Source organism: Geodermatophilus sp. SYSU D00698 (assembly GCF_054050335.1).
In genome coordinates, this window is record NZ_JBJGZD010000016.1 from 1 (window position 1) to 112,003 (window position 112,003).

Annotated in this window: 109 protein-coding genes, 1 tRNA gene, 1 other RNA gene, 1 pseudogene and 1 riboswitch; of the genes and pseudogenes, 44 read left to right on the plus strand and 68 right to left on the minus strand. The window is 75.5% G+C overall.

What is annotated here, in order from left to right:
- Positions 1–109: 109 nt before the first annotated feature.
- Positions 110–454, minus strand: coding sequence for a CDGSH iron-sulfur domain-containing protein (locus ACI8AB_RS15055; RefSeq protein ID WP_456950757.1), 345 nt, complete (start codon positions 452–454; stop codon positions 110–112).
- A gap of 84 nt (positions 455–538) precedes the next feature.
- On the opposite strand from ACI8AB_RS15055, the gene ACI8AB_RS15060 reads away from it, so the two are divergent.
- Positions 539–1,189 (plus strand): chemotaxis protein CheB, encoded by a 651-nt coding sequence (locus tag ACI8AB_RS15060; RefSeq protein ID WP_456950758.1) that lies wholly within the window; start codon positions 539–541, stop codon positions 1,187–1,189.
- 48 nt (positions 1,190–1,237) lie between these two features.
- Positions 1,238–2,038: a Crp/Fnr family transcriptional regulator gene (locus tag ACI8AB_RS15065; protein ID WP_456950759.1), complete on the plus strand. Its 801-nt coding sequence runs from the start codon at positions 1,238–1,240 to the stop codon at positions 2,036–2,038.
- On the opposite strand, the gene ACI8AB_RS15070 is transcribed toward ACI8AB_RS15065, so the two are convergent.
- The 6 genes from ACI8AB_RS15070 to ACI8AB_RS15095 all read right to left on the minus strand — a co-directional run bounded on the left by ACI8AB_RS15070 (position 2,020) and on the right by ACI8AB_RS15095 (position 10,079).
- Positions 2,020–5,142 (minus strand): bifunctional [glutamine synthetase] adenylyltransferase/[glutamine synthetase]-adenylyl-L-tyrosine phosphorylase, encoded by a 3,123-nt coding sequence (locus ACI8AB_RS15070; RefSeq protein ID WP_456950760.1) that lies wholly within the window; start codon positions 5,140–5,142, stop codon positions 2,020–2,022. The two genes, ACI8AB_RS15065 and ACI8AB_RS15070, sit on opposite strands and share 19 nt — an antisense overlap.
- Positions 5,143–5,146: 4 nt before the next feature.
- Positions 5,147–5,887, minus strand: coding sequence for a type 1 glutamine amidotransferase (locus tag ACI8AB_RS15075; RefSeq protein ID WP_456950761.1), 741 nt, complete (start codon positions 5,885–5,887; stop codon positions 5,147–5,149).
- An 86-nt stretch (positions 5,888–5,973) separates the two neighbouring features.
- Positions 5,974–7,323 carry a glutamine synthetase family protein gene (glnA, locus tag ACI8AB_RS15080; protein WP_456950762.1) on the minus strand — a complete coding sequence of 450 codons (1,350 nt, stop codon included), beginning with the start codon at positions 7,321–7,323 and terminating at the stop codon, positions 5,974–5,976.
- 106 nt (positions 7,324–7,429) lie between these two features.
- Complete coding sequence (locus ACI8AB_RS15085) at positions 7,430–8,665, minus strand: NAD(P)/FAD-dependent oxidoreductase (protein WP_456950763.1); 1,236 nt, start codon at positions 8,663–8,665, stop codon at positions 7,430–7,432.
- A 14-nt stretch (positions 8,666–8,679) separates the two neighbouring features.
- Entirely contained in the window at positions 8,680–9,345 is a 666-nt protein-coding gene (gene folE / locus ACI8AB_RS15090) for a GTP cyclohydrolase I FolE (RefSeq protein ID WP_456950764.1), read from the minus strand.
- A 56-nt stretch (positions 9,346–9,401) separates the two neighbouring features.
- Positions 9,402–10,079, minus strand: a complete 678-nt coding sequence (locus ACI8AB_RS15095; RefSeq protein WP_456950765.1) for a helix-turn-helix transcriptional regulator — start codon at positions 10,077–10,079, stop codon at positions 9,402–9,404.
- Between the two features lie 123 nt (positions 10,080–10,202).
- Between ACI8AB_RS15095 and ACI8AB_RS15100 the strand changes: the two genes are divergently transcribed.
- The 3 genes from ACI8AB_RS15100 to panB all read left to right on the plus strand — a co-directional run bounded on the left by ACI8AB_RS15100 (position 10,203) and on the right by panB (position 13,816).
- The gene (locus ACI8AB_RS15100; RefSeq protein WP_456950766.1) at positions 10,203–11,033 is read left to right on the plus strand and encodes a slipin family protein; all 831 of its coding nucleotides are present in this window, start codon (positions 10,203–10,205) and stop codon (positions 11,031–11,033) included.
- A gap of 123 nt (positions 11,034–11,156) precedes the next feature.
- Positions 11,157–12,989: an NAD+ synthase gene (locus ACI8AB_RS15105; RefSeq protein ID WP_456950767.1), complete on the plus strand. Its 1,833-nt coding sequence runs from the start codon at positions 11,157–11,159 to the stop codon at positions 12,987–12,989.
- Positions 12,986–13,816: a 3-methyl-2-oxobutanoate hydroxymethyltransferase gene (panB, locus tag ACI8AB_RS15110; RefSeq protein ID WP_456950768.1), complete on the plus strand. Its 831-nt coding sequence runs from the start codon at positions 12,986–12,988 to the stop codon at positions 13,814–13,816. Before ACI8AB_RS15105 ends, panB begins: the two co-directional genes overlap by 4 nt.
- On the opposite strand, the gene ACI8AB_RS15115 is transcribed toward panB, so the two are convergent.
- From ACI8AB_RS15115 to ACI8AB_RS15130, 4 genes are all read right to left on the minus strand, one after another.
- On the minus strand, positions 13,817–14,191 hold the full coding sequence (locus tag ACI8AB_RS15115) for a DUF2784 domain-containing protein (protein WP_456950769.1): 375 nt from the start codon (positions 14,189–14,191) through the stop codon (positions 13,817–13,819).
- A gap of 177 nt (positions 14,192–14,368) precedes the next feature.
- Positions 14,369–15,070: an NADPH-dependent F420 reductase gene (gene npdG / locus ACI8AB_RS15120; protein ID WP_456950770.1), complete on the minus strand. Its 702-nt coding sequence runs from the start codon at positions 15,068–15,070 to the stop codon at positions 14,369–14,371.
- Positions 15,071–15,157: 87 nt separating this feature from the next.
- The gene (locus tag ACI8AB_RS15125) at positions 15,158–15,340 is read right to left on the minus strand and encodes a hypothetical protein (RefSeq protein WP_387989058.1); all 183 of its coding nucleotides are present in this window, start codon (positions 15,338–15,340) and stop codon (positions 15,158–15,160) included.
- Between the two features lie 88 nt (positions 15,341–15,428).
- Entirely contained in the window at positions 15,429–15,899 is a 471-nt protein-coding gene (locus ACI8AB_RS15130) for a cupin domain-containing protein (protein ID WP_456950771.1), read from the minus strand.
- A 101-nt stretch (positions 15,900–16,000) separates the two neighbouring features.
- On the opposite strand from ACI8AB_RS15130, the gene ACI8AB_RS15135 reads away from it, so the two are divergent.
- Both ACI8AB_RS15135 and ACI8AB_RS15140 read left to right on the plus strand, forming a co-directional pair.
- Positions 16,001–17,170: a GGDEF domain-containing protein gene (locus tag ACI8AB_RS15135; RefSeq protein WP_456902725.1), complete on the plus strand. Its 1,170-nt coding sequence runs from the start codon at positions 16,001–16,003 to the stop codon at positions 17,168–17,170.
- A 49-nt stretch (positions 17,171–17,219) separates the two neighbouring features.
- On the plus strand, positions 17,220–18,563 hold the full coding sequence (locus ACI8AB_RS15140) for a M24 family metallopeptidase (protein ID WP_456950772.1): 1,344 nt from the start codon (positions 17,220–17,222) through the stop codon (positions 18,561–18,563).
- A 45-nt stretch (positions 18,564–18,608) separates the two neighbouring features.
- Here ACI8AB_RS15140 and ACI8AB_RS15145 read toward each other — a convergent pair whose 3' ends face one another.
- Genes ACI8AB_RS15145 through ACI8AB_RS15175 form a run of 7 tightly spaced genes read right to left on the minus strand, consistent with a single transcriptional unit; the run spans position 18,609 to position 22,636 of the window.
- Positions 18,609–19,607 carry an SDR family oxidoreductase gene (locus tag ACI8AB_RS15145; protein ID WP_456950773.1) on the minus strand — a complete coding sequence of 333 codons (999 nt, stop codon included), beginning with the start codon at positions 19,605–19,607 and terminating at the stop codon, positions 18,609–18,611.
- Between the two features lie 24 nt (positions 19,608–19,631).
- Positions 19,632–20,057 carry a ChaB family protein gene (locus ACI8AB_RS15150; RefSeq protein ID WP_456950774.1) on the minus strand — a complete coding sequence of 142 codons (426 nt, stop codon included), beginning with the start codon at positions 20,055–20,057 and terminating at the stop codon, positions 19,632–19,634.
- 29 nt (positions 20,058–20,086) lie between these two features.
- Positions 20,087–20,548: a cupin domain-containing protein gene (locus tag ACI8AB_RS15155; RefSeq protein WP_456950775.1), complete on the minus strand. Its 462-nt coding sequence runs from the start codon at positions 20,546–20,548 to the stop codon at positions 20,087–20,089.
- A gap of 31 nt (positions 20,549–20,579) precedes the next feature.
- Positions 20,580–20,993 (minus strand): acyl-CoA thioesterase, encoded by a 414-nt coding sequence (locus ACI8AB_RS15160; RefSeq protein ID WP_456950851.1) that lies wholly within the window; start codon positions 20,991–20,993, stop codon positions 20,580–20,582.
- Positions 20,990–21,220: a hypothetical protein gene (locus ACI8AB_RS15165; RefSeq protein WP_456936507.1), complete on the minus strand. Its 231-nt coding sequence runs from the start codon at positions 21,218–21,220 to the stop codon at positions 20,990–20,992. Before ACI8AB_RS15165 ends, ACI8AB_RS15160 begins: the two co-directional genes overlap by 4 nt.
- 10 nt (positions 21,221–21,230) lie before the next feature.
- A complete protein-coding gene (locus ACI8AB_RS15170) occupies positions 21,231–21,488 on the minus strand; it encodes a DUF2795 domain-containing protein (protein WP_456950776.1) in 258 nt (85 codons plus the stop codon).
- A 14-nt stretch (positions 21,489–21,502) separates the two neighbouring features.
- The gene (locus tag ACI8AB_RS15175; protein WP_456950777.1) at positions 21,503–22,636 is read right to left on the minus strand and encodes a baeRF2 domain-containing protein; all 1,134 of its coding nucleotides are present in this window, start codon (positions 22,634–22,636) and stop codon (positions 21,503–21,505) included.
- Between the two features lie 133 nt (positions 22,637–22,769).
- On the opposite strand from ACI8AB_RS15175, the gene ACI8AB_RS15180 reads away from it, so the two are divergent.
- Positions 22,770–23,132 carry a hypothetical protein gene (locus tag ACI8AB_RS15180; RefSeq protein WP_456950778.1) on the plus strand — a complete coding sequence of 121 codons (363 nt, stop codon included), beginning with the start codon at positions 22,770–22,772 and terminating at the stop codon, positions 23,130–23,132.
- A 58-nt stretch (positions 23,133–23,190) separates the two neighbouring features.
- Here ACI8AB_RS15180 and ACI8AB_RS15185 read toward each other — a convergent pair whose 3' ends face one another.
- The 9 genes from ACI8AB_RS15185 to ACI8AB_RS15225 all read right to left on the minus strand — a co-directional run bounded on the left by ACI8AB_RS15185 (position 23,191) and on the right by ACI8AB_RS15225 (position 31,116).
- Complete coding sequence (locus ACI8AB_RS15185; protein ID WP_456950779.1) at positions 23,191–24,090, minus strand: type II secretion system F family protein; 900 nt, start codon at positions 24,088–24,090, stop codon at positions 23,191–23,193.
- Entirely contained in the window at positions 24,090–25,031 is a 942-nt protein-coding gene (locus ACI8AB_RS15190) for a type II secretion system F family protein (protein ID WP_456950780.1), read from the minus strand. The genes ACI8AB_RS15185 and ACI8AB_RS15190 overlap by 1 nt, the downstream gene beginning before the upstream one ends.
- Positions 25,031–26,464: a CpaF family protein gene (locus tag ACI8AB_RS15195; RefSeq protein ID WP_456950781.1), complete on the minus strand. Its 1,434-nt coding sequence runs from the start codon at positions 26,462–26,464 to the stop codon at positions 25,031–25,033. The genes ACI8AB_RS15190 and ACI8AB_RS15195 overlap by 1 nt, the downstream gene beginning before the upstream one ends.
- Before the next feature lie 60 nt (positions 26,465–26,524).
- Positions 26,525–27,715, minus strand: a complete 1,191-nt coding sequence (locus tag ACI8AB_RS15200; RefSeq protein ID WP_456950782.1) for an AAA family ATPase — start codon at positions 27,713–27,715, stop codon at positions 26,525–26,527.
- Positions 27,712–28,524 carry a Flp pilus assembly protein CpaB gene (gene cpaB, locus ACI8AB_RS15205; protein ID WP_456950783.1) on the minus strand — a complete coding sequence of 271 codons (813 nt, stop codon included), beginning with the start codon at positions 28,522–28,524 and terminating at the stop codon, positions 27,712–27,714. The genes ACI8AB_RS15200 and cpaB overlap by 4 nt, the downstream gene beginning before the upstream one ends.
- Before the next feature lie 10 nt (positions 28,525–28,534).
- Positions 28,535–29,512, minus strand: coding sequence for a pilus assembly protein TadG-related protein (locus tag ACI8AB_RS15210; RefSeq protein ID WP_456950784.1), 978 nt, complete (start codon positions 29,510–29,512; stop codon positions 28,535–28,537).
- Positions 29,509–29,904 (minus strand): TadE/TadG family type IV pilus assembly protein, encoded by a 396-nt coding sequence (locus tag ACI8AB_RS15215; RefSeq protein WP_456950785.1) that lies wholly within the window; start codon positions 29,902–29,904, stop codon positions 29,509–29,511. The genes ACI8AB_RS15210 and ACI8AB_RS15215 overlap by 4 nt, the downstream gene beginning before the upstream one ends.
- An 83-nt stretch (positions 29,905–29,987) precedes the next feature.
- Positions 29,988–30,212: a Flp family type IVb pilin gene (locus ACI8AB_RS15220; RefSeq protein ID WP_387989024.1), complete on the minus strand. Its 225-nt coding sequence runs from the start codon at positions 30,210–30,212 to the stop codon at positions 29,988–29,990.
- 181 nt (positions 30,213–30,393) lie between these two features.
- Entirely contained in the window at positions 30,394–31,116 is a 723-nt protein-coding gene (locus ACI8AB_RS15225) for a prepilin peptidase (RefSeq protein WP_456950786.1), read from the minus strand.
- A 140-nt stretch (positions 31,117–31,256) separates the two neighbouring features.
- On the opposite strand from ACI8AB_RS15225, the gene ACI8AB_RS15230 reads away from it, so the two are divergent.
- The 3 genes from ACI8AB_RS15230 (at position 31,257) to ACI8AB_RS15240 (ending at position 34,074) form a co-directional block, all read left to right on the plus strand.
- Positions 31,257–32,102: an alpha/beta fold hydrolase gene (locus ACI8AB_RS15230; RefSeq protein WP_456950787.1), complete on the plus strand. Its 846-nt coding sequence runs from the start codon at positions 31,257–31,259 to the stop codon at positions 32,100–32,102.
- Between the two features lie 145 nt (positions 32,103–32,247).
- Complete coding sequence (locus ACI8AB_RS15235) at positions 32,248–32,514, plus strand: DUF1905 domain-containing protein (RefSeq protein ID WP_456950788.1); 267 nt, start codon at positions 32,248–32,250, stop codon at positions 32,512–32,514.
- Between the two features lie 54 nt (positions 32,515–32,568).
- Positions 32,569–34,074 (plus strand): DUF222 domain-containing protein, encoded by a 1,506-nt coding sequence (locus ACI8AB_RS15240; protein WP_456950789.1) that lies wholly within the window; start codon positions 32,569–32,571, stop codon positions 34,072–34,074.
- Between the two features lie 130 nt (positions 34,075–34,204).
- Here the strand turns inward: ACI8AB_RS15240 and ACI8AB_RS15245 are convergent, their stop codons facing one another.
- From ACI8AB_RS15245 to ACI8AB_RS15260, 4 genes are all read right to left on the minus strand, one after another.
- Entirely contained in the window at positions 34,205–34,945 is a 741-nt protein-coding gene (locus tag ACI8AB_RS15245; protein ID WP_456950790.1) for a hypothetical protein, read from the minus strand.
- Between the two features lie 160 nt (positions 34,946–35,105).
- Positions 35,106–36,941, minus strand: coding sequence for a TerD family protein (locus tag ACI8AB_RS15250; protein WP_456950791.1), 1,836 nt, complete (start codon positions 36,939–36,941; stop codon positions 35,106–35,108).
- 68 nt (positions 36,942–37,009) lie between these two features.
- On the minus strand, positions 37,010–37,642 hold the full coding sequence (locus tag ACI8AB_RS15255) for an SIMPL domain-containing protein (RefSeq protein WP_456950792.1): 633 nt from the start codon (positions 37,640–37,642) through the stop codon (positions 37,010–37,012).
- Positions 37,643–37,650: 8 nt separating this feature from the next.
- Complete coding sequence (locus ACI8AB_RS15260; RefSeq protein ID WP_456950793.1) at positions 37,651–38,157, minus strand: hypothetical protein; 507 nt, start codon at positions 38,155–38,157, stop codon at positions 37,651–37,653.
- Positions 38,158–38,349: 192 nt separating this feature from the next.
- Between ACI8AB_RS15260 and ACI8AB_RS15265 the strand changes: the two genes are divergently transcribed.
- A complete protein-coding gene (locus ACI8AB_RS15265) occupies positions 38,350–38,784 on the plus strand; it encodes an SRPBCC family protein (RefSeq protein ID WP_456950794.1) in 435 nt (144 codons plus the stop codon).
- A gap of 327 nt (positions 38,785–39,111) precedes the next feature.
- Here ACI8AB_RS15265 and ppk2 read toward each other — a convergent pair whose 3' ends face one another.
- Together ppk2 and ACI8AB_RS15275 are read right to left on the minus strand one after the other, a co-directional pair.
- On the minus strand, positions 39,112–39,948 hold the full coding sequence (ppk2, locus tag ACI8AB_RS15270) for a polyphosphate kinase 2 (protein WP_387984722.1): 837 nt from the start codon (positions 39,946–39,948) through the stop codon (positions 39,112–39,114).
- Between the two features lie 71 nt (positions 39,949–40,019).
- Complete coding sequence (locus tag ACI8AB_RS15275) at positions 40,020–41,477, minus strand: protein adenylyltransferase SelO (protein WP_456950795.1); 1,458 nt, start codon at positions 41,475–41,477, stop codon at positions 40,020–40,022.
- Between the two features lie 56 nt (positions 41,478–41,533).
- Between ACI8AB_RS15275 and ACI8AB_RS15280 the strand changes: the two genes are divergently transcribed.
- The gene (locus ACI8AB_RS15280) at positions 41,534–42,058 is read left to right on the plus strand and encodes a putative immunity protein (protein ID WP_456950796.1); all 525 of its coding nucleotides are present in this window, start codon (positions 41,534–41,536) and stop codon (positions 42,056–42,058) included.
- 6 nt (positions 42,059–42,064) lie between these two features.
- Here ACI8AB_RS15280 and ACI8AB_RS15285 read toward each other — a convergent pair whose 3' ends face one another.
- The 3 genes from ACI8AB_RS15285 to ACI8AB_RS15295 are packed head-to-tail and all read right to left on the minus strand — an operon-like array spanning position 42,065 to position 44,097.
- Complete coding sequence (locus tag ACI8AB_RS15285) at positions 42,065–42,421, minus strand: hypothetical protein (protein WP_456950797.1); 357 nt, start codon at positions 42,419–42,421, stop codon at positions 42,065–42,067.
- 46 nt (positions 42,422–42,467) lie between these two features.
- Positions 42,468–43,244: an MBL fold metallo-hydrolase gene (locus tag ACI8AB_RS15290; protein WP_456950798.1), complete on the minus strand. Its 777-nt coding sequence runs from the start codon at positions 43,242–43,244 to the stop codon at positions 42,468–42,470.
- A gap of 1 nt (position 43,245) precedes the next feature.
- Positions 43,246–44,097: an alpha/beta hydrolase gene (locus ACI8AB_RS15295; protein ID WP_456950799.1), complete on the minus strand. Its 852-nt coding sequence runs from the start codon at positions 44,095–44,097 to the stop codon at positions 43,246–43,248.
- A 247-nt stretch (positions 44,098–44,344) separates the two neighbouring features.
- On the opposite strand from ACI8AB_RS15295, the pseudogene ACI8AB_RS15300 reads away from it, so the two are divergent.
- Positions 44,345–45,166: pseudogene (locus tag ACI8AB_RS15300) on the plus strand (AraC-like ligand-binding domain-containing protein); the annotation flags it as partial.
- On the opposite strand, the gene ACI8AB_RS15305 reads toward ACI8AB_RS15300, so the two are convergent.
- Positions 45,095–46,324, minus strand: a complete 1,230-nt coding sequence (locus ACI8AB_RS15305; protein ID WP_456950800.1) for a DUF2235 domain-containing protein — start codon at positions 46,322–46,324, stop codon at positions 45,095–45,097. The pseudogene ACI8AB_RS15300 and the gene ACI8AB_RS15305 sit on opposite strands and share 72 nt — an antisense overlap.
- A gap of 175 nt (positions 46,325–46,499) precedes the next feature.
- Here ACI8AB_RS15305 and ACI8AB_RS15310 point away from each other — a divergent pair, with 175 nt between their 5' ends.
- Positions 46,500–47,948 carry an amino acid permease gene (locus tag ACI8AB_RS15310; RefSeq protein ID WP_456950801.1) on the plus strand — a complete coding sequence of 483 codons (1,449 nt, stop codon included), beginning with the start codon at positions 46,500–46,502 and terminating at the stop codon, positions 47,946–47,948.
- Between the two features lie 15 nt (positions 47,949–47,963).
- Here ACI8AB_RS15310 and ACI8AB_RS15315 read toward each other — a convergent pair whose 3' ends face one another.
- A complete protein-coding gene (locus tag ACI8AB_RS15315; RefSeq protein WP_387984741.1) occupies positions 47,964–48,590 on the minus strand; it encodes a hypothetical protein in 627 nt (208 codons plus the stop codon).
- A gap of 84 nt (positions 48,591–48,674) precedes the next feature.
- Between ACI8AB_RS15315 and ACI8AB_RS15320 the strand changes: the two genes are divergently transcribed.
- The 3 genes from ACI8AB_RS15320 (at position 48,675) to ACI8AB_RS15330 (ending at position 50,630) form a co-directional block, all read left to right on the plus strand.
- Entirely contained in the window at positions 48,675–49,001 is a 327-nt protein-coding gene (locus tag ACI8AB_RS15320) for a hypothetical protein (RefSeq protein WP_456950802.1), read from the plus strand.
- 125 nt (positions 49,002–49,126) lie between these two features.
- Complete coding sequence (locus ACI8AB_RS15325; protein ID WP_456950803.1) at positions 49,127–49,501, plus strand: MmcQ/YjbR family DNA-binding protein; 375 nt, start codon at positions 49,127–49,129, stop codon at positions 49,499–49,501.
- Between the two features lie 172 nt (positions 49,502–49,673).
- Complete coding sequence (locus tag ACI8AB_RS15330; RefSeq protein ID WP_456950804.1) at positions 49,674–50,630, plus strand: hypothetical protein; 957 nt, start codon at positions 49,674–49,676, stop codon at positions 50,628–50,630.
- A 14-nt stretch (positions 50,631–50,644) separates the two neighbouring features.
- Here ACI8AB_RS15330 and ACI8AB_RS15335 read toward each other — a convergent pair whose 3' ends face one another.
- The gene (locus ACI8AB_RS15335; protein ID WP_456902706.1) at positions 50,645–51,487 is read right to left on the minus strand and encodes an alpha/beta fold hydrolase; all 843 of its coding nucleotides are present in this window, start codon (positions 51,485–51,487) and stop codon (positions 50,645–50,647) included.
- 97 nt (positions 51,488–51,584) lie between these two features.
- Between ACI8AB_RS15335 and ACI8AB_RS15340 the strand changes: the two genes are divergently transcribed.
- Both ACI8AB_RS15340 and ACI8AB_RS15345 read left to right on the plus strand, forming a co-directional pair.
- On the plus strand, positions 51,585–51,971 hold the full coding sequence (locus tag ACI8AB_RS15340; protein WP_387984751.1) for a YybH family protein: 387 nt from the start codon (positions 51,585–51,587) through the stop codon (positions 51,969–51,971).
- 61 nt (positions 51,972–52,032) lie between these two features.
- The gene (locus tag ACI8AB_RS15345; protein WP_456950805.1) at positions 52,033–52,560 is read left to right on the plus strand and encodes a dihydrofolate reductase family protein; all 528 of its coding nucleotides are present in this window, start codon (positions 52,033–52,035) and stop codon (positions 52,558–52,560) included.
- Here ACI8AB_RS15345 and ACI8AB_RS15350 read toward each other — a convergent pair.
- From ACI8AB_RS15350 to rnpB, 5 genes are all read right to left on the minus strand, one after another.
- Entirely contained in the window at positions 52,557–53,141 is a 585-nt protein-coding gene (locus tag ACI8AB_RS15350; RefSeq protein WP_456950806.1) for a dihydrofolate reductase family protein, read from the minus strand. The two genes, ACI8AB_RS15345 and ACI8AB_RS15350, sit on opposite strands and share 4 nt — an antisense overlap.
- Positions 53,138–53,737, minus strand: coding sequence for a dihydrofolate reductase family protein (locus ACI8AB_RS15355; RefSeq protein ID WP_456950807.1), 600 nt, complete (start codon positions 53,735–53,737; stop codon positions 53,138–53,140). The genes ACI8AB_RS15350 and ACI8AB_RS15355 overlap by 4 nt, the downstream gene beginning before the upstream one ends.
- Positions 53,738–53,843: 106 nt before the next feature.
- Positions 53,844–54,224 carry a YciI family protein gene (locus ACI8AB_RS15360; RefSeq protein WP_456950808.1) on the minus strand — a complete coding sequence of 127 codons (381 nt, stop codon included), beginning with the start codon at positions 54,222–54,224 and terminating at the stop codon, positions 53,844–53,846.
- Positions 54,225–54,451: 227 nt separating this feature from the next.
- Positions 54,452–55,015: a dihydrofolate reductase family protein gene (locus tag ACI8AB_RS15365; protein ID WP_456950809.1), complete on the minus strand. Its 564-nt coding sequence runs from the start codon at positions 55,013–55,015 to the stop codon at positions 54,452–54,454.
- Between the two features lie 626 nt (positions 55,016–55,641).
- Positions 55,642–56,053, minus strand: an RNA gene (rnpB, locus tag ACI8AB_RS15370) — RNase P RNA component class A.
- A 125-nt stretch (positions 56,054–56,178) separates the two neighbouring features.
- Positions 56,179–56,336: riboswitch (cyclic di-AMP (ydaO/yuaA leader) on the plus strand.
- A gap of 258 nt (positions 56,337–56,594) precedes the next feature.
- Here rnpB and ACI8AB_RS15375 point away from each other — a divergent pair.
- A complete protein-coding gene (locus tag ACI8AB_RS15375) occupies positions 56,595–57,173 on the plus strand; it encodes a hypothetical protein (protein ID WP_456950810.1) in 579 nt (192 codons plus the stop codon).
- Positions 57,174–57,219: 46 nt separating this feature from the next.
- Here the strand turns inward: ACI8AB_RS15375 and ACI8AB_RS15380 are convergent, their stop codons facing one another.
- Both ACI8AB_RS15380 and ACI8AB_RS15385 read right to left on the minus strand, forming a co-directional pair.
- Entirely contained in the window at positions 57,220–57,939 is a 720-nt protein-coding gene (locus ACI8AB_RS15380) for a PIG-L deacetylase family protein (RefSeq protein WP_456902699.1), read from the minus strand.
- A 29-nt stretch (positions 57,940–57,968) separates the two neighbouring features.
- A complete protein-coding gene (locus ACI8AB_RS15385) occupies positions 57,969–58,328 on the minus strand; it encodes a DoxX family protein (protein ID WP_456950811.1) in 360 nt (119 codons plus the stop codon).
- A gap of 24 nt (positions 58,329–58,352) precedes the next feature.
- Between ACI8AB_RS15385 and ACI8AB_RS15390 the strand changes: the two genes are divergently transcribed.
- Positions 58,353–59,105 (plus strand): sulfite exporter TauE/SafE family protein, encoded by a 753-nt coding sequence (locus ACI8AB_RS15390; protein ID WP_456950812.1) that lies wholly within the window; start codon positions 58,353–58,355, stop codon positions 59,103–59,105.
- A 3-nt stretch (positions 59,106–59,108) separates the two neighbouring features.
- Here ACI8AB_RS15390 and nadA read toward each other — a convergent pair whose 3' ends face one another.
- The 7 genes from nadA to ACI8AB_RS15425 form a co-directional block, all read right to left on the minus strand.
- Positions 59,109–60,140: a quinolinate synthase NadA gene (nadA, locus tag ACI8AB_RS15395; protein ID WP_387984788.1), complete on the minus strand. Its 1,032-nt coding sequence runs from the start codon at positions 60,138–60,140 to the stop codon at positions 59,109–59,111.
- A 111-nt stretch (positions 60,141–60,251) separates the two neighbouring features.
- Positions 60,252–60,842: a dihydrofolate reductase family protein gene (locus ACI8AB_RS15400; RefSeq protein ID WP_456950813.1), complete on the minus strand. Its 591-nt coding sequence runs from the start codon at positions 60,840–60,842 to the stop codon at positions 60,252–60,254.
- 86 nt (positions 60,843–60,928) lie between these two features.
- Positions 60,929–62,035, minus strand: coding sequence for a bifunctional RNase H/acid phosphatase (locus ACI8AB_RS15405; protein WP_456950814.1), 1,107 nt, complete (start codon positions 62,033–62,035; stop codon positions 60,929–60,931).
- Positions 62,032–62,772: a zinc ribbon domain-containing protein gene (locus ACI8AB_RS15410; protein WP_456950815.1), complete on the minus strand. Its 741-nt coding sequence runs from the start codon at positions 62,770–62,772 to the stop codon at positions 62,032–62,034. The genes ACI8AB_RS15405 and ACI8AB_RS15410 overlap by 4 nt, the downstream gene beginning before the upstream one ends.
- A gap of 9 nt (positions 62,773–62,781) precedes the next feature.
- A complete protein-coding gene (mctP, locus tag ACI8AB_RS15415) occupies positions 62,782–64,437 on the minus strand; it encodes a monocarboxylate uptake permease MctP (protein ID WP_456950816.1) in 1,656 nt (551 codons plus the stop codon).
- 3 nt (positions 64,438–64,440) lie between these two features.
- Positions 64,441–64,725, minus strand: coding sequence for a DUF3311 domain-containing protein (locus ACI8AB_RS15420; protein WP_456950817.1), 285 nt, complete (start codon positions 64,723–64,725; stop codon positions 64,441–64,443).
- 15 nt (positions 64,726–64,740) lie between these two features.
- Complete coding sequence (locus ACI8AB_RS15425; protein ID WP_456950818.1) at positions 64,741–65,589, minus strand: Nif3-like dinuclear metal center hexameric protein; 849 nt, start codon at positions 65,587–65,589, stop codon at positions 64,741–64,743.
- 63 nt (positions 65,590–65,652) lie between these two features.
- Between ACI8AB_RS15425 and ACI8AB_RS15430 the strand changes: the two genes are divergently transcribed.
- The 7 genes from ACI8AB_RS15430 to ACI8AB_RS15460 all read left to right on the plus strand — a co-directional run bounded on the left by ACI8AB_RS15430 (position 65,653) and on the right by ACI8AB_RS15460 (position 78,184).
- Positions 65,653–67,605, plus strand: a complete 1,953-nt coding sequence (locus tag ACI8AB_RS15430) for an FUSC family protein (RefSeq protein WP_456950819.1) — start codon at positions 65,653–65,655, stop codon at positions 67,603–67,605.
- Between the two features lie 188 nt (positions 67,606–67,793).
- Entirely contained in the window at positions 67,794–68,687 is an 894-nt protein-coding gene (locus tag ACI8AB_RS15435; protein ID WP_456950820.1) for an alpha/beta fold hydrolase, read from the plus strand.
- Between the two features lie 105 nt (positions 68,688–68,792).
- Positions 68,793–70,199, plus strand: coding sequence for a WS/DGAT/MGAT family O-acyltransferase (locus ACI8AB_RS15440; RefSeq protein WP_456950821.1), 1,407 nt, complete (start codon positions 68,793–68,795; stop codon positions 70,197–70,199).
- A gap of 59 nt (positions 70,200–70,258) precedes the next feature.
- Complete coding sequence (locus ACI8AB_RS15445; RefSeq protein WP_456950822.1) at positions 70,259–71,266, plus strand: NAD-dependent epimerase/dehydratase family protein; 1,008 nt, start codon at positions 70,259–70,261, stop codon at positions 71,264–71,266.
- 133 nt (positions 71,267–71,399) lie between these two features.
- The gene (locus ACI8AB_RS15450) at positions 71,400–73,640 is read left to right on the plus strand and encodes a glycerol-3-phosphate 1-O-acyltransferase (RefSeq protein ID WP_456950823.1); all 2,241 of its coding nucleotides are present in this window, start codon (positions 71,400–71,402) and stop codon (positions 73,638–73,640) included.
- Entirely contained in the window at positions 73,637–76,591 is a 2,955-nt protein-coding gene (locus ACI8AB_RS15455) for a wax ester/triacylglycerol synthase family O-acyltransferase (RefSeq protein WP_456950824.1), read from the plus strand. Before ACI8AB_RS15450 ends, ACI8AB_RS15455 begins: the two co-directional genes overlap by 4 nt.
- Before the next feature lie 60 nt (positions 76,592–76,651).
- On the plus strand, positions 76,652–78,184 hold the full coding sequence (locus ACI8AB_RS15460; RefSeq protein ID WP_456950825.1) for a long-chain-fatty-acid--CoA ligase: 1,533 nt from the start codon (positions 76,652–76,654) through the stop codon (positions 78,182–78,184).
- Here ACI8AB_RS15460 and ACI8AB_RS15465 read toward each other — a convergent pair.
- A complete protein-coding gene (locus ACI8AB_RS15465; RefSeq protein ID WP_456950826.1) occupies positions 78,159–79,067 on the minus strand; it encodes an alpha/beta fold hydrolase in 909 nt (302 codons plus the stop codon). The two genes, ACI8AB_RS15460 and ACI8AB_RS15465, sit on opposite strands and share 26 nt — an antisense overlap.
- A 225-nt stretch (positions 79,068–79,292) precedes the next feature.
- Between ACI8AB_RS15465 and ACI8AB_RS15470 the strand changes: the two genes are divergently transcribed.
- Entirely contained in the window at positions 79,293–80,093 is an 801-nt protein-coding gene (locus tag ACI8AB_RS15470; RefSeq protein WP_456950827.1) for an esterase/lipase family protein, read from the plus strand.
- 166 nt (positions 80,094–80,259) lie between these two features.
- Here ACI8AB_RS15470 and ACI8AB_RS15475 read toward each other — a convergent pair whose 3' ends face one another.
- The gene (locus ACI8AB_RS15475; protein WP_456950828.1) at positions 80,260–84,444 is read right to left on the minus strand and encodes an AAA family ATPase; all 4,185 of its coding nucleotides are present in this window, start codon (positions 84,442–84,444) and stop codon (positions 80,260–80,262) included.
- A gap of 118 nt (positions 84,445–84,562) precedes the next feature.
- Between ACI8AB_RS15475 and ACI8AB_RS15480 the strand changes: the two genes are divergently transcribed.
- From ACI8AB_RS15480 to ACI8AB_RS15495, 4 genes are read left to right on the plus strand one after another with little or no spacing between them, the layout of a single operon-like run.
- Positions 84,563–85,552 (plus strand): hypothetical protein, encoded by a 990-nt coding sequence (locus tag ACI8AB_RS15480; RefSeq protein WP_456950829.1) that lies wholly within the window; start codon positions 84,563–84,565, stop codon positions 85,550–85,552.
- A gap of 12 nt (positions 85,553–85,564) precedes the next feature.
- The gene (locus tag ACI8AB_RS15485) at positions 85,565–85,846 is read left to right on the plus strand and encodes a hypothetical protein (RefSeq protein ID WP_456950830.1); all 282 of its coding nucleotides are present in this window, start codon (positions 85,565–85,567) and stop codon (positions 85,844–85,846) included.
- A complete protein-coding gene (locus ACI8AB_RS15490; RefSeq protein WP_456950831.1) occupies positions 85,843–86,673 on the plus strand; it encodes an SAM-dependent methyltransferase in 831 nt (276 codons plus the stop codon). The genes ACI8AB_RS15485 and ACI8AB_RS15490 overlap by 4 nt, the downstream gene beginning before the upstream one ends.
- A 13-nt stretch (positions 86,674–86,686) precedes the next feature.
- A complete protein-coding gene (locus ACI8AB_RS15495) occupies positions 86,687–87,958 on the plus strand; it encodes an NAD(P)/FAD-dependent oxidoreductase (protein WP_456950832.1) in 1,272 nt (423 codons plus the stop codon).
- Between the two features lie 40 nt (positions 87,959–87,998).
- Here the strand turns inward: ACI8AB_RS15495 and ACI8AB_RS15500 are convergent.
- The 3 genes from ACI8AB_RS15500 to ACI8AB_RS15510 form a co-directional block, all read right to left on the minus strand.
- A tRNA-Val gene (locus tag ACI8AB_RS15500) sits at positions 87,999–88,070 on the minus strand.
- Positions 88,071–88,119: 49 nt separating this feature from the next.
- Entirely contained in the window at positions 88,120–88,581 is a 462-nt protein-coding gene (locus ACI8AB_RS15505; RefSeq protein WP_456950833.1) for a peroxiredoxin, read from the minus strand.
- Positions 88,582–88,630: 49 nt separating this feature from the next.
- Positions 88,631–89,056, minus strand: coding sequence for a DUF3052 domain-containing protein (locus ACI8AB_RS15510; RefSeq protein WP_387984824.1), 426 nt, complete (start codon positions 89,054–89,056; stop codon positions 88,631–88,633).
- 316 nt (positions 89,057–89,372) lie between these two features.
- Between ACI8AB_RS15510 and aceE the strand changes: the two genes are divergently transcribed.
- Together aceE and ACI8AB_RS15520 are read left to right on the plus strand one after the other, a co-directional pair.
- The gene (gene aceE / locus ACI8AB_RS15515) at positions 89,373–92,171 is read left to right on the plus strand and encodes a pyruvate dehydrogenase (acetyl-transferring), homodimeric type (protein ID WP_456950834.1); all 2,799 of its coding nucleotides are present in this window, start codon (positions 89,373–89,375) and stop codon (positions 92,169–92,171) included.
- 94 nt (positions 92,172–92,265) lie between these two features.
- Positions 92,266–93,186 carry an FAD-dependent oxidoreductase gene (locus ACI8AB_RS15520; protein ID WP_456950835.1) on the plus strand — a complete coding sequence of 307 codons (921 nt, stop codon included), beginning with the start codon at positions 92,266–92,268 and terminating at the stop codon, positions 93,184–93,186.
- A gap of 352 nt (positions 93,187–93,538) precedes the next feature.
- Here ACI8AB_RS15520 and ACI8AB_RS15525 read toward each other — a convergent pair whose 3' ends face one another.
- The 5 genes from ACI8AB_RS15525 to ACI8AB_RS15545 all read right to left on the minus strand — a co-directional run bounded on the left by ACI8AB_RS15525 (position 93,539) and on the right by ACI8AB_RS15545 (position 99,488).
- Positions 93,539–94,939: a GH1 family beta-glucosidase gene (locus tag ACI8AB_RS15525; RefSeq protein ID WP_456950836.1), complete on the minus strand. Its 1,401-nt coding sequence runs from the start codon at positions 94,937–94,939 to the stop codon at positions 93,539–93,541.
- Between the two features lie 14 nt (positions 94,940–94,953).
- A complete protein-coding gene (locus ACI8AB_RS15530; protein ID WP_456950837.1) occupies positions 94,954–96,147 on the minus strand; it encodes an ABC transporter ATP-binding protein in 1,194 nt (397 codons plus the stop codon).
- 50 nt (positions 96,148–96,197) lie between these two features.
- Positions 96,198–97,097, minus strand: coding sequence for a carbohydrate ABC transporter permease (locus ACI8AB_RS15535; protein WP_456950838.1), 900 nt, complete (start codon positions 97,095–97,097; stop codon positions 96,198–96,200).
- Between the two features lie 8 nt (positions 97,098–97,105).
- Entirely contained in the window at positions 97,106–98,092 is a 987-nt protein-coding gene (locus tag ACI8AB_RS15540) for a carbohydrate ABC transporter permease (RefSeq protein ID WP_456950839.1), read from the minus strand.
- A 100-nt stretch (positions 98,093–98,192) separates the two neighbouring features.
- Positions 98,193–99,488 carry an ABC transporter substrate-binding protein gene (locus ACI8AB_RS15545; protein WP_456950840.1) on the minus strand — a complete coding sequence of 432 codons (1,296 nt, stop codon included), beginning with the start codon at positions 99,486–99,488 and terminating at the stop codon, positions 98,193–98,195.
- 184 nt (positions 99,489–99,672) lie between these two features.
- Between ACI8AB_RS15545 and ACI8AB_RS15550 the strand changes: the two genes are divergently transcribed.
- Positions 99,673–100,698 carry a LacI family DNA-binding transcriptional regulator gene (locus ACI8AB_RS15550; protein WP_456950841.1) on the plus strand — a complete coding sequence of 342 codons (1,026 nt, stop codon included), beginning with the start codon at positions 99,673–99,675 and terminating at the stop codon, positions 100,696–100,698.
- Between the two features lie 18 nt (positions 100,699–100,716).
- Here the strand turns inward: ACI8AB_RS15550 and ACI8AB_RS15555 are convergent, their stop codons facing one another.
- Both ACI8AB_RS15555 and ACI8AB_RS15560 read right to left on the minus strand, forming a co-directional pair.
- On the minus strand, positions 100,717–101,202 hold the full coding sequence (locus ACI8AB_RS15555) for a pirin family protein (protein ID WP_456950842.1): 486 nt from the start codon (positions 101,200–101,202) through the stop codon (positions 100,717–100,719).
- Entirely contained in the window at positions 101,199–101,888 is a 690-nt protein-coding gene (locus ACI8AB_RS15560; protein ID WP_456950843.1) for a phosphatase PAP2 family protein, read from the minus strand. The genes ACI8AB_RS15555 and ACI8AB_RS15560 overlap by 4 nt, the downstream gene beginning before the upstream one ends.
- Before the next feature lie 44 nt (positions 101,889–101,932).
- On the opposite strand from ACI8AB_RS15560, the gene ACI8AB_RS15565 reads away from it, so the two are divergent.
- From ACI8AB_RS15565 to ACI8AB_RS15590, 6 genes are all read left to right on the plus strand, one after another.
- Positions 101,933–103,111, plus strand: a complete 1,179-nt coding sequence (locus ACI8AB_RS15565) for a PucR family transcriptional regulator (RefSeq protein WP_456950844.1) — start codon at positions 101,933–101,935, stop codon at positions 103,109–103,111.
- 163 nt (positions 103,112–103,274) lie between these two features.
- Positions 103,275–104,477 carry an acyltransferase domain-containing protein gene (locus ACI8AB_RS15570; RefSeq protein ID WP_456950845.1) on the plus strand — a complete coding sequence of 401 codons (1,203 nt, stop codon included), beginning with the start codon at positions 103,275–103,277 and terminating at the stop codon, positions 104,475–104,477.
- Complete coding sequence (locus ACI8AB_RS15575; RefSeq protein WP_456950846.1) at positions 104,474–105,439, plus strand: beta-ketoacyl-ACP synthase III; 966 nt, start codon at positions 104,474–104,476, stop codon at positions 105,437–105,439. The genes ACI8AB_RS15570 and ACI8AB_RS15575 overlap by 4 nt, the downstream gene beginning before the upstream one ends.
- A gap of 77 nt (positions 105,440–105,516) precedes the next feature.
- Complete coding sequence (locus tag ACI8AB_RS15580; protein ID WP_387984847.1) at positions 105,517–105,756, plus strand: acyl carrier protein; 240 nt, start codon at positions 105,517–105,519, stop codon at positions 105,754–105,756.
- 49 nt (positions 105,757–105,805) lie between these two features.
- On the plus strand, positions 105,806–107,044 hold the full coding sequence (locus tag ACI8AB_RS15585) for a beta-ketoacyl-[acyl-carrier-protein] synthase family protein (protein ID WP_456950847.1): 1,239 nt from the start codon (positions 105,806–105,808) through the stop codon (positions 107,042–107,044).
- A gap of 60 nt (positions 107,045–107,104) precedes the next feature.
- Positions 107,105–108,517, plus strand: coding sequence for an acyl-CoA carboxylase subunit beta (locus ACI8AB_RS15590; protein ID WP_387984852.1), 1,413 nt, complete (start codon positions 107,105–107,107; stop codon positions 108,515–108,517).
- A gap of 231 nt (positions 108,518–108,748) precedes the next feature.
- Here ACI8AB_RS15590 and ACI8AB_RS15595 read toward each other — a convergent pair whose 3' ends face one another.
- On the minus strand, positions 108,749–109,249 hold the full coding sequence (locus tag ACI8AB_RS15595) for a DUF3145 domain-containing protein (RefSeq protein ID WP_387984854.1): 501 nt from the start codon (positions 109,247–109,249) through the stop codon (positions 108,749–108,751).
- 355 nt (positions 109,250–109,604) lie between these two features.
- Positions 109,605–110,726, minus strand: a complete 1,122-nt coding sequence (locus tag ACI8AB_RS15600; protein WP_456950848.1) for a diguanylate cyclase — start codon at positions 110,724–110,726, stop codon at positions 109,605–109,607.
- Between the two features lie 83 nt (positions 110,727–110,809).
- On the opposite strand from ACI8AB_RS15600, the gene ACI8AB_RS15605 reads away from it, so the two are divergent.
- Positions 110,810–111,712: a maleylpyruvate isomerase N-terminal domain-containing protein gene (locus ACI8AB_RS15605; protein WP_456950849.1), complete on the plus strand. Its 903-nt coding sequence runs from the start codon at positions 110,810–110,812 to the stop codon at positions 111,710–111,712.
- Here ACI8AB_RS15605 and ACI8AB_RS15610 read toward each other — a convergent pair.
- On the minus strand, positions 111,709–112,003 hold a 295-nt coding region (locus tag ACI8AB_RS15610; protein ID WP_456950850.1), incomplete at its 5' end, for an integrase core domain-containing protein. The genes ACI8AB_RS15605 and ACI8AB_RS15610 overlap by 4 nt on opposite strands.

The window sequence follows — 112,003 nt, forward strand, 5'->3', positions numbered from 1 at the left end:
GGGGGGGTTGGGGGGCGGGGGGGGGGCGCGGGCCCCGGCCCCCGCCCCCGCCCCCCCCCCCCCCCCCCCCCCCCCCCCCCCCCCCCCCCCCCTCCGGTCCTCCCCGCCCTCAGTCGGCCCGGCCCTCCGGCCGCCGCGCCTGGCGCAGGATCGCCGCCGCCGGCCGGGGCCGGCTCGGTGCGCTCGGGGCGGAGAAGCCCGAGCGCTTGTGGCTGCCGTCGCAGAACGGCTTGATGCCGGACTTGCCGCACCGGCACAGCGCCACCGTCTTGCGGCCCGGGTCGATCTCGGCGCCGTCCTGGTCGGCCAGCCGGAAGTCGCCGCGCACGATCAGCGGGCCGTCGCGGTAGGGCGTGATGGTGGCGGCGCCCTCGGCGGGCCGGTCGTCGCCGGGCAGGTCCTCGCCGGGCAGGTCCTCGTCGGGCAGGTCGTCCGCGGGCAGGGCTGAGCTCACCCCGACAGCGTGCCCCGCCTCCGGGTGCGGCACACCCGGCGCGGCCGTGTGTCAGGTGCCGTACACACGCGTACGCTCGACCGCGTGCCGGGCTCGGTCCCCCTCGACGGTCAGGCGCCCTTCGGCGTCGTGGTGCTGGCCGCCTCCGCGGGCGGCGTCCGGGCGCTGCGCACGGTCCTCGCCGGCCTGCCGCGCGACTTCCCCGTCCCCGTGCTCGTGGTCCAGCACCGCGCGGCGGGGACGACCGACCCGCTGGTGCCGCTGCTGCGCGCCGTCACGGACCTCCCGGTCCGCGCGGCGGCCGCCGGTCCGCTCCGGGCCGGCGTGTCGGTGCTCCCGGCCGGCACCACCGGCCTCCTGGAGGCGGGCGGGGACCTGATCCCGGTCGAGCACCCCAACCTGGGCGCGGCCGACCGGCTGATGACCAGCGCCGCCGGCGCGTACGGCCGGCGGGTGCTGGCGGCCGTCCTCACCGGCCGGCTGGACGACGGCGCGGCCGGCGTCCGCGCGGTCCGCCGCGCCGGCGGCCGGGTGCTCGCCCAGGACCCGGCCGACGCCGAGGCGCCGGGGATGCCCAGCGCGGCCCTGGCCACGGGCTGCGTGGAGCACGTCCTGCCGCTGCGGCTGGTCGCCCCCGCGCTGGTCGCCTACGCCATGGCGCCGGGCGCCGCCGAGCTGCTCGCCGTACCGTTGCCGCCGTGGGCGCGGCTGGGTGCCGGCTCCCTGCCCGCCTGACGTCCCCCGAGCCCGCGGGGAGCCCCACCCGGCACCGGGAGGTGTGCCGTGGCTCACTCCGACCGTGCCCGCGAGGAGGCCCGCCACGCCCCGCAGGGGACGGACGCGCAGGACCCGCGGCGCAACCTGATCCTGCGGGCCCTGCCCGACGAGGAGTACGAGCGCCTGCGGCCGGCCCTGCGGCCGGTGACGCTGCAGGTCCGCGACCAGCTGTACCGCCGCGACGGCGACATCGACGCGGTCTACTTCCCCGTCGACGGCGTGCTGTCCGTCGTCGCGTCGGTCGACGGCGAGCCGGCGGTCGAGGTGGCCACCGTCGGCTGCGAGGGCGTCTCCGGCCTGCCGGTGTTCCTGGGGACGGCGACCAGCCCGCACGACTGCTTCTGCCAGGTGGCCGGCGACGCGCTGTGCATCGCCACGGCCGACCTCCGCCGGTTCCTGTCCGGCGACGGCGCCCTGCACGACCTGCTGCACCGCTACACGCAGGCGATGGTCGTCCAGCTGTCGCAGAACGTCGCCTGCAACCGGCTTCACAGCACCGAGGAGCGCTGCGCCCGCTGGCTGCTGCAGACCCGCGACCGCGTCGGCGCCGACGAGTTCCAGCTCACCCAGGACTTCCTGGGCCAGATGCTCGGCGTGCGCCGGGGCACCGTCTCGCTGGTGGCCGGGCTGCTCCAGCAGGCGGGACTGATCCGGTACTCCCGGGGGCGGATCACGGTGGTCGACCCCGAGCGCCTGCACGAGGCCGCGTGCGAGTGCTACGACGTCGTGCAGGCCGAGAACCGCCGCGTCGGGCTGGTCCCCGAGCCGCCGGACGGCGCCACGACCGGTCACTCCCCCGGCGACTGACCGTAGAAGACCCGCTCGACCACGGCGCGGGCGTGCCGGGTGGTGCGCCGGTAGTCGTCGAGGAACCGGCCCGGGTCGACGTCGGGGCCGTACCCGCTGGCCCGCGCCACGCCGGCCAGCTCCAGCCCGGGCCGGGGCAGCTGGTCGCCGGGCCGGCCGCGGACGAGGAAGACGGCGTTGCGCGCCCGGCTGGCCAGCTCCCACGCGTCGCGCAGCGACCCGGCCTGCTCGACGGTCAGCAGGCCGTTCCCCGACAGCTCGGCCAGCGCCCCGACGGTCGAGGGCACCCGCAACCCGGGGACCGCGGCGGCGTGCTGCAGCTGCAGCAGCTGGACGGTCCACTCGACGTCGGCCAGGCCGCCGCGGCCGAGCTTGGTGTGGGTGGCCGGGTCCGCGCCGCGCGGCAGTCGCTCCCGCTCCACGCGCGCCTTGATCCGGCGGATCTCCGCGACCTGCTCGGGCGACAGCCCGCCCTCCGGGTAGCGCAGGGGGTCGACCAGCTCCAGGAACGCCGCCCCCAGCTCGGGGCTGCCGGCCACCGGTGCCGCGCGCAGCAGCGCCTGCACCTCCCACACCGACACCCAGCGCTCGTAGTACTCGCGGAAGGCGTCCAGGCTGCGCACCAGCGCGCCCTGCCGGCCCTCGGGACGCAGGTCGGCGTCGACCTCGAAGGCCGGGTCGGGAGCGGGCTCGCCGAGCAGCCGACGCAGCGTGTGCGCGACCGCGTTGGCCGCCTGGGTCGCCTTGGCCTCCTCCGCTCTGCTGTCCCCCGACCCACCATCCCCGACGGCCCTGGGACGGTGGACGAACAGCACGTCGGCGTCGGAGCCGTAGCCCATCTCGCCGCCGCCGAGCCGGCCCATGCCGATGACGGCGAGCTCCATCGGCACGTCGGCCGGGTCGATCCCGGCCTCGCGCGCCCACGCGCGCACGGCGGCGTCGAGCCCGGCCTGCAGCGTGGCGACGGCGACGTCGGTGAGCGCCTGCCCGACCCGGACGACGTCGAGCAGGCCGAGCAGGTCGGCGGAGGCGATCCGCAGCAGCTCCTGCCGGCGCAGCCCGCGCAGCACGCCGATGCCGGCCTGCGGGTCGGCGGCGCGGGCGACGGCGGCACGCCAGGCCCCGGCCAGCGAGGCGGCGCTGCGCGGCTCGAGCTCGTCGTCGTCGGCGAGGAGGCGCAGCGCCTCCGGGGTGCGGGTGATCAGCGCGGCCACGTACCGGCTCGACCCCAGCAGCCGGGCCAGCCGCTCGGCCACCTGGCCCTCGTCGCGCAGCAGCCGCAGGTACCACTGGTTGCCGCCGAGCGCCTCGCTGACCTGGCGGTAGGCCAGCAGCCCGGCGTCGGGGTCGGCGCAGTCGGCGAGGGTCTGCAGCACCACCGGCAGCAGGTACTTCTGCATCGACGCCGACCGGGACACCCCGCCGGTGAGCGCGCCCATGTGCCGCAGCGCGCCCTGCGGGTCGGCGAAGCCGAGCGCGCGCAGCCAGTCGCCGGCGGCCTTGCTGCCCAGCTGCGCGGCCTCGGCCGGCACCCGGGCCACCGCCGACAGCAGCGGCCGGTAGAAGAGCTTCTCGTGCAGCCGGCGCACCTCGCGGGTGTGCAGCGCCATCTCCGCGCGCAGCACGTCGACGGCGGTGCCGCGGGCGTCGGGCTTGTAGCCCAGCGAGCGGGCCAGCCAGCGCAGCTGCTGCTCGTCGGTGGGCAGCAGGTGGGTGCGCCGCAGCCGCAGCAGCTGCAGCCGGTGCTCGACGGTGCGCAGGAAGCGGTAGGAGGCGATGAGGGTGTCGGCGTCGTCGCGGCCGACGTAGCCGCCGGCCCGCAGGGCGTGCAGCGCCGGCAGCGTGCCGCCGACCCGCAGCCGGACGTCGACCCGGCCGTGCACCAGCTGCAGCAGCTGGACGGCGAACTCGACGTCGCGCAGGCCGCCGCGGCCGAGCTTGATCTCCCGGTCGGCCTGCGCCGGCGGGATGTTGTCCTCCACCCGCCGCCGCATGGCCTGGACCTCGGCGACGAAGCCGGGGCGGTCGCCGGCCTGCCACACCATCGGGAACAGCTCCTCGACGTAGCTGCGGCCGAGGTCGGGGTCGCCGGCCACCGGGCGCATCTTCAGCAGCGCCTGGAACTCCCACGTGCTCGCCCACTGCCGGTAGTAGGCGGTGTGACCGGCCATGGTGCGGACCAGGGCGCCGGCCTTGCCCTCCGGGCGCAGCGCCGCGTCGACCTCCCACGCCGCCTCGTGGCAGATCCGCATGAGCGCCGCGGCCACCCGGGTGGCGCTCTGCAGCGCCGGCGCCTCCGGGTCGGTGGGGTCGACCGGCTCGGCGACGAACACGACGTCGACGTCGCTGACGTAGTTGAGCTCGCGGCCGCCGGTCTTGCCCAGCGCGATGACCGCCAGGCGGCAGGGCGCGGCGGTGTCGGGCTGCTCCGCGACGGCGAGCGCGAGGCCGGCGGTGAGCACCGCGGCGGCGACGTCGGCGAGCTCGGCGGCGACGTCGTCGGCCGACAGCCCCTCCCCCAGGTCGCGCCCGGCCAGGCTGAGCACCGCCCGGCGGTAGGCCAGCCGGAGCGCGGCGACCCGCTGCGGCGAGGCGTCCGGCGCGGCCCTGCCGAGCCGGACGCCCCACGGCGGGTCGTCGGGGTCGGCGCCGACGGCGAGCAGCATGTCCCGCTCGAGGGCGTGGGCGGCCGGGCGCACCGGGCCGTGGTCCTCGTCGTCGAGGACCGTCCAGTCGCCGGGGTGGGCGGCGAGGTGGTCGGCGAGCCCGGCGCTGGCGCCGAGAACGGCCAGCAGCCGGCTGCGCAGCGCGGCCGAGCCGCGCAGGCGGGCGAGCATGGCGGCGGCCGCCCCGCCCGTGTCGTCGGCGGCGTCCAGGGCCTCCACCAGCCGGGCCAGCGAGCGGACGGCGAGGTCGGGGTCGCCGGCGCGGGCCAGCGCGGAGACGACCGGGCCGGCCTCGGGGTCGGCGGGCTCGTTGCGCTCGAGGTCCCACAGCCCGAGGGCCGGGTCGGACAGCAGCAGCGCGGCCCTCTCGCCGTCCTCGAAGCCGAAGCGGGCCAGCCGCACGACCGCGCGGCGGGGCACCTCCCGGGACGTGGTCACCGGCTCAGACCGCGGCGCCGCGGCCCGCGCGCACGAGGTCGGCGAAGCGGGCCGCGAACGGCGCCCACACCTCCTCGAGGTCCGGGTGCACCGCGTCGGTCAGCCGGCAGAGCGTCTCGCGGTCGTACGGGCTCGCCGCGACGCCGACGGTGTCCCGGTCGGCCCACTCGCGGACGATCTCCGGCGTCGTCTCGACGTGGAACTGGAGCCCGTAGACGCGCCGGCCCACCCGGAAGGCCTGGTTCGCGTACACCGGGCTGCTCGCCAGCAGGGTGGCGCCGGAGGGCAGCTCGCTGATCTCGTCGTGGTGGAACTGGATGACGTCGGGCGAGAGCGGGAGCGGGCCGAACACCGGGTCCCCGGCCGCGGCGTCCCGCTTGGCCACGAGCGACGCCCCGGCCTCCGGACCCTCGATGCCCTCGCGCACCCGCCCGCCGCCGGCCTGCGCCAGCAGCTGGGCGCCCAGGCAGACGGCCAGCGTCGGGGCGTCGTCGGCGAGCGCGCGGGCCAGCAGGTCGCGGACCGGGCCCAGGCCGCTGGTGGCGTCGTCGTCGAGGCTGGACTGCGGGCCGCCGGTGACCAGCAGCCCGTCGAAGCCGGTCAGGTCGGTCGGGACCTCGTCGCCGGCGTCGAGGTGCCGCTCGTCGAGCTCCAGGCCGGCCGCGCGCAGCCAGTCCCCCAGCCGGGCCGGCGGGGCGGTGTCGCTGGGGACGACGACGAGGAGGCGGGCGGGGGTCTCCGGCACGGTGCCGAGGTTAGTGGAAGGACCTCGTCGCCCCCCGCGCCTCGCAGGCTCGGCACGGGCTCCTGCGACGAGGCCGTTCCACACCCTCAGAGGCCGGGGAGGTAGCGCTTGAGCTCGAAGGGCGTCACGTTCTGCCGGTAGGAGTTGAACTCCTCCCACTTGTTGCGCAGGAAGAACTCGAAGACGTGCTCGCCGAGGGTCTCCGCGACCAGCTCGCTGCCCTGCATCGCGGTCAGCGCCTCGCCGAGGGAGACCGGCAGGTCCTCGTAGCCGGCGGCGCGGCGCTCGGTGTCGGTGAGCGACCAGACGTCGTCCTCGGCCTCCGGCGGCAGCTCGTAGCCCTTCTCGATGCCGCGCAGCCCGGCGGCCAGCAGCACCGCGAAGGTCAGGTACGGGTTGCACGCGGAGTCCGGCGAGCGGACCTCGACCCGCGCCGACTGGCCCTTGTTCGGCTTGTAGGAGGGCAGCCGCACCAGCGCCGAGCGGTTCGCCCGGCCCCACGTGGCCGCCGTCGGCGCCTCGGTGCCGGCCAGCAGCCGCCGGTAGGAGTTGACCGTCTGGTTGGTGACGGCGGTGAACTCGCGGGCGTGGGTGAGCAGGCCGGCGATGAACTGGCGCCCGGTGGCCGACAGCCGGATCGGGTCCGAGGGGTCGTGGAAGGCGTTGCGGTCGCCCTCGAACAGCGACACGTGGGTGTGCATCGCCGAGCCGGCCAGGTCGGTGAACGGCTTGGGCATGAACGTCGCGTGCACGCCCTGGGCGAGGGCCACCTCCCGGACGACGTGCCGCAGCGTCATCACGTTGTCGGCCATCGACAGCGCGTCGGCGTAGCGCAGGTCGATCTCCTGCTGGCCGGGCGCGACCTCGTGGTGGCTGAACTCCACCGAGATGCCCATCGCCTCGAGCGCGAAGACCGCCTCGCGGCGGAAGTCGTGCGCCACGTTGTGCGTCGACAGGTCGAAGTAGCCGCCGGTGTCGGCGGGCTCCGGCGGCCGCCCGTCGGTGGGCAGGTCCTTGAGCAGGAAGAACTCGACCTCGGGGTGGGTGTAGAAGGTGAACCCCATGTCGGCGGCCTTCGACAGCGCCCGGCGCAGCACGTGCCGCGGGTCGGCCCACGACGGCGACCCGTCGGGCAGCGTGATGTCGCAGAACATCCGCGCGGTGTCGCTGGGCTGGCCCTTGCTCGCGGGCATCACCTGGAAGGTGCCGGGGTCGGGCTTCGCGAGCATGTCGGACTCGTAGACGCGCGCGAAGCCCTCGATCGCCGAGCCGTCGAAGCCGATCCCCTCGGCGAACGCCGCCTCGATCTCGGCCGGCGCCACGGCGACCGCCTTGAGGTAGCCGGAGACGTCGGTGAACCACAGCCGCACGAATCGGATGTCGCGTTCCTCCAGGGTGCGCAGGACGAACTCCTGCTGCCGGTCCATGCTGGCCATGATCGGGTCCGCTCGTTTCGTCGCCGTGTCGTCCGTGCACAGCCTGCCCGGTCCGGGCGCCGGGCACACCGGTGGGGCGCCCCCCGTCGCCCCGTGTCGCCGGCGTCTAGGCCGGCGGTCCGACGAGGAGCGACTCCAGCGGCGCGTCCGGGTCGGCGAGTGCCGCGGCCGGCACCCGCTGGCGGCTCCGGATCAGCGCCTGGAGGGGCCCGGTGACGTCCCAGACGCCCACGTTCATCGCCGCGGTGACGCGGCCGTCCGACGTCCAGAAGGCGATGAACCCCCCGTCCTCCGGGTCGCCGCGGCAGACCACCGTGTCCCCGGGGCCGGCCAGCCCGGAGTACTCCATCCCGAGGTCGTACTGGTCGGTGAAGAAGTAGGGCACGCGGTCGTAGCTGACGCCCTGGCCGAGCATTGACCGCGCGGCGGCCGGGCCCTGGTGGAGCGCGTTGGCCCAGTGCTCCACGCGGAGGTGCCGGCCGTGGAAGGGGTGGAACGACGCCGCGACGTCGCCGGCGGCGAACACGCCGGGCGCGGAGGTCCGCAGGGCGTGGTCGGTGACCACCCCGTTGTCGACCTCGAGGCCCGCGGACGCCGCCGGCTGCGTGTTCGGCACGGCGCCGATGCCGACGACGACCAGGTCCGCGCCCAGCCCCACGTCCCGGTCGGTCACCACCGCGGTGACCCGCCCGCCGGCTCCACGGATCTCGCGCACGGTCGTCCCGGTGAGCAGGTCGACGCCGTGGCGCCGGTGCAGGCGGGCGAAGACCTCCCCCATCCGCGGGCCCAGCACGGCGTACAGGGGCGTGGGCTGCGGCTCGACGACGGTCACCTCGTTGCCGTGGGAGCGGGCGGCGGCCGCCACCTCCAGCCCGATCCACCCGCCGCCCACGACCACGAGCTGCCGGCCGCCGCCCGTGAGGTCGGCGCGCAGCCGGTCGGCGTCGGCGAGCGTGCGCAGGTACCGGACGCCGTCGAGCTCGGCACCGGGCACGGGCAGCCGCCGGGCCGAGCACCCGGTGGCCAGCAGCAGCCGTGACCAGGCGAGCTCCTCGCCGGTGTCCAGGGTCAGCCGGTGCGCGCCCGGGTCGAGCCCGACCGCGCGCACGCCCAGCCGCAGGTCGACGTCGTGCTCGCCGTACCAGCCGGGGTCCAGCACCTGCGCCGCCTCACGGGGGGCGGTGCCGAGCAGGTATCCCTTGGACAGCGGCGGGCGCTCGTAGGGGACCTCGGGCTCGCCCGCGACGACCACGAGCGGCCCGTCGAAGCCCTCGGCGCGCAGGGTCTCCGTCGCCTTGGCGCCGGCGAGGCCGCCGCCGACGACCACGAGGGGAGCGTCCACGGATCCGGCTCCCCTCAGGCGGCCGTGCCGGTGGGCGCGGTACCGGCCAGCGCGAGGAACTCCTGCCGCGACCGGGCGTCCTCGCGCAGCACCCCGTGGAGGGCGGAGGTGACCGTGCGGGACCCGGTGGCGCGCACCCCGCGCAGCGTCATGCACTGGTGCTCCGCCGCGATGACCACCCCCACGCCGCGGGGCGCGAGGTGGTCCCGCAGCCAGTCGGCGACCTGCCGGGTCAGCCGCTCCTGGACCTGCAGGTCCCGGGCGAAGGACTCGAGCACCCGGGCCAGCTTGGACAGGCCGAGGATGCGCTCGCCCGGCAGGTAGCCGATCGCGGCGACGCCGGTGAACGGCAGCAGGTGGTGCTCGCACAGCGACTGGACGGGGATGCCGGTGGCGACGACCAGCTCGTCGTACCCGCCGTCGTTGGGGAAGGTGGTCAGCTCGAACGGCCGTCCGGTCAGCAGTTCGGCGAGGGTGTCGGCGACCCGGCGCGGGGTCTCGCACAGGCGCGGGTCGGCGGGGTCCCTGCCCAGCGCCCGCAGGAGCTGGGCGACCGCCCGCTCGGCCGCGGGCAGGTCCACCGCCCGGGTCTCGCGGACGAAGCGGAGGGCCCGGCGGGAGCCGGGTACCGCGGGCTCGGCGACGGGGGCGCCGGTGCGTCGGATCGCGTGGGTGGTCATGGGACCTCCTCTAAAACCAACGATGGCTGGCAGTAGAGACCCGGACCCGCGGTCTGTCAACCGTCGCGCGCGCCGTCCAGGCGCACGCAGCACGCGCCGTCCTCCGGCTGCAGACGGCCGGTCAGCCCGCTGGGTTCCGCGGCGTCGAGCACGCCCTCGACCAGCCGGAGGTTCATGCCGCAGACCAGCTCGGTGTGGGCGCGGGCGAGGGTGTGGAACGGGCAGTTCCGGAGGGTGACGGCGTCCCCGGCGACCTGCGGCTCGTAGCCGTGCGCCTCCAGCACCCGGAGGACGGCGTCCCGCCCCCGGGCCCCGTCGGCGGCGGCGAGCTCCCGCCCGCGGTCGTGCGCCCGCCGGCCGAGGACGGCCGCGGGCCGCTCGCCCGACGCCTCGGCCTCGGTCAGGGCCGCGGCGAGCAGCTCGCCGGCCAGGTCGTAGTGGCGCTCCGGCAGCGAGACGGCCACCGGGTCCCCCGACCGTCGGTAGAGCTTCGCCGGGCGGCCGGCGCCCGGGCCGGTGCGCCCGGAGCGCCGCTCGAAGTGCACGTCGAGCAGCCCGTCGGCCACGAGCCGGTCGAGGTGGAAGGCGACCGTCGCCCGGGGGACGCCCAGGGCGGCGGCCACCTCGTCCCGGCCGACCGGCTCCGCCTGGCGGACGACGTGGTCGTACAGCCGGCGGCGGGTGGGCTCGGCCAGCGCGGCGACGGCGGCGACCTGGGCCGCACGGTGGTCCACCCGGCCACTCTAGAAGCAACGATCGTTCGTCGAACAGTTCCGCGGGACGGGGCGCGGGCCTACGCTGACTCCCGCGTCGCCGGTGCGTCCGCGGCAGGCACCGGGACGGCGACGGAGGACGACATGGACGCGATCCTCGTGATCCTGGCGGTCGTGGTGGTGGGCCTGCTCCTCCTGGCGGGGGTCAGCGTCCGGGTGGTGACGCAGTACGAGCGCGGGGTGGTGCTCCGGCTGGGGCGGCTGCTCGGCGAGCCCCGGCCGCCCGGCCTGACCCTCATCCGGCCCGGCGTGGACCGGCTGCACAAGGTGAACATGCAGGTGGTCACCCTGCCGGTCCCCGCCCAGGAGGGCATCACCCGGGACAACGTGACGGTCAAGGTCGACGCGGTCGTCTACTACCGGGTGTTCGACCCGGTGCGGGTCGTCGTCGACGTGCAGAACTACCAGGCGGCGATCGCCCAGGTCGCCCAGGCGTCGCTGCGGTCGATCATCGGCAAGAGCGACCTCGACGACCTGCTCTCCAACCGGGAGCGGCTCAACCAGGGCCTGGAGCTGATGCTGGACTCCCCCGCCGTCGACTGGGGCGTGCACGTCGACCGCGTCGACATCAAGGACGTCGCGCTGCCGGAGTCGATGAAGCGGTCGATGTCCCGCCAGGCCGAGGCCGAGCGGGAGCGCCGGTCGCGGGTGATCACCGCCGAGGGCGAGCTGCAGGCCTCGCAGAAGCTCGCGCAGGCCGCCGGGGTCATGGCCGCGCAGCCGGCCGCGCTGCAGCTGCGCCTGCTGCAGACGATGGTCGAGGTGGCCGCGGAGAAGAACTCGACGGTCGTCCTGCCGTTCCCGGTGGAGCTGCTCCGCTTCCTGGAGCGCGCGGGGCCACCACCGGCCCCCGCGGAGGTGCCCGCGCCACGGCCGGCGTCGGACGGCGCGGTCGTGCCCCCCGACGGCCGCTGAGGGTCGGCCGCGGACCGGCTCGGCACCGTCCGCGTCGCCGTCCCGCACCGGCCGGTCCCCGGGCGGGGTCCACCTCCCGTCCCCGGTCTGGCCGGTCCCGGGGGCCGGTTGTTGGATGGTGCCGTGACGGTGCAGCTGAGAGTCGCGATGGCCCAGGTCGACACCCGCGTCGGCGACCTGGAGGGCAACGCCGCGCTCGTCGTCGAGTGGGCGCGCAGGGCCGCCGACAACGGCGCGCACCTCGTCGTCTTCCCCGAGATGACGCTCACCGGCTACCCCGCCGAGGACCTCGTGCTGCGCGAGTCCTTCGCCCGCGCCAGCGAGCAGGCGCTCACCGGCCTCGCCGCCACGCTGGACCAGGAGGGGCTGGGCGGGCTCGCCGTCGTCGTCGGGTACCTGGCGCACACCGAGGGCCCGGCCTCGATCGACACCCCGCCGAGCGACGAGGAGACCCTCGACGACGAGCGGCCCGGCGACGCCAACCCCCGCCGCATCCAGCCCCGCAACGCCGCCGCGCTGCTGCACGGCGGACGGGTCGTGGTCCGCTACGCCAAGCGGCACCTGCCCAACTACGGCGTCTTCGACGAGGCCCGCTACTTCGTGCCGGGCACCGAGCTGCCGGTGGTGCGGCTCCACGGCGCCGACGTCGCGCTGACCGTCTGCGAGGACCTCTGGGTCGAGGGCGGGCCGTGCGGCGTGGCCGGGCGGGCCGGTGTCGACCTCGTCGTCTCGCCCAACGCCTCCCCCTACGAGCGGGCCAAGGACGACCTGCGGCTGCCGCTGGTCCGCCGCCGCGCCGCCGAGGCGAACGCGCCGATCGTCTACTGCAACCAGGTCGGCGGGCAGGACGAGCTGGTCTTCGACGGCGACTCGCTGGCCGTCTCCGCCGACGGCGAGCTGCTCGCCCGCGCGCCGCAGTTCGTCGAGCACCTGCTCTGCGTCGACCTGGCCCTCGACCCGGCCCGGGTGCCCGAGCGGCGGGAGGGCCGGATCGGGCCGATGACGGTCACCCGCACCGTCGTCTCCGAGGACCCCGTGCCGGCGTTCGAGCCGCGGCCGGGGTCGGTGGCCGAGCCGCTGGGCGACTGCGAGGAGGTCTGGCGGGCGCTGGTGCTGGGCCTGCGCGACTTCATCGACAAGAACGGCTTCCCGTCGGTGGTGTTCGGCCTGTCCGGCGGCATCGACTCGGCCCTGGTGGCCGCGCTGTCGGTGGACGCGCTCGGCGCCGACCGGGTGCACGGCGTCGCGCTGCCGTCGCGGTGGTCCACGGAGCACTCGGTCTCCGACGCCGAGGACAGCGCCCGGCGGCTGGGCCTGCACTTCTCCACCGTGCCGATCGCGCCGGTGGTCGACGCGTTCGAGTCGCAGGTCGAGCTGTCGGGGACGGCGGCGGAGAACCTGCAGGCGCGCATCCGCGGCACGCTGCTCATGGGGCTGTCCAACCAGCACGGCCACCTGCTGCTGGCCACCAGCAACAAGAGCGAGGTCGCCGTCGGCTACTCGACGCTCTACGGCGACGCCGCCGGCGGGTTCGCCCCGATCAAGGACGTGCCCAAGACCCTGGTGTGGGAGCTGGCCCGCTGGCGCAACGCGCACGCCCGCGACCGCGGCGAGACCGAGCCGATCCCGCAGAACTCGATCGACAAGCCGCCGTCGGCGGAGCTGGCACCCGGCCAGAAGGACAGCGACTCGCTGCCCTCCTACGAGGAGCTCGACGCCGTCATCGCCGACTACGTCGACCGCGACCTCGGGATGGCCGAGCTGCTCGAGCGCGGGCACGACCCGGAGGTCGTGGCGCGGGTGCTGCGGCTGGTCGACGTCGCGGAGTTCAAGCGCCGGCAGTCCGCGCCCGGCACGAAGATCAGCCTCAAGGCGTTCGGCCGCGACCGGCGGCTGCCCATCACCAACCGCTGGCGGGAGAGCCTGCCCAGCGTCCGCGAAGGAGCCCAGGCGTGACCGAGTCGGTGCTGTACGGCGGGACGTCGAGCGCGCGGGTGCGCATCCACCACCTGCAGCAGGCCAAGGAGCGCGGTGAGAGGTGGGCGATGCTCACCGCCTACGACACCTACAGCGCGCAGGTGTTCGAGGAGGCCGGCATCCCGGTGATGCTGGTCGGCGACTCGGCCGGCAACGTCGTGCTCGGCCACTCCTCGACGGTGCCGGTCACCGTCGAGGACCTGCTGCTGATGACCAAGGCGGTCACCCGCTCGACGAAGCGGTCGCTGATCGTGGCCGACCTGCCGTTCGGGTCCTACGAGGCCTCGCCGCAGCAGGCGTTCGCCACCTCCGTCCGGATGATGAAGGAGGGCGGCGCGCAGGCGGTCAAGCTCGAGGGCGGGGTGCGGGTGGCGCCGCAGATCCGGATGCTCACCGAGAACGGGATCCCGGTGATGGCGCACGTCGGCTTCACGCCGCAGAGCGAGCACGCGCTCGGCGGGTTCCGGGTGCAGGGCCGCGGCGCCGGCGCCGAGCAGCTGCTGGCCGACGCGCACGCCGTGCAGGAGGCCGGCGCGTTCGCCGTCGTCCTGGAGATGGTGCCCGCGGCGATCGCCGCCCAGGTGACCAAGGAGCTGTCCATCCCGACGGTCGGCATCGGCGCCGGGCCCGACTGCGACGCCCAGGTGCTGGTCTGGCCGGACATGGCCGGGCTCAACGGCGGCCGGGTGCCGAAGTTCGTGAAGAAGTACGCCGACCTGCGCGCCGAGCTGCTGCGCGCGGCCCGCGAGTACGCCGACGAGGTGCACAGCGGCGCCTTCCCCGGCCCGGAGCACTCCTTCGACTGATCAGGCCCGGCGGCTCCGGGCCGGTCCCCGGGCCCGCGCCAGGAGCAGCCCGTAGCCGACGGCGTTGACGCCCAGCGCGACGGTGTAGGTGCCCACCTGGACGCCGGCCGAGTGCACGTCCAGGCCGAGCGGGCCGAACAGCACGTGACCGAGGAAGCCGCCGTCGTAGGGCGCGGCGCCGGCCCGCTCCCGCAGCGCGAGCTCCAGCGTGGTGAGCGGGCACGGTGCGCCGGCCAGGTTGACCGCCAGGACGGCGAGCGCCACCGGGGCGTGCAGCCACACCAGCCGCGGCCACCGCAGGGCGAGCAGCGCGCCGGTCAGCATGAACAGGACGACGGCCGCGTGCAGGACCGCGACGGCGCTCGCGAGCAGCACGGCCCCATCCTCGCCGCGGTCCGGGCGCGATGGAACGCCTCCCGGCTGGATCACACCTCATCGGCCCGGACGTGTGCGCCGAGGCCGGGCTCCGGGCCGGAGGACGCGGCCCCTGCGCACACGCTCGGGGGATGCGTCGTCCCGGACCTGCCGGCGCCGGCCGGGCGGTGAGCGGGCTCAGACGTCGGTGACGCGGATGCCGGCGTGCGCCTTGTACCGGCGGTTGACCGAGACGAGGTTGATCGTCAGCGCCTCGACCTGCCGGGCGTTGCGCAGCCGGCCGGCGTAGATCCCGCGCATCCCGGGCAGCCGCCCGGCCAGCGCCTGCACCTGGTCGGTGGCCGCCCGGACGTCGCCGACGACCATGACGTCGCCGTCGAGGGTCGGCCTCGACAGGTCCTCGAGCAGCACCGCCGACAGGTGGTGGAACGCGCCGACGACGTGCGAGTCGGGCAGCAGCGCCGCGGCCTGCTGGGTCACGCTGCCCTCCTCGACGTCGAGCACGTGGGCGCCCAGCTCGTCGAAGCCCATCGGCACCACGCAGTCGACGACGACCTTCCCGGCCAGCGGGCGCGCGAGCTCCGCCAGCGTGTCGGCGTGCCCGGCGTAGGGGACGGCGACGATCACCAGGTCGGCGGCGCCGGCGACGTCGAGGTTCGACCCGCCCTGCACCGAGACCTCGCCCCCGCCGGCGGCCGCGGCCCGCTCGGCCACCTGCGCGGCCACCTCGCGGGCGCGGTCGGCGTCCCGGGACCCGAGCAGCACCCGCTGCCCGACGGCGGCCAGCCGGACGGCGAGCCCGCGCCCCTGCGGGCCGGTCCCGCCCAGCACACCGACGACCAGGTCCTCGACGGGACGGCTCTCCGCTGCGGTGGTCACGCTGCCTCCTCCCGGGCACCGGCGGGTCCGGCGCACCGGGCCCGATCATGCCGGGCCGGTCGGGGGCGGCCGGTCAGCAGGGGCCGGTCAGCGGCCCTCCCACTCCCGGTCCTCCTGGTCCAGGCGCTCGTTGCGCTCGGCCACCGACTGCAGCGCGTGCTCGGCCTCCTCGCGCGTGGCGTAGGGCCCGAGGCGGTGCCGCTCGGCGCAGCCGTCCCGGGTCTCCACGGTGTGGTGCTTCAGGCAGTAGAACCACGGTCCCTCGGCCACGTGCGCCTCCTGTCAGCCGGTCCCCGTGTGCCGGGGACACCCGATCACGACTTGCCCGGAAACGGGGCCGCCATGCTCGCCGGGCCCGTCACTCCTCGACCATCACCTGGTCGTGCCGCGCGTAGAAGGCGGTCATCTCCTCCGGGGACGGCCGCAGCCCGGTGCGGCGCATCTCCGCCATCTCGGCGAAGAACGTCTCCCGCGCGATCCCGGGCGTGAACAGGATGAGGAAGGACGCCGGCTCGTCGGAGTCGTTGCGGAAGCCGTGCACGCCCCGCTCGTGGGCCAGCGCGAAGTCGCCGGGCCGGCACGGCTGCCAGCGCCCGCCGGCGTAGAGCGTCAGCTCCCCCGAGAGCACGTAGAAGGACTCGGAGAAGGTCTGGTGGTAGTGCGGCGCCGCGCCCGGCGACCGCGGGCCGAGCCGGTACTCGACCAGCCCGAACCGGCCGGCGGTGGCCGCGCCCGGCGCGACCATGCGCAGCGCGGCCGAGCCGGCCTCGGTGAGCGGGTGGTCGGCCAGCGGGCGGACGTCGACGAGGCCGGGATCCGGGTGCGACATGCGGGCAGCCTGCCAGCGACGGCCCCGCGCCGCCCCGCGCACCCGGGTGACCGGGAGCCGCGGACCTCCCGCGACGTCGCCCCGTGCGGCATCCTGCGCCGGTGAGCTCCGTCCGGCCGCCCGACCCCGACGCCCCGACGTCGGACGACGTCCTCGGGCCCGGCGGTCCCGAGAACCGGGTCGCCGCGCTGCTGCTCGCCGTCCTGCTCGTCGTCGGCGGCCTCACGGGCCTGGTCAACCTCGCCGTCGACGGCGTCGTCCGCGAGGGCGCCACGGGCGTGACCTACGGCGCCTCGATGGCCGCCTGCGTGCTCGCCGCGGTGCCGCTGATCGTGCGCCGCCGCATCGGGCTGTGGCAGACCTTCGGCCTGGTGCTGCTCGGCGACCTCGTCTACGCCGTCGTCGCGCTGTGCATCGAGGACCCGGTGCGCCACGCGACGCCGCTGGTGCTGCTGTTCCCCTCGGTCGTGGCCGCGTGGTTCCTGCGGCCGTGGATGCTCGGCGTGCACATGGCGGTCACGCCGGTCGCCGTCGCCGTGGCGGTGCAGCACAGCTACGCGAGCACGGCCGGGCTCGCCGTCCAGGTGGCCGTCTCCGCCGGGACGCTCGACCTCGTGGCGGCCGGCGTGCACCTGCTGCGCCGCCGCGAGCGGCGGCTGCTCGCGGCCACCGAGGCGCAGTCGCGGCGCGACCCGCTCACCGGGCTGGCCAACCGCCGGCACCTGGTCGAGGAGGCCTCCCGGATCTGGCGGCAGGCCCGCCGCGAGGGGCTGCGGGTGGCCGCGATGGTCATCGACCTCGACCACTTCAAGCAGGTCAACGACCGGCACGGGCACGCGGCCGGCGACACCGTGCTGCAGGCCGTCGCGGAGGCGCTGGCCCACACCGTGCGGCCCACCGACGTGCTCGCCCGCATCGGCGGGGAGGAGCTGGTGGTCCTCGGCCTGGTCGGCGACCCCGGCGAGGCCGCGCACCTGGCCGAGCGGCTCCGGCTCGCGGTGCGGGCCACCCGGGGGCGGCACGGGCTCGCGGTGACCGCCTCGATCGGCGTCGCGCTGACCCGGCCGGCCGACGGCGAGGACGCCTCCGGCGCGCTGTGGCGGCTGGTCGACCGGGCCGACGCGGCCATGTACCGGGCCAAGCAGGCCGGCCGGGACCGGGTGGCCACCGTCGCGCCCCCGCAGCCGCGGCCCACCCCGGCCGGCGAGCGCCTCGGCCCGCCGACCGTCCCGGGAGCCGCGCGGCCCGGGACGGCACCCACCGGGGCCTGACCTCCCGTTCCACCGGGTGCGGGCGGCGGTTCTCTGCTTCCCTGTCCCCATGACGCTGGTCGTCCCGGACCCGACGCGGACGGTGCCGTTGCCGCGGCGCGAGCAGGCCGATGTCCGCGACCGGTGGCTGACCCAGCGGCTGCTCGACCTGCTGCCCGGCCTGATGGACCGCGCCGGCATCGACCTGTGGCTGGTCGTCGGCCGCGAGGGCGGCGAGGACCCGGTGCTGCCCACCCTGCTGCCGGCCAGCTGGCTGTCGGCCCGGCGGCTGGTCGTCCTGGTCCTGCACCGCAGCGACGACGGCGTCACGCCGGTCGCGGTCTCCCGCTACCCGGTCGGCCAGTTCCTGCCAGGCTGGGTACCCGGCGACGACGGCGCCGGCGACGGGGGCGACGGGGGCGCCGGCGACGGGGGCGACGACGAGGACGCGCAGTGGGCCGCGGTGCGGCGGATCGTCGCCCAGGCCGCGCCGCGGCGGATCGGCGTCGACGTCTCCGCCGGGTGCCCGCTGGCCGACGGGCTGTCGGTTGCCGAGCACCGGCGGCTCACCGCGGCGCTCGGCGACCTCGCCGGCCGGCTGGTGTCCGCGGAGGACCTCGTCGTCGGCTGGCTGGAGACGCGGCTGCCGGAGGAGGTCGCCGCCCTCGACGCGCTGGCCCGGTACACCGACCGGGTGCTGGCCGAGGTCCTCTCCCCCACCGTGCTCGTCCCCGGCGTCACCACGGCGGCGGACCTGGCGTGGGAGGTGCACGAGCGCATGGCCGGCCGGGGCGTGCCGCCGTGGTTCCACCCCGGGGTCACCGTGCAGCGGGCCGGCGTGCCGCTGCTCCCCGACGGCGGGGTCGAGCTGCCGGCCGTGCCGCAGGACGCCGTCCTGGAGCCCGGCGACCTGGTGACCTGCGACGCCGGGCTGAGCAGCCTGGGCCTGGTCACCGACCTGCAGCGCAGCGCCTACCTGCCGCGCCCCGGGGAGGACGGCCCGCCGGCGGGGCTGCGGCGGGCGTGGGCGGCGGGGCGCCGCGCGCAGGAGCTCACCGCCGCGGCGCTGGTCCCGGGGCGGACCGGCAACGAGGCGCTCGCCGCCGCCCGGGCCGCGATGGCCGCCGAGGGCCTGGAGGCCGACGTCTACTCCCACCCGGTGGGCGTGCACGGGCACGGCGCCGGGCCGGTGATCGGCCGCTGGGACGACCAGCGCGGCGTGCCCGGCGAGGGCGACCGCGTGCTGCACCCGGACACCGTCTTCGCCCTGGAGCTCGCCGTCCGGGTGACGGTCCCCGAGTGGGGCGGCCAGTGCCTGCGGCTGGCGCTCGAGGAGGAGGTCGTCCTGACGTCCGCGGGGGCGTCGGAGCTGGGCACCCCGCAGCGCGCGCTGTGGACCGTCCCGGCGGGCTGAGTCAGCGGCGGTGGGTCAGCGGCGGGTGGGTCAGCGGCGGGTGGGTCAGCGGCGGGGCAGCCTCCGGCGCGCCCGCAGCAGCAGCTCGCCCGGGCGCGGTACCGCCCAGGCCGCGCGGCTCAGCGGGCTGGTGGTCAGCGCCTGGTCGGCGTACGCGCCGCGCACCCGGCCGGGTCCCGGGGTGGGGGTGTCGAGGATGTCGGTGCCGTCGTCGGGCCGGTCAGTCGCCTGGGCGCGCGGACCCACCACCGACAGGACGGCGTCGGTGAGCGCGGGGCTGACCTTCTGCCCGGTGAGGAAGCCGAACGCGGCGTCGCCGACCGGCACCTCGCGGCGCGGGTGCACGGCGGTGCGGACCACGGCCTCGGCCACCAGCTCGGGGGCGTACACCGGCGGCGGGGGCTTGGGCATCGCGCCGGTCTTGCTGCGCGAGTGCTCGAAGAACGGCGTCGCGATGCCGGCCGGCAGCACGGTGCTGACCGACACGGGGGAAGCTGCCTCGGCGAGCTCCATGCGCAGCGAGTCGTAGAACAGCCGCAGCGCCGCCTTGCTCGCCGAGTACGCCGCGTGCAGCGGCAGCGCGCGGTGGCTCTCCACCGAGCCGATGCCGACCAGCACGCCCGCGCCACCGCGCTCGAGCACCGGGACGGCGGCCTTCGCCGCGGCCACGTGCCCGAGGTAGTTCACCTCGGTGACCCGGCGGAACTCGGCCATCGTCGTGTCCCGGACGCTGCCGTAGACGCTGACCCCCGGGACGGTGACCCAGGTGTCGGCCCGCCCGAAGCGCGCCTCCACGGCCGCGGCGAGGGCGTCGACCGCGGCGTCGTCGGAGATGTCGGTGGGCACGGACACCGCCTCCGCGCCGTGGCCGGTGAGCTCGTCCACGAGCGTGGCCAGCGCCTCCTCACCGCGGGAGGCGACGACGATGCGGGGAACGCCGCGCCGGGCGAACTCGACCGCCGTCGCCCGCCCGATGCCGCTGGAGGCACCGAGGACGACGACGACCTGCTCGGACAGCGGCCGGGGGCGGTTCGCCTGCGTCATGCCGCCCCCGTACCCCGCCGGCGCCTACTTCTCGCGGGCCTCGGCGGTCTTCCTGTCGCTGGCCTTCCGGACGGCGTCGACCAGCTCGTCCTTGGTCATCGACGAGCGGCCGTGGACGTCGAGCCGCTTGGCGAGGTCCATGAGGTGCTCCTTGGTGGCGTTGGCGTCGACGCCGCCCTCGGTCTCCCGGTCGGTGTCGGCGCCGCCCTCGGCCTGGGCGTCGCTCGGCCCGTTGTGGTCCTTGGGCTCCCAGTGGTCGCCGACCTTCTCGTGGGTGTGCTTGACCGCCGCCCACGCCACCCGGTTGGCCCGCTGCTCGTCGCCGTCGTAGCTCTCGACGGCGGAGTCGTGCGCCTTGGCGAAGGTGCGCTGCGCCTTCTCGTCCGAGCGCTGCAGCGTGCTCGGGATCTCGTCGGCCTTCGCGTCCCCGCTCTTCGTCGTCTTGGGCATGCCGGCGCAGGTACCCGCAGGTGGGGCGGTCAGTCGTCGGGGCCGAGCCAGGTGACGCCGTGCTCCCGGGAGGCCCGCCGGTAGGCCTCGTCGAACGAGCCGCCGGTCGCGCTGGCCTCGGCGAGGGTGCGGAAGAAGCCCTCGAAGCCGGCCGGGGAGGTCGCGCAGAGCAGCCGGCCCTCGCCCGGCACCACCCGCCGGTGGGAGTGCGGGACGCCGTGCGGGAGGAACGCCGTCCCGCCCGGGCCGACGGTGAACTCCCGCTCGCCGCACACGAAGACGTGCTCGCCCTCGATCACGTAGTAGAGCTCGTCGGTGTCCCGGTGCACGTGCCGGGAGGTGTCCAGCAGCGGGGTCTGCTCCTCGAACAGGGTGAAGGCCCCGGCGGTGGTGTCCGCGGACGCGCGGACGACGATCGTCGTCCCCCAGAAGACCAGCCGCTCTCCGCCGTCGTGGTCCCGGGCGAAGGGCGGCGCGGCAGCCTCGGCCATGGCGGGACGCTACGCCGGGAGCCACCCGGCGTCAGCGGTCCGCGGCGTCCCCCGGCCGGTCGACCAGCCAGCGGGACCAGTGGGCCCGCTGCGCCTCGGTCAGGGGCGCCGAGGCGTCGGCGGCGTAGTCGAAGTTGACCAGCACCATCTCCGCGCGCAGGGCCACCTGCCCGTCCTGGGTGAGCTCCTGGCACATGCCGATGGAGCTGCGGCCCAGCCGCGTGATCGACGTCGACACCGTCAGGTGCTCCCCGATCCGGTAGTGCACCTGCCGCAGGTAGTCGACCTCCAGCCGGGCGAGGATGATCCCCCCGCCCGGCGTGGGGTCGACCATGGCCAGCCGGGCGTCCTCGAGCAGGCCGAGGACGCGCGCGTGGTTGACGTGCCCGAAGACGTCGGTGTCCGACCAGCGGAGCTGGACCGGGTGCTCGTGCCGCTCGCTCAGGGGAGGTCCGCCGTCTCCGCCGACTGGCGGTGCGCGCCCTGGGCGTCGTCCGGGTCGGGGTGCACGGTGCGCTCCTCGGACTCGGCGAGGATCACCTCGGCGGCCACCTCCTCCATGCCGCTGCCCTTCATGCCGGCCTCCTCGGGCAGCAGGTCGGCGCGGGTCTCGACGTTGTGCTCGGTGACGTTGGCCAGGGCCTCCGGGCTCGGTTCCTTGTTCGTGGTCACGCGGACCTCCTCAGAACCGGTGCTGCTCGGTGCCGATGCCCAGCGCCCGGGTGACGTCCTGGACGTTCTCGAACGTCTGCCCCTCCGGCAGGCGGCGCAGGTCGCCGAGCACGCGGTCGGTGGCGTTGGACTCCTGCGCCTTCGCCACGAGCGCGTCGCGGTCGGCCGGCCACACCTCCTTGCCGAGCGCCTCGGCGATCGCGGCGCGCCGGTCCACGTCGGCCGGGCTGGTGCCGGCGGGGGTGCCCTCCTGGCGGGGGTCGGTCATGTCTGCTGCCTCCGTCACTGCGGGGTGGGGGTGGAGTCGTCGGTGTAGCGGAGCACCGCCGCCACCGGGATGTCGCCGGGCATGGCCGCGCGCGGGACGACGACGACGCCGGCGGTGCTGGCGACGGCGGCCGCGAGCAGCGCGTTCTCGGCCGGGACCGAGTGCGCCTCCTGCACGCCGAGGGCGTCCATGTCGGCCTGGTCGACACCGAGCTCCAGCGGCGAGGCGCCCACGAGCAGCTTCTCGTCGTCGGCCGGGTCGGCGAGCACGAGCGTCTCCACCTGGGCCTTGCGCAGCGCCTCGACGACGTTCGCCGTCCCGGTCACCGCGAGCCCGTGGGCGCCCGCCGAGCTGATCTTCTCGACGGCGTCGGCCTCGTCGCGGGCCTCGTGCTCGGCGACGAGCTCGGCGGCCCTCCGCTCGATCGGCTCGCGGTCGGCGCCGGCGGCGCGGCCGCCCTCGTCCATGGACACGATCAGGTCCGACCACAGGCCGCTGGCGCGGTCGGTGAGGATCTGCCGGGCGCGCATGTCGCCGGCGAGCAGCACGAACCGGGGGTGCAGCCGGCGCACCACCGAGGCGATGTGCTCGGCGACGTCGTCGGCGTTGTGCACCCACTTGTTCTCGGCGTTGTGCTGGTACCGGTGGTGGGCCCAGCCGCCGCCCTGGAACTTGCGGATCTGGAAGGTGTCGCCCTTCACCGTCTCCTCCTCCTCGGCGTGGCCGGGGAGGCTCGCGACGGTGAGGTCGGCACCGGTGCGGTCGGTGAGGACGACGACGTGCGGGACGCGGCCGGGCAGCGCGCGCAGCACCGGCAGCAGGTCCGGCGTGGGCGACCACTCGGCCAGCTCCTGCCGCGGCACGTCGGCGAGCTGGGAGTCGAACACGACGGTGCCGTCAGCGGCGACGACGACCGCGCGGCCGCGGACGGTGCCGGCCTCGCCGCCGTCGTTGCCCTCGAGCAGCCGGCCGCGCACCGCCTCGACGACGACCTCCGGCGCGCCCTGCTCGGCGAGCTTCTCGGCCACCGCGCGGACGCGGAGGTCGAGCTCGGTGTCGGCGTTCTCGGTGTTGTGCGTGACGTCGGCGGTCACGGTGGCGTAGGGGCCGGCGGCCTCGAAGACGGGTGCCAGGAAGGACACGTCCATGGGTGGAACCACTTCCTCGGTGCGGATCGGTGGGACGGCGTCCTCGGCGGGACGCGCACTGTCCGCCGCCTACCCACGGGCCCGACCGCCACACACCGTGTCGGATCGGAAGGGTCCGGGTAGGCGCTGCCCCATGACCGAGCACGACCAGCTGCCGCTGCCCGACTACGACCACCTGCCGGTGGAGGGACTGATCTCGCGCATCCGCACGCTGGACGCCACCGGCCTGCAGACGGTGCTCGACTACGAGAAGGCCCACGCGAACCGGCTGCAGGTCGTCATGGCGATGCAGAACCGCCTGGAGTCGCTGCACGAGGGCGCCCAGCCCTCCGGCGGCGACCCGGCGGCCGCGGCCGCCGACGACCCGGTGGCCGCCTCCGCCGGCTCGAAGGTGTCCGAGGCCACGACCGGCCCCGCCGTCAACGCGCCCTCCCACGGCGACCCGACCAACCCCGCCCAGCCCCGCTCCAGCGGCACCCACCGCAAGGGCACCTGACCTCCCTCCGACCCGACGGCGGCCGCGCACCCCACCGGGTGCGCGGCCGCCGTTCCGCTCAGCTGAAGGCGTCGACGATGTCCATGGCGGCCGGGCCGAGCAGCACGACGAACAGGACCGGCAGGATGCACAGCATCAGCGGGAAGAGGACCTTGACCGGGATCTGCATGGCCTTCTCCTCGGCCCGCTGCCGGCGCTTGAGCCGCATCTCCTGCGCCTGGGTGCGCAGCACGTCGGCGATCGAGACGCCGTAGACGTCGGCCTGCACGACGGCCCGGATGAACCGCCGCAGGTCCTCCACCCCGGTGCGGTCGGCCAGCGCGAGGTAGGCCTCGCGGCGGGGCTGCCCCACGCCGATGTCCTGCAGCGTGCGCACCAGCTCCTCGGCCAGCGGCCCGCGCCCGTTCCGCCCGGCCCGCGCCATGGCGGCCTCGAACCCGAGACCGGCCTCCACGGCGATCGTCATCTGGTCGAGGGTGTCGGCCAGCTCCAGCCCGATGGCCTGCTGGCGTTCCTGGCCCCGGCTGTGGAGGAGCAGTTCCGGGACGAAGTAGGCGACGACCGTCGTGCCGACGGCCACGAGCAGGGTGAGGCCCCCCGGGCGGCCGCTCACGAGGAGCAGCCCGAGGGCCGCCGCGATGGCGGCCAGGACCAGCTTGGCGGCGACCAGCCGGGGGACGGGCCAGGCCGCCGGCCGCCCGGCGGCGCCGGCCATCCGGTCCAGCCGGACGACGGTGCCCGCCGGCGTCAGCGCGGAGACCAGGCGGGCCAGGAGGCCCGGGCGGGCCCGGACGGCGGCCCGCGGGCCGGCACCCGGCACGTCGAGCCCGCGGGCGAGGTTGGCCCGGGACCGGGCGGCGGCGTCCTGCGGGCGGGCGAACAGCGCCCAGCCGAGCAGGGGGACGCCGGCTGCCACGGCGAGCACCGCGGCGAGGACGGGAGGGGGGACGGTGCTCATCAGAACCGGATCGCCACGGTCTTCTTGAGCCACAGCCCGCCGACGACCAGCAGGACCGCCGACACGGCGACCATGACCCAGCCGGCCAGGGACCCGGTGAACGCGGAGAGGTAGGCCGGGTTGGTGACCGCGAGGAAGGCGACGATGCCGACCGGCAGGGCCATGAGGACCCAGGCCGACAGCCGGCCCTCGGCCGACAGCGCCTTCACCTGGCGGCGGATCGCGTTGCGCTCGCGGATCGTGTGGCCGACGGTGTCGAGCACCTCGGCCAGGTTGCCGCCGACCTCCCGGTGGATGGCGATGGCCTGGGCGGTCCAGCGGAAGTCGTCGCTGTCCACCCGCGCGGCCACCTCGTCCAGCGCGGCGCCGAGGTCCCGGCCCACCCGGGTCTCGTTGACGATCCGGGCGAACTCCTCCCCGATCGGGGCCGGCGCCTGGTCGGCCACCGCGTCCACCGCGCGCAGCAGGCTGTGCCCGGCGCGCAGGCTGCTGGCCATCAGCTGCAGCGCGTCGTCGAGCTGGTCGGCGAACCGGGCCTGCCGCCGACCGGTCCGCAGCCGGACCACCACCCGCGCGCCCAGCGGGACGAGCAGGGCGAGCAGCAGCCCGGCGAGCACGCCGCCGAGCAGCCACCCGAGCGCACCGGCGACGAGCGTGGCCAGGCCGGTGAGCAGCACCACCTCGGCCGGCCCCATCGCGATGCCGGCCCGCTCGAGCGCGGAGGCGACGGCCCCGACGCCACCCCGCCTCGCCAGCACCTGCTCGACGCCGCCCTGCGCCTGCGCGGCCACCCTGGTCAGCAGCGTCGGCGGCGGTGCGACCGTGGGGTCCAGCCGGGCCAGCGGCACCCGGCGCGGGCCCGCGGGCACCGCGCCGAGCGCCAGGACGGCCAGCCCGCCGGTCACCAGCAGCAGACCGAGCAGCAGCAGCGCCGGGGACATCAGGCCCACCGCCGCGCGTGCACCGGCTCGGGCGTCCCGAACACCGCCGGGGAGACCCGGATGCCGAGTTCCTCGAAGCGGTCGGTGAACCGCGGCCGCACGCCGGTCGCCACCGGCTTCCCGAGGAAGCGGCCCGAGGGGTCGACGCCGGCCGAGTAGTCGAACAGGAACGCGTCCTGCAGGGTCACCGTCTCCCCCTCCATGCCCTGCACCTCGGTCACGTGGGTGACCCGGCGGGTGCCGTCGCGGAGGCGGGTCAGCTGGACGACGACGTCCACTGCCGAGGCGATCTGCTCCCGGATGGCCCGCAGCGGCAGGTCCATGCCGGCCATGAGCACCAGCGTCTCCAGCCGGGCGATGGCGTCGCGGGGCGAGTTGGCGTGCACCGTCGACAGCGAGCCGTCGTGGCCGGTGTTCATCGCCTGCAGCATGTCCAGCGACTCCCCGCCGCGGCACTCCCCGACCACGATGCGGTCGGGGCGCATCCGCAGGCTGTTGCGGACCAGGTCGCGGATGGTGATCGCACCCCTGCCCTCGATGTTGGGCGGGCGCGACTCCAGGCGGACGACGTGCTCCTGCTGCAGCTGCAGCTCGACGGCGTCCTCGATGGTGACGATCCGCTCGCCCTCCGGGATGAACGACGACAGCACGTTGAGCAGCGTCGTCTTCCCGGTCCCGGTACCGCCCGAGACGATGATGTTGAGCCGGGCCTCGACGCAGGCGTGCAGCAGCTCGGCCATCTCGGGGCTGAGCGTGCCGAAGCCGATGAGGTCGTCGACGCCGAACGGGTCCTTCGAGAACTTGCGGATGGTCAGCGTCGAGCCGGAGAAGGCCAGCGGCGGGATGATCGCGTTGACGCGGGAGCCGTCGGCGAGGCGCGCGTCGACCATCGGCGAGGACTCGTCGATCCGGCGTCCCACCCGGGAGACGATCCGGTCGATCACCCGGCGCAGGTGCTCCTCGGAGGTGAACCGGGCCGCGCTGCGCACCAGCTTGCCGCTCTGCTCGACGTAGACCATCTCGGGGCCGTTGCACATGATCTCGGTGACCGTCGGGTCGTCGAGCAGCTTCTGCAGCGGTCCGAACCCGAGCACGTCGTCGGCCAGCTCCGCGGTCAGCCGGGCCCGCTCGTCCGGCGAGAGCGGCACCTTCTCCTCGTCGACGACGGTGTCCAGCTCGCCGAGGACGATGCCGCGCAGCGCCTCCTCCGACAGCGACGGGTCGTTCATCCGCGACCCCATGCGCTCGAACAGCGCCTTGGCGACGCGGTCCTTGAGCCGGGTGAGGGCGTCGGTCGGGGGCGCCGGGGCGGCCGCGGACACGGGCCGGGGCGCGGGGACGACCGCCGGCGCCGGTGCCTGCACCGACGCGGGAGGAGCCGCCGGCTCGGCCGGCCGGCCCTTGGCGGCGGCGAGGCGGGAGGCGAGGTTCACGACGCCGCCCGGTGCATCGAGGTGGAGGTCACGACGCCGCCCGGTGCATCGAGGCGGAGGTCACGACGCCGCCCGGTGCTTGGCGCGGTAGCGGCCGGGCTTGACCAGCGGGGTGGCGGCGAACCGGGAGACCAGCCGGCGCAGCTCCTTGGCCGCCGGGTCCTTGCCGTTGCCGGCGAGGATCGGCACGCCCTGGTTGGTCGACGCCGGGACCGCGGGCGACCGCGGGACGACGACGTCGACCCCCGTCCCGATCGCGGACTCGACGTCGCGCTGCGACAGCCCGCTCTTCGGGTCGGCCATGTTCATGACCACGTGCCGGCCGGCCGGGATCATGCCGAGCTCGCCCAGCACCTGCACCTCCTTGCGCAGGCCGCGGACGCCGGGCACGTCCATGCTGCTGAGCAGGACCACGTCGGTGGCGCCGTCGATGGCGGCCAGCGTGTGCTCCGAGAGTCCCGGTGCGGTGTCGACGACGACGTAGCGGAACTCCCGGGACAGGGCGGTGAGCAGCCGGGTGACGTCCTCGGCGGTGACCGTGTCCCCGGCGGCCGGCGACTCCGACCCGCAGACGGCGAACAGCCCGCTGGGGTGCTGGGTGAGGAAGGTCTTGAGGACCATCGTGTCCTGGCTGGCCGGGCCGTGGACGGCGTCGGGCAGCGTGTACTCGGGCACCAGGCCGAGCGCGGAGGCCACGTCGCCGAACTGCACGTCGAGGTCGACCAGCACGGTCCCCTGCGGGGCCGTGGCGGCCAGGCCGACGGCGAGGTTGGTCGCCACCGTCGTCTTGCCCACGCCGCCCTTCGGGGAGGCCACGGTGACGACGCGGCCGGTGAAGCGGGCGGTCTCGTCCAGCGGCCGCAGCACCCGGCGCCGGTCGGCGGCGGCCGCGCCGGCGCGCTCCACGGCCGCGGCGACGTCGGCGGGCTCGGCACGCGGTGGCAGCAGGTCGCGGATGCCGGCCCGCATCGCCGCCTGCCACAACTCCGGTGTGGGCTCGGCGACCAGCACGACGCTGATGCCGGGGCACTGCACGTCCAGCCGCCCGGCCAGGGTGAGCACCTCGTGCAGGGGCGCCAGCGGGCCGACGAGCAGGACGTCGGGCAGCTCGTTGTCGGTCAGCAGCTCGAACAGCCGCGCCGGGTCGCCGGGCAGCCGGCCGGGGGGCAGCACCTGGACGTCGCCGTCCACGGCGACCGCGACCGCCTCCCGCAGGTCGTCGCCGGCGCCGGCGAGGACGACGCGGCTCATTCGGCCGACTCCGCGGCCACGGCGCCGAGGGCGGCGAGCAGGTCGCCGTAGACGTTGCCCTGGGTGACCACGCGGGTGCCGGAGGTGTCGGTGCCCTCGCGCTCGAGGGCCAGCCAGACGGTCGCGTGCTCCATGCCGAAGACCACCCGCTCGGCGTCGCGGGCCGGCAGGGCCATCGTGACCATCACGTTCCCCGTCGGGGCGACGCTGGTGGCCGAGGCGGTCTCCACCTGCCCGCCCTCGGTGCCGGCGGGCGCGGGCGCGCCCTGGACCTGGGTGACGAGGACGCCGTGCAGGGTGGCGTGCGTGGTGCCGATCTGCTCGTCCTCGGGGTCGGCGTCGATGTTGCCCTGCAGCTCCATCGAGATGTAGACGCCGATCTCATCGCCGGCGGCCAGCCGGCCCCCGACCGCGCGCTGCGGCTCGAGGACCACGCTCACCTCCGACAGCCCCTCGGGCACCGGCACGGTGCCGGGCGCCTGCAGGTCGCCGGGCGCGGCGAACCGGCCGGCCAGCAGCTGCTCGCCGGGCTCGAGGTCCGCGGTGGCGACCCGGCCGGCGAGCTGGTCGAGGTCGGTCACCCGCCCCTCGACCGCCGCCTTGGCGGGCAGCACCTCGGTGCGGACCAGGTCGGCGACCTCGTCGGCCGGGGTGCCCTCGGGGATCGGCTGGTCGACCACGAGCACCTCGACCGTGCGCACCCCTGCGAGGGCGCGGGCGTCGGCGCCGCGCACGTAGGCCAGCAGCACCACGGTGCCGGCGGCCACGAGGACCAGCGCCGCGACGGCGGCGAGCAGTCGGCGTCTCACGGAAGGGCCCCTATCGGATCAGTCGGAGGACGGACGCGCCCAGGTCCGGGGCGTCGGTGCTGGTGTCGAAGGCGCCGGAGGCGTCGACGAAGCGGGTGAAGTAGCCGCGGATGCAGCGCTCCTCGCCCTTGCAGGGCTCACCGGAGTCGAAGAGCCCGCCGAAGTGGTAGCCGGTGATCGTGAAGGCGGCGTAGCCGTAGACCTCGTACCAGGCGCCGCTGCCGGTGCCGCCGGCCTCGTCGAAGATGGGGAGCAGCACGGTCCGGCCGACCAGGGCCGCGACGTCGCCGACCGAGCAGCCCTGCGAGGGGTTGTTGCCCGGCTCGGAGTCGAAGCGGTTGCCCATCCGCGTGGTGGCCTTGCAGGTGTTGCCGCCGTCGGACTCCAGCCAGCCGAAGCCGCCGGGCACGAACATGCGCGAGGGGCCGGTGCAGCCGGTGTCGGACTTCTTGGGCAGCACGATGGTGCGTTCCGTGGTGCCCGAGGGCATGCCGCCGCCGGTCTGGGCCCGCCACTCGCACCAGGAGAAGATCAGCGGCAGCATCGCCGTCCCGCCGCTGGGCGCGCCCCAGGTGACGGTCGCCGTCGCCGAGACGGAACTCGCGTCGTGGCCGATCACCGGGGCGAACCAGTGCTCGCGGGGGGCGCTGCCGGTGACCGTCACGCGGGTGGGCCCGCTCTGCAGCACCGGCGGGGCCGCGGTGGCCGCGCCGGCGCCGGCGGCGGCCTCGTCGTTGGCGTCGACCAGCTCCTGGGCGGTGGCCTGCATGTCGCCGCAGGCGCCGCGGGCGCAGTCGCGGGCCACGGCGAGGGCGGCGGCGTCGGCGGCGACCTGGAGGCGGGCCTTGTCGGCGTAGAGGGCGCCGACGTCGACGGCGATCGCGGTGAAGCCGAGCAGCGGGACGAGCAGGACGGACAGCAGTACGGCCACCGCGCCGCGCTCGCCGGCCAGCCGGCGCCGGACGCGGGCCTGCAGGGGGCGGGTCAACCGTTGCACCGCATGACCCCCGTCCCGGTCAGGTCGACGTCGACGCCGAAGAAGCCGGTCAGGAAGGGCATCGGGTAGCTGATGGTCACCCGCACGTTGGCCGTCGTCGTGGCGGTCATCGGGCACGCGGCGGGCGTGATGGCGATCTGGGCGTCGGTGATCGCCGGGTCGAGGGTGGGGGCGGCGTCGCGGACAGCGGCGCGGGCGGCGGCCGGGTTGCTCTGCAGCGCCATGACCCGGGCGCCCTCGCGGGCCGCCGCGGACAGGGTCCCCTGGACCTGGAAGGCGTGGCCGAACTCGACGATGCCGAGGACCAGGATCATCAGCAGGGGCACGATCAGCGCGAACTCGACGACGCTGGCGCCGCGCTCGCGGTGCAACCGCTTCCTCATGTCAGCCTCCCTCCCTGGACGCTGCGGCCGGGCGTCGTGGCGACTCGTCGTCGCCACGACGCCCGGAGTGGGGTCTGGCTGGGTCAGCTGGCCCCGCCGGCGGCGTTGGCGCCCTCGAGGCCGGTCAGCACCTTGTCGAAGAGGTCCTTGAGCTCGGGGCCGAGCAGGACCAGGGTCGCGATGATCGCGACGGCGATCAGGCCGACGAGCAGGCCGTACTCGACGGCGGTGGCCCCCTTCTCCTCCCGCTCGACGCGGTCCTTGGCGAGGGAGACGAGGGTGACGAGGGTGGCGAGCGGGTTCAGCACGGTTCTCTCCTGTGGGGGTGGGCCGCCGGTCCGGATCGGTCGACCCGGCCAGCCACGGCGCTGGGGACACCGTCGAGCAGGAGGTGCGGAGACTTGAGGGTCCTTCACCCCGTCCACGGACAGGGTTCATCCTCCCGGTGCGCTCCGCAGCCGGGCGGTCACTGTGAGTGTTCGGGTTTCGTCAGGGAACGAGCGGGGCCAGGACCACCAGTCCGGTGCCCAGCAGCAGCGCCGGGCCGAAGGGCAGCTCCGTGCGCAGTCCCACGCGACGGACCGCCATCAGCACCAGGGCCAGCACCGCCTGGACGGCGAACCCGGTGAACAGGCCGAGCACGACGTGCGGCCAGCCCAGCCAGCCGAGGTACAAGCCGAGGACGGCGCCCAGCTTCACGTCCCCCATCCCCATGCCGCGCGGTGAGACCAGCGCCATGGCCAGCAGCACGCCGAACACCGCCGCGGCCGCGAGCACCGCACGCAGCAGCGCCGGCCACTCCCCCGCGACCGCCGCGGCGCCGGCGAGCAGGACGCCGCCCGCGACCAGGGTGGGCAGCACGACCCGGTTGGGCAGCAGCGAGTGCCGCCGGTCGATCGCGGCCAGCAGCACCCCGACGACGGCCAGCAGGAGGTAGGCGGGCAGCTCGGCGGAGACGCCGAACCGCCACGCGGTCAGCGCACACAGCGTGGCGGTCAGGAGGACCAGGGCCGGCCGCGCCGCCGGCCGCTCCTCCACGTGCCGGTCCCGGGACGGGATCGCCGGTGCGCCCGCGGGCACCCGGGTGTTCCGGCTCCGGGTCCGCCGCCCGGCGGCCGGCCACGGGAAGCTCGCCGCAGCCCGGTCGACCGCCACGCCCGCGGCCAGACCGAGGAGCGCGACGACCCCGGTGGCGGCAGCGGTGGCGGACACGGCGGTCACGATGGCACGACGCGACGTGCAGGCCGGTGAGCGAAATGCGCCCCCTTCGGGTGAGATCCCGGGCCCCGTCACGGTGGCAGGATCTCGGCGGCCGGCGAACGGGTCGGCCCGGGACCGCACGAGGAGGACGCATGGAGCCCGGGACGCCGTGCGCCCTCCGCCTGCCCGACGGGCGCGAGCTCGCCTGGTCCGAGTGGGGGCCGGCGGACGGGCGGCCGGTGCTGTTCTGCCCGGGGGCCGGGATGAGCGGCGTCCTCGGCTTCGGTACCGGTGAACTGTCCGGCCTGGGCCTGCGGCTGCTCGCGCTCGACCGCCCCGGCCTGGGGCGGTCCTCCCCGGACCCCGCGAAGACGTACGCGTCCTGGGCGGACGACGTCGGGCACCTGGTCGCCGCGCTGGGCCTGCAGCGCGTCCTCGGGGTCGGCTTCTCGCAGGGCGCCCCGTTCGCCGTCGCGCTGGCAGACGCCGGCCTGCTGGACGCGCTCGCGCTCGTGGCCGGGCAGGACGACCTGCGCGCGCAGCGACGCCTGCTGGTGCCCGAGGTGGCGGGCATGCTCGACGCCGCCGACGCCGACCCGGCCGGCTTCGAGCGGGAGATCGCCCGGGTCGCGACGGCGGACTGGCTGTGGGACGTCGTCCTCACCACCGCCGCACCGGTCGACCGCACCCGCTACGAAGGCACCGACCTCGGCGGCGCCGTCCGTGCCGCGCTCGACGACGGGTTCCGCCAGGGTGCCGCCGGTTACGCGCGCGACCTGGTGACCGCACTGGGGCACTGGCCGGTCCGCCCCGAGGACCTGACCGTGCCGGTGCACCTCTGGTACGGCGCGCACGACACCAGCACCGTCCACTCCCCCGACCTCGGCCGCGGCCTGACCGCCCGGATCCCCGGCGCCCGGCACACCGTGCTCGACGACGAGGGCGGCGCGCTGCTGTGGACCCGCGCGCGGGACGTGCTCAGCGCGCTGGCTGCCTGACCACCGGCACGGTCGGGTCCGTGCACGTCGTCCCGGGACTGTCGCAGGCGCTCCGTGCTCGTCTGCGTGCCGCTCGCCGTCACCGGGACTGTTCCTCACGGACCGAGGCGACCGGATCGTCGTCACCGTCGGGCAGGCTGCGCGCGTGACCTTCGACGCGACGCTCGTGCGGTGGCCCGGTGCCGGCGGCTGGGTGTTCGCGCCCGTGCCGCCGGAGCACGCGCCGGAGACCGCCGGTCCCTTCGGGCGGGTGCCGGTGACCGCGACCGTCGACGGGCGCACGTGGTCGACCAGCGTCTGGCGCGACCGCGCGGCGGGCTGGCTGCTCCCCGTGCCCGCGCGGATCCGGCGGGACAAGGACGACGGCGACGTCGTCGCGGTCGACGTCGAGGTGGACCCCGTCCGGTTGTGAGAACCCGCCGCTGACCTGCGGGAACTGTCGTACCCCGGCCGTAGCGTGCGGGGTGTGGAGGAGGTCGCGGAGTACGTCTCGCCGGTGGAGCGCGCGCTCGCCGGCTGGCTGCTGGAGCAGCCGGTGTCGATCCCCCGGCTGCCGGTGGCGCTGCTGTCGCGGGAGCAGAAGGCCGCCGAGCTGCAGCGGATGGCCGCGCTCAAGGCGATGACCGCCGCCTACGAGGCCGAGCTGGTCCTGGGCCTGGCCGACGACACACCGGCCGACGCCGATCCCGCGCCCGGCACCCCGGGCGCCCGCCGCGGGTCGTGGGCGCCGGATGTCGAGCTGCCCGGGGTGGCGGAGTTCTTCACCGCCGAGCTGGCGGTGGTGCTCCACGTCGGCCGGGGCACCGCCTCCCACCTCGCCCACCGCGCCTGGACGTACCGCTCCCACCTGCCCGCCACCTGGGCGGCGCTGGCCGCCGGCGCGCTCGACGAGGCCCGTGCCACGGCGCTGGTCGACGTGCTGGAGCACACGAGCGCGGCGACCGCCCGGACGATCGAGGCCCGGCTGCTGCCGAGCGCGACGCAACTGACGGTGCGCACGCTCAAGGACCGCGCGCTGGCGCTGCTGCTGGAGGCCGACGCCGAGGCGATCGATCAGCGGAGGGCGACCGCGCAGCGGCACGCCGACGTGCGGCTGTACGACTGCCCGTTCGACGGCATGGCCACCCTCGCCGCCGACCTGCCCGCCGACCTCGCCGCGACCAGCTTCGCGGTCGTGGACGCACTCGCCCGGATGCTGAAGGCCGACGGGGACCAGCGGCCGATCGGGCAGTTGCGCACCCTGGTCCTCGCCGATCTGCTGCAGCGCCCGGGGGAGACCAGCCGCCCGCCGGTGAGCGCCCATCTGCAGGTCATCGCCACCCTCGCCGCGCTGGCCGGCCGCGGCGGCGAGGCCGGCCAGGTCAACGGGCTGCCGATCACCGCCGCCCACCTCCGGGAGCTCCTGCAGCAACTGGAGGCCCTCGGCGTCCGGGCACCGGAGGGCGGATCGGTGACGCTGGCGCTGGTCGACGACGACGGCACGCTGCGGGCGACGACCACCCTCGACCGGTTGCGCCGGCTGGTCCGCACCGGCTGCGCCGACCACCCGGCCGACGCCGACTGCGAGTGCGCGGTGCTCGACCGCCCGGCCGAGACGGACAACTACGAGCCCTCGGCCCAGCAGCAGGCGTTCGTGCACACCCGCGACCGCAGCTGCCGCTTCCCCACCTGCGGCCAGCGCGTCGGCTGGGCCGACACCGACCACGTCGTCCCCCACGCCGCCGGCGGCGCCACCGACTGCGCCAACCTGTGCTGCCTGTGCCGCAGCCACCACCGCCTGAAGACCCTCGCGACGGGCTGGCGGTTCGAGATGACCGCCGACGGCGTGCTGACGGTGACGACACCGTCAGGAGTCACGCGGACGACCCGGCCACCGGGCCTGCACCCGCCACCGGCCGAACCCGACCCGCCACCGGCCGATCCCGGCCCACCGTCACCGGCCGACCCGGACGACGAGCCGCCACCGTTCTGACCGAGCCGGCGGGCGTCGGCTCGTGCACCTACGCCGAGCCGACGCCCGTCCCCACCGCACCGCAGCGCCGCAGCCGCCGTAGCCGCCGACTCCCTGCCGAGGTGCCCGGCTGCCCTGGCGCGTGCCCACGTCAGCGGCCGTACCGGACGTGCAGCAGGCCGTCGTCGGTCTCGGTCAGCCGCCCACCCGCCGCGGCCATCGCCTCCGCCGCCTTCGCCAGCCGCTCGTAGGCGGCCGCCGCGTCGGGCAGCGAAGCGGCGCGGTCGGCCGCGTGCCGGAAGGTCAGCGACTCGACCGTCCGGACGAGGACGCCGCCGGCCACGGCGTGCACCCGCAGGGCGCTGCCCTCGGCGACCAGGTCACGGCCGGGACCGACCCGGGCCGCGACGACCGCCCACCTCCGGGAGCCGAACTCCGCCGCCGGCACCTGGCGGGTGAGCTCGGTGAGCACCTCGGACGGCAGGTCCGGCCCGCCGACCTGCGCCGCTCCTCCCCCGCTGTGGGCGACGACGGGGCTGCCGGGGACGGCGGCGAGGGACAGCACCTCGTCGCCGGGGACGGGCGGCTCGTCGACCACCCGGACCCGCCAGCGCAGGGCGGGGGCGACGCCGGGCGCCGGCGGCGGCACCGGCGCCGGGGACGAGTGGGCGCGCTGCCGCCGGGAAGGGCGGCTCGCGAGCAGGTGGCCGTCGCGCATGGGCTCGGTCAGCGTCCAGCCGGCGACGTGCGCGGCGCGGAGCTCGGCGGCCAGTGCGCGGACCCGGGCGGCGGCGTCGGCCAGGGAGACGACGTCGTCGAGGTCCCAGCGGTGCTCGGTCTCGTGGCGCGAGCCCGGCCAGGGCGACGGCGGGCGGGAGAGCTGCGTGGTCATGTCGGTCCTCGCGCGGACGGGACGCCCCGCAGCGGGGAGCCGGCGGGGACCGCCGGGCCGGCGCCACGGGGACGGACCGTCTCGCGGGTCGGGGCCGGCGGGTGTCCCCGGGCGGGGTCCGGCGCCGACCGGCCGATCATGGCACGGGTGCGGCCGGGCGTCAGTCCCCGTCCTCGACGTCCACGCCGTGGCGGACGGCGAGCGCCGCGAGGTCGTCGTCGTACCCCTGGCCCACCGCACGCCAGCGCCACGAGCCGTTGCGCAGGTAGAGGGTGGCCAGCACCAGGCTGCGCTCGGTGGTCGCCGCGTCGAGGGTGGCGCGGGCGATCGGCGCTCCCTCACCGTCGCGGAGGACCAGTTCCACGGCGCCCACGTCGCCGAAGGTCGCCTCGCCGTCGATGGCGGCAGCCAGCAGGACGCGCCGCTGCGGCGCCGGGAGTGCGCCGGGACGGAGGGCGCACAGCGCCTCCCCCGGCGTCCCGAAGGTCAGCGTGACCGCCCCGGAGGGGTGCGCCGGCGCGTTGAAGAAGACGAGGTCCTCGTCCACGGCGACCTGCTCGTCGGCGTCCACGACGAGGGCGACGACGTCCACGTCGAACCGGACGGCGGCGTGCCGCCCGGGGACCGCCCACCGCACCTCCGCCAGCCAGTCGGAGCCGGCCGGCAGGTCCATGACCTCACCGCGGACGAGCACCCGCGCCGGCGTCGCCTCCACCCGGTCGGCCGGAGCCTCGGCAGGGGCGGGCGCCTGGGCACCGTCCTCCGGGCCCGTCCCCGGCCATCCGACGGGAGCGAGGGACTCCGCGTCGAGGAGGGACACCCCGAGCGCCCGGGCCTTGACCGCCCGCGGGTCCGTGCTCGGGCTGCCGAGCAGGACGACGTCGGTGACCGAGCCCGTGAGGTTGACCGCCACGCTCGCCCCCGCGGCGAGCAGACGCGCCCGCACGGACATCGCGTCCTCGTGCTGCCCACCGAGGACCAGGACGCGGCGCCCCACCAGCGGCCCGGCCGCCTCGGGAGCGCGTGGGGCCGGGGCCACGGGCGGTGCGACGGCGACCGTCTCCACCTGCTTGGGCACCCCGGGCTCGACCGCCGCGAGCAGTCGCAGGAACTCGGCCTCGGTGACCACCGGCGTGCCGTGCTGCCGGGCGCGGGCCGCCTTCCCGGTCTGCTCGTCGGCCCGGTTGCAGACGAGGACGTGGGTGCGCCCGCTGACGGTGTTCATGACGTCCAGCCCGGCAGCGGTACAGCGGCGCACGAGGAGCTCCCGCGGCGTGCTGGTCGCCCCGGTGACCACCACCTTCATGCCCTGCACGAGCGGGGTGCCCGGTGACCAGGCACGGGGTGCCCGCCACGGACAGGGCGTCCGGGGCGCCTTGACCGGCCGGGGCTCGACGCCATCGTCGACGCAGGCGGTGACCGGGAGGTCGACGTCGTGCCGTGCGGCGGCGACGAGCGAGTGGCGGAGCACCTCGGTCAGCACCCGGACGTCGTCGACCGCGTCGTGGGCGCGCCGGGGACGGACGCCCCAGTAGCCGGCGACCGACGCCAGCTTGAAGTCGACCACGGGGAGGTCGAGCCGCCGGGTCAGGGCCAGGGTGCACAGCCGCTCCTCGACCGGCAGCCGCCGCCCGGCCCGGGCCGACTCCGCGGAGAGGAACCGGTGGTCGAAGGCGGCGTTGTGCGCGACGACGATCCGCCCCTCGACCAACCGGTGGACGTCGTCCACAACGTCGACGAACTGCGGGGAGCCGTGCAGCTTCGCCCGGGTCAATCCGTGGACGTGCGTCGGACCGGGGTCGCAGCCGGGATCGAGCAGCGTGGACCACGTGGACTCGACCGAACCGTCGGCCGCCATCTGTGCGACGGCGACCTGGAGGACCCGGTCACTCGCCGCGTGCAACCCCGAGGTCTCGACGTCGACCAGCGCGTAGCCGTACGGGTAGCGGCGCGCGACGTCCGCGGGCAGGACCGGCGAGCTGAGTACCCCCGTCATGCGGCGGAACGTAACTCGGGGTACCGACACGGCCCGGTTCCGTGAGGGGCGTGTCGTCGCTACCCCGGTCACTCCCCCAGGGCGAAGGTCGCCTCGACGACGGCGCGGACGACGACGTCCTGCGGGTCCAGCTCCAGCGCGGGACCGCCGCCGCGGGCCGTGACCGCCATCGTCTCGGGAGCGCCGGGCGCCGCGGAGGACAGCCCCGGGTCGGCCAGCTCCAGCAGCGGCCCGAGCGGGCGGCCGACCGCGTCGGCGAGGTCGGTGGCGGCCTCGCGGGCGGCGGCGACGGCGGCCCTGCGGACGGCGCGGCGCGCGGTGGCCGGGTCGTCGAGGTCCCAGGAGACGCCGCCGATCCCGGCACCCGCCGCGGCCACGACCTCGGCCAGCTCCGGGACGGCCCCGGCGTCGGCCTGCACGGTGCCGGCCACGGTCGCCTCCCAGCCGGCCGGCTCGGCGGTGCCGGTGTCCCAGACGAACCGCTCGTGCACCGACACGCGCGACAGGACCACGGCCCGCACCCCGGCGACCCCGGCGAGCGCCGCGCGCAGGCCGGCGGCGACCTCCGACGCCAGCGCCAGCGCCGCGGCCCGGCCGTCCGGGGAGACCTCGCGGACGTGCACGGCGAGCGTCGCGCAGTCGGGCGCGTGGTCGGCGGAGGCCTCCCCGCGCACCCGGACGACGGCCGGCGGCAGCGTCACGCGCGCCGTCAGCCCACCGCGGGCGCGGGTCGCGCGGTGAGCTCCGCGACCACCGACTCGTAGCAGCCGTGGAGCAGGTCCAGCCGCTCGACGAGGCGGTCGACCCAGGCCGCGGACGTGCTCACCGGCACCGGCTCGAACATCAGCGACCAGAACAGCCGGTCCACGTGCGCGGTGCGCACGAACCGCCGCTCGTCCACCGACAACGTCGACCCGACGGCCGCGGCGAACCGCCGGGCCGCCTCCCTCCGCAGCCGCGCCGCCGCCGCGGGGACGGCCAGACCGATCGCCCGGCCCAGCAGCGGGACCAGGCGCGGCCGGTCGGCGTCGGAGAGCACGTCGTTGGCGTGCCGCAGGACGGCGGCGAGCTCGGCGTCGACGCACGCCGGGGCGTCGCTGAACGGCTCACCGGCCAGCAGGGCCGTGTACTCGAGGAAGCACGCGCCGCGCGCGGGCGTGCGGTGCCGTCCCCGGCTCAGCACGGGCAGGAAGTCAGGGCTCCGCATCATGGTCACCGCCCCCTCCGGGCCGCCTCCGGCCCTCGGCGCGACGAGCGTAGGTCGGCGGGGCGGGTCCGCGCAGTCCCGCGGCCACGGCGAGACCGCGCCGCGACCACCCGGCCACGACGAGTCCGCGGCGGGAGCCCTCGACGGCGCCGGCCGACGTCGGCCACGGTGGGCCGACGCCGACCCGAGGAGCCCAGCGCGATGACCCAGTTGTCCACCGCGATCGAGATCGACGCTCCGCCCGAGCGGGTGTGGGCCGAGCTCACCGACCTGGGCGCCTATCCCGAGTGGAACCCGTTCATCGTCCGGGCCGAGGGCGACGTCGCCCCCGGCGCCCGGCTGTCGCTGCGGATGCAGCCGGTGGGCGGACGGGCGATGGGCTTCCGCCCGCGCCTGCTCGAGGTCGCCCCGGCCCGCGAACTGCGGTGGCTCGGCAGGCTCGGCGTCCCGGGGCTGTTCGACGGCGAGCACGTCTTCCGCCTCGAGCCCGTGGGGCCGGGCACCCGGCTGGTCCAGGAGGAGACCTTCCGCGGTGTGCTCGTCCCGCTGCTGGCGCGGTCGCTGCGGCGGGGCACGCTGCCCGCCTTCGAGGCCATGAACCGGGCGCTCAAGGAGCGCGCGGAGCGGATCCTCTGATCCGCCCTCCGGGGCACGGGAGCGGTCGGCGGCGTCCGGCGATGACCGTCCTGGGGAGGCTGGGTGCCCCGACCGCGGACCTCGCGCCCGGGCTGCGCCCCACCGCCGGCACGTACACCGTCGAGCGGGACCTGCCCGTGTCGATGCCCGACGGGCGCGACGTCGTCGACGGGATCCCCCGGCTCGACCCGCGCACCGTCCCGGCCGACGACGTCGCGGTCGCCGACGACGGCACCCTCGCCGTCGACGTCGCGCGGTTCCCCACCGCCTGCCGGTTCCGGGGCGGGCACCGGGTGCGGGTGCAGGTCACCGGTCCTGCCCTGACCGTCAGGGGACGACGTCGGGCACGAAGCGCTGGCTGTCCAGCGGCGGGCGCACGTAGTCCTCGTCGACCGGCGGCCGCGGCGGCAGCTCCGGCGGCTCGGGGGTGAGGTCCTCGTAGGGCACCTGGGTGAGCAGGTGCGAGATGACGTTGAGGCGGGCGCGCTTCTTGACGTCGGCCTCGACCACCCACCACGGCGCCTCGGGGATGTCGGTCGCGGCGAACATCGCGTCCTTGGCCTTGGAGAACTCGACCCAGCGGTTGCGCGCCTCGAGGTCCATCGGGCTGAGCTTCCAGCGCTTGGTCGGGTCGTGCAGCCGCGCCTGGAACCGCTTCTCCTGCTCGGTGTCGCTGACGGAGAACCAGTACTTGAGCACGGTGATCCCGCTGCGGACGAGCATCCGCTCGAACTCGGGGCAGGAGCGGAGGAACTCCTCGTACTCCTCGTCGGTGCAGAAGCCCATGACCCGCTCGACGCCGGCGCGGTTGTACCAGGACCGGTCGAACAGGACCATCTCGCCGCGGGTGGGCAGGTGCTCCACGTAGCGCTGGAAGTACCACTGCCCGCGCTCGCGCTCGGTCGGCGCCGGCAGCGCCACCACCCGGGTGGCCCGCGGGTTGACCGACTCGGTGATCCGCTGGATCGCGCCGCCCTTGCCGGCCGCGTCGCGGCCCTCGAACAGGACGACGACGCGCAGCCCCCGCGCGCGGACGAACTCCTGCTGCTTGACCAGCTCCACCTGGAGGCGGGCCATCTCCTCCTCGTAGTACGCGGTGGGGACCTTGCCGGTGGACCTGGGTGCCTCCTCGACGGAGGGGCCGGACCGCTTCTTGGACGCCATGCCGCACCATCCACCCGCCCCGCCGGGCGGGGCAAGGGACGGGAGGACGCCGGGGTGCCCGACCTGGGCGGTCAGGTGCCGCAGAACGTGACGAACGGTCCCCCGGGGCCGGGGGCGGCGTAGCGCTCCAGCCCGGGCCGCTCGTCGAACGGCCGGCGGACCACCTCGACCAGCCGCTCGACCGGGCCCGTGTCGCCGGCGGTGGCCGCGGCCAGCGCCTCCTCGACGAGGTGGTTGCGCGGCACGTAGACGGGGTTGACCCGGTCCATGGCGTCCGCGTCCGGAGCCAGCGCGCGCCAGCGCTCCAGCCAGGCGTCGATCCCGGCGAGGTCGAGGACCAGCTCACGGACCGGCTCGGCGTCGCCGCGCGCGGCCGCCGACAGCGCCCGCGCCGAGGAGGTCAGGTCGACCCGGTTCGCCTGCAGCAGCGCGAGCCAGTCGTCGACCAGGACCCGGGCGACCTCGTCGTCGAGCCCCGCGGGCAGGCCGAGCTTGGCCCGCCAGCCGGCCAGCAGCGCCGCCTCGTAGCGCGGGCGGAACCGGCCGAGCGCCTCGACGGCGAGCGCGACCGCCTGCTCCTGCTCGTCGGCGAACAGCGGCAGAAGCGCCTCGGCCAGCCGGGCGAGGTCCCACTCGGCGGCGAGCGGCTGGTTGCCGTAGCGGTAGCGCCCGCCCTCGTCGACCGAGCTGAACCACGTGTCGGGGTCGTAGCCCTCCATGAAGGCGCACGGCCCGTAGTCGATGGTCTCGCCGGACAGCGTCACGTTGTCGGTGTTCATCACGCCGTGCACGAAGCCGACGAGCATCCAGCGCGCCACCAGGTCCGCCTGCGCGGCGACGACCGCCTCGTAGAGCGCGAGGTACCGGTTGCCGGCGTCCGCCGAGGCCGGGTGGTGCCGGTCGATCGCCTCGTCGGCGAGCCGGCGCAGCAGGTCGTCGTCGCCGGTGGCGCGGGCGTACTGCGCGCTGCCGACCCGCAGGTGGCTGGCGGCCACCCGGGCGAGGACGGCGCCGGGCAGCAGGGTCTCCCGGCGCACCGGACGCCCGGTGGCGACGACGGCGAGCGAGCGGGTGGTGGGGATGCCGAGGGCGTGCATCGCCTCGCTGACGACGTACTCGCGCAGCATCGGCCCGACGGCGGCCAGCCCGTCCCCGCCGCGGGAGAACGGCGTGGCGCCCGAGCCCTTGAGGTGCAGGTCGACCGGCCGGCCGTCGGCGCCGGGGAGCTCACCCAGCAGCAGCGCCCGCCCGTCCCCCAGCCGCGGGTTGTAGTAGCCGAACTGGTGGCCGGCGTAGGCCTGCGCCACCGGCCGCGCCCCCTCGGGCACGACGGTGCCGGTGAGCAGCCCGACGCCGGCGGGCCCGCGCAGCTCCTCCGGGTCCAGGCCGAGCTCCGCGGCCAGCGGCTCGTTGAGCACCAGCGTCCGAGGGTCGGGCGTCTCGACGGCCTGCCAGGGCACGGCCATCTCCGGCAGCGCGGTGGCGAAGCGGGTGCCGGGGACGACGGAGACGCCGGGGGTGACGGTCACCCCCTCGAATGTACGGACGGCGCCGGACCCGGGTCGTCGTCTGCGACCCTGCCCGGGTGTCCGGGGAGGTCGTGCTGAGCCTGCAGGACCTCCGCGTGGTGGCCCGCTACGCGGCCGGGTGCGCGCGGGAGGTCCTGGCGCTGTTCGAGGCCGAGCGCCCGGGCGACGGGCGACCGCGGGCGGCGGTCGAGGCCGCGGACGCCTTCGCCGGCGGGGCCGCCCGGACGGTGCTGCAGCGGATGACCGCCCTGGCGGCGCACCGGGCCGCGGCCGAGGCTCCGCCCGGGGCCGCGCGGGAGGCGGCGCGCGCGGCCGGCTCCGCGGCGGCCGCGGCCTACCTGCACCCGCTGGCGCGGGCGACGCAGGTGCGGCACGTCCTGGGGGCGGCGGCGTCCGCGGCACGGGCGGCGGAGCTGGCCGTCGGCGGCGACGAGGCGGTGGGAGCCGCGTGGATCGAGCGGGCGCGGCAGCGGGCGACGCCCGGCCTGGTCGCGGTGCTCCGGCGCTACCCGGCCGCTCCGGCGGGCGGGAACCGGACGAGCGGGCTCGTGGCCGCGCTGGACGCCGCGCTGCGGGCGTGAGCCCGGTCAGCGCAGCAGGCGGTCCTGCACGCGCCGCAGCACGGTCCGCGCCATCCGGCCGGCGGGCGGGCGCGGGGCCTCGAGCCGCGACTCGACGGCGGCCAGCCGCGTCTCCAGGTCGGTGACCGTGGCCGGGGCGGCCGGCGGCGTCACCGCGAGCTCGGCGAGGCCCTCGGTCAGCCCGGACACCAGGCCGGCCACCTCGTCGGGCCGGAGCTTGACGGTGCCGACGCATGCGTCGTCGCGCCAGATGCTCAGGTTGACCAGGCCCTGCGCCGGGTGGGCGGAGACGCGGACCGCGCGGGTCCGGTCGCGTGCGTCCCACACCCAGCGGGCCCGTGCCGGCATCGCGGTGACCGTCATCCCGCCATGATCGCCACCGGAGCCCCCGCCGGCCAGCAGGAACGGGTCAGACGTCGGTGGGCACCCCCCGGTCGAGCCACCGGAACCGCCGGCGGACGTCGTCCGGCGCGGCGGCCAGGTCGCGCTCGGCCGCCTCCCGCCCCTGCCGGAAGTGGCTCCACCCCTCGTGGTGCACGGGGACGACGACCCGCGCCCCGGTCGCCCGGCACACGGCGGCGGCCTCCCGGCCGGTCATCGAGTACCGGACCGGCCCGGTGACGGGGAAGCGCACGCCGCCCAGGTGCAGCACCGCGACGTCGACCCGCAGCCGCTCGGCGACCCGCCGCAGCCCGGGGAAGGCCACGGTGTCCCCGGAGATCCACAGCACCCCGCCGTCCCCGCCGGCCTCCCGCACGGCGAACCCGACGACGTCGCCGACCAGCCGGCGGCTCAGCGGCGGCCCGTGCCGCGCCGGCGTGGCGGTGACCTCCAGCGGCGGGAGCCCCGGCGCCTCGAGGACCGTCGTCTGCCAGTCCCGCAGCCCGCGGGCGCCGTCCCCCAGCCGGCGGGCGCCGGACGGGGTGGTGACCACCACCGGCACCTCGGCGAGCAGGGCGCGGCCGGCGTCGTCGAGGTTGTCGGCGTGGTGGTCGTGGCTGAGCAGGACGGCGTCGACCGGCAGCACGTCGGCCGGTGCCAGCGCCGGTCCCGCCGTCTTGGTCGACCCGGTGCCCCAGCCGAAGGCGTAGGCGCGTCCCGGCGGGTCGAAGGTGGGGTCGGTGAGCAGCCGGCGCCCGGCGACCTCGACCAGCAGCGTCGGGCCGCCGACGTGCGTCAGCCGCACGTCACTGCGCGCCGGCGACCTGCGGACGCGGTCCCGTCGCGTGCGCCAGCGCCCAGTCGAGGACCTCGTCGGCGATCGCCTCCCAGCCCGGCGAGGCGGGCAGCAGGTGGGGGTAGCCCGGGTACTCGCGCACCTCGGTCACGGTGTCGCCGCGGTAGTGCGCCGCGTTCGACCGCTGCACGGCCGGCGGCATGATGTGGTCCTCGCCGCCGGAGACGAACAGCAGCGGCGGCCGGGCCTCGTTGCCGTAGTCGACGTGCGCGTCCTGCGGGCCGGGCATGAGGTTGGCCAGCACGGAGTTCCACAGGATCCGGCCCGACGCCGGGATGTGGTACCGCCGGTAGAGCGCCCGCGACTCGTCCTCGGGGAACGTGTTGGTGAAGGCGTAGTGCCACTGCTCCTCGGTCAGCCCGACGGCGCGGTGCCGGTTGGCCGGGTTCCTGAGCACCGTCCAGGTGGAGCGCAGCTGCGACAGCGGCACCACCCGCACGCCCTCGGTCGGCGCGGAGTTGAGCACCACGCCGACCGCGCCGAGACCGCGGTCGAGCAGCAGCTGCACGAGCGTGCCGCCGGCGGAGTGGCCGATCAGGACCGGCGGCCGGTCCAGCCCACGGACGAGCGCGGACAGGTGCTCGACGATCGCGGGCAGCGTGACCTCGGCGATCGGCGTCGGGTCGGCGTTGAGCGCCTCGACCTCGCCCTCGAAGCCGGGGTAGGTCGGGGTGAGCACGCGGAAGCCGCGCTGCTCGTAGTGCGCCTTCCAGTCCTCCCAGCTGCGCGGGGTCACCCAGAAGCCGTGGATCAGGACGATGGTGTCCGGTGCGGTGGTGCCGGGTGCCGGTGGCGTGGTCACGGTCGCTCCCCTCGGAGGTGGTGCCCGGTCGGCGCGAGCCTGGCAGCGGACCCGGCGGGCGAACGGTCCCTGCGTGCACGGCTGCGGTCCCTGCCTGCATCCGTGCGGGTTCCGGGAGGAGCCCGGCTCTGCCAGGCTCGGCGTCCACGGGAACGTCTGCTGCCCGAGGCCCAGGGACGGCGCGATGCTGCTCTTCGACACCACCCCGCTCCCCCGCGCCGACCGCGCCGAGGCCTTCCACGTCGCGATGCAGGAGGCGTCGGCGGCCTGCCGCGTGGAGCACCGCGAGGACCCCGCGGCGGTGCAGGCGCGGGTGCAGGCGTTCCCGTACGGGACGGCGGTGCTGCTGGCCACCGACGCGACCCGCTTCCGCATGGTCCGCACCCGGCGGCACGTCGCCCGGGACGACGCCCCGCTGGTCGCGCTGGCCTTCCAGCACCGCGGCCGCGGCGAGTTCGACCAGCTGGGCCACGAGCAGCTGGTCGAGGACGGGGACCTGATGCTGGTGGACATGAGCGCGCCCTACGGGTTCGCCTGCGCGACCGGCGGCGGGTCCCGCGCGCTGCTGGTCCCCCTCGACCGGCTCGGCCTGCCGGTCGACGTCGTCCGCCGGGCGGCGCCGCGGCTGCGGGCCAGCGCGCTGCACGGGCTGGTGCGCGCGCACCTGCAGCGGATCGCCGACGACGCCGCGGCGCTGTCGGCCGACCCGGGGGCGGCCGCGCTGGGGGCGGCCACGGTCGAGCTGGTCCGCGCGCTGGTCGTGTCCGCGGCCGGCGACGACCGGCTCGGGCCGCCGGTGCGGGAGGACACGCTGGTGACCCGCGTGCGGGCGTACGTCGCCCGGCACCTCACCGACCCCGGCCTCACCCCGGCCGCCGTGGCCCGGGCGCACGGCGTCTCGGTCCGGCAGCTCTACAAGGCCTTCGCCGCGGCGGGCGCCAGCCTCGAGCAGGAGGTCATCGCGCGGCGGCTGGAGGCCGCGCGGGCCCGGCTGGCCTCACCCGCCGGTCGGCAGCGGTCGATCGCCGCGACCGCCCGCGCCTGCGGCTTCGCCGACCCCAGCCACTTCGCCCGCCGGTTCCGCGAGGCCTTCGGGACGAGCCCGCGGGAGTGGCAGCGGGCGTCCGCCACCGGCTGACCGCCGGCCGGCGTCGACCTCGGTGCGCGGGCCGCCACGGGCGAGGAACGACGCGACGCCGGGCGGGCGGTAGCGCTCGTCCTGCAGGTACCGGCGGACGGTGGTCGAGGCCAGGCTCTCGGTGCGCGGGTGGCCGACGCCGATCGGCCGGTGGTACCGCGGCAGCAGCCGGTAGAGGCCGGTGCGCGAGTCCCGCAGCTCGCCGAGCGGGTCGGGCACCGGACGCGGGCGGTTGTCGTCCGGGGCCCCGCCGGGCGGGGGCGGCGCGAAGGCGTCGCGGTGGAACGCCAGGCCGCACTCGCGGGCCCGGTCGACCATCCACAGCAGCGCGACGTCGGACAGCGAGGTGTCGCGGTAGCCGCCGCCGACACCGCAGTGCACGCCGGAGAACCAGACCTGCTCCAGCCGCTGGCCCTCCGGGCGGGCGTCGCCGCGGTGCGGCTCCCACAGCGTGGGCCGGAAGGCGCGGCGGGTCTCGTCCACGGCCAGCGCCTGGAAGGCGTTGCGCACCTTCGAGCTCAGCGTCGTGTCGTGGAACGCCCACCGCCGGTTGACGAAGCCCAGGCCGCGCACCGGCAGGCCGAGCGCGCCCACGGTGTCCCAGACGCCGATGAAGTGGACGTCGGGCTCGTAGGAGTAGGACCGCCGGAACAGCTCGGCCTCGGTGCCGCGGGGATGGGCCTCCCGGCACCGGTAGAGCTCGTAGGCCTCGTCGAGCCGGCCGGCGTGGCGGCGCTCCAGCACGCCGGCGGTGCGGACGAAGCCGGCGGTGCTGCGGGCGGTGAACGCGCCGCGGCTGAACCCGAAGAACCACAGCTCGTCACCGGGCTCGTAGTTGTCGACGATCGTCCGGTAGGCGTCCTTGACGGCGCGGGACAGGCCGACGCCGAACGCGCCGCCGCGGTACCGCTCACCGCGTGCGGTGCCGACCCCGCGCAGGTAGAAGACGCACTGCCGCAGCCCGTCGGCGCCGGCCGGGGCGACCTCCAGGGCGAGCTTGGTGACGTTCGTCGGGCACGGCCGGCCCTCGGCCACCTGGTCGGGGGTGTTCCAGGTGCCGTCGCAGCACACGACCAGTCGCTTCGGCATCGTGCCTCCCGCGTCGCTCCCCGCCACGGTGCTCCCCCGCCGCCCGGCCGACAAGGCCCCGCCGTGCCGACGCCCCGCCGGGCCGACGCCCCGCTTCGCCGACGCCCTCGCTTTGCCGACCCGCCGGGACACGGGCAGGCTCGCCGCACACGGGGCCCGCGACGAGGGGACGCCCATGAGCACTCGGGACCAGCGCTCCATCTGGCGGCGCCTGCCGGTCGAGCAGATGGACGACGTCGAGGAACGGAACGCCGGCGGGGCGCTCGCCAAGAGCCTGGGGCTGTGGCAGCTGACCGCGATCGGGGTCGGCGGCATCATCGGCGTCGGGATCTTCTCCCTCGCGGGGCTCGTGGCCGCCGGCGACGCGGACAACGAGGCCGTCGGGCCGGCCGTGCTCATCGCCTTCCTGATCGCGGGCCTGGCGTCGGCGGCGGCGGCGCTGTCCTACGCCGAGTTCGCCGGCATGATCCCGCGGGCCGGCTCCGCCTACACCTACGGCTACGTGGCGCTCGGCGAGCTCATCGGGTGGTTCATCGGCTGGGACCTGCTCCTGGAGTACATCGCCATCGTCGCCGTCGTGGCGATCGGCATCTCCGGCTACCTCGGCGAGCTGCTCGACAACCTCGGGCTCACCCTGCCGACGTCGCTCACCGCGTCCGCCGAGGAGGGCGGCGTCGTCAACGTCCCCGCCGTCGTGATCTGCCTGCTCGTCACGTTCATCCTCAGCCGCGGCACGAAGACCTTCGGCCGGTTCGAGTTGATCGCCGTGGGGATCAAGATCCTGCTGATCCTCGGCATCATCGGGCTGGGCGTCTTCTACGTCCAGGCGGGGAACTACGACCCCTTCCTGCCGTCCGGCTTCGGCCCGGTGCTCACGGGCGCGGCCACCGTCTTCTTCGCGGTCTTCGGCTACGACGCCATGAGCACCGCCGCCGAGGAGGCCCGCGACGGCAAGGAGCACATGCCGAAGGCGATCATCCTGTCGCTGGTCATCGCGATGCTGCTCTACGTCGCCGCGACGCTGGTGCTCACCGGGATGCAGGACTACCGGGACATCGACCCGACCGCCGGCTTCGCCTCGGCTTTCGAGAGCGTGGGCCTGCCGGTGGTCGCCGGCGTCATCTCCGTCTTCGCCGTGCTGTCGATCCTGACCGTGATGCTGACCTTCCTGCTCGGCGTCACCCGCGTCTGGTTCTCCATGAGCCGCGACGGGCTGCTGCCCCCGTGGTTCGCGAAGGTGGACCGGACCGGCACGCCGCAGCGGGTGACCTGGATCGCCGGCGTCGGGTCGGCCGTGCTCGCCGGCGTCTTCCCGATCCGCGCCGTCGCCGACCTGACGAACATCGGCATCCTGTCGGCGTTCATCGTGGTCTGCGTCGCGGTCATCCTGTTCCGCTACACCCGGCCGGACACCCCGCGGCCGTTCCGGTTGCCGCTCATGCCCGTCGTCCCGGCCTTCGGGGTGCTCGCGTCGCTGTTCCTCATCTGGCAGCTGCCGTGGGAGACGTGGGCCCGCTTCGGGGTCTGGCTGCTCATCGGGTTGGTCATCTACTTCGCCTACGGGCGGAAGCACTCGCTCCTGAACCCGGACAGCCCGAGCCACCGCCGGCCGGTCGACGGCTGAGCGGCGCCGCGGCCGTCAGGGGCGGAGGGCCTGGCTCCCGCGGTAGGAGAGGTCGCGGACGGCGCGGAACAGCGCGACCGGCTGGAGGTCGTCGGCCCCGAGCGTCGGCCGGAAGCGCAGCGCCTCGGACTCCGCGTCCGGCAGGGCGGCGCCGAGGGTCAGCCGTCCCCACCGCCTCCAGCCGCCGGCGAGCGGTGCCGCCAGCAGGTCCCAGCCGGCGCCCGTGTCGCGCGCCCCGAGCACCACCAGGCGGCCGCTGCCGGTCCGGTACGGCAGGACGGAGGAGCACGTCCGGCCGAGGGGCTCCGGCAGGAACAGGTGGCGCAGGCCGGGCAGGCCCCCGGAGGTGTTGACCAGGACGTCCAGCGGTGCCCCGCCCCGGCCGAGCAGCGGGAGGCGGACCGCCAGGCCGACGACGTCGGGCAGCGGCTCCGGCAGCCCGACCCCGCGCGAGACGCGGACGACGACGTCGTACGTGCCCGCCTCGTCGAGGACCCGGGCACCCCAGGTGCCGCCGCCGTCGGTCACCACGGTCCCGGCGGACGCCCGTCCCCGGGGGTGGAACACGCGCGCGCCGCGCACCGCCGTCCCGAGGGCGAGCGCGGACGCGGTGACGGTGCGGGGCAGGGCGAGCAGGTCCATGCCGCCCGGCTACCCCGCGTGCCCCGGGTGGACGCCCGCGTCGCGGGGGACCCCGGTCACGCCCGGCGGGGCTACCGTCACCCCGTGGGCGTCGTCCTCCGGGGCCTGCGCCAGGCGCTGGTCGCGGTGCTGCTCGCGGCGGCCGTGGCACTGGCCGTCGCAGGGGTGTGGAGCCTGCTCGGGGACGGCAGCTTCCTGTCGCGGTTCGCGCTGGTCCTGCTCGTGCTGGCCGGCCTCATCGGGCTGACCAGCGGCGCGGTGTTCACCCGGGCCCACGACTTCGAGCACGGCCGGCGGCCCGACCTCGACGACCACGGCTCCCCCGGTGGGGTCCTGACCGGCGTGGGCGTCTTCCTGTTCGTGTCCGTGCCGCTGTTCGCCGCCGGCGCCGTGCTGCTCACCGTCGCCTGAGCACGGCGGACGAGGCCGAGGACACGGGTCCGTGCGACGCTCGGGCACGGCTGTCATCGACGGCCGTCCCGGGACGACGACGCCCGCCCGGGTCCGACCCGGCGGTCGAGGAGGAGCCGGACGGCATGGACGGCGTGCGGCTGCTCGAGATCGCGATGGAGTCCGCCGCTCGGCTCCCGGCGGTGACGCACGAGCACCCGTTCGGGCCCGGGTGGGAGGTGTTCAAGGTCGTCGGCAAGGTGTTCCTGCTCGCGACCGAGGTGCCCGGCGAACCAGTCGTGACGCTGAAGTGCGAGCCCGAGCACAGCCGGGCGCTGCAGCAGCGGTACGAGGAGCTCGTCCCCGGCTACCACATGGACAAGCGGCACTGGCTGACCATCCGTGCCGGTGACGCGGTGACGCGGGACCTCGTCGACGAGCTGGTGCGCAACTCGTACGAACTGGTCGTGGAGGGACTGCCCAGGGCCAGGCGCCCGGGCCCGTCACACGGCGAGCCGTGAGACGCCGGGACCAGGACGGGACGGGTCCTCCGCCCTCGTCCGCCGTACCCACCGCCACCTGACCGCGGCCTCCGTACGGAGGCGTTGGGCCCTGTCCCGCCCGCCGCGGGCGGGGCACCGTGGACCGGGCGGAGGACGACCGTGCGACCGACGACGCCCACCGGAGGCTGCCGTGCCGACGACGCGGAGGACGACCGGCTCCCTGCGAGCGGCGGTGCTGGTGACCGGCGTGGTCGCCCTGACCGTCACCACCGTCCCGCCCGCGGCGGCGTCCTGGCCGGAGGTGATCGTCCTGCCGGGCGCCACCTCGGCCGAGGGCATCGCGGCGGGTGGAGGGGACACGTTCTACGCGGGCGACCTGTTCGCCGGCGACGTCTTCCGCGGCGACCTCGAGGCGGGCACCGCCGAGCTGTTCATCGACGCACCGGAGGGCCGGTGGGCGGTCGGCATGGACGCCGACCTGCGGCACGGCCTGCTGTACGTCGCCGGCGGCGGCACCGGCCAGGCGTACGTGTACGACCTGCACTCCCGGGAGACGGTCGCGGAGTACCAGTTCGCGCCGCCGTCGCCGGCGCCCCCGGCGGCCTTCACCACGCTGGTCAACGACGTCGTCGTCACCCCGGCGGGCGCGTGGTTCACCGACAGCCGGCGTGCCGTGCTGTACCACGTGCCGATCGACGCCTCCGGGCGGCCGGGGCCGTTCCGCACGCTCCCGCTGCACGGGCCGGCGGCCGACACCGCCGGCGAGGTCAACCTCAACGGCATCGACGCCGCGCGCCACGGCGGCACGCTGGTCGTCGCGCACTCGACCGACGGCGAGCTGTACACGGTGGACCCCGCCACGGGCGACAGCGCGGTCGTCGCCGGGGTGAGCGTGCCGTCCGTGGACGGCATCGAGCTGCACCGCGACTCGCTGTGGGCGGTGCAGAACACGAACCGGGTGAGCGAGGTCCGGCTGAGCCCGGACCTGGCGTCCGGGTCCGTCGTGGAGGTCGTCACCAGCGACCTCTTCCAGACCCCGGCGACCGCCATCCGGCACGAGGGACGGCTCGCCGTCGTCAACGCCAAGTTCGACACCGGCATCCCGCCGACCGCGTCGCGGTACGAGGTGGTGCTCGTCCACGACTGACCCCTCCCGGAGGGTCAGGGCGTCCCAGCGGGAGGGTCGTCGAACCGGGCGAGCACCATCGGCAGCAGCCAGTCCAGGCGGTCGAGCACGCCGCTGCCCGGCGGCATGAAGTGGGTGGTCCCCGGCAGGATCGCCAGGCGCGCCCGCGAGAGACCGGCCAGGTCGCCCATCGCGCCGCCGCCGAGGAGGCGGAAGAGCTCGACCGCGGACTCGGCCAGGACGGCATCGGCGTCCCCGGCGACGACCAGGGTCGGCGCGGTAATCCCCCGGATGTCCTCGGCCGGCCAGTCGAAGGGGGTCTCGTCGAGCGTCTTCAGCTTCTGGACGAGGACCGGGAAGTGGCCGGGGTCCGGGGCGGTGGCCCGGTAGGCCTCCTCCAGCGGCGACCCGGCGAACACCTCCGGGGTGATGGTCGGGATCATCTCGAGCAGTTCCGGCTGCGTCCCCCTGCTGGAGTGCGACGCCGAGACGACCACCAGCGTGCGGACCACCTCCGGGTGGCGGACGGCCACCTGCAGCGCCGCGGCGCCGCCCATGCTGTAGCCCAGGACGTCGGCCCGCTCGATGCCGAGGTGCGCGAGGAGGCCCGCGGCGTCGTCGGCCAGGCCCTCGTAGGTGATCGGCCGGTCCACGTCCGCCGTCCGGCCGTGGGCCTGCAGGTCCGGGACGACGACCTCCCGGGTGGTGGCCAGGGCGCCCACCAGCGGTCCGAGGTCGCCGGCCGACATGTACGCGCCGTGCAGGAGGAGGACCGGGCCGCCCGCCGGCTCCCCCGTGGGCCCGTGGACCTCGTAGTACATGCGCAGCCTGCCGACCGGCGCGTACCCGGTCCTCGTCGCGGTGGCGGTGTCGGTCACGGGGCCCTCCTCGGCGGTCCGGGGCCAGGCGATCGTCGCGCGACCGGCACGGCGGCGGGAACCCCCGCGGGCCCGGCGGACGTGACAGCGTGGCCGGGTGGACCGCGCCGGCGTGATGCAGTGGGTGGCCGGGTACGAGCGCGCGTGGCGGGAGGGGGACGTGGCCGCGGTCGCCCGGCTGTTCACCGACGACGCGCGGTACCGGCGCTCCCCCTACGAGCCGTCGGAGGTCGGCCACGCGGCGATCCGGGCGTTCTGGCGGGAGGACGAGGGCCGGACGTTCACGGTGGCCGCGGAGCCGGTCGCCGTCGAGGGGCGCGACGCGGTGGTGCGGCTGGAGGTGCGGTACGGCGCCCCGGCGCCGCAGGAGTACCGGGACCTGTGGGTGCTGCGCTTCGCCGACGACGGCCGGGTCGAGGACTTCGAGGAGTGGGCGTACTGGCCCGGCAGGTCCTACACCGCGGAGGCCGACACGGCCGGCTGAGGGGCCGCGCGGCGGATCCGCGCCTGGGACCGCGGGCCGTCGCGCCCTACGCTCGTCCGGCATGGCGACGGTCTTCGCCGGGATGGCGGCCAGCCTGGACGGCTTCATCCAGTCGAGGTCCGGGGACCTCGCGTGGCTCAACGACGCCATGGCCCCGGGTGAGGACTACGGCTTCGCGGAGACCGAGGCCCGCACCGGGGCCTACGTCGTCGGCGCGAACACGTACCGGGAGATGGGCACCGCCGGTGTCGGTGGCGTGCCGACCTGGGTGGTCACCCACGACGCCGACCTGCCGACCGGCCGGAACACGCACGCGTACGCCGGCGACCTGACCCGGCTGATCGACACCGTGCGGTCCCGGATCGACCCCGGCAGGGACATCTGCGTCTTCGGCGGCGGGCGGCTGGTGACCCAGCTCCTGCAGCTCGGGCTCGTCGACGAGCTGGGCGTGTCCGTCGTCCCCGTCGTCCTCGGGGACGGCGTGCCCTTCTTCGGCACGATGACGGGGAGCACCAGGCTCCGGCTGATCGAGTGCCACCCCTTCCCCTCCGGGATCGTGCTGCTCAACTACCGGGTGGTGCGCCCCTAGCCGGCGGCCCCGCCGTGCAGGGTGGGCCGGTAGACGAGCTCCTGGATGCGGCCGTCGAACGTCCGGCTCCCGAGCAGTTCGAGGTCGAAGTCGGCCGCGCCCGCGAAGACCGGCGCCGTCCCGGTCCGGCCGGTGATCACCGGGAAGACCGTCACCTGGACGCGGTCGACCAGGCCGGCGGCCATCAGCGCCCGGTTCACCGACAGGCTGCCGTGCGAGCGCAGCGGCACGGCGGACTCCTCCTTGAGCCGGGCGACGACGTCGACGGCGTCCCCGTGCTCGAGGGTCGCGTCGGGCCAGTCGAGGGGGCCCCGCAGCGTCGTCGACACGACCGTCGTCGGCATGGTCCGCATCCGGGTGTTCAGCGGGTCGGTGACCTGGGCCGGGTCCAGGAACTGCACGAACTCCCGGAAGGTGGTGGCCCCGAGGACCAGCCGCTGCTCCGCGCGGTACTGCGCGAGGCGGTGGTCGAGGAACTCCGGGCCCTCCTTGCCCCAGTAGCCGCCCCAGTCGCCGTCCTCGCCGTAGGAGCCGAAGCCGTCGAGGCTGCAGAAGACGTCGAAGGTGTAGGTGGCGGTCACGATGCCCTCCCCGGGTGCGGTCGGCCGGCTGCCGGCCGCCGGACGGCGTAGCGCAGCAGGACGACACCGTTGCCGAACCGCCGGTTCTCCACCAGCTCCAGGTCGGTCGGCTCGTCGGTGGTCTCGAAGAGCCGTCGACCGCGCCCGACGACGACGGGGTTGACGTAGAGCCGGTACTCGTCGACCAGGTCTAGCCGGCGGAAGGTCGCGGCCAGGTCGACCCCGCCGAGCGTCATGTCGCCGCCGGGCTGCTGCTGCAGTGCGCGGATCTCGTCGGGGTCCACCTCTGCCCGCAGCGAGGCGTTGGGGCCGACCTCCCGCAGCGTGCGGGAGAACACGATCTTCGGCACCGCCCGCCATATGCCGGCGAACTCGCGCATCGTCGGCGGGGCGTCCGGGTCCTGGTCGGCGGTCGGCCAGTACGCCTCCATGAGCTCGTAGGTGACCCGGCCCTCGAGGAAGGCGCTCTTGGTCGCGAGCTCCTCGTTGAAGTGCCCGTGCAGCTCCTCGTCGACGCGGTGCCAGCCCAGGTCGTGGTCCGGCCCCTCGAAGTAGCCGTCCAGCGACAGCATCATGTGCACGACGATCTTCCGCATCCGTCCTCCTGGTCTCCGCCGGTCCGGGAGCTCGGACCGGCGGACGCGGGCGATCTCATCGGTCCCGCCTCCCGGGAGCCGCCCCGGGGGACACGGCGGCGCGACCTCACACCGCCGGGCGCTGTGCCGGTACCTCCTGGAAGGCGCGGACCTCGATCCGCGCGCCGAGCGCCCGGGACGCCTTCGCCGCCCAGGAGACGGCCGCCGCCCGGTCCGGCGCCTCGACGACCCAGAAGCCGCCGAGGTACTCCGGCGCCTGCGTGTACGGCCCGTCGGTGAGGGCGAGGTCGTCCCCGGTGTGGTCGACGGTGACCGCGGTCGACGGCGGGTGCAGCCCACCGGCGAAGACCAGCGTGCCGGACGCCGCCAGCTCCTCCAGGAAGGCGCCGGCCGCCGCCAGGGCGGCCTCCAGCTCGGCGGGGTCCATCGTCGCCATCGTCGGTTCCTCGGCCGAGTCGTGCGGCATGGACAGCAGGTACTGCGTCACGGGTCCTCCCGGGTGGTCGCCGCGGCCCGTCCGGCCGCTCCACGAGAGGGACCCCGGTCGCCGCGGCGACTCATCGGTCGGGTCCCGTCGGTGGGGTCGCCTGGCGGCGACGCACCGGCAGCCACCCGCGACCGGGCCCGGACGACCGGACGCCGTCGACCCGGTCGTGCGCGGATCGGCGGAGGGGGGCGACGGACGAGTCGGCCTGCCGATCCGGGGCCGGGTGTTCACCGCCTGGTCTCGTACCTGGTCAGGAGCACGCCGCCGGGAAACGTCCGGGTCTCCACCAGGTCCAGGTCCACCCGGTCGTCCAGGGCCGTGAAGAACGGCGTGCCGCCGCCCACCAGGACCGGGTGGGTGACGAGCGCGTACTCGTCGATCAACCCGGCCCGCATGGCCGCCGCGGCGAGGGTGGCGCCACCGACGTCCATGGGACCGCCGTCCCCGGCCTTGAGCCGGGTGATCTCGGTGACGGCGTCGCCGGTGACCAGGCGGGCGTTCCCGTCGACCGCGCTGGTCGTCGAGGAGAACACCACCTTCGGCATGTCCCGCCAGCGGCGGGCGTACTCGATGTGCGCCGGTGTGGCGCCGGGCTGCTGGTCGGCGGTCGGCCAGTGGGAGCTCATCGTCTCCCACAGTCTGCGCCCGTACAGCGCCAGGCCCGTGGCCGCCACCCGGTCGGACCACCACTGGAACAGCTCGTCGCTCGGCACGCTCCAGCCGAGGTCGTCGCCGGGCGCGGCGGTGTAGCCGTCCAGGCTCAGGTTCATGGCGAAGGTCAGTCTCCGCATCGCATGGCCTCCCGTGGGTCGGTGTTCGGCGTACGGACCGACACGGCACGGAGAACTGACCGGTCCGGCCACACCGAGGGCCGGCCGACCACCGCGCCGAGCGGATGCCGCGTACGAGGAGGGGCGACGACCGGCACAGCGCCCCGTGGGACGGGTCGCAGCCTCGTCGTCCGGCCGCTCGACGTCCATGCCGGGGGCGCAGGGGCCGCGTGACGCGGGCCGGATCATCCCGGAGCCGATCGTCGTCAGCACCCGCAGCCGGGAAGAGGGCGAGCCGACCTCGGCCGACGATCGCCGTGACCGACCGACGTCATGACGCCCGCGACGACGTCGAGCCCGCTGCTCCGGCCTCTTGCCGCCCGGCTCGGTCTCCACCCGGAGGTCGGCAGAGCCTCCGGCCCTTCCACGCCGGCCTGCTCACCCGGCACGGGGGGGGTCGGTGACGACCGTCCAGGCCCGGCTCGGGCACGCCGGCGCCGCCGGGACGCTCGTCGCCTGCAGCCGGCTCTGGCCCGGCTCCGGCGACCGGCCGAGGGCCGCCGTCGACCCCGTTCCCGGCCGAGTGGCGGACCCCGCGCGGACCGGCGCCGCGCCCTGACCGCAGACCCGCAGGTCAGGGCGGGCGACGGACGAGTCGGCCTGTACGCCGGGTTCTGTCCTCGGGCGCCTCGCGGCCTCCCGATGGGCGGTCATCCATCTAGGCCCGCCGTTGCCGGCGGGCTCGAGCGGTCCACCCGCAGGCTCGGGCGGGCAGCCCTCGAACGCCTGCGCAGGACGGTGTCCGGTCGCCCGGCCACCGTCCCTTCTCGACCTTGCTCCGGGTGGGGTTTACCGAGCCGCACCGGTCACCCGGTGCGCTGGTGGTCTCTTACACCACCGTTTCACCCTCACCAGCAGCGGACTGCTGGCGGTCTGTTCTCTGTGGCACTGTCCCGCGGGTCACCCCGGGTCGCCGTTAGCGACCACCCTGCCCTGTGGAGCCCGGACGTTCCTCGGCGACGGGGTCTCCCCCGCCGACGCGACCGCCCAGCCGACTCGTCCGTCGTGCCGACCAGTCTACGGACCCCCTCAGCGGAACTGTTCAGTCCGCGCTGCGGGCTCCGGCGGACGCTCCTACGGTGGCTCCGTCCGGCCGGTCGTCACGTCCTCCACCGGGGGAACCGAGCCGGGTGCCGCCGAGTCGCGGCCACTGCGGTGGCCGTGAGCCGGGGACCCACCGCACCACCGGGGTGAGTCCCACCTCCCGGACCCGGGAGGGGGTAGGGCGCAGTTCCCCGCCCGAACCCGTCAGCTGACCCGGTAGGCGGCCACAGGAGAACGGAGATCCACCAGGGGGTGCGCCGACGGCGCCTGCCCCGGCGTGCCCCGCACTCTGCGACGAGCGCCGCGACCCGCCCACCTCCGCCGGTCGCCGCGCCTCCACGGACCGGAAACGACCGGCCTCGCGTCGGCCTGCCCTCCAGCAGCCGCCCGCCGCCCGGCCGCGTCCCGGCCCGTCCCGCAGGTCCCCCCACGCGACGGGTGACCGCCGAGCCACGGACGGCGCCACGCGGAACCGACGTCAGGAGCTCTCCTCGTCATGCCCTCGAACAGCAAGCGCACGATCCGCCGGACCCTCACGGCCGGCGCCCTCGCCGTCGCCTTCGGCCTCAGCGGCCAGTCGGTGGCCCAGGCCGACTGGGACGGCCCCCGCCGGGACGGGTCGAACGGCTGGTCCCAGGACCGGGGAGGAGCCGCGGCGCCCGCGCCAGCGGCCCCCGCCGCCCCCGCGGCCGCACCCGCCGCCCCCGCGGCGGTGTCCACGAACCTCAGCGGCGCGCCCACCGCCTCCTCGACCTCCTACAGCGCCTGGGCGGCGCACGTCCGCCCCGTCGTCGCCGAGGTCGCGCAGCGGTGCGGGGTGTCCACCGTGCTCACCCGTCCCGGGCACTCCCCCACCCAGCAGCTCGCCGCGGACTTCATGGTCTACGCCGACTCCGCCAAGGGGAACGCCGTCGCCCAGTACGTCCTCGACAACGCCGCGCGCATGGGCGTCGACTACGTCATCTGGAAGCAGCGGATCTTCGTGATCGGGAGCTCCGGCTGGCGGGCGATGGAGGACCGCGGGTCCCCCACCGCCAACCACATGGACCACGTCCACGTGAGCTTCAACCCCTGACCGGCCCGGACGCGGCCCCGGGCGCACCCCGGGGCCGCGTCCGGCCTCAGCCGGCGTACAGCGCGAAGCCGGCCACCCGCCGGCCGTCGACGACCGGGGTCGCCGTGTCGACCTGTCGCCGGGCCTGCTCCTCGACCGGGTCGGCCGACAGCGCCTGCAGGTAGCGGCGGTGCTCGGCCAGCGAGGCCACCGCCCGGTCGACGACGTCGGTCACGTCGACGGTGTGCGTGACCCCCACCGGCGTGGAGACGGCGGTCCAGCGCACCCCGCGCCAGGGCTCCGGGTCGGCGAGCTCGGCGAAGATCCACTCGTTGGCCGCGTCGCCGACGGCGTCGACCACCGCCCGGCCCAGCACCCGGTGGTCGGCGCTGTTCCAGTAGCCGAGCGGGGCGCCCGGCGGCGTCCACGTGTCGCCGAAGTGCAGCGTGACCACGAGGTCGGGGCGGTGCCGCCGGATCGCCGCCGCGACCGCCCGCCGCAGGTCCAGCCCCTCGGTCAGCCGCCCGTCGGGGTGGCCGAGGAACTCGACCACCGACACGCCGACCACCGCGGCCGCGGCCCGCTGCTCGCGCTCGCGCAGCGGCCCGGCGGCCTCCGGCGGCAGCCCGGCGATGCCGGCCTCGCCGCTGGTGGCCATCACGTACCGGACGTCGCGCCCGGCCGCCGTCCACGCCGCGACGGCGGCCGCGCAGCCGTACTCCACGTCGTCGGGGTGGGCGGCGACGACCAGGGCGCGCTGCCAGTCCTCGGGGAACGCCTCCGTCATGCGGGCAGTCTGCCCGCGGCCGCTGACGCTCAGCGCCCCCGGGCCACCCGGAGCGCCGCGGCGGTCATCGGCACCTGCAGCAGCAGCCGGACCGCCGCCGCGGCCAGCACCACCGGGCGCCCGCGCGCCACGCGGAGGTGGTGCAGGTGGGCCGGCACGAACGACGCCAGGAGCGCGGCCGCGGCCCGTCCCCCGGCCCGGCGGCTCGCCGGCGCGGCCAGCAGCGCGGCGGTGCCGACCTCGGCGACCCCGCTGCCGAGCACCCAGGCGCGGGCGTCGCCGAGCTCGGGTGGCACCAGCCACTCGAACGTCCGCGGCCGCACCAGGTGCAGCACGCCGGAGCCGCCGAGGGCGGCGGCCAGCCAGGTCGCCGGGGCGGGGAGTCGCACCCATCGACCGTAGGCTGGCGCCCCGTGACGGCCGCGGACCTCCTGATCGCGGCCGCGGTGGCCCTGGGCGCGGGAGCGGTCAACTCGATCGCCGGCGGCGGGTCCCTGATCCTCTTCCCCACCCTCGTCGGGCTGGGCCTGGGCACCGTGGCGGCCAACGTCACCAACTCGGTGGCGCAGTGGCCGGGCTACCTCGGCGGGATGGCCGGGTTCCGCCGCGAGTACGCCGGTCAGCGCGACCGGCTGGTGCGGCTCGGTGCGGTCTCGGCGCTGGGCGGCGTCGCCGGCAGCGTGCTGCTGCTGACCACGCCGAGCGAGGCGTTCGACGTCGTCGTGCCCGTGCTCGTGCTGCTGGCCAGCCTGCTGCTCGCGGTGCAGCCGCTGCTCACCCGCCGGCTGCGCGACCGCGACGACGGCGCCGTCCGCGACCCGTGGTGGCTGTACCTCGCGCTGTTCCTCGCCACCGTCTACGGCGGCTACTTCGGCGGCGCGCTCGGCGTCATCCTCGTCGGGGTGCTCGGGACGGCACTGCACCGGCTGCCGCTGGCCAACGCGCTGAAGTCGGCGTTCTCCGCGGTGACGGCGACGGTCACGCTGGTCGTGTTCGGCGTCTTCGGGCCGGTGGCCTGGCAGGTGGTCGCCGTCGCGGCGCCGGCCAGCCTGGTCGGCGGGTTCCTCGGCGCACGGGTGGCCGGCCGCATCCCCGCGACGCCGCTGCGGGTGCTGATCGTGGTCTTCGGCGTCGCGGTGTCCGTCTACCTCTTCACGCGGATCTGAGCGTCACTCACCGCCGCGGCCGGGCTCGCCGATGGCGATCATCGCCTCGACGGCGCGGCGGGCGCGGGCGGCGGTCTCCGGGTCGACGTCGACGGCGCCCTCGCCGGTGCGCAGCGTGTGCAGCAGCTTGGCCGGGGTGATCATCTTCATGTAGCGGCAGGCCGCGCGGCTGTTCATCGGGATGAACGACGTCCCGCTGTTGAGCGCCCGCAGCTGGTGCAGGATGCCGACCTCGGTGGCGACGAGCACCTGGCCCGACGAGGTCCGCGCCGCGGCCTCGACCATGCCGCCGGTGGACAGGACGCGGGTGCGGTCGGCGGGCAGGTCGCCGTGGCTGACCAGGTCGAGCACCGAGGTGGTGCAGCCGCACTCGGGGTGCACGAGGATCTCGGCGTCCGGGTGCGCGGCCACCTGCGCGCGGACGTCGGCCGGGCTGATGCCCGCGTGCACGTGGCACTCGCCCGCCCACACGTGGATGTTCGACCGCCCGGTCACGCGCTTGACGTGCGCGCCGAGGAACTGGTCGGGGCAGAACAGGACCTCGCGGTCCTCGGGGATGGACCGGATGACGTCGGCGGCGTTCGACGAGGTGCAGCAGACGTCGGTCTCCGCCTTCACCGCCGCGGTGGTGTTGACGTAGCTGACGACGACGGCGCCCGGGTGCTGGGCCTTCCACTCGCGCAGCTGCTCGGCGGTGATCGAGTCGGCCAGGGAGCAGCCGGCGGCGTGGTCGGGCAGCAGCACCGTCTTGTCCGGCGAGAGGATCTTCGCCGTCTCGGCCATGAAGTGGACGCCGCAGAACACGATCTCGCGGGCGTCGGTCTGCGCCGCGACCCGCGACAGGTGGAGGGAGTCGCCGGTGAAGTGGGCGACGTCCTGGATCTCGGGCACCTGGTAGTTGTGCGCGAGCACCACCGCACCGCGCTCGTCGGCGAGCCGGCGGACCTCTGCCGCCCAGTTCTCGTACTCGGCGGCCGACAGGGTGCGCTCGTCGCCGGCGACGGTGGGGGTGGCGGGCGCGATGGTCGCGGTCACGGGGCTCCTCGGAGTGCGGGGGGCTCATCGTCCCCGGAGCGCCGCGGCGGGCGGCGGCGGGGGTGTCCGGTGCAACACCGGGCCGCCCGGCCCACTTCCCGCTCCGGGGCGTCAGCGACGCACGTCGTAGACCAGGTGGGTCACCCGCCTGCCCTGCACCACCACCGGGTCCTCGAACTGGATCTCCGGCGGGCCGCCGGCGCCGAAGTACGGCCGCCCCGAGCCCAGGACCACCGGGACCAGCGCCAGCACCACCCGGTCGACCAGGCCCGCGCGCAGCGCCTGCCCGCCGACGTCCCCGGCGCTCACCGTGACGTCCCGGTCGCCGGCGAGCTCCCTCGCCCGCCCGATCGCGGCCGGCACGTCGGGCGCGAAGGTGAACGGCGCGGTGGCGCGGTGCGGCCAGTCGTCGGCCGGCCGGTGGGTGACCACGACGACGTGCTCGCCGTTGGGGGGCACGCCGCCCCAGCCGTCGGTGATGTCGAACAGCCGGCGCCCGCAGACCATGACGCCCACCCACGTCGCCATGTCGGTGAGGAACTCCGCCGTCTCCGCGGTCACGCGGAAGGGCCGGTCCGGGTCGCTGAAGGTCATCTCGACGTCGCCGTTGGCGTACCAGTCGAACAGCGGCCCGGGCATGTCGTCGTCCCGCCCGACGTACCCGTCCAGCGACACCGCCGCGAACAGCACCACCCGGCCCATGGCGCACCTCCTCGCTCCCGGCTCCGGGGCGGAGCCGCCTGCAGGGGAGACCGGCGGGCGTTCGTCAACTCATCGGTTGAGTGTCCTCAGCGCAGGTGGGCGGTGTCGTTCACCAGCCGGACCGAGGTGCGGCCGTCGGAGCTCCACGCCACCGTCGACAGCGACGCCGCCTCGAGGAACACCCGGTGCACCACCTCGTCGCCGGCGCCGAGGCCCGCGGCGAGCAGCAGCTTGATCGGGGTCACGTGGCTGACCACGAGCACCGTCCTCCCGGCGTGCCGCTCGAGCAGCCGCTCCCGGGCGCGGCCGACGCGGCGCGACACGTCGGCCACCGACTCGCCGCCCGGCGCGGCCACCGTCACGTCGCTCGCGAAGCGGCGGGCGGCCAGCGGGTGCCGCTGCTGCGCCTCGGTGGCGGTGAGCCCCTCGAGGTCGCCGAAGTCGAGCTCGACCAGGTCGTCGTCGAGCTCCACCGGCAGGCCCAGCGCGCCGGCCACGACCTCCGCGGTCTCCCGCGTGCGGCGCAGCGGCGAGGCGACGACGACCTCGATGCCCAGCTCCTTCGCCCGCACCGCGGCCGCCTCGGCCTCCGCGCGCCCGGTGACCGACAGCGGCAGGTCGTTGCGGCCGCTGTACCGCCGCTCGGGGGTGTGCTCGGTGCGCCCGTGCCGCAGCAGGTGCGTCACCGTGGTCACCGGCGGCGCGGGTTCGGCGGCCGGCTGGACGTCGTCCTCCACCACGGTCGGCTCGGCGGCGAGGTCGCGGTGCACCGGCCGGCCGTCCATCGCGCTGTTGGCGAGCGCGTCGGCGGCGCCGTTCTGCGCGCGCGGCACCCAGGTGTAGCGGACGCTGCCCAGCTGCCGGGCGAGATCGCGGGCCTGGACGGCGAGCTTCTGCATGTCCGGGTGCTTGATCTTCCAGCGCCCCGACATCTGCTCGACGACGAGCTTGGAGTCCATCCGCACCTCGACGTCGGCGCTCGCGCCTCCGCCGCCGCAGACGTCCAGCGCCGCCTGCAGCCCGGCCACCAGCCCGCCGTACTCGGCGACGTTGTTCGTCGCCCGGCCGACCGACGCCGCGCGCTCGGCGAGCACCCGCCCGGTGGCGGCGTCGCGCACCAGCGCGCCGTAGCCGGCCGGGCCCGGGTTGCCCCGCGAGCCGCCGTCGGCCTCGACGACGAGACGGCGGGTCACAGGCCCGACTCGGCGGTGCGCACGAGGATCCGGCCGCAGTTCTCGCAGCGGACCACCTCGTGCGGGTCGGCGTTGCGGACGGCGGCGAGTTCCCGGCCGTTCAGCTCGATCCGGCAGCCCTGGCACTGCCGGGCCTTGAGCACCGCCGCGCCGGTGGTGCCGGTCTGGGTGCGGATGCGGTCGTACAGCGCCAGCAGCGGGGCGGAGATCCCGCCGGTGACCTCCGCGCGCTTCGCCTCGTGCCGGGCGGTGGAGTCGGCGATGTCGGCGAGGGCGTCGTCGCGCAGCTGCTCGGCCCGCTCCCGGTCGGCGACGGCGGCGGCACGCCCGGTCTGGGCGTCGGCCAGCGCGGCGTCGGCGGTCTCCCGGCGCTCCATGAGCTCGAGCACCTGGTCCTCGAGGTCGGACTGCCGCCGGGCGAGCGACTGCAGCTCCGACTGCAGCGAGGTGATCTCCTTCGGCGTCGCCGCCCCGGAGTCGATCCGCGACCGGTCGCGGTCGGCCCGCTGCCGGACGGTGTCGACGTCGGCCTCGAGCCGCCGCTGCTCGCGGTCGAGGTCGCGCACCTCGGTCTCCGCGCGGACCTCGGCCTCGGCGAAGGTGCGTTCGGACTCCGCGGCGGCCTCGACCGCGGCGACCTCCGGCAGCGTGCGCTTCCGGTGGGCGAGCTGGGTGAGCGCGACGTCCTCGTCGGCCAGGGCCAGCAGCTTCTGCTGCTCGAAGTGGTCGGCCTTCACCCGCTCAACCTACCTGCGGCCGGTCGCCTCCCCCGTCGTGCCGCGGGCCGTGCCGGGCGGCGCGGACTCCAGCGGGTCGGGGAGATCGCGGAAGGTCGGGTCCTCCCGCTCGGCGGTGTAGTCGCTCTCCGCCGTCCCGTCGACGCCGTCGTCCACCTTGGCCGCGCGCAGCGCCATCGTCGCCAGCACCGTGACGACCAGGTTGACCAGCAGCGCGAGGAAGCCCGCGTAGACGCTGGACTGGGCGTCCAGGCCCAGCTTGGACAGGGCGAACGCCGACCCGCCGAAGTGCTCGCGGAGGACCGTGCCGTCCGGCGCCAGCCGCGGGATGTTGTAGAGCATCAGCAGGCCCGCGGCCATGCCCGCGACCCACCCGGCGATGAGCGCGCCGCGGTGCAGCCAGCGGGTGTAGAGGCCGAGGGCGACCGCGGGCAGCGTCTGCAGGATGATCACGCCGCCGATGAGCTGCAGGTCGATGGAGAACTGCGGGTCGATGAACAGGATCGCCGCGACCGCGCCGACCTTCACCACCAGCGAGGTCACCTTGGCGACCTGCGCCTCCTGCCTCGGCGTGGCGTCCTTCTTGAGGAACTCCTTGTAGATGTTGCGGGTGAACAGGTTCGCCGCGGCGATCGACATGATCGCCGCCGGGACCAGCGCGCCGATGCCGATGGCGGCGAAGGCGATGCCGGCGAACCAGCTCGGGAACATCTCCTGGAACAGCACCGGGACGACGGTGTTGCCGTCCTCGCCGATCGGCGTCACCCCGGCCGCGATCGCCATGAAGCCCAGCAGCGCGATGAAGCCCAGCGCCAGGCTGTAGACCGGCAGCGCGCTCATGTTGCGCTTGAGCACGTCGCGGTTGCTGGCCGCGAGGACGCCGGTGATCGAGTGCGGGTAGAGGAACAGCGCGAGCGCCGACCCCAGGGCCAGCGTCGCGTACTGCCACTGCCCGGTGCCCGGCAGCAGCACGCCCGCGCCGGTGCCGGCGGAGAACTTCTCCTCGGCCGCGCCGAAGATCACGTCCCAGCCGCCGAGCTTCACCGGGATGACGATCACCGCGACGATGATCGTCAGGTAGATGAGGGTGTCCTTGACGAACGCGATGAGCGCCGGCGCCCGCAGCCCCGAGTTGTAGGTGTACAGCGCCAGGATCACGAACGCGACGATCAGCGGGAGCTCGCCCTCCACGCCCATCGCCTTGAGGATCGCCTCGATGCCGACGAGCTGGAGGGCGATGTAGGGCATCGTCGCGACGATCCCGGTGAGGGCCACGAGCAGCGCCATCGTCGGGGAGTCGAACCGGGCGCGCACGAAGTCCGCCGGCGTCACGAACCCGCGCACGTGGCTGACCGACCACAGCCGGATGACGACCAGGAACACCAGCGGGTAGATCACGACCGTGTACGGGACGGCGAAGAACCCGGCCGCGCCGGCGCCGAACATCAGCGCGGGGACGGCGACGAACGTGTAGGCGGTGTAGAGGTCGCCGCCCAGCAGGAACCAGGTGATCCAGGTGCCGAAGCTGCGCCCGCCCAGCCCCCACTCGTCCAGGTGCATGAGGTTCTCGGCCCGCCGCCAGCGCGAGGCGACGAACCCCATGACCGTGACGACCAGGAACAGGACGATGACGATCGTCAGCTCGACGACGTTGACCCCGTCCACGGCTCAGCGCTCCCTGTCCCGCTCGATGGCGGCGCGGGCGGCGGCCCGCTCCTCCGGGCCGCGCCGGGTGGCCCGGTAGACGACCACGGTGGTCAGCACGCCCAGCCCGACGAACAGCAGCTGCACCCAGTAGAAGAACGGCCAGCCGAAGAGGGTCGGCTCGACGCGGTTGTAGAACGGCACGATCAGCGGCACCACGATCGGCACCAGCAGCAGCCAGTTCCAGGGGCTGCGGTCGCTCCTCCGGGGGACCGCGCCTCCCGTCGGCGGTCGTTCGGCGGTGGCCACGGCGCCCTCCCCGTCTCAGCCGGCCGTGCGGGCCGGGTCCCCTCCTGCCGACCGGCCCCGGTGCACCGTCCACGGGTCGGTGCGGCGCCGGGAGGCGACCGCCTCGACCCTGCCGGACAGGTCCGTGGCCAGCACGTCGGCGACCACGGGGACCCAGGGCCACTCGGAGGCGAAGTGTGCCACGTCACACAAGGCGGGGCCCCCGTCCTCCCGCGCCTCGGACGCGGGGTGGTGCCGCAGGTCGCTGGTGAGGAGGACGTCGGCGCCGGCCGCCGTCGCCTCGGGCAGCAGCGAGCCGCCGCTGCCCCCGCAGACGGCGACGGTGCGCACCGGCCGGTCCGGGTCCCCGGCCGCGCGGACCCCGCCGGCGGTCTCCGGCAGGACCTCCGCGGCGAGCGCGGCGAAGCCGGCCAGCGTGGTCGGCCGCGGCAGCTCCCCCACCCGGCCGAGCCCGGCGCGGGAGCCGGGCGCCACCGGCTGCAGCGGGCGGGTGCCGGTCAACCCGAGGACGGCGGCCAGCGCGTCGTTGACGCCGGCGTCGGGGGCGCGGTCGGCGTTGGTGTGCGCGACGAACAGCCCGCAGCCGGCGCGGACCAGCCGGTGCACCAGCCGCCCCTTCGGGTCGTCGGCGGGGACGCCGTGCACCGGGGCCAGGAACAGCGGGTGGTGGGTGACCAGCAGCCCGGCGCCGAGCTCGAGCGCCTCGTCGACGACGGTGGCCACCGGGTCGACGGCGACCAGCACGCGCTCCACCGGGTCGGCGGGGTCCCCGCAGACCAGGCCGACGGCGTCCCAGCCCTCCGCGAGCGCCGGGTCGTACCGGGCCTCCAGCGTGGCGACGACCTCGCCCAGGGTGGCGGTCACGGGCGCCGACGCTAGCCGAGCGCCGTCCCGCCTCCGTCGGCCGCGGGTGGCAGGCTCCGGACCGTGGCCGACAGGTCGCTGCGCGCACCCGCGTGGCTCGAGGAGCTGCTCCGCACCACTCCCCCACCCGTGCCGTGGCGCGACGTCGTCCGGTTCGCCGTCGTCGTGCCCGCGCCGCTGGCCGTGGCCCTCGCCGTCGGCGGGCGGACGGCGCTCGGCGCCGGCGTCTTCGCCACCACCGGGGCGCTCGCGGCCACCCTCGCCCCGCAGGGCGGCCCGCTGCGCGACCGGCTGCGCCGCACCGCCGCCGCGGTCGGCCTCGGCGCGGTCGGCCTGGTCGCCGGGCAGTTCGCGAGCGGCGGCGGCGTGCTGCCGGTGGTGGTCGTGGCGGTGCTGTCGGTGGCCGCGGCGGTGATCAGCGCGGTCAACTCGGCGATGTCGCTGGGCGCGCTGCAACTGCTGGTCTACACCGCGCTGGCGTCGGGGCTGGTGACGCCGCTGCCCGCGGCGGCCGAGGTGGCGTTCTTCGCCGCCGGGGCGGCCTGGGCGACGCTGGCCACCCTGGTGCAGGCCGCGACCGAGCCCAGCGACCCCGACCGCAGCGCCGTCGCCGCGGTGTTCACCCGGATCGCCGGGCTGCTCACCGCCGTGGGCACCGAGGGCACCGACGACGCCCGCCGCGAGCTCACCACCGCGCTCAACGCCGCCTACGACCGGGTCATCCGCACCCGTAGCCTCGCCGCCGGGCGCAACCGGCAGCTGTCGGAGCTGGCCGGCGTCCTCAACGCCGCCGCCCCGCTGGTGGAGGCCGCGGTCGCCGCCGCCCGCACCGGGGTGCACGCCGACCCGCACGACGTGACGGCGGTGCACGCCCTCGCCGCCGCCGTCTCCGGCAGCCGCGAGCTGCCCGACGAGCGCCCGCCCGCCCTCGACGAGGGGCCCGCCGTCCGCCGCGCGGTGCGCCACGGGGTGCGGCTGGCCTGGGCCGTCGTCGGCGACCCCGAGGAGCGTGCGGGAGCCGCCGTCACCCCGCCCCGGCCGCCCTGGCGGGACCGGCTGCGCGACCTCGCCGACCGCACGCTCGGCAGCACCGACACCCGCGAGTTCGCCCTCCGGCTGACGCTGTGCATGACCATCGCGGAGGTCGCCCGCCAGCTGCTGCCCATCGAGCGGCCCTACTGGGTGCTGCTCACCGTCGCGATCGTGCTCAAGCCCGACTACGGGTCGGTGTTCACCCGGGCGGTGCAGCGCGGCGCGGGCACCCTGCTCGGCGTCCTCATCGGCTCGCTGCTGCTGTCGGTGCTGCCCCGCGACGGGTGGGTGGTGGTCGCCATGGCCGTCGCCGCCGGGCTGCTGCCGTGGGCGCGCGGCGCCAACTTCGGCCTGTTCTCGGTCTTCCAGACGCCGGTGATCATCCTGTTGCTCGACCTCGCCGTCCCCGGCGGGCCGGAGCTGGTCGGCGCCCGGCTGGTGGACACCCTCATCGGCTGCGCGATCGTGCTGGTCGCGGGCTACCTGCTGTGGCCGCAGACCTGGCGGGCGCCGCTGGAGGACGCCCTGCGCGCGGCCGCGCTGGCGCTGGACGCCTTCGTCGGCGCCGCGTTCGGCGCGGACCCGGTCGCGCGCCGACGCGCCCGCCGCGCGACCTACCGGGCGCTCACCGAGCTGCACACCCAGCTGCAGCGCCGGCTGGCCGAGCCGCCGCCGATCAGCACCCGCGCCGGCGCCTGGTGGCCGGTCATCGTGCAGCTGGAGCGGACCGCCGACGCCGTCACCGAGGCGGTCATCGCCGTCAACGGCGGGGAGCCCGGGCCCGACCCGTCCCAGGTGGCGGTGCTGCGGCGGGCGCTGCGCGAGCTGGAGGACGACGTCCGCGCGCACCGGGTGCCCGACGACGCCGAGATCCACGCCGACGGCGTCCTGGCCCCGGTCGCCCGCGAGGTCGACGCCGCCCGCCGGCTGGTCCGCGACGCCGCCCCCGGCCGCCGCCCCGAGACCGCGGCGCCCGGGAGCTGAGCCCCGGTCGCCCCCACGGGACCGCGGCGCCCGGCGGCTGAGTCGCCGCTGCCCGCGAGCTGCGCTGTCATGGACGGGTGCCACTCCGCCGTCATCGCCCCGCGCCCGTCCCGCCCCGCATCCCGGTCGTCCCGGGGATCGACGGACCGCCCCCGCCGGGCTCGCGCACCGTCCGCACCGACGACGGCGTGGACCTGCACGTGGAGTTCGACGGACCCGAGGACGCCCCGGTCACCGTGGTCTTCTGCCACGGCTTCACCGCCCGCCTCGGCGAGTTCCAGCTGCAGGTCGAGGCGATCCGCGACCGCGCCCGCGTCGTGCTGTGGGACCAGCGCGGCCACGGCCGGTCCCGCTGGGTCGACCCGCGGACGGCGACCATCGACCGCACCGCCCGCGACCTCGGCCAGGTGCTCGACGCCGTCGTCCCCGCCGGGCGGCCGGTGGTGCTCGCCGGCCACTCCATGGGCGGCATGACGATCATGGCGCTGGCCCGGCAGCGGCCCGAGCTGTTCGGCACCCGCGTCGTCGGCGCGTTCCTGCTGGCCACCTCGGCCGGCGGCCTGGTCGCCCGCGGGCTCCTGGGGTTCGCGGTGAAGGCGATGCGCACGCTGCACCTGCTGGGCCTCTACCTGTGGTGGCTGCGGCTGCTGGCCCCCGGGCTGGAGCGGCTGCGGCGGCGCGGCACGCGGCTGGGCCACCGGTTCACCCGCCGCTACCTGTTCGGCCGCGACGACGCCACGCGCGAGGCCGTCCGCGTCGTGCAGGCGATGCTCGAGGAGACGCCGCTGACGGTGACCATGGCCTTCTACGGCACCTTCCTCGACCACGACGAGACGGCGTCGCTGCCGGTGCTCGGGCGGGTCCCGTGCACCGTCGTCGCCGCCGAGTACGACCGGCTGACCCCCGCCGACCACGGCCGGCAACTGGCCGAGGGGATCGGCGAGCGGGCCGAGCTGGTCGTCGTCCCGGGCGCCGGGCACAGCGTCAACCTCACCCGCACCGCCGTCGTCGACCGCGCCCTCACCGACCTGCTCGACCGGGTGGCAGCGGCTGGCCCCGGCAGCGTCCGGCAGGCAGGCTGACCGCGGACCTGCCTACCGTGTCCGGCACCACACGACCGTGTTCCGACGGCCGGGTCGCTGGATACGGGACCGGCCGACACCGTCTCGACGAGTTGGGGAGCGACCGTGGACCGCCTGAGCGCGACCGATGCCGGCTTCTACTACGCGGAGACCGAGAACGCACCGCTGCACGTGGGCTCGGTGGCGGTCTTCGAGGGACCGGCGCCGTCCTACGGCGACCTGGTGCGCCTGCTGCTGAGCAAGCTGCCGCTGGTGCCGCGCTACCGGCAGCGGGTGCGGGAGGTGCCCTTCAACCTGGGCCGCCCGCTGTGGGTCGACGACCCGCACTTCCAGATCCTCTACCACGTGCGGCACACCGCGGTGCCCAAGCCCGGCGGTGAGGAGCAGCTGCGCAACCTCGCCGGCCGGGTGCTCGGCCAGCGCCTGGACATGGCCAAGCCGCTGTGGGAAGTGTGGCTGGTCGAGGGCCTGGAGGACGACCGCTGGGCGATCATCTCCAAGGTCCACCACTGCATGGTCGACGGCATCGCCGGCACCGACCTGATGCAGGTCATGTTCGACCTCGACCCGAACGCGGAGCACAAGGCGCCGCGCGACTGGTCGCCGCAGCGCAGCCCCTCGGGCGTCGAGATGGTCGCCGGCGCGCTGACCGAGACCGTCACCGCTCCCCTGCGCCAGCTCGTCCACGGCCCCGAGGCCGTCGGCAACGGCGCGAGGGGGCTGATCAACAGCGCGAAGGCGGCGGTGTCGTCGGTCCCGCAGCTGGCCCGCCAGGCGCTGACCCCCATGGCCCGCACGCTCACCGGCCCGATCGGCCCGCACCGGCGCTGGGCGTGGGCCGACGCCGAGTTCGAGGACCTGCGCACCGCCCGCAGCGCGCTGGACGGCACGGTCAACGACGTCGTCCTCACCGCCATCACCCGCGGCTTCCGCGACCTGCTCAAGGGCCGCGGGGCGCTCGGCGGCGACACGGTCGTCCGCACGATGGTGCCGATCTCGGTGCGCAAGGAGGGCGAGCGCGGCTCGCTGGACAACCGGGTGACCGCCGTCTTCGTCGACCTGCCGGTCGGTGAGGCCGACCCGCGGGCCCGGCTGGCCGCGATCAAGCAGCAGATGGACGAGTACAAGCGGACGATGCAGGCCGTCGACGCCCGCTCGATCATCGGGATGGGCGACTACGTCGCGCCGACGCTGCTGGCCCTCGGCGTCCGGGCGGCCATGCAGACCGGCCAGGTGTGGTGCCAGGCGGTGACGACGAACGTGCCCGGCCCGCGGGTGCCGCTGTACGTGCTCGGCAAGCGCATGGTGTCCGCCCACCCCTACGTGCCGATCGCCGGCGGCACCCGGATCTCCATCGGGATCTTCAGCTACCTCAACTCGATGACCTTCGGCATCAACGCCGACTTCGACGCCTTCCCCGACGTCGACGTGCTCGCCGAGGGGATCTGCCGCGGCATCGCCGAGCTGGTCGGGCTCGCCGCGGAGCGGCAGCCGGCCGCGGCCACCCCGTGACCCGGCGGTCGCCGGGCGTGACCCGGTTCACGCCCGGCGACGCCGGGTAGCGCGCCGTCGTGACCGTTTCCGAGACCGATCTGACCGTCGCCGTCACCGGCCCCACCGGCACCTTCGGGGAGGGCCTGGTCCCGCTGCTGCAGGCCGACGACCGGGTCCGCCGGGTGGTCGGCATCGCCCGCCGCCCCTTCGACCCGGCGGCCCGCGGCTGGACGAAGATGGAGTACCGCCGGGGCGACGTGCGCGACGCCGACGCCCTGAAGGAGGCGTTCGCCGGCGCCGACGTCGTCGTGCACCTGGCGTTCCTCATCACCGGCAACGCCTCCCGGCAGACCACGCGGGCGATCAACGTCGACGGCACGCTCAACGCGTTCCGGGCCGCGGCCGCCGCCGGCGCACGCCGGTTCGTCTACGCCTCCTCGCTCGCCGCGTACGGCTTCCACCGGGACAACCCGGTCGGCATGACCGAGGACTGGCCGGTGCGCCCGGCGTCCCGGCTGTTCTACGCGCAGGAGAAGGCCGAGCTCGAGCAGCTGCTGCAGCAGGAGGCGCAGGCCCACCCGGAGCTCGGCCTGTACCTGCTGCGCCCGCCGGTGGTGCTCGGCCCGCACACCGTCGGCGCCAAGGACCTGCTGCCCGGCCCGCTCGCCCCGCTGGGACGGTGGCTGGCCGAGCAGAGCACCCGGCGGCTGCCGGTGCCGGTCCCGGTCGCGGTGCCGGTGCTGCCGCTGCAGTTCGTCCACGAGGACGACGTCGGCTCCGCGCTGCTGCAGTGCGTCGTCGCCGCCGGCCCGCCCGGGGCCTACAACATCGCCGGCGACGGCGTCGTGACCGCCGCCGACGTCGCCCGCGAGTACGGCGCCCTGCCGCTGCCGCTGCCGGCCGCGCCGGCGCAGTTCGCGGCCCGCGCGGTGTCCCGGCTGCCGTTCCTGCCGCCGGCCGCCGAGTGGGTGGAGGCGGCCAGCCACCCGGCGATCATGGACACCACCAAGGCGAAGCAGGAGCTGGGCTGGCGCCCCAACTACTCCGGCCTGGAGGCGCTGCGCGCCACCCTCGACCAGCGCTGAGACCGGCCCGCGCCGCGCCGGGCGGGAGCAGGATCGGCTGCGCCCGCCGGCGCCGGCCCCGTGACCGGCGGAGCGTCCCGACCGTTGTACCCGGCGCCGGCGAGCCGCGACGAGCCCCGAGGAAGGAGTGCGCATGAGCCCCGGAGCGGACGACGACGTCCCCCGCATCGTGCTGGTCGACGCCGCGAGCGAGGTCGAGCGGCGGATGGCGACCGAGGCGCTGCCCCCGGGCGGGACGGTCCTGCCGCTGAGCGGCGCGGCGCTGGCCGGGCCGCTGGCCGACGCCGACCCCGCCACCGTGGTGACCGCGACCCGGGTGGCGTGGACGCCGCTCGGCGGCGCCGAGGTGACCCGCCGCGGGCCCGGCCGGCGCGGGCGGTGGTCGGCGGCCCGCCCCTCGCTGCTGCGCCGCCCGCCGGCCCCCCTGCAGGCGGCCGCGGTCCGCCGCGACCCGGACCGGGCGCGGGTCGTCGTCGCCGAGCCCGCCACCGTGGGCGAGCTGACCGGGCGGTGGGACGGCACCGGCAGCCTCGCCGCGTTCGTCGCGCACCAGGCGGCGCTGGCGCTGGACCGGGCCGAGCGGCAGGTGGTCGGCGACCGGGCCAAGGTGCCCCGGCACGTCGCCGAGGCGATCCGGCACAGCCCCGAGTGGCGCGCGGAGGTCGCCGCGCTGGCCGAGCGGCTGGAGCGGCCCGAGGAGGAGGTGGCCGCCGAGGCCGCCGCCGACCTCGACGAGCTCGTCGCGGCGATGGACCCGGCCGCCGTCGAGGTGTTCACCGGGCTGCTGCGGCCGGTGCACGCCCGCGCCTGGGACGTGCAGGCCGACACCGCGCGGCTCACCGACCTGCGCGAGCTCAACCGGACCCACCCCCTGGTGTTCCTGCCCAGCCACCGCTCCTACGTCGACCCGCTGGTCCTCGCCGACGTGCTGGCGCAGCACGACTTCCCGCGCAACCACGTGCTCGGCGGGGAGAACCTGCGGTTCTGGCCGGTCGGGTCGATCGCCAAGCGGGCCGGGCTGATCTTCATCCGGCGCAGCTTCGGCGACGACCAGGTCTACAAGACCGCCGTCCGCGAGTACCTGGCGTTCCTGCTGGCCAAGCGGTTCAACCTCGAGTGGTACATGGAGGGCGGCCGCTCCCGCACCGGCAAGCTGCGTCCCCCGCGGCACGGGCTGCTCGGCTTCGTCGCCGACGCCGTGGAGCGCAAGCGGGTGGAGGACGTCTACCTCGTCCCGGTGTCCATCACCTACGACCAGCTCCGCGAGGTGTCGGGGATGGCCGCCGAGCAGGGCGGCGCCGCCAAGCGCGGCGAGGGCCTGTCGTGGATGGCGTCCTACATCCGCGAGCAGGTGCGCACGCCGCTGGGCACGGTGCACGTCGGCTTCGCCGAGCCGCTGTCGCTGGCCGCGGCGCTGCGCGGCGCCGACCCGGCCGACCCCGGCTCCCGCCGGCTGAGCCTGCAGAAGGTGGCCTTCCAGGTCGCCGTCGGCATCAACGACGTCACCCCGGCGACGGCGACGGCGCTGGTCACCCTCGCCCTGCTCGGCGTGCGGGACCGGGCGCTGACGCTGGCGCAGGTGCAGCGGGTGCTCGAGCCGCTGCTGCGCTACCTCACCGAGCGGGACCTGCCGCACTCCGGCGCCGCCCTGCAGACGCCGCGCGGCGTGCGGCGGGTGCTCGGCGCGCTGGCCGGGCAGGGCGTGGTGACCGCCTACGAGGGCGGCGAGGAGCCGGTCTACGCGATCGGACGCGGGCAGCACCTGGTCGCCGCCTTCTACCGCAACAACGCGATCCACCACTTCGTGGACCGCGCGATCGCCGAGCTGGTGATGCTGCGCGACCCGGCCGACCGCTGGGACGAGGCCTACCGGCTGCGCGACCAGCTCAAGTTCGAGTTCTTCTTCCCCGAGCGCGACGCCTACCGCGACCGGCTGGCCGGCGAGCTCGAGCGGCTGGACCCGGGGTGGGAGACCGCCGACGGCCGCGACGTCCTCTGCCGCGCCGACCTGCTGGTGGCCCACCGGGTGCTGCGGTCCTTCGTCGACGCGCAGCTCGTCGTCGCCGAACGGCTGGCCGCCCGCGACCCGCGGACGCCGGTCACCGAGCCGGAGTTCCTCGCCGAGTGCTCCGGCGTGGGCCAGCAGATGCTGCTGCAGGGCCGGCTGCACGGGCCCGAGTCGCTGTCCCGCGAGCTGTTCGCCGGGGCGCTGCGGCTGGCCGCCAACCTGGACCTGGTCGACCCCGGCCGGGACGACCTGGCCCGCCGGCGGCAGGAGTGGGCCGCTCAAGTCCGGGACGTCGTCGGCCGAGTAGTGGTGATCGACGAGTTGGACGCCGCGGCGCGGCGGGAGAGCGTGGGGGTGGAACCGTGACGGCCGAGACGTCGACGGGGGGCGGGCTGCGCGAGCAGGCGGCCGCCATGGCCCGGAGCAACGTCTGGACCGAGGACCAGCTGATCGCCGACGTCGAGGCGGCGCCGCCCGGTCCGCGGGTCGGGGCGTTCTTCGACTTCGACGGGACGGTGATCGACGGCTACTCGCTGGCCGCCTTCGCCCGCCACCACCTGCGCTCGCTGCACGTCACCCCGACCGACCTCGGCCAGCTGCTGCTCACCGGCCTGCGCGGGGTCACCACCGAGGAGGACTTCGAGCGGTTCACCGTCGCCGGCATGCGCGCCTGGGCCGGCCGCAGCGAGGACGAGCTGGCCGAGCTCGGCGAGCGGCTGTTCGTCCAGGGCATCGCGGGCTCGCTGTACCCCGAGGCCTGGCGCCTGGTCACCGCCCACCTGCAGGCCGGGCACACCGTGGTCCTGGCCTCGTCGGCGACCCGGTTCCAGGTGGAGCCGGCCGCCCGCGCGATGGGCGTGGAGCACGTGCTGGTCTCCCCCGTCGAGATCGTCGACGGCGTCTGCACCGGCCGCGCCGGCGGCCCGCTGCTGTGGCGGGCGGGCAAGGCCGCGGCCGTGCGCGCGTTCGCCGAGGAGCACGGCATCGACCTGCTGCAGAGCTACGCCTACTCCAACGGCGACGAGGACGTCCCCTTCCTGCGCACCGTCGGCCGCGCCCGCGCGCTCAACCCGGGCAAGGGGCTGACCGCCGCGGCCCGGCACTACTCGTGGCCGGTCGCCCGCTTCAAGCGCCGCGGGAGCACCTCCCCGGCCGACGTCGCCCGGACGCTGGCCGGCGTCGGGGGCATGTTCGGCGGCTTCGCCACGGGCCTGGCGGTCGGCGCGCTGGGCGGCTCGCGGCGGGAGGCGGTCGACCTCGGCCTCACCCTCGCGGGTGAACTCGGCAGCGCGCTGGCCGGCGTCCGGCTCGACGTCCAGGGCGCCGAGCACCTGGCCACCCGGCCCGCGGTCTTCCTGTTCAACCACCAGAGCCAGCTCGACGTCCTCATCCTCGCCAAGCTGCTGCGCGGCGGGTTCACCGGCGTGGCCAAGAAGGAGCTGGCGCGGACGCCGGGCTTCGGGCTGGCGTTCCGGCTGGCCGACGTCGCCTTCGTCGACCGCGGCGACCCCGCCCAGGCCCGCCGCGCGCTGGAACCGGCCGTGCAGCGGCTCAGGGAGGGCATCTCGCTGGTCGTCGCCCCCGAGGGCACCCGCTCGGCCACCCCGACGCTCGGCCCGTTCAAGAAGGGCGCCTTCCACGTCGCGATGCAGGCCGGCGTGCCGATCGTCCCGGTGGTCATCCGCAACGCCGGCGAGCTCATGTGGCGCGGCGCGACGACGGTCTCCCCCGGCACCGTGCAGGTGCGGGTGCTGCCCCCGGTCGACACGAGCGACTGGACGGTCGAGGACCTCGACCGGCACGTGACCGAGGTGCGCGACTCCTTCCTGGCCACGCTGGCCAACTGGTCCGGGCGCACCCGGCGGCCGGTGGTGGCCGAGTCGCCCACCGCCGAGGACGGCGCGCCCGCCCCCGCGGTCCCGGCCGCGCCGCTGGACTGGGGCACCTCGCCGGAGATGAACCCCATCGAGACGGCGATGTGGCGCGCCGAGGCGGCCGACCCGCGGCTGCGCGCCAACGTCACGCTGCTCGAGGTGCTCGAGACCGCGCCGGACTGGGACCGCTTCCTCGGCGCGCACGAGTGGGCCTCGCGCATGGTGCCGCGGATGCGCCAGAAGGTGGTCGAGCCCGCGTTGGGCGTCGGCGCGCCCCGCTGGGCGACCGTGGACGACCTCGACCTCGGCCGGCACGTGCGCCGGGTGCGGCTGGAGGAGCCGGGCTCGACGCGGCAGCTGCTCGACGTCGTCGGGGAGTTCGCCTCCGCGCCGCTGGACCGCGACCGGCCGCTGTGGGAGGTGCTGCTAGTCGAGGGCCTGGCCGAGGGCCGCGCCGCCTACGTCGTGAAGACCCACCACAGCACCACCGACGGGCTGGGCGCCGTCCAGCTCATGGGCCTGCTGCACCGCCGCAGCCCCGACCGCGACCCCGCCCGCCCCGAGCCGCCGGCCCCGGTGCCCGGCGAGGTCTCCCGCGTCGGTGCGCTGACCGAGCAGCTGGTCGGGACGGCGCGGTCGGTGCCGCTGGCCGCGCTGCGCCGCGGCGTGGAGGCGCTGGGCACCCTGCGCCACCCGCGGGAGGTGGCGGCGCAGGCGCTCGACGCCGCCCGCGCGGCGACGAGGACCCTCGCGCCGCCGCGTGGCAGCTCCCCCGCGCTCGCCGCCCGCGGCGGCGACTGGCGGTTCGAGGTGCTCGAGGTGCCGCTCGCCGACCTCAAGCGGGGCGCGAAGGCGGCCGGCGGGAGCCTCAACGACGGCTTCCTCGCCGCGGTGGTCGGCGGCTTCCGCCGCTACCACCAGCGCACCGGCGCCCCGCTGGCCACGATGACCGTCGGGATCCCGATCAGCCTGCGCGCCCGCGACGACGCCCAGGGCGGCAACCGGTTCACCGGCGCCCGGTTCACCGCGTCGCTGGCCGAGGCCGACCCGGCCGCGCGGATCGCCACCATCCGCCAGTTCGTCCTCTCGGCGCGGGAGACCAGCGCCGGCGGCGTCACCGACGACCTGCTCGGCCCGGCGCTGCACTGGCTCCCCGCGCCGGTCGTGGGCGCGGTCTCCGGGCGGCTGACCAGCGCCAACGACGTCCAGGTGAGCAACATGCCCGGCGTGGCGCACCCGGTGTACATCGCCGGCTCGCGGATCCTGCGGATGTACCCGTTCGGGCCGCTGCCGGGGACCGCGGCGATGGTCACGCTGCTCTCGCACGAGGACACCTGCTGCATCGGCGTCAACCTGGACAGCGCCGCGGTCACCGACCCGGCGGGCCTGGTGGCCGACCTGCGGGCCGGACTGGACGAGGTGGTGGCGCTCGGGCAGGTGTGAGCGGGGGCTCCCGCGGTACTGCACCGGGTTGTAACCCGCGTCACAGCCCAGGGAGCGGCCATGACCTTCAACCTCGCGACGATCCTGCGGGAGTCCACCTCCGCCCACCCCGACAAGCCGATGCTGCGGCTGGGCCCGCTCACGCTCACGTACGGCCAGGTCGACCAGCTGTCGGCCCAGGTGGCCGCCGGGCTCCGGGAGGCCGGGCTGCAGCGCGGCGACAGCGTCGCGCTGCAGCTGCCCAACGTGCCGCAGTTCGTGATCGCCTACTTCGGCGCGCTGCGGGCCGGGATGACGGTCGTGCCGCTCAACCCGCTGCTCAAGGCACCCGAGGTGAGCTACCACCTCTCCGACAGCGGCGCGAAGGTGCTCGTCACCTTCGACGCGTTCGCCGAGGAGGCGGTCAAGGGCGCGGCCGAGGCCGGCGGCGTCCGGGTGTACGTGGTCTCCGCGCCGGGCGGCCCGGAGGCGCCGCCGGACACCACCCCGTTCGACGCGGTGGTCGCCGCCGGTGCCGGCGCCGACCCGGCCGACGTCGAGCAGATGTCCCCGGACGACACCGCCACGATCATCTACACCAGCGGGACCACCGGCCGCCCCAAGGGCGCCGAGCTCACCCACTTCCAGATGTACATGGCGGCGTCGGTGGCCGCGGAGACCTTCCAGTACCGGGACGACGACGTCGGCATGGCGGTGCTGCCGCTGTTCCACGTCTTCGGCCTGTCCAGCGTCATGAACTGCGCGATCCGCGCCGGCGCGACGCTGTCCCTGGTCCTCCGCTTCGACGTCGGCGCCGTGCTCGACGCGATGGAGGAGCACCGGGTCACGGTGTTCTGCGGCGTCCCCACGATGTTCGTGGCGCTCATGCACGCCGACCTCACCGGCCGCGACGTGTCCCGGCTGCGGGTGTGCGTCTCCGGTGGCGCGTCGATCCCCGGCGAGGTCATCAAGGGCTTCGAGGCGGCCTACGGCGGGGCGACCATCCTCGAGGGCTACGGGCTGTCGGAGACCTGCGCGCTGGCGACGTTCAACCGCAGCGCCGAGGAGCGGCGGGTCACCTCGATCGGCAAGCGCCTGTGGGGCTGCGAGGTCCGCGTCGTCGACGGCGAGGACCGGCCGCTGCCGCCCGGGCCGGACAACGTCGGCGAGATCGTGCTGCGCGGGCACAACGTCATGAAGGGCTACCTCGGGCGCCCGGAGGCCACCGCCGAGGCCGTGCGTGGTGGCTGGTTCCACACCGGCGACCTCGGCTACGCGGACGAGGACGGGTTCTTCTTCATCGTCGACCGCAAGAAGGACCTGGTCATCCGCGGCGGGTTCAACGTCTACCCGCGCGAGATCGAGGAGGTCCTGCACGCCCACCCGGCGGTCATGGAGGCCGCCGTCGTCGGCCGGCCCGACGAGCGGCTCGGCGAGGAGGTCGTGGCCTTCGTGAGCCTGCGCCCGGGCGCCTCGGCCGAGCCGGACGAGGTGATCGCGTTCTGCAGGGAGCGGCTGGCCGCCTACAAGTACCCGCGGGAGGTGGTCGTCATCGACGAGCTGCCCAAGGGTCCGAGCGGCAAGGTCCTCAAGACCGAACTGCGGGGCCGCTGACGGTCCCGCCGATCCAGGAGAGCACCAGGTCGGCCAGGCGGTCGGGCACCTGCAGCTGCGGCACGTGCCCGACCCCGGCCAGCTCCTCGTACCGCCAGCCGGGGTGCGCCCGCGCCACCTCGCGCGCGGCGTCGACGGGCACTAGCCGGTCGCGGTCGCCGTGCACCAGCAGCACCGGAGCGGCCACCCGGGCCATGGCCGACCGGTAGCGACGCGGGTCGGCCAGGATCCCCAGCAGCGAGCGGGCCGCGGTGAGGAAGGCGCGGTCCATTCCGGCGACGTCCCCGCGCTGCTCGAGCAGCGCGACGGCGCGGTCGATCACCGGGGCGGGCAGCTCGTCGGGGTCGACGCCGACCAGCTGCAGCATCGACCGCACCCGGTTCAGCGGCGTCGAGCGGGCCCGCCGCAGCGCGAGGAACCGCTCCCCCAGGCCGGGCAGGGCGTACAGGGCGAAGGTGCCCGCCACGAGCGGGTCCAGCCGCCGCCGGCCGCCGGGCAGCGCGGGGTCGAGCAGCACCAGGCCCCGCACCATATCCGGGGCGGCCGCGGCGGTGAACAGCGAGACCATCCCGCCCATCGAGTTGCCGACCAGCACCGCCGGCTCGCCCACGACCTCGCGCAGGAAGCGCTGCAGGACCGCGACGTCGGCCGGCACGGTGGCGCGGCGCTCCCCCGGCTCGCTGCGGCCGAAGCCGGGCAGGTCCAGCGCCCACACCCGGGCCGACGGCGTCAGCAGCGGCGCGAGCAGGTCCCAGTTGCCGTGCGACCCGCCCAGCCCGTGCACCAGCACGACCGCCGGGCCGTCGTCGGTACCGCCGTAGTCCACGACGTGCACCGGGCCGCCCAGGTCGACGGTCCTGCTCGTCCCCGGTGCCTCGTCCACCCCGACGGTCCCCCTCTGGTGCGCGTGCCGACGGCGCCTCGGGGGCACCCTCCGCCGGTGATTCCGGCACGGGAAAGTGCCCTGGTCGGACGCCTGGGACCCCTGCGACGCGTGTGATCAGGGCCACACTGGACACAGCGAGTCGTCGCAGTCAGGTGTGACCGGTCCTCCATGGTGGGTACCGGCCCGGGCGAGGCGGTGTGGACCGCCGGCGAGGAGGACGACGTGTCGCGACAGCCCAACGACGGGCCCGGTCTGCCGCTGTACCTGACCGAGGTGAGCCGCGCGATGGCCGACTACGGCCTCTACCTGGCGGCCCGTCCGCTGATGCCGCGCCTACCGACCGGCGACGGCCACCCCGTCCTCGTGCTGCCCGGCCTCATGGCCGACGACATGTCGACGGCGACGCTGCGCCGCACCCTGCGGCGGCTGGGCTACCGCGTCCACGGCTGGCGGCTCGGGCGCAACATCGGCCCGACGCAGGAGTGCGTGGAGGGCATGAGCCGCCGCATCGAGGACCTCAGCGACCGCTACGGCCGGCCGGTCAGCCTCATCGGCCAGAGCCTGGGCGGCATCTTCGCCCGCGACCTCGCCCGCAAGACCCCGGACGCGGTACGCCAGGTGATCACCCTGGGCAGCCCGTTCGGTCTGCAGCGCGACAGCCAGACCCGCGCGCACAAGGTGTTCGAGCGCTACTCGCACCTGCACGTGGAGAAGCGGACGCTGCCGCTGGAGAGCGAGGCGACGCCACTGGCGGTGCCCTCGACGTCGATCTACTCGCACCAGGACGGCATCGTCGCGTGGAAGGCCTGCCTGGACCGGCTCTCGCCGCACGCCGAGAACATCGCCGTGTACGCGAGCCACCTCGGCATGGGCCACAACCCGGCGGTCCTCTACGCCGTCGCCGACCGGCTCGCGCAGCGGGAGGGCACCTGGCGGCCGTTCCGCCCGCCGCTCACCCTGCGCCCGGCCTTCCCGCGCCCCGACGTCCCCGAGGTCCCCTTCCGCCCGGCCGCCGCGGCCTGACGACGCCGCTCGTCGACCTGCGGTCGTCTCGAGCACCCCGGGACAGCCGCAGGTCGACGACGGAGGGTGGGCGACCGGCACGGACGTGCCCGCGCACTGCAGCCACGCGACGACGCCGTCCACCCGCCACAGGGAGCGGCTCCGCGGCGGGCGTCGCGCCCGGGTGTCACTCGGCCAGCGCGGCGAACTCCCTCAGACGTCGGAGTCCCAACTCGTCGATCGTCCGGCGCGCCTGTCGCAGGTGCTCGGCACGGGCGGGAGATCCCTCCGGGAGCTGCGCGGCCAGGCACAGCCGGAGCCGGGCCCCGTCGAGGAGGAGCCGGTCGTCCTCCGCGGTCCGCAGTCCACGACGCCAACAGCGCCGAGCGGCGTCGTCCCTGCCCTGGGCGGCTCGATACCGTCCCAGGTACAGCTCGTACCGGGTGCGCGCGAACGGGTAGATCCGCTTGTACGTCCGCAACGCGCGGAGGGCCCGCCGCGTCACCCTGCGGACCTCCTTCTCGCGGGGAGTCCCCCGCTCCTGGTCGAGCATCTCGAGGCAGGCCTGCACTAGCGCGGTCAGGCCGGCGAGGTGGATGTAGGGCACCATCCCGAACGCACCCACGGCCCGCCGGGCACGGGTGAGCGCCTCCGCCGATCGTCCTCGGGCGACGAGAGCCCGGACGTGACCACCCTGCAGGACCGGGGCGAACAGCTTGTACTCGTCGCTGGACACCTCCATCGCCTCGTCGTCCACGGCCAGCGCCTCGGCCGTGCGGTCCAGGCTCAGCAGCAACGGCAGCAGCAGGGTCATCCCCCAGAGGGCGTGCTCGGTGTTGCCTCGCCGCCGGGCCGAGGTGACCAGTTCCTCGAAGTCCGCCCGGGCCGAGCGCAGCTCCCCGGTCACCTCGATGAAGAACCCCCGGTTCACCAGGCAGACCTCCACGGCCCAGTTCTGGCCGAAGCTGCGGTACTGGCGCAGGACGTCGTCGAGCATCGGGGTCACGTCGCGGCGGCGGTTCATGGTCCGCAGGTACACGGCTTCGGAGACGGTCGCCGTGAGATCGTGATCCCACATCGCGTCCGGCAGGACCTCGACGGTCAGCGGACCCGGACGGCCCGTGGACTCCGGCGCGAACTTCCACCGGGCCCGGTCGAAGTACCGCGCCGCGACCCGGTGCAGACGCATCGTTCCCACCAGATAGGCCAGCTCGCCGTAGGCCCGGCCCGCGAGGCCCTCGTTGCCGGCCCGCTCCGCCCGGTTGATGGCCGCGAGCTGGCAGGCGGCCGACGGCACGGCCTGGGCCTTGAAGTAGAAGGTCTCCGCGAGTCTCGACAGGATCCAGGCGGCCTGGCCCAGCAGGGTGACGTCCCCCCGCGGCCTCCACCGGCGCGGCAGGACGAGGTGCAGGACCTGCCCGATGACCCCCCACACGAGTCGTGCGGCCCAGCCGAGCCGGCTCGTCGGCACCCGGTGCCCCAGGAGCGCGAGCGCCCTCCGGGAGTGGGTGACGGCGTCCTCGAGCCGGTTCTGGGTGGCGAGGGCCTCGGCCAGCTCGTCCTCCCAGAAGGCCCTCCTGGCGTCCGGGACCGCGGACAGGGGGCCGTCCGGCTGCCCGTCGACCGCGAGTGCGGTCTCGAGGAGGGACGCGGCCTCCTCGGCCGCGCCCTTGGCGAGCGCGTCGGTCGCCGCGGCCTCGAGGTACTCGATCTGGCGCGCCGGCTCGCCCGCCTCGGCCCAGTGGTGGGCGAGCACGGCATACGTCTCGGGTCGCTGCCCCCGGGACTCGTACCACTCCGCCAGCGCACGGTGCCTCTGCCTGAGCTCCGAGGGCAACAGGGACTGCTGCGCGACGTCGCGGATCAGGGCGTGGACGAACCGCCAGCCCTCGGGATGCGCCGCGATGACCTTCTTGCGCCCGAGGTCCCGCAGGTCCTCGGCGAGGGACGCCGCATCGAGCCGCGGGTCCGCGGCCAGGATCCGCTCGGCGTCGAAGCTCGTCCCGATGACGCTCGCCGCCCCGATCACCATGCGTTGGCGGGCGGACAGCGCGCTCAGCCGGGCGCGGAAGACCTCCTCGACGCGGACCGGCAGCCGGAGCCGATCCAGGTCGACGGGGGGCACCGCCAGGCGGGCCTGCGCCAGGTCGCCCCGCCCGACGACCGAGATGAGGTCGTCCGTCCGCAGCTGGTACGCCAGCTCGACCGTGAACAGCGGGCTGCCGTCGACCTTGCCCCGGAACAGCGACCGGACGGGCTCGTCCAGCGTCTGCACCTGCAGGAAGTCCCGGGCGATCTGCTCGGTGACGTCCGCGGGGAGCGGACGGAGACGCAGGACGAGGGCGCCGTGCTCGCGCAGGTGGGTCAGGACCTCCGTCGCCGTGCGGGCGACGCCCTCGTCCGGTCCGGGGGGCAGGCCCGGCCCGGCCGGCTCGACGTCCTGGGGCGAGGGTTCCTGCACGGGCCGTGTGAAGAGCACGAGCATGGTGGGGGCGACGCTGCGGTGCACGGCTCTGACCAGCTCCCAGGACGCCGAGTCCATCCAGTGGCAGTCGTCGAGCACGATGAGCAGCGGCGTCCTGGCGGCGACGTCGCCCAGCAGCTGGACGAGGACGCGGACGGTGTTCTCCCGCCGCGCCGGGCCGGTCATGCCCCGGAGCGCCGAGTCGTCGAGCGCGAGATCGAGGACCTCGTTGAGCAGCGGCGCCCACTCCACCAGCTCGGGCCACTTCGACAGCCGCTCCGTGACCAGGAGCGCTCGCCGGTGGGGGTCCCGAACGGACGAGAGCCCCAGCGCCTTGCCGACCGCGCGCTTCCAGACGTGGTACGGACGCGGATCCACGTCGTCGCCGTTCCCGACGAGGACGGTGACGTGCTCGTAGCCCTCGCCGGCCTGCAGGAGGTCCACGGCCAGGTGGGTCTTGCCGACTCCCGGCTCCCCCTCCACGACCACGGCGGTCGAGGTCCCGAGGCCGAGCGCGACCAACCGGCCGACCAGCTCCTCGCGCTCGTGATCGCGCCCCCGGGTGAGCACGGCCGGGTGCTCGCCGGCCAGCCGGCGAATCGTGGGGAGCCCCGGCTCCGGTTCCTGCCACTCGGGCCGGTACACCTCGACCGGACCGGCGAAGCCCTTCACCCTCATGCGCCCCCGGGCGGAGAACCGCAGCCGGTCACGGCTCAGGTGCTGGCTCACCTGGTCGCTGAGCACCTCGTTCTGGGCCTGCTGCATCAACCGCGCCGCGAGGTTGACGACGGGGCCGACCATCATGTACTGCCGGTAGGCCGGACTCCCGCGCACTCCGCAGAAGGCGTGACCCGTGGCGACCCCGATCCCGTGCTCGACGACCTGCCGCATGGCCCGGCTGACCTCCAGGGCCGCCTGGTTCGCCCGCGCTGCCTCCCGTTCCCGGACCAGCGGGGGCAGGCCGAAGCCCGCGACCAGCGTGAGGCCCTCCAGGTCCTGGGCCGCGTTGACGACCGTGCCGGCGTAGCGGTCGAGGACGTCCAGCACCTGTGCCGCGGCCTCGGCCACCGCCCGGACCCCGTCCTCGTCCCACGGCCGTGGCCGGAGCGAGACGAACATGACGGTGATCGGGGCGAGCTCCGCGAAGTCCTCGTGGCCGGAGCCGACGACCTCGGCGACCCAGTCGGGTACGTACGGGGTGGCCAGGGCCGGAGGCACCGGGACGCGCCGGTGCGCAGGAGCCGTCGGCAGGCGGAGCGCCGACCCGGCGATCGTGGCACGGACCGCCGGTTCCCCCTCCCCCGCGGCGTCCTGACCCCCGCCTTCCCGGATCAGACGGCGCACCTCGGCGCTCATGCCGATCTCCCCGGCGGCCACGGTCCTCTGCGCCTGGGCCATCTCCTGGAACGCGGGACCGACGGGGACGAAGAGCCGGTGCCCGAGCGCGTCCCCGACGTCGAGCAGCCAGGCCCGCCCCACCCCGAGCCCCGCGCGCAGGCGGATGGGGTAGCCCCCCACCGGCGCAAGGCCGTTGACCTGGTCCCGGATGGCCGTGGCGGCGCGCGCGGCCCAGGCCACCGAGGCGACCGCGCCGCCCGTCTCCGCGGTCGGCCACACCGCGACGACCTCGTCGCCCGCCAGCGTGGCGATCGAGCCGCGATGCGCCGTGACCACGTCCGCCAGCAGCGAGAAGACACCGTCCAGCGCCCGCGCGATGGTCTCGGGCCCGTCCGGGGTCCACCGCACGAGGTCCTCGAGGATCGCGGTGGACTCGGAGATGTCCAACCCGAGCACCACCAGCTCGGACGCCTCGCTCGTCCACGTCCCGGGAGGTTCCGAGCGGTCGAGGATACGACGTGCCAATACCTCCGGCACGAAGCTCGTCAGGACGTCGCTCGGAATCGTCATGACTCTCCGTTACGGCGGGAGTCGCTCTCTGTGGATGCGATCCGGGCAAGACTAGCGCTGTTCCCCCGGGCGGGCGTACGGTCGATCGCCCCGTTTCCTGACGAGCGGTGAGGCGACCGTGCTCGACAGCCGGACGATCAAGTCGCAGGTGGACCAGCGGCTGATCGAGGCGCGGGACGGAATGCGGCCGCGGATCCGCACGGCATTCGACGGGCTGCTCGCCGAGCGCGGCCTGCTCCGCCCCGATCCCGCCCCGTACTTCCACCCCCTGGGGCATCCCGTCTTCGATCTCCCCGTCTGGGTGGTCCGTCGCCTGGGCGACGAGGGGATCGACATCTCGGGCAAGACCCTGACAGACGTGCTGGAGATCAGCGTTCTGGGCTATCTCCACGTCCGGGCGCAGGACGACTGGCTCGACGGCGCGTCACGGGACGACCCCACGCTCGTCGCGCTGGGCGAGGCCCTCCTCGCCCTGTGCACCCGGAGGCTTGTGGAGGTCGTGGGCTCCTCCGCCCGGTTCTGGGACTTCTGCTGCACCGTCCTCCAGGGGTACTCCGAGTCACTCCTGCACACCCACGAGCTCCGGAGGGAGCAGGCGCCGGTCCCGCGCCCGGTCTTCGAGCAGCTCCTGGCGCAGTCCAGGCCGCTCGTCCTCCCTGCCGCCGCGATCCTCGACCGAGCGGACCGGTGGCAGTTCCTGCCCCTCCTCGAGGAGTTCGTGTTCACCGCGACCGCGGCGTCGCAGCTCTTCAACGACCTGACGGACCTCTACCGGGACCGCCGGAGAGGGCATCGCACGTGGACCCTGGGGGCTGTCGGGGACTCGGCCGCGGACAGGCTCTGGCTGGAGACGGCGGGGACCTTGGCAGCCGGAGGGACGCAGGGGCTGATCCAGGAGCGGATCGGACAGGCCCTGGCCTTCCACGACCGTTCCGTGAAGGCCGCCCGGGGGCTGGCCCTCACGTCGGCGGAGCGCTGGCTCGCCGCCCGACGGACGCTGCTCGAAGGCCTGCCACGAGCGCTCGCCGAGAACCTGCTCAACACCTTCGTCGAACGGATGAGCGGCCGATGGCCGGATCGTGACCACGTGCGGGCGCGGGAAGGCTGAAGGGGGTTGGCGATGACGACGCCGAAGAACTTCGCGCCGGTAGGAGCGACGGAGGAGGGAGGCCGGAGCCTCGCCGGGTTTCCTGCACCGGTAGTGCTGAGGGCTGTACAGAACCGGGACTTCGCGATCGCCCTCTTGCATGCGGACACCCGGGATTCCGCGTTGCAGGACCCCACGTTGGGCCTGACGGACGATCAGCGGGCCGAGCTCTCCTCGCGCCTCGACGAGATGGCGCGGATGGCCTTCCGCGACGCTCTCGACCAGCTCCGAGCCGAGGGCTTTGCCGCGTTGTGACCAGCAGGTCGCACGATCGGCAGACCGAGATCCGCCGGTTCTACGACCGCTGGACCCCGGTCATGGTGGAGGCGGCCGGCCCCGTCCTCCAGGGTGGGCTGGTCAAGCCGTCGGCTGATTCCTGCATCCGGCCGGAGTCGTCGGTCCGGTACCTGGCGGAGCTCGCCGGCATCGGTCCGGGCGACCGGGTCCTGGACGCCGGGTGCGGGGTCGGGGGCCCGGCGGTGGCCATCGCCAGGGCGCTCCCCGACGTCGTCATCGACGGGATCACCGTCTCCGAGGTCCAGGCCACGATGGCGCGGAGGCTCGTCGAACAGGCCGGCCTGGCCGACCGCGTGCGGGTCCACGTCGCCGACTTCCAGAGCCTCCCGTTCCGCGACGGGGCGTTCGACGTGGCCCTCTATCTGGAGGTGACCGGCTACTCGCCGGACCGTGGCGCCCTGTACCGCGAGTCGGCGCGGGTGCTGCGGCCCGGTGGCACCGTCTACGTCAAGGACGTCTTCTGCCGTGAAGGACCCCTGACGGAACGGCAGCGCCGGTCGATGCAGGACTTCGACCGACTCTGGGCCTGTGTCCGGAGCCCGACCCTGAGCGAGACCGAGACGGCGATGCGCGCCGCGGGCTTCGTCGACGTCCGCGTGCGCGAGTACCCCTTCGTCGACATGAGCCACCACTATGAGTCGATGGTGTCCAGGGACGAGGGAGGGATGCGCCTGAACGCGTTCGGGGACGCCTTCCTCCGCTTCCTCCCCGATCTGCCGATCTTCTTCGGGGAGGCGACGGCGCACACGTCAGGCGGTTCGGCCACGGGGCCGGACGAGGCGTAGCGGAGGGTCCGCGATGAGCGCGCGGTACGACGCCGTCGTCGTCGGAGCCCGTTGTGCGGGTGCACCCACGGCCATGCTGCTGGCTCGTAGGGGGTGGCGGGTGCTGCTCGTGGACCGCGCGCGCTTCCCGAGCGACACCCTCTCCTGCCACTTCCTCCACCAGTCGGGGGTCGCGTCGCTCATGGGCTGGGGCCTCCATCCAGTGCTCGCCGGCTCCCCCTGCCCACCGATCCGCTCGCTGGTCCTCGACACCGGCAGCATCGTGCTCCGGGGAACGCTGCCCGCCGCCGAGGGCGCGTCGGACGCCTACGCGATGCGGCGGACCGTGCTCGACGCCGCGCTCGTGGACGCCGCCGCGGCGGCGGGCGCCGAGGTCCGGGAGTCGTTCGACGTCCGGGAACTCCTCACCGACGACGACCGGGTGACGGGCATCCGTGGCCGGGGAGAGGCCGGCAGCGCAGTGACCGAGAGGGCCTCCGTCGTGATCGGCGCGGACGGGATGAGGTCGACGGTCGCCCGGGCCGCGGGTGCGCCCGCCTATCACGTGCACCCCTCGCTCACCTGCGCCTACTACAGCTACTGGCGCGACGTGGAGGTGGACGGCCTGGAGCTCCACCTCCGACCCGGCCACCTGGTCATGGCCGCACCGACCAGCGACGGCCAGGTCTTCGTGGTCGTCTACTGGCGGTCCGCGGAGTTCGACCGCGTCCGGCGCGACGTCGAGGGCAGCTTCGGAGACGTCCTGCACCTCGTCCCGGACCTGGCCACGCGCCTGCGCACCGGCACCCGCACCGAACGTTTCCGCGGCACGAACGCCCTGCCGAACTTCTACCGGCGTCCCCACGGGCCCGGCTGGGCGCTGGTGGGCGACGCCGGCCATCACCAGGACCCGGTCACGGGTCTCGGGATGACCGACGCGTTCCGCGACGCCGGACTGGTCACCAACGCCCTGCACGCCGGCTTCTCCGGTGCCGAGCCGCTCGACGAGGCCCTCGCCGCCTACGAGCGCCGGCGCAACGAGTCGACCGGCCACACCCACGCCGCAGCCCTCCGCTGGGCCGAACTCGGACCCCTGCCGCCCGGGATGCAACTGCTGGCGGAGGGCCTGCGCGGCGACCCGGTGGCGGTGGGACGGCTCTTCGGGACGGCCGTCGGAACGATTCCGCCCAGCGACTTCTTCTCCGAGGAGAACATCGCGCTCTTGGTCCTGCGCGCTTCGATGCAGCAGGCAGCCGCACCCGCGGCGACGGACCAGGACCCCGGGCGGTCCGCCGGGAACCCGTGAACCGGGCAGCGGGACGCGCACGCCGCCGGACCCGGGGGGGTGGGCGCGGCCGGGATCGAACCGGCGACCGCTCGCTTGTAAGGCGAGAGCTCTCCCGCTGAGCTACGCGCCCCGCCCGCCCAGGGTAGGTGCCCCCGGGCGGTGGGTCCCGGACCCGGGCCTCAGGCCGCGATGTCCGCGACGGCGTCCTTCCAGCCGGACTGCTCGCGCGCGTCGCCGGGCTGGTTGACCTCGGCGAAGGCGATCCTCCCCCCGGCGTCGACGAGGAAGGTGCCGCGCAGGGCCATGCCCGCCTTCTCGTTGAACACGCCGTAGGCCTTCGCGGTGGCGCCGTGCGGCCAGAAGTCCGACAGCAGCGGGAAGTCCAGGCCCTCCTTGGCCTTGAACGCCTTGAGGCTGAACACCGGGTCGGTGCTGATCGCCAGGACCTTCACGCCGGCGTCGGTGTAGGTGGTCAGCTCGTCACGGAGCTGGCACAGCTCGCCGGTGCAGATGCCGGAGAAGGCGAACGGGTAGAAGACGACGAGGACCGGCGTCCCGCGCAGCTCGGCGAGCGAGACGACCTGGCGGTCCTGGTCGGGGAGGCTGAACTCGGGCGCGACGTCACCGACGGAGAGGCTCATGCGCCCGATCGTGCCCCACGCGCGCGAGCGCCCCCGCGGCGGGACGGCGTCACCGTCTGCTGCGGGCGGCCTTCGGGGTGACCAGGCGGATGCCCGACCAGTCCTTGGCGGCCGAGATGCTGCTGGTCTGCGCGAGCCCGGCGGTGGGCGCCACCTCGGTGACGTCGCCCGGCTCGACGTGGCCCGGCCGCCCGGACTTGGGCACCAGCAGCCACACGACGCCCTCGTCGGCGAGCGAGGTGAGCGCGTCGGTGAGGGCGTCGAACAGGTCGCCGTCGTCCTCGCGCCACCACAGGACGACGACGTCGGCGACCTCGTCGGTGTCCTCGTCGACCATCTCGCTGCCGGAGACCTCGACGATGGAGTCGCGCAGGTCCTCGTCGGCGTCCTCGTCCCAGCCGAGCTCCTGCACGACCATGCCCGGCTTGATGCCCAGCCGGGCCGCCATGCCGGCGCTGCCCGAGTCGACGCTCATCCCTGCTGTTCCTCCGAGAGATCACGAACCGCCGGTGGGGCACCGGCGGGCACGCAGCGCCGGCTGACGGGCGCGTGGGGTGGACGGGGGCCGACGGCGGACACGACCGGCGGGGAGGACACCCGCTGCCTGGTCATGTCACCCCTCTCGTGCCCGGACGCGCGGGCGCCGACGGCGTCGGTCCGCGTGGGCAGGAGCGTAGGGCATGCCTGGTCACGCGCAAGCCGTCGTCGACGACGCGCCCGGGGCGCCGCGCACACCGCTGGGCGGGAGGTCCTGCGTGACGCGGACCATCCCGGCGCGCGACGATGGGGGCATGAGCGCACCGCAGCAGGGTGGAGACCCCACCCGCGACGCCGGACAGCCCCGCGCGGTCATCACCGACGGGCTCCCGAGCCAGCTGGTCGACACCGACCCCGACGAGACCCAGGAGTGGGTGGAGTCGCTCGACAGCGTCGTCGAGCACGCAGGCCGCGGGCGAGCCCGCTACCTCATGCTCAAGTTGTTGCAGCGCAGCCGTGAGCAGCAGGTGGGCGTCCCGTCCCTCCGCAGCACCGACTACATCAACACGATCCCGCCCGAGCGGGAGCCCTACTTCCCCGGCGACGAGCACGTCGAGCGGCGCATCCGCGCCTACATCCGGTGGAACGCCGCGATCATGGTGCACCGCGCGCAGCGGCCGGGCATCGGCGTCGGCGGGCACATCTCCTCCTACGCCTCCTCCGCGTCGCTGTACGAGGTGGGCTTCAACCACTTCTTCCGCGGCAAGGACCACCCCGGCGGCGGCGACCAGATCTGGTTCCAGGGCCACGCCTCCCCCGGCATCTACGCCCGCGCCTTCCTCGAGGGCCGGCTCACCGAGCAGCAGCTCGACGGGTTCCGGCAGGAGGTCAGCCACCCCGGCGGCGGCCTGTCCAGCTACCCGCACCCGCGGCTGATGCCGGACTTCTGGGAGTTCCCCAGCGTCTCCATGGGCCTGGGCCCGATGAACGCGATCTACCAGGCCCGGTTCAACCGGTACCTGCACGCCCGCGGCGTCAAGGACACCTCCGACCAGCACGTGTGGGCGTTCCTCGGCGACGGCGAGATGGACGAGCCGGAGTCGCTGGGCCTGATCGGCCTGGCCGCCCGCGAGGAGCTGGACAACCTCACCTTCGTCGTCAACTGCAACCTCCAGCGGCTCGACGGCCCGGTGCGCGGCAACGGCAAGGTCATCCAGGAGCTGGAGTCCTTCTTCCGCGGCGCCGGCTGGAACGTCATCAAGGTGATCTGGGGCCGCGAGTGGGACCCGCTGCTGGCCGCCGACCGCGACGGCGCGCTGGTCAACCTCATGAACCAGACGCCCGACGGCGACTACCAGACCTACAAGGCCGAGGACGGCGCCTTCGTCCGCGAGCACTTCTTCGGCCGCGACCCGCGCACCCGCAAGCTCGTCGAGCACATGAGCGACAAGGAGGTCTGGGACCTCTCCCGCGGCGGGCACGACTACCGCAAGGTCTACGCGGGGTTCAAGGCGGCGGTGGAGCACAAGGGCCAGCCGACGGTCATCCTCGCCAAGACCATCAAGGGCTGGACGCTGGGCAGCCACTTCGAGGGCCGCAACTCCACGCACCAGATGAAGAAGCTGACCGCCGAGGACCTCGCCGCCTTCCGCGACCGGCTCTACCTGCCCATCCCCGACGAGGCGCTCGACAAGACGCTGCCGCCCTACTACAAGCCCGACCCGGACTCCGACGAGATGCAGTACATGCTCGAGCGGCGCCGGGCCCTGGGCGGGGCGGTCCCGCGGCGGCGCTCGGAGTTCAAGCCGCTCAAGGCGCCCGACGACAAGGCGCTCGACGTCCTGCGCCGCGGCTCGGGCAAGCAGGAGGTGGCGACGACGATGGCGTTCGTCCGCCTGCTCAAGGAGCTGCTCAAGGACAAGGAGCTCGGCCCGCGGTTCGTGCCGATCATCCCGGACGAGGCCCGCACCTTCGGGATGGACAGCCTCTTCCCGTCGCAGAAGATCTACAACCCGGGCGGGCAGCGCTACACCTCGGTCGACCGCGAGCTGATGCTGGCCTACAAGGAGTCCGAGCAGGGCCAGATCCTGCACGAGGGCATCAACGAGGCCGGCTCCACGGCGTCGTTCACCGCCGTCGGCACCTCGTACGCCACGCACGGCGAGCCGATGATCCCGATCTACATCTTCTACTCGATGTTCGGGTTCCAGCGGACCGGCGACTCGTTCTGGGCCGCCGCCGACCAGATGACCCGCGGCTTCGTCCTCGGCGCCACCGCCGGCCGGACGACGCTCAACGGCGAGGGCCTGCAGCACGAGGACGGGCACTCGCTGCTGCTGGCGCACACCAACCCGGCCGTCGTGTCCTACGACCCGGCGTTCTCCTACGAGGTCGGGCACATCACCCGGGACGCGCTGCTGCGCATGTACGGCGAGGACCCGGGCGCGCCGCTGGGCGGGCACCGCAGCCCCGACGTCATGTACTACCTGACCGTCTACAACGAGCCCTACAACCAGCCGGCCGAGCCCGAGGGCCTCGACGTCCGGGGCCTGCTCGCCGGCATGTACCTGTACGCGCCGGGCTCCGGGGAGGGCCCGCGGGCCCAGGTGCTGGCGTCCGGCGTCGCGGTGCCGTGGGCGCTGCGGGCGCAGGAGCTGCTGCGCGAGGACTGGGGCGTGTCGGCCGACGTGTGGTCGGTGACCTCGTGGACCGAGCTGCGCCGGCAGGCCGACGAGGTCAGCGAGCACAACCTGCTGCACCCGGAGGACGAGCCGCAGGTGCCCTACGTGACCCAGCGGTTGCAGGACGCCGAGGGCCCGGTCGTGGCGGTGTCGGACTGGATGAAGTCCGTCCCCGACCTCATCGCGCCGTTCGTCCCCGGGGGCATGACCACCCTGGGCACCGACGGGTTCGGCCTGTCCGACACCCGCCCGGCGCTGCGCCGGCACTTCCACGTCGACGCCGAGTCGATCGTCGTCCGGACGCTGGCGTCGCTGGCCGACCGGGGCCAGGTGGACCGGTCGAAGGTCCGCGAGGCGGTGGAGAGGTACCGGATCCGCGACGTGCAGGCCGCGCCGGCCGAGGAGCGGACCGACCCGAGCCCGGCGACCTGAAGCAAGGACCCCCTTGCCCCCCGCCACTCGCCAGCTCGCGGCGGGACCCTGCAAGGGGGCCGGGTCCAGGACTGCCGCCGACGACCGCCGCACCGTGGCGGTCGTCGGCGGCGGCGTCGTCGGGCTGACCTGCGCGCTGGAGCTCGCCCGCGCCGGGCACCGGGTCCGGCTGCTCACCGCCGACCCGTGGGAGGCGACCACCTCCGCGGTGGCCGCCGCCATCTGGTCCCCCTACCGGGTGGCGCCCGCCGACGCCGTGCTGCGGTGGGGCGCCACCTCGCTGGAGGTGCTCACCCGGCTCGCCGCCGACCCGGCGACCGGGGTGGCCCTGCGCCCGGGCACGTACGTGCACCGCACCCCCGACCCCGACCCGTGGTGGGCGCCGGGGGTGCCCGGGGTCCGTCCCGCGTCCCCGGAGGAGCTCCCGCCCGGCGCGCCCGCCGGCACCCGCTGCACGCTGCCGGTGGTCGACACCGGCCGGTACCTGCCCTGGCTGGCCGCCGCGTGCGCCGCGGCCGGGGTGACGACCGTGCCGGGCCGGGTCGGGTCGCTCGACGAGGTGGCCGGGGACGTCGTCGTGGTGGCCGCGGGGCTGGGGTCCGGGCACCTCCTCGACGACGACACCTGCGTGCCCGTGCAGGGCCAGGTGGTCCGCCTCGCCGACCCGGGCCTGCCCGGGTGGGTGCTGGACGAGGACGGCCCGGCCGGGCTGACCTACGTCGTCCCCCGCGGACGGGACGTCGTCGTCGGCGGGACGGCGGTGGAGGGGGCCACGGGCCGCGACCCCGACCCGCGGGTGGAGGCCGCGATCCTGGAGCGGGCGTGCGCGCTGGTCCCGGCGCTGCGGGGACAGCCGGTGCTGTCGCGGGCGGTCGGGCTGCGGCCGGGGCGGCCCACCGTCCGGCTGGAGCGGCTCGAGGTCGGCGGGCGGCCGGTCGTCGCCTGCTACGGGCACGGCGGCGCCGGGGTCACCCTCTCCTGGGGCTGCGCGGCCGACGTCGCCGCCCTGGTCTGAGCGTCGGCCGGGAGCAGCCGCGCCTGCGCCTCGGGCGAGTACCCGGGACGGCGGACCGAGGGGCGGCCGCGGCGCCCGTGACCCGCCTGAGCCCGCCCACCCGCGCGACGGCCGTGGCGAGCAGCGACCGCCCGGCCGCGGCGTAGGACCCGGGCAGGACCGCGGCCACCGCGGTGTCCGCCGGCGAGCCGTCGTCGTCGAGGACCGCAGCCGTGGGGCCCTGGTCCCGGGAGTGCCGCTGGCAGGCCAGCCGGGCGGCCAGCACCGGCCGGCGGGTGCTGGCCGCTCAGCACGCCGGTCGGCACCGGGTGGGCGAGGGGCCCGTGCGCGACCCCCGCACGGGCCCCGGTCCTCAGGCTCCGGCGCGGTGCCGGCGCAGCAGCTCGGCGTAGGCCCGGCCGCTGTCCTTCACCGTGCGCCGCTGGGTGGCGTAGTCGACGTGCACCAGCCCGAACCGCTGCGCGTAGCCGCGGGCCCACTCGAAGTTGTCCAGCAGCGACCAGGCGAAGTAGCCCCGGACGTCGGCCCCGCGCTCCATCGCCGCCGCCATCGCGCCGAGGTGGCGGGCCAGGAAGTCGACCCGCTCGGGGTCGTGCACCGCGCCCTCGGCGTCGACCTCGTCGTCCCAGGCCGAGCCGTTCTCGGTGACCACCAGGGGCAGGCCGGGCGCGCGCTCGGTGAGCCAGAGCAGCAGGTCGGTGAACGCCTGCGGGCTGATCCCCCACCCCATCGTCGTCGTCGGGCCCTCGGGGTCGAGCTCGACGACGTCCTCGCCGCCGATGAACGACGTCGGCGGCGCGTCCGCGGGGCGGGTGCCGGCCCGCACCGTCTGCTCGAAGTAGTAGTTGACGCCCAGCCAGTCCAGCGGCGCCGCGATGGTCTCCAGGTCGCCGTCGCGCACCGGCAGCGGGGCGCCGGCGGCCTCGAGGTCGGCGACGACGTCGGCCGGGTAGGCGCCGTGGACCACCGGCTCGAGGAACATCCGGTTCTGCTGGCCGTCGAGCCGGCGGGCGGCGTCGACGTCGGCGGGGCCCTGGGTCGCCGGGTGCATCGGCGTGAAGTTCAGCGTGACGCCGAGGGAGGTCACCCCGGCCGCGCGCAGCCGGGCGGCGGCCAGGCCGTGCCCGAGCAGCAGGTGGTGGGTGGCGCGGGCCCCGGCGACCGGGTCCTGCAGGCCGGGGGCGTGCGCGCCGGACACGTGGCCGAGCAGGGCGCTGCACATCGGCTCGTTGAGCGTCGACCAGTGCCGCACCCGGTCGCCCAGGGCGTCGACGACCACCGCGGCGTAGTCGGCGAAGCGCTCCGCGGTGTCCCGGTCGGCCCAGCCCCCGCGGTCCTGCAGCGCCTGCGGCAGGTCCCAGTGGTACAGGGTCAGCCAGGGCTGCACCCCGACGCCGAGCAGCTCGTCGACCAGCCGCCGGTAGAAGTCCAGCCCGCGCTGCTCGACCCGGCCGCCACCCTCGGGCAGGACCCGCGGCCAGGCCACCGAGAACCGGTACGCAGACAGCCCCAGGCCCGCCATCAGCGCGACGTCGTCGCGGTAGCGGTGGTAGTGGTCGACGGCGACGTCGCCGGTGTGGCCCTGGAACGTGCGGCCGGGCGTGTGGCTGTAGGTGTCCCAGATCGACGGTCCCCGCCCGTCCTCGGTCACGGCGCCCTCGATCTGGTACGAGGCGGTCGCGGCGCCGAAGACGAAGCCGGGCGGGAAGGTCAGGCCGGCGAGGGCGTCCTCGTGGGTGTCGGTCGTGGTCACGGCAGGGGTGCTCCTCAGGGCAGGGGTGAGCGGGGCGAGGCCAGGGGGAGGCGCGGCGGCAGCGGTCGCCGCCGACGGGAGGACGGTAGGGGCTGGTCGACGCGCGCCTGCGTCACGGGGTCGAAGACGTGCAGGCCGCCCTCGCGGACCCGCAGGTGCACCGTCTCCCCCACCGCCGCGGCCGAGCGGGGCTCGGTGCGGACGACGACGTCGGCGGTGTGCAGGACGTCGCCGTCGTCGGAGGCGCCGAGGGTGGCGTAGAGGTAGGCGTCCGCGCCCAGCTGCTCGACGACGTTGACCACCACGGGCACGCCCTCGCCGGGCCCTCCGTCACCGGGCACGGCGGTCTCCAGCGCCTCGGGGCGGAAGCCGACGGTGACCTTCCCGGTGGCGGCGGCGGCCCGGTCGAGCAGGTCCCGCGGCACCGGCAGCACCGCGCCGGCGAGCCGCACGCCGCCGTCGACCGCCGTCCCGGTGACGACGTTCATCGCCGGCGAGCCGATGAACCCGGCGACGAAGGTGTTGGCCGGGCGGTCGTACAGGGCGCCGGGGGTGTCGCACTGCTGCAGGACGCCGTCGCGCAGCACCGCCACGCGGTCGCCCATCGTCATCGCCTCGACCTGGTCGTGGGTGACGTAGACGGTGGTGACGGCCAGCCGCCGCTGCAGGGCGGCGATCTGGGTGCGGGTCTGCACCCGCAGCTTGGCGTCGAGGTTGGACAGCGGCTCGTCCATGAGGAACACCTGCGGCTGGCGGACGATCGCCCGGCCCATGGCCACCCGCTGCCGCTGGCCGCCCGAGAGCGCCTTGGGCCGCCGGCCCAGGTAGTCCTCGAGGTCGAGGATCCTCGCCGCCTCGGCCACCCGGCGGCCGATCTCGTCCTTCGGGACGCCGGCGATCCTCAGCGCGAAGCCCATGTTCTGCTCGACGGTCATGTGCGGGTAGAGCGCGTAGTTCTGGAAGACCATCGCGATGTCCCGGTCCTTCGGCGGGGCGTCGGTGACGTCGCGGTCACCGATCCGGATGCTGCCGGCGTCGATCTCCTCCAGGCCGGCGAGCATGCGCAGCGAGGTGGACTTGCCGCAGCCCGAGGGGCCGACGAGGACGAGGAACTCGCCGTCGCCGATCTCCAGGTCCAGGCCGTCCACGGCGGGCCGGTCCGACTTCGGGTAGGTGCGGGTGGCGGAGTCGAAGGTGACGGTGGCCATGGCTCAGGCGCCTTCCGGGGTGCGGGGGACGGAACGGTCGGACGGGCGCCTCATCCCTTCACCGCGCCCTGCATGATGCCGCCGACGATCTGCTTGCCGAGGACGACGAAGACGACGAGCACCGGCAGGGTCCCGACGAGGGTGCCGGCCATGATCACCGCGGTGTCGGGGACGTAGCCGCCGCCGAGACCGGCCAGCGCCACCTGCACGGTCGGGTTCTCCGTGGTGAGGGCGATGATCGGCCAGAAGAAGTCGTTCCAGGCGGTGAGGAAGGTCAGCATCGCCAGCACCGCCATGGCGGGCCGGGCGACCGGGACGACGACGGACCAGAAGGTCCGCAGCGTCGAGGCGCCGTCGACCCGGGCGGCCTCGAGCAGCTCGTCGGGCAGTGCCTGGGACAGGAACTGCCGCATGAAGAAGACGCCGAAGGCGCTGACCAGCGTGGGCAGCACGACCGCCTGCAGGTGGTCGACCCACTGCAGCCGGGCGACGAGGATGAACAGCGGGATGATCGCCAGCTGGGTCGGCACCATCATCGTGCCGACGACGAGCGCGAGCAGCGCCTTGTTGCCGCGAAAGCGCAGCTTGGCGAAGGCGAAGCCGGCCAGCGTGCTGCACAGGACGGTGCCCACGGTGATGCAGCTCGCGACGACCACCGAGTTGACGATCGCCAGGCCGATCGGCGCCTCGTCCATGGCCCGGCCGATGTTCGTGAACAGGTCCGCGTCGGGGAGGAACGGCGGCGGGGTGCCGGCGAGCTCGGCGTTGGTCTTCGACGCCGCGACCGCCGTCCAGTACAGCGGGAAGACCGACAGCAGCGCGGTGAGCCCGAGCAGCACGTAGGTCACCGGCCCGGCGGAGGTCACCTTCCGGGCCCGGCGGCGGCGCCCGGCGGGAGCGGGGGCCGGGGCGGACGCGGCCCGCTCCGGTGCGGAGGCGAGGGTGGTCATGACGGCTCCTACCGCTCGGCCCGGGCGCGCCGGCGGGCGACCAGCCCGTAGACGCCGACGACGACGAGGATGATCAGGAACATGGTCCAGGCGGTGGCCGCGGCCTGACCGAGACGGAAGTTGGTCCAGCCCTGGTCGTACATCAGCAGGCCGAGGGTCTGGTACTGGTTCGAGACCCCGCCGCTGGTCATGCCGTTGCCGCTGAACAGCAGCGGCTCGCCGAACAGCTGCACCGCGCCGATCGTCGAGACCACGATCGTGAACAGGATCGTGGGCCGCAGCGACGGGATGGTCACGTGGAGGAACTGCTTCCAGCGGCTGGCGCCGTCGATGGTGGCGGCCTCGTACAGGTCGTTCGGGATGGCCTGCATGGCGGCCAGGTAGATCAGCGCGTTGTAGCCGGTCCAGCGCCACGTGACGATCACCGAGATGGCGATCTGGCTGGTCCAGGTCCCGCTCTCCCAGTCGACCCGGTCGAACCCGACCGCCTCGAGGCCGGCGTTGACCAGCCCGTAGTCGTGACCGAAGAGCTGGGCGAACACCAGCGTGGCCGCGGCGATGCTGGTGGCGTAGGGCATCAGCATCGCGACCCGGAGGAAGGTCCGGCCGCGCAGCCTGTAGTTGAGCAGGTGTGCCAGGCCCAGGGCCATGGCCAGCTGGGGCACCGTCGAGAGGATGCCGATGGTGAGGGTGTTCCGCGCGGCGTTCCAGAAGAACTCGTTCTGCAGCAGCTCGGTGTAGTTCCCCAGGCCGACGAACTCGGCGCCGTCGATGTCGGACAGCCGCACCTCGTGCAGCGAGATCCAGGCGGTGTAGAGGAACGGGTAGAGGCTGAAGGCGGCGAAGAGGACGAAGAACGGGGCGACGTAGGCGTAGCCCCAGCGGTTGCGGGTGAGCCGGGACCGGCGGCGGCCGGCCGTGGTGCGGACGGGCGGGCTCGGTGGAGCCGGTGCGGCGGCCGCCGCGACCCGGGGGTCGTCGCTGGCGATGGTCATGCCGGGCCTTCCGGGGAGATCACGAGCAGGGTCCCCACGAGGGGGTGGAGCCGGCCGGCGCCGGGGCGGGTGGACTCGCCCCGGCGCCGGCCGGGGTCTGTCAGCCGCCGACGACCTGTTCGATCTCGTCGAGGGCCGCCTGGAAGGCGTCGTCGGGGGAGGTCCCCTCGGCGACCGTGCTCAGGGCGTTGGTGAACGCCTCCTGGATCTGGGTGTCGTAGGGACCGATCGGCGTGAACCGCAGCGCCGCCGCCGACTCCCCGAAGATCTGCCCGACCGGCGCCCCGCTGAAGTAGTCGTTGGTCGCGTCGGACACCTGCGGGTCCTCCGCCGCCTCCTGGCTGGACGGGAAGTGCGCCTCCCGGGTGAACATCTTGATCTGCTGCTCGGGCGCGGTCAGCCACTCGACGAGGGCGATGGCCTCCTCCTTGTGCTCGCTGGACTCGGTGACGCCGAGCCAGGAGCCGCCCCAGTTGCCGGCACCGCCGGGCAGCGGCGCGACGTCCCAGGTGCCCGCGGCCTCCTCGCCGGCCTGCCCGCTGATGTAGCCGAGCATCCAGGCGGGGCAGGAGATGGTGGCGAACGCGCCGTTGGCGAAGGCGGAGTTCCACTCGTCGCCGAACTGGATGAGGTTGGCCGTCATCTGCTCCGCGGCCGCCACGCTGGCGTTCTGCCAGGCCGTGGCGACGCCGTCGCTGGAGTCGGGGATCGGGTTGCCGTCCGCGTCGTTGTAGGCGGTCTCGCCCTGGTAGACGGCCGCGGAGAAGACGCTCGCCGGGCTGTCGACGAACGAGCTGCCCTCCGGCTTGGTCGGCGAGGCCTCGTACTGCCGGCCGAGCTCGAGGTAGCCCTCCCAGGTCGACCACAGCGAGGCGAGCCGGGTGCGGTCGGTGGGCAGGCCGGCCTGCTCGAACAGGTCGCGGCGGAAGCACATGGCCTCGGGGCCGGCGTCGGTGCCCAGGCCGATCACCCGGCCGTCGGAGGTGGTGGCCTCCTCGACCTTCCAGTCGTAGAAGTGGCCGAGGACCTCGTCCGCGTCGCCCTCCGCGGCGAAGTCGACGAACGCGTCGGCGTGGTTCTCCACAACGTCGGCGACGAAGCCGATCTCGATGCCCTGGATGTCGGCGAGACCGGAGCCCGCCGCCAGCCGGGTCTGCAGCGCCCGGTAGTAGTCGGCCGACCGCTCGACCGACTCCTCCTCGATCCGGATCTCCGGGTGCAGCTCCATGTACTCGTCGTAGAGCCCGGCCTCCTGGAACCCGAAGGTCCCGAACAGGCCGAGGTCGAGGGTGATCGTGCCGTCGTCGTCGGAGCCGGAGCCCCCACAGCCGGCGGCCATCAGCGTCGCGACGAGCGCGGCGCCCAGCGCCGCCCTGCGTCTCGGGGGAACGGTCATCGGTCCTCCTGGATCGGTTCGCGGACAGCGGCGTCCGGGCTGCGGTGACGTTCGTGAAAGCGCTCTCACGAGCGGTGGGAGCAGAGTGGCGGGGGTCACACTCCCGTGTCAAGAGAGCGCTCTCACGGTCTGTCGGGGACCCGTGGCGTGCACCATGGACCCCCACGACGACGGAGGAGGTCACGTGACGACGGTCGCTGGTCGCGGGGCCTCGCCCACCCTCGACGAGGTCGCGCGGCTCGCCGGGGTGTCCCGCGCGACGGTGTCCCGCGTGGTCAACGGCTCCCCGAAGGTGCGCCCGGAGGCCCGGCGCGCGGTCGAGGAGGCCGTCGCGCAACTGCACTACGTGCCCAACCCGGCGGCCCGCAGCCTGGTCACCCGGCGCACCGACACCATCGCGCTGGTGCTCTCGGAGTCCAACGTGCAGGTCTTCAGCGACCCGTTCTTCGCCCGGATCGTGCGGGAGCTGTCCGGGGCGCTGGCCGACACCGAGATGAACCTCGTCCTGCTGGCCGCCCGGGGCGGGCGCGAGCAGGAGAAGGTCGGCCGGTACGTGCGCCAGGGGCACGTCGACGGCGTCATCCTCGTGTCCCCGCACCGCGACGACACGCTGCCCGGCGTGCTCGCCGAGGCCGGCGTGCCGCTGGTGCTCTCCGGCCGCCCGCCGGACGGCCGCGACGTCTGCTACGTCGACGCCGACAACGCCGGGGGTGCGCGCAGCGCGACCGAGCACCTGCTCGCCTCCGGCCGGCGCCGGGTGGCCACCGTGACCGGCCCCCAGGACATGATCGCGGGCCTCGACCGCTCCGCCGGCTACCGCGCCGCGCTGGACGCCGCGGGTGTCGGGCTCGATCCCGCGCTGGTCGCCGAGGGGGACTTCACCGAGGCCGGCGGCGCCCGCGCGATGGCCGAGCTGCTCGAGCGGGCACCCGACCTGGACGGCGTGTTCGTCGCCTCCGACCCGATGGCCGTGGGGGCACTGCGCGCGCTGCGGGAGGCCGGCCGCTCGGTGCCCGGCGACGTCGCCGTCGTCGGGTTCGACGACGCCGCGGTGGCCGCCACCACCGACCCGCCGCTGACCACGGTCGCCCAGCCGCTGGGCGAGATGACCCGCCACATGACCGACCTGCTGCTGCGCCAGGTCGAGGGCTCCGCGGAGGTGGAGGCGCGGGTCTGCCCGACCCGGCTCGTGCGGCGCGCCTCCGCCTGAGGTCGCGAGGGTCCCCGCTCAGGTCGCCCAGGCGGGGCGGGCGGGATCGACGCGCCACACGACGGCGACCCCGCCGCCGGGGCGCAGCACGACGCCGTCGGGGACGTCGGGGCCGTCCGCCCCCAGCCACAGCCGGGCGTCGGGGCGGCCGAGGTCGACCCAGCCCGCGGGGGCGCGCACGACCTCGTGCGCCGGGGCCGCGCCCGGGTCGGCCGCGCGCAGGTAGGCCTGCAGCACCCGGGCGCCGCCGGGTCCGGCGACCTCGTCGTGGTCCAGCCCGGTGCCCGCGCGCAGCACCCCGACGTCGCCGGCCGCCAGCGGGGCGTCCCCGCCCCACCGGTGGGTGAGCGAGCCGGCCAGCACGACCGCGACGACGTCGACCGCGCGGTGCGCGTGCACGCCGTAGCCGGCGCCGGGCGGCAGCCGGTCGTCGGTGACCCGCAGCAGCGGGCCGAGCGAGCCGTCGCCCGGCTCGAGCAGCGGGGCGCCCTCGACGTCGGTCACCGCGCGGCGTCCCGCCCGGGCAGCGCCGCCGGACCGCCGGGCAGCCCGCCGGCGACCAGGGCGACCAGCAGCGACCACGCCGCCCCCAGGCACAGCCCGCCGACGACGTCGGACGGGTAGTGGACGCCCAGCCACACGCGGGTCAGCCCGACCAGCACCGCGAGCGCGACCCCCGCGGCGACGGCGGCGCGGCGGCCGGGCGCGGTCAGCCGCGGCCAGGCCAGCACCAGCGCGACGGTGACCAGCGTGGCGATGCCCGAGGAGTGCCCGCTCGGGTAGCTCAGCCCCTCGTACACCAGGCCGCCGTTCTCGAACGCCGGTCGGGCGCGCCCGACCAGCTCCTTGAGCGCGGTGGTGAGCGGCCCGACGGCGGTGACCGCGACGACGACCCACAGCACGGTGCGCCACGCGCGGCGGCGGACCAGCCAGACCAGCACGGGCAGGGACACCAGCACGCGGAACCAGGTGACGCCCGGGGTGGTGAGCGTCTCCAGCAGTGCGCTCACCGGCGCCGAGCGGTCGTCCCCGGCGTACAGCTCCCGGCTGACCGCGTCGTCGAGGCGCACCTGCGGACCGAAGCGGGCCGCCACCCCGGTCCCGAGCAGGGCGAGGACGGTAAGGCCGGCCCCGATCGCGCGGAGCACCCGGCGGCGGGCCCGTGCGGGCGCGGTGGTCGGGGCGGTCACTCCCCCACTCTCCCCGACGCAACGGGCCGTGACACGCTGACCGCGTGGCCCACCGGGTGATCGACCGCCCGCCGACGGCGGCGACGCTGCGGCGGCTGGAGCGCGCCTCCGGGGCCATCGCCACCCGCGCCGTCGCCCGCATGGACGAGGACCTGCCCTGGTTCCGCACCATGCCCGCCGACCAGCGCTCGTGGGTCATGCTCGTCGCGCAGGCCGGCATCGCCTCGCTGGTCGAGTGGTGCCGCTCCCCCGACCGCCCGCCCCGGCTCACCGGCGAGGTGTTCGGCGCCGCGCCCCGCGACCTGGTCCGCGCCGTCCCGCTCAAGCAGACCGTCGACCTGGTCGAGCTCACCGTCCAGGTGATGGACGACCACGTCGAGTCGGTGGCCGAGCCCGGCGACGCCGACGCGCTGCGCTTGGCCGTGCTGCTGTTCAGCCGCGAGGTCGCCTTCGCCACCGCGCACGTCTACGCGAGCTTCGCCGAGAACCGCGGTGCCTGGGACGCGCGGCTGGAGGCGCTGGTCGTCGACGCGCTGGTCCGCGGCGAGCGCTCCGAGGAGCTGCCCGGCCGCGCCTCCGCGCTCGGCTGGGACGGCACCGGCCCGGTGGCCGTGCTGGTCGGGGTCGCCCCCGCCGACGGCGACACGCACGCCGACGTCCGGCGCGCCGCCCGCTCGCACCGCTGCGAGGTGCTCGTGGGCGTGCACGCCGAGCAGCTGGTGGTGGTGCTGGGCGGCGCCGAGGACCTGCGGTCGGCGGCCGAGCGGGTCACCGAGGAGTTCGGGCCGGGCCCGGTGGTCCTCGGCCCGGTCGTCGACCGGCTCAGCGCGGCCGGCGGGTCGGCCGCGGCGGCGCTGGCCGGGCTCCGGGCCGCGCGCGCCTGGCCCGGCGCACCGCGGCCGGTGCCCGCCGACGCGCTGCTGCCCGAGCGGGCCCTCGACGGCGACCCGCTGGCCCGCGCGGCGCTCACCGAGCGGGTCGTGCTCCCGCTGCGCACCGCCGGCGGCGACCTGCTCGAGACGGTGCGGGCGGTGCTGGCCGGCGGCGGCAACCTGGAGGCCACCGCGCGGGCGCTGTTCGTCCACCCGAACACCGTCCGGTACCGGCTCAAGCGGGCCGCCGAGGTGACCGGCCAGGTGGCCACCGACCCGCGCGGCGCCTGGACGCTCCAGGTCGCGCTCGCACTGGCCGACCTGGGCGGCGAGCGCTCCCTCTGGCACTAGCGGGGCCCGGGGCCGCAAGGGGTCCTGCAGTGTTGTCCACCACGGATCGGCACCGCGACGGCTCGTCCGGGCTCCGCTGTTGTAGGAACCCTCCAAAGCGCAGCGGTGTCCTTTCGTGCCGGACGAGCGCGCGGGGGACCGTGACCAATGAGACGGTGGTGAGGTGCTGGCCGTCCTCGCACCCGGGCAGGGTGCGCAGAAGCCCGGGATGCTCACCCCCTGGTTGGAGCTCCCCGGCGCCGAGTCCTTCTTCCGCTGGGCCGGGGCGGTCGCCGACGCCGACCTGCTGACCCTGGGCACCACCGGCGACGCCGAGGCGATCCGCGACACCGCGGTCACCCAGCCGCTGGTCGTCGCGATGAGCCTGTTCGTCGCCCGTGAGCTCGGCGGCCTGCCCGGCCCGGTCGCGCACAGCCCGCAGACCGGCCGCGACGTCGTCATCGCCGGGCACAGCGTCGGCGAGCTCACCGCGGCCGCGCTGGCCGGCGTGCTGTCGGTCGAGGCGGCGATCGCGCTGACCGCCGTCCGCGGCCGCGCGATGGCCCGCGCCTGCGGGCTCACCCCGACCGGCATGTCCGCCGTCCTCGGCGCCGACCCCGACGAGCTGGAGAAGGCGCTCGAGCGGCACGGACTGGTCGCGGCCAACCTCAACGGCGGCGGCCAGGTCGTCGTCGCCGGGCCGCTCGACGGGCTGGCCGCGCTCAAGGCGGAGCCGCCCGCGAAGGCGCGGGTGGTGCCGCTGTCGGTGGCGGGCGCGTTCCACACCTCCTACATGGGCCCGGCCCGCGAGGAGCTCGAGGGCCTGGTCGGCGGCCTGCGCCCGGCCGACCCGAGCCGGCTGCTGCTGTCCAACGCCGACGGCGCCGCCGTCGACTCCGGCGCCGAGGCGCTGTCCCGCCTGGTCAGCCAGGTCACCAGTCCGGTGCGCTTCGACGCGTGCCTGGCCACCCTGCGGGAGCTCGGCGTCACCGCGGCCATCGAGCTGCCGCCGGCGGGCGCGCTGGCGGGCCTGGCCAAGCGCGAGTGGAGGGGTGCCGAGGTCGAGGTGCTCGCGCTGGCCGGCCCCGGCGACCTCGACCGCGCCCGCGCGCTCATCGACGCCGCCCGCGGCCGCCCCGAGGCCGAGCACCAGCCCGACTGGCGCGTCGTCGTCTCCCCCGTCCGCGGCACGGTCAGCCCCGCCGACGTCCCCGAGGGCACCCACCTGCCCGCCGGCACCCCCCTCGGCTGCGTGCGCAGCCGCCGCGAGGAGGTCAAGGTCTCGGCCGGGTACGACGGCGTCCTCGCCGAGTGGCTCGTCCAGGACGGCGACCTCGTCGACGCCGGCGACCCGCTCGCCCGTCTCTACCCGGAGGTCCCCGCGTGAGCATCCGACTGCCGAAGGGCGCCCCCGGGGCGCGCATCCTGGGCCTCGGTGGCTACCGGCCCCGCCGGCGCGTCACCAACGACGAGCTCGCCCAGGTGATGGACACCAACGACGAGTGGATCCAGACCCGCGTCGGCATCGCCGAGCGCCGCTGGGCCTCGGAGGACGAGACCCTGCAGGAGATGGCCGTCGCCGCCGGCGGCAAGGCGCTGGCCGCCAGCGGCCTGGCGCCCGACGAGGTCGACCTGGTGATCCTCGCCAGCGCCAGCCTCAAGGAGCCGATCCCCGGCATCGGCCCGCAGGTCGCCCACCGCCTGGGCATCCCCCGCCCCGGCGCGTTCGACCTCAACGCCGGGTGCGCCGGCTTCTGCTACGCGCTGGAGGTGGCCTCGGCGGCCATCCGCGCGGGCTCGGCGCGCAACGCGCTGGTGGTCGGCGTCGAGCGGCTCACCGACGTCGTCGACCAGACCGACCGCTCCACCGCGGTGATCTTCGCCGACGGCGCGGGGGCGGCCGTGGTCGGCGCCTCCGACGAGCCGGGCATCGGCCCGGTGGCGTGGGGCAGTGACGGCGACCAGTTCTCCGCGATCGAGATCGTCGCCGGTTCCAAGGGCATCTCGATGGCCGGCCAGGCGGTCTACCGCTGGGCCACCACCCGGCTCACCGACACCCTCATCCAGGCGATGGAGTCCGCCGGCGTCGGACCCGAGGACATCGACGTGTTCGCCCCGCACCAGGCCAACCTGCGCATCGTCGAGTCGATGACCCGGCGGCTCGGCTTCGGCAAGGAGACCGTCGTCGCCCGCGACATCGTCCAGGCCGGCAACACCTCCGCGGCGTCGATCCCGCTGGCGCTCACCGCGCTGATGGAGTCCGGCGAGGCCAGGAGCGGCGACCTCGCGCTCGTCCTCGGCTACGGCGCCGGCCTCACCTTCGCCGGCCAGGTGCTCGTCCTGCCCTGAGCGGCACCCCAGACACCCGGGACGTCCGGGCCCGACGGCGGGCAGCGCCCGCCCCCACCGAGAGAGAGGACCCCCGCGTGAGCGAGGACATCCAGGCAGGTCTGGCCGAGATCCTGGAGGAGGTCGCCGGGGTCGCCCCCGCCGACGCCACCCCGGAGAAGTCGTTCACCGAGGACCTCGACGTCGACTCCCTGTCGATGGTCGAGATCGCCACCGCCGTCGAGGACAAGTTCGGCGTGGCCATCCCGGACGACGAGCTCGGCAACATCAAGACCGTCGGCGACGCCATCAGCTACATCCAGAAGAACCAGGGCTGAGCCGGGTCCCCGGCCGCCCGCGCCCGCACGCCCCCAGGAGAGGACCGTCATGAGCTCGAACGACGACGTCGTCGTCACCGGCCTCGGAGCCACCACGCCCCTCGGTGGCGACGTCGCCAGCACCTGGGACGCGCTGCTGGCCGGACGGTCGGGGGTCCGCCGCCTCGACGACGACTGGGTCAAGGAGTTCCCGGCCCAGCTCGCCGCGACCCTGGCCACCGACCCCGTCCAGCAGCTCGACCGGGTCCGCGCGCGCCGGCTGGACCGCAGCCAGCAGGTCGCGGTCATCGCCGCCGAGCAGGCCTGGGCCGAGTCCGGTGCCGCCGACGCCGGGGTCGAGCCCGAGCGCATCGCCGTCGTCTTCGGCACCGGCATCGGCGGGGCGCTGACCCTGCTCGGCCAGGACGACGTCCTGGAGGAGAAGGGCCCCAAGCGGGTCTCCCCCTTCACCATCCCGATGCTCATGCCCAACGGCCCCGCCGCGGCCGTCGGGCTGGCCATCGGCGCCCGCGGCGGCGTGCACGCCCCGGTCAGCGCCTGCGCCTCCGGCGCCGAGGCGATCCGCTGGGGCCTGGACCTGCTGCGCTTCGACCGCGCCGACGTCGTCCTGGTCGGCGGCGCCGAGGCCGTCGTCCACCCGCTGCCGATGGCCGGGTTCGCCGCCATGCGGGCGATGAGCACCCGCAACGACGAGCCCGAGCGCGCCTCGCGCCCGTTCGACAAGGGCCGCGACGGGTTCGTGCTCGGTGAGGGCGCGGCCGCGCTGGTCCTCGAGCGCGCGGGCTTGGCCAGGGCCCGCGGCGCCCGGGTGCACGCCCGGCTCGCCGGTGCCGGCGCCACCGCCGACGGCTACGACCTGGTCGCCCCGCACCCCGAGGGCGAGGGCGCCGCCCGCGCGATCGGCGCCGCGCTGCGCGACGCCGGCGTCGACCCCGCCGACGTCGGCCACGTCAACGCGCACGCCACCTCGACGCCGGTCGGGGACACCGCCGAGGCCGCCGCGATCCGCAGCGCCGTGGGCGACCACGCGCTGGTCACCGCGACGAAGAGCCAGACCGGCCACCTGCTCGGCGCCGCCGGCGCCCTGGAGTCGGTGTTCACCATCCTCGCGCTGCGCGAGCAGGTCGTGCCCGCGACGGCGAACCTCGACGACCCCGACGACGACGCCGCCGTGCAGGCCCTCGACATCGTCCGCCGCGAGCCGCGCCAGGCGTCCCTCACCGCCGCGGTCAACGACTCGTTCGGCTTCGGCGGCCACAACATCGCGCTCGTCTTCACGACCGCCTAGCGCACTCCCCGCCCGGCCCCCGGGCCGGCCCCGCACTCAAGGCCCGCCCCTGGAGGTCCGGTGACCACCGTCCACGCCGTCCCGACGCTGCCCAGCCCCGACCCGCGCGACCCCGAGGACCGCCTCGCCCGCTTCTTCGACGCCGGGTCGGTGGCCCTGCTCGCCCCCCGCGACACCTCGGGCGTCATGGCCGCGCGCGGGACGGTGGCCGGCAGCCCCGCCGTCGCCTTCTGCACCGACGCCACGGTGATGGGCGGCGCGATGGGGATCGACGGCTGCCGGCACATCGTCGACGCCATCGACACCGCGCTGCGTGAGCGCGTGCCGGTGGTCGGCATCTGGCACTCCGGCGGCGCCCGCCTGGCCGAGGGCGTGACCGCGCTGCACGCCGTCGGCGAGGTGTTCGCCGCGATGGTGCGCGCCTCGGGCCGGGTGCCCCAGGTGTCGGTCGTCCTCGGCCCGGCTGCCGGCGGCGCCGCGTACGGGCCGGCTCTCACCGACCTGGTGATCATGGGGCCGGCCGGGCGGGTGTTCGTCACCGGCCCCGACGTGGTCCGCTCGGTCACCGGCGAGGACGTCGACATGGAGCGCCTCGGCGGCCCGGACACCCACGGCCGGCGCAGCGGCGTCGTGCACGTGGTCACCGAGTCCGAGGCGGCGGCCCTGGAGACCGCCCGGCAGGCGGTGGACCTGTTCGCCGCGCAGGGCTCCTTCGCGCCGGCGTCGGAGGCCCCCGACGTCGACCTGCGCTCCCTGCTGCCCGAGCAGCCGCAGCGGGCCTACGACGTCAAGCCGCTCGTGGCCGCCGTGCTCGACGGGCCGGGGCTGGAGCTGCACCCGCGCTGGGCGCCGAACGTGGTCACCACGCTCGGCCGGCTGGGCGGTCGGACGGTCGGCGTGATCGCCAACAACCCGCTGCGTCTGGGCGGCTGCCTGGACTCCGCGTCGGCGGAGAAGGCCGCCCGCTTCGTGCGGATGTGCGACGCCTTCGGGGTGCCGCTGGTGGTGCTGGTCGACGTCCCCGGCTACCTGCCCGGCGTGGGCCAGGAGTGGGACGGCGTGGTGCGGCGCGGCGCGAAGCTGCTGCACGCCTTCGCCGAGGCGGTCGTGCCGCGGGTGACGCTGGTGACCCGCAAGTCCTACGGCGGGGCCTACATCGCGATGAACTCGCGCTCGCTCGGCGCCACCGCCGTCTTCGCCTGGCCCGGCGCCGAGGTCGCGGTCATGGGCGCCAAGGCCGCCGTCGGCATCCTGCACCGCAAGAAGCTGGCCGCGGTGCCGCCGGCCGAGCGCGAGGCGCTGCACGCGCAGCTGGCCGCCGAGCACGAGCGGATCGCCGGCGGGGTGAACCGGGCGCTGGAGATCGGCGTCGTCGACGAGGTGGTGGAGCCCTCCCGCACCCGCCGCCGGCTGGTCGAGGCCCTCGCCTCGGCCCCGGCCGGCCGTGGCGCCCACGGCAACATCCCGCTCTGAGGAGGTCCCCGCTGCCCCGCGCGGCGGGGCCGACCGCCCACCGGACGAGTTCCCGTCCGGACGCCGGGAGGCCCGCCACCGCTGCAGCGGTGGCGGGCCTCTCGTGTGGAGGTCGCCCGGACGCCGCTTCCCCGACGGCGTCCGGACGACCTGGTGTGCAGCCTACGACGAGGGGGCGGGGTGCCTCACGTCGTGTGCCCTGATCGTGACCTGCGACTCCGCTCCGGACGCTCAGACGACCTGGTGCAGCCAGGTGGTCTGGCTGCCGTCGCCGGCGTAGCGGTACACCTCGAGGTCGGCGTCCCAGGCCGCGCCGAGGAGCTGGTCGACGCCGTGGCGGAACGCCTCCACCGACGTGGCGGTCGCCGCGAGCGTCCGCAGCTGCTGCTCGGTCACGACGATGTCGCCGTTGGCGCTCGTGGGCGCCCGGAAGACGCCGTGCCCGGGCACGTAGGACATGCGCTCGCCGTCGTTGCCGTGGCTGGCCTCTTCGGTCACCTCGAAGCGCAGCATCGGCCACGCGCGCAGCGCGGCGACCAGCTTGGCGCCCGTGCCGGGGACCCCGGTCCAGGCGACCTCGGCACGGTAGGCACCGTGCGCCGCGGGCTGGTCGGCCCACGACAGGGAGACCGGCGCGCCGATGACGCGTTCGAGCGCCCACTCGACGTGCTGGCAGAGCGCCTTCGGGCAGGAGTGCACGAAGACGACACCCTGGGTAGACCGTCGCTGCACGAGGCACCTCCATCGACTCGATCGGTCTCGTCTTCCCCAACGGACGATCGATTCGGTGACAGGCTGTGGTCAACGGCGGCGGACCAGGGCTCCCGGTGACAGTGTGCACGATGAGGTGCCGGTCGCGCCAGTGCGGATGCAGCGACTGTTCCGGATGTGACCACACCCGCCACGCGCGTCACGGAAGTGCTGGTCAGCGCCATACCACGACCACCGGCGCAGAGTCCAACCCGGGGTCGGACCGCCTCGACGCTACACCGTGGCTCCCGTCACGGGCCGTTGCGGGAGCCCGTGTCGCATACGGAACTCCGTCGACCGCCGGTGACGCTCGGTGAGCGGCCTGCGGGAGTGTCGGTCACCCTGCGAGATCGGCGACCCGGTCCCCGCCGGCCGCCTTGGCCCGGTACATCGCCTCGTCGGCGCGGTGCAGCACGCCCGCGACGTCGTCGTCGGGGTGCACGGGGGCACAGCCCACGCTGGCGGTCACCCCGCAGCCGGTCCCGACCTCCGCGACGGCGGCGCGCAGGCGGTCGGCCAGCAGGACGTCGTCGGCGGGCAGCAGGGACCCGGCGAGGACGGCGAACTCGTCACCACCGAGCCGGGCGACGGTGTCGGTCTCGCGGACCACCCGGCCCAGCGCGGCGGCGACCGAGCGGAGGACCTCGTCGCCGGCGGCGTGGCCCCGCCGGTCGTTGACCGCCTTGAAACCGTCCAGGTCGACGATGCAGACCACCGCCCGCTCGCCCCGGCCGGCGAGGCGCACGGCCCGGCCGACGCGGTCGAGGAAGACCCGGCGGTTGGGCACGCCGGTGAGCGGGTCGGTGGTGGCCAGCGCCTCCTGGGTGCGCAGCAGCAGCACCTGCCGGTCGTGGGCGGCCCACTGGTTGGCCGAGGACAGCGTGCAGATCAGCGTGACCGTGCCGAGCACGGTGGCCACCAGCAGCGAGTGCGCATCCGGCGGGCCGGCGACCAGGGTCGCGTACGCGGTGGTCATGAGCGTGCCGGTGAGCACCACGCCGGCCGGCGGGTAGGCCACCGCCATGTAGACGAGGACCAGGAAGAAGATCACCGACAGCGGGCTGTCGGTGCCGCCGTCGAGCCGCGCAGCGGTGGCGACGATGGCCGTCACGGCGGCCGTCCAGACGGAGAACAGCAGCGGGCCGCGCAGGTCGCGGACGATCCGGTGCAGCGGCAGGAGGAGCAGCAGGGGCGTCAGGACGACGACCGAGCCGGCCAGCGCCAGGAGGACGGGGTGCCGGTGACCGGGGGTCGGGGTCGTCAGGGTGTAGACCAGGCAGGCCCAGCCGGCGATCTCGCTGAGCAGCACGCCGGTGTGCACGTGCCGGACCCAGAAGCGGGCGCGCTCGTCGTCCTCGGCCAGCGGCCGGTAGAGGCCGGCGCCGAGCCAGGCGGGCGCGGCACGCCGCGGCCGGCGCGCGGTCCCCGCCTCGGCACGCCGCACCCCTGCCCCGTCCACGCTGGGGTTCTCGGCCGATCTCGTTCCGTTCTCCACTCGGACGCACGTGCCACTCCCCCGACGGGGTGGGTAGGGGCCGGGGCATGGGACGGGACGACGGGACGCGCGGGATGGCCGATGCCGGCCGGGACGTGGTGGGGCCGATGGTGCTCGGCGCCTGGGACGCCTTCCTCGAGCAGGCGGCCGCGGTGGACCTGGACCGGCCGACGCGGCTCCCGGGCTGGCGGGCGCACGAGGTGTGCGTGCACCTGGGCTGCTGGCCCGACCACGCCGCCCTGGCCGACCTGGTGGCCTCCGCCCGGGCCGGCGGCACCGGGACGCCGGCCGACGTCGACGCGACCAACGCCCGGGTGACCGCCACCCACCGCGACGCCTCGCGGGGGGAGGTCCTCGCCGCGCTGCGCCGCAACCGGGAGGCGACCGAGCGCTACCTGACCGAGGAGCCCGTCGAGCTGGACGCCGCGCCCGCGGTCTCCACGGTCGGGCGGCTGCCGATGCTGTCGGTGGTCCTCGGTCAGGCCTACGAGCTCGCCGTGCACGGCCTGGACCTGGCACCGCTGGGCGCTCCCCCGGTCCCGGCACGGGTCCTGGACGCCGGGCTGGCCGCGCTGGCCGACGTCACCGGCGCGCTGGCCGCCTCCTCGGGCATCGCCGGCGGCGCCGCCCTGGTGACCCCCGGCGGCGGGTGGGTCTTCGCGGCCGACCCGCCGGGCTGGACGGTGCGGCCGGTGGGCGGCACGCGGCCCCGCGGCGCCGTCGTCGAGGCCGCGGCCGACGTCCTGCTGGAGTCGGCGTCGGGGCGGACCAACCCGGCCGCGGCGCTGGTGCGGCGCCGGCTGCGGGTGCGGGACCTGCCGGAGCTGATGCGGCTGGCCCCGATCGTCGAGTCGGCGCCGGGCATCCCCGGCGGGCCGATCCTGGCGCTGGCCGCGCGGACCGTCGGGGGCGCCGGCGACCTGCTCGGCCGGTTCCGCGGGCGCCGCTAGCTGTTCTGTCCCGCGAGGTCGTTGACGGGGATGCGGCTGATCGGTGGCCGTCCGCCGAGGGCGGTGTGGGTGCGGTGATGGTTGTAGGTGTGCAGCCAGCCGGGCAAGGCCGCGGCCCGGTCTGAGCTGGAGTCAAACGGGCGCGCGTAGGCCCATTCCTCAAACAGCGTGCGGTTGAACCGCTCGGCCTTGCCGTTGGTCTGCGGCCGGTAGGGCCGGATCCGGCGGCCCTCGGCGCCCAGGTCGGTCAGGGCCTGGCGCCAGGCGTGGCTGTGCCGGTAGGCGAAGGCG

Bases quoted from the DNA above. Each gene is read 5' to 3' on its own strand.
- glnA (WP_456950762.1), bottom strand. From the start codon at position 7,323: ATGGCCAGCATGGACCGGCAGCAGGAGTTCGTCCTGCGCACCCTGGAG.
- folE (WP_456950764.1), bottom strand. From the start codon at position 9,345: ATGACCACCCACGCGATCCGACGCACCGGCGCCCCCGTCGCCGAGCCC.
- ACI8AB_RS15100 (WP_456950766.1), top strand. From the start codon at position 10,203: ATGGACGCGATCCTCGTGATCCTGGCGGTCGTGGTGGTGGGCCTGCTC.
- ACI8AB_RS15130 (WP_456950771.1), bottom strand. From the start codon at position 15,899: ATGTCGCACCCGGATCCCGGCCTCGTCGACGTCCGCCCGCTGGCCGAC.
- ACI8AB_RS15140 (WP_456950772.1), top strand. From the start codon at position 17,220: ATGACGCTGGTCGTCCCGGACCCGACGCGGACGGTGCCGTTGCCGCGG.
- ACI8AB_RS15145 (WP_456950773.1), bottom strand. From the start codon at position 19,607: ATGACGCAGGCGAACCGCCCCCGGCCGCTGTCCGAGCAGGTCGTCGTC.
- ACI8AB_RS15150 (WP_456950774.1), bottom strand. From the start codon at position 20,057: ATGCCCAAGACGACGAAGAGCGGGGACGCGAAGGCCGACGAGATCCCG.
- ACI8AB_RS15155 (WP_456950775.1), bottom strand. From the start codon at position 20,548: ATGGCCGAGGCTGCCGCGCCGCCCTTCGCCCGGGACCACGACGGCGGA.
- ACI8AB_RS15170 (WP_456950776.1), bottom strand. From the start codon at position 21,488: ATGACCGACCCCCGCCAGGAGGGCACCCCCGCCGGCACCAGCCCGGCC.
- ACI8AB_RS15175 (WP_456950777.1), bottom strand. From the start codon at position 22,636: ATGGACGTGTCCTTCCTGGCACCCGTCTTCGAGGCCGCCGGCCCCTAC.
- ACI8AB_RS15180 (WP_456950778.1), top strand. From the start codon at position 22,770: ATGACCGAGCACGACCAGCTGCCGCTGCCCGACTACGACCACCTGCCG.
- ACI8AB_RS15185 (WP_456950779.1), bottom strand. From the start codon at position 24,090: ATGAGCACCGTCCCCCCTCCCGTCCTCGCCGCGGTGCTCGCCGTGGCA.
- ACI8AB_RS15190 (WP_456950780.1), bottom strand. From the start codon at position 25,031: ATGTCCCCGGCGCTGCTGCTGCTCGGTCTGCTGCTGGTGACCGGCGGG.
- ACI8AB_RS15200 (WP_456950782.1), bottom strand. From the start codon at position 27,715: ATGAGCCGCGTCGTCCTCGCCGGCGCCGGCGACGACCTGCGGGAGGCG.
- ACI8AB_RS15215 (WP_456950785.1), bottom strand. From the start codon at position 29,904: ATGAGGAAGCGGTTGCACCGCGAGCGCGGCGCCAGCGTCGTCGAGTTC.
- ACI8AB_RS15230 (WP_456950787.1), top strand. From the start codon at position 31,257: ATGGAGCCCGGGACGCCGTGCGCCCTCCGCCTGCCCGACGGGCGCGAG.
- ACI8AB_RS15245 (WP_456950790.1), bottom strand. From the start codon at position 34,945: ATGACCACGCAGCTCTCCCGCCCGCCGTCGCCCTGGCCGGGCTCGCGC.
- ACI8AB_RS15250 (WP_456950791.1), bottom strand. From the start codon at position 36,941: ATGACGGGGGTACTCAGCTCGCCGGTCCTGCCCGCGGACGTCGCGCGC.
- ACI8AB_RS15265 (WP_456950794.1), top strand. From the start codon at position 38,350: ATGACCCAGTTGTCCACCGCGATCGAGATCGACGCTCCGCCCGAGCGG.
- ppk2 (WP_387984722.1), bottom strand. From the start codon at position 39,948: ATGGCGTCCAAGAAGCGGTCCGGCCCCTCCGTCGAGGAGGCACCCAGG.
- ACI8AB_RS15285 (WP_456950797.1), bottom strand. From the start codon at position 42,421: ATGACGGTCACCGCGATGCCGGCACGGGCCCGCTGGGTGTGGGACGCA.
- ACI8AB_RS15305 (WP_456950800.1), bottom strand. From the start codon at position 46,324: ATGCCGAAGCGACTGGTCGTGTGCTGCGACGGCACCTGGAACACCCCC.
- ACI8AB_RS15310 (WP_456950801.1), top strand. From the start codon at position 46,500: ATGAGCACTCGGGACCAGCGCTCCATCTGGCGGCGCCTGCCGGTCGAG.
- ACI8AB_RS15315 (WP_387984741.1), bottom strand. From the start codon at position 48,590: ATGGACCTGCTCGCCCTGCCCCGCACCGTCACCGCGTCCGCGCTCGCC.
- ACI8AB_RS15325 (WP_456950803.1), top strand. From the start codon at position 49,127: ATGGACGGCGTGCGGCTGCTCGAGATCGCGATGGAGTCCGCCGCTCGG.
- ACI8AB_RS15345 (WP_456950805.1), top strand. From the start codon at position 52,033: ATGGCGACGGTCTTCGCCGGGATGGCGGCCAGCCTGGACGGCTTCATC.
- ACI8AB_RS15355 (WP_456950807.1), bottom strand. From the start codon at position 53,737: ATGCGGAAGATCGTCGTGCACATGATGCTGTCGCTGGACGGCTACTTC.
- ACI8AB_RS15365 (WP_456950809.1), bottom strand. From the start codon at position 55,015: ATGCGGAGACTGACCTTCGCCATGAACCTGAGCCTGGACGGCTACACC.
- ACI8AB_RS15375 (WP_456950810.1), top strand. From the start codon at position 56,595: ATGCCCTCGAACAGCAAGCGCACGATCCGCCGGACCCTCACGGCCGGC.
- ACI8AB_RS15380 (WP_456902699.1), bottom strand. From the start codon at position 57,939: ATGACGGAGGCGTTCCCCGAGGACTGGCAGCGCGCCCTGGTCGTCGCC.
- ACI8AB_RS15400 (WP_456950813.1), bottom strand. From the start codon at position 60,842: ATGGGCCGGGTGGTGCTGTTCGCGGCGGTGTCGCTGGACGGGTACGTC.
- ACI8AB_RS15450 (WP_456950823.1), top strand. From the start codon at position 71,400: ATGAGCCCCGGAGCGGACGACGACGTCCCCCGCATCGTGCTGGTCGAC.
- ACI8AB_RS15460 (WP_456950825.1), top strand. From the start codon at position 76,652: ATGACCTTCAACCTCGCGACGATCCTGCGGGAGTCCACCTCCGCCCAC.
- ACI8AB_RS15475 (WP_456950828.1), bottom strand. From the start codon at position 84,444: ATGACGATTCCGAGCGACGTCCTGACGAGCTTCGTGCCGGAGGTATTG.
- ACI8AB_RS15485 (WP_456950830.1), top strand. From the start codon at position 85,565: ATGACGACGCCGAAGAACTTCGCGCCGGTAGGAGCGACGGAGGAGGGA.
- ACI8AB_RS15495 (WP_456950832.1), top strand. From the start codon at position 86,687: ATGAGCGCGCGGTACGACGCCGTCGTCGTCGGAGCCCGTTGTGCGGGT.
- ACI8AB_RS15505 (WP_456950833.1), bottom strand. From the start codon at position 88,581: ATGAGCCTCTCCGTCGGTGACGTCGCGCCCGAGTTCAGCCTCCCCGAC.
- ACI8AB_RS15510 (WP_387984824.1), bottom strand. From the start codon at position 89,056: ATGAGCGTCGACTCGGGCAGCGCCGGCATGGCGGCCCGGCTGGGCATC.
- aceE (WP_456950834.1), top strand. From the start codon at position 89,373: ATGAGCGCACCGCAGCAGGGTGGAGACCCCACCCGCGACGCCGGACAG.
- ACI8AB_RS15530 (WP_456950837.1), bottom strand. From the start codon at position 96,147: ATGGCCACCGTCACCTTCGACTCCGCCACCCGCACCTACCCGAAGTCG.
- ACI8AB_RS15535 (WP_456950838.1), bottom strand. From the start codon at position 97,097: ATGACCACCCTCGCCTCCGCACCGGAGCGGGCCGCGTCCGCCCCGGCC.
- ACI8AB_RS15540 (WP_456950839.1), bottom strand. From the start codon at position 98,092: ATGACCATCGCCAGCGACGACCCCCGGGTCGCGGCGGCCGCCGCACCG.
- ACI8AB_RS15545 (WP_456950840.1), bottom strand. From the start codon at position 99,488: ATGACCGTTCCCCCGAGACGCAGGGCGGCGCTGGGCGCCGCGCTCGTC.
- ACI8AB_RS15585 (WP_456950847.1), top strand. From the start codon at position 105,806: ATGAGCTCGAACGACGACGTCGTCGTCACCGGCCTCGGAGCCACCACG.
- ACI8AB_RS15605 (WP_456950849.1), top strand. From the start codon at position 110,810: ATGGGACGGGACGACGGGACGCGCGGGATGGCCGATGCCGGCCGGGAC.